This window comes from Dysgonomonas sp. 25 (assembly GCF_010501075.1).
Taxonomy (GTDB): Bacteria; Bacteroidota; Bacteroidia; order Bacteroidales; family Dysgonomonadaceae; genus Dysgonomonas.
On record NZ_QVMN01000002.1, the window covers coordinates 403,700 to 519,042 of the forward strand.

Sequence of the window (115,343 nt, forward strand, 5' to 3'; positions counted from 1 at the left end):
AATATTGAAAATAAATTAAATCGTTTAAATAACTAAAAATTAGAAAACTATGTTATTATCTACTTTAGCAGTATTATTGCAAGCAGTAGCCGGAGCAGGTCTGGCTCAGTTAGGTGCAGCTCTTGGAGCAGGTTTAGCCGCTATCGGAGCAGGTATAGGTATCGGTAAAATCGGTGGTTCGGCAATGGAAGGTATTGCACGTCAGCCCGAAGCAAGTGGCGATATTCGTATGTCTATGATTATTGCTGCCGCCCTTATCGAAGGTGTAGCTCTGTTTGCTGTAGTTGTATGTTTCCTTGCGTTGGGATAATGAATAACAGAAAAATATGCAATTATTAAAACCTGAATTTGGTCTTGTATTCTGGATGCTGTTATGCTTCGGCGTGGTATTCTTTGTACTTGCTAAATACGGATTCCCCGTTATCACCAAAATGGTGAACGACCGTAAAGCGTACATCGACGATTCGCTCGAAGCGGCTCACAAAGCCAATGAACAACTGGCATCGATAAAACAACAGAGCGAAGAAATTCTCTCATCGGCGAAGACTGAACAGGGCAAAATCTTGAAAGAAGCAGCCGAAACGCGCGACCGCATTATTGCTGAGGCGCGCGATCAGGCTAAAGCTGCGGGACAAAAAGAATTGGACGAAATCCGCCTGCAAATACAAGCCGAAAAGGAACAGGCTATCCGCGACATCCGTCGTCAGGTAGCCGAACTTTCGGTAGACGTAGCGCAGAAAGTGCTCCGCGATTCTTTGAAGGACCCTAAAGAACAAATGTCAATGATTGATCGCTTAGTTGATGAGGCTCTCGTATCTAAATCTTAATGAGTTATGAATGTAGGAATGATTTCGAAGCGATATGCTAAAGCATTGCTGGAATATGCAATAGACGAAAAATCCGAAGACAAGGTGTATTCGGAGATGAAACTGTTGGCAAAACAATTTGCTGCTGTTCCGCGGTTGCGTATGGCGATGGATAATCCTACGCTGGCTGTGCAAGATAAGTTGAGTCTGGTGAAGGCTGCGCTCGACAACAAAACGACTCCTGTATTCGATAATTTTGTCCAACTCGTGCTCAAACAACGCCGGGAATCCTATCTGCAATCGATGGCGCTTTCCTATGGCGACTTGTATTGCGAGTTGAAACATATCAATACCGGTCGTTTGGTCACGGCTACGCCTGTCGATAAAAAGATTGCGGACAAGATGAAAGCATTGGTGCAGCAGGTGAAACAGGGCGATATCGACTTCGAGTCGGCTGTCGACCCCGATATAGAAGGCGGTTTTGTCCTCTATTTCGATACCTACCGCTACGATGCCAGCGTGCGCACGCAGCTCAACAGGATAAAACAACAACTTATGGCCGACAATGCCCAATCGTAACTTATACTCATAATGTATAATTAAAGAAAAATTATGTCTGAAAATATAAAAGCCAGCGAAGTCTCCGAAATATTGAAAATGCAATTGGAGAAAATCGACAGCCAGGTTCAGTTCGACGAGGTTGGTACGGTTCTCTATGTCGGAGACGGAGTTATTCGTGTATATGGGCTGAAAAATGCAGAGGCAAACGAATTGCTCGAGTTCGACAACGGCATCCGTGCTGTGGTGATGAACCTCGAGGAAGACAATGTCGGAGCTGTGTTGTTAGGCCCGTCGGATCAGATTAAAGAAGGATTTACCGTGAAACGTACCGGACGCATTGCCTCTATCAAGGTAGGCGATGGTATGCTGGGGCGTGTAATTACTCCTTTCGGTGATCCGTTAGACGGTAAAGGCCCGATTACAGGCGAGATGCTGGAAATGCCGCTGGAGCGTAAAGCGCCGGGGGTACTCTATCGTCAGCCCGTAACGCAACCTTTACAGACAGGTATCAAAGCGATAGACTCGATGATACCTATCGGAAAAGGACAACGCGAGTTGATTATCGGTGACCGCCAGACGGGTAAAACATCTATCGCCATCGATACTATCATAAACCAGAAAGCCGCTTACGAAGCCGGCAATCCGGTGTATTGTATCTATGTGGCTATCGGTCAGAAAGCATCTACCGTAGCCAATATCGTGCAGACACTCAAGGATAAAGGGGCGATGGACTACACCATCGTTGTCTCCGGTACAGCTGCCGAACCTGCTGCCGTGCAGTATTTCGCAGCCTTTGCAGGAGCATCTATCGGCGAGTATTTCCGCGATACCGGCCGTCATGCCTTAGTCGTTTACGATGACTTGTCCAAGCAGGCGGTAGCCTATCGCGAGGTGTCGTTAATTCTTCGCCGTCCTCCGGGACGTGAGGCCTATCCGGGTGATATATTCTACCTTCACTCTCGCCTACTTGAGCGTGCTGCCAAAATTATCGGCCAGCAAGAGGTCGCAGAGCAAATGAACGACCTTCCGGACGACTTGAAAGGAAAAGTCAAAGGTGGCGGTTCGCTTACGGCTTTGCCTATTATCGAAACGCAGGCGGGTGACGTATCGGCTTATATCCCGACGAACGTAATTTCGATTACCGACGGACAGATATTCCTCGATGTGGACTTGTTCAACTCGGGACTTCGCCCTGCGATTGACGTAGGTATCTCTGTATCCCGTGTGGGAGGCTCGGCTCAGATAAAAGCGATGAAGAAGGTTGCCGGAACATTGAAAATAGATCAGGCTCAATACCGCGAACTGGAGGCATTTGCCAAATTCGGTAGCGATATGGACCCCGTTACGGCAATGACCATCAATAAAGGGCAGAAGAATACGCAGTTGCTTGTTCAGCCGCAACATTCGCCTATGCCGGTAGAGAAACAGATTGCTATCCTCTATTGTGGTACGCATGGTCTGTTGAAGGATGTACCTACGGAAATGGTGCTCGATTTTGAGAAAGCATTTTTGCGCAACCTCGAGATGAATCACCAGCAAGATGTGTTGGATGTGCTGAGGTCGGGTAAAATCGACGAGTCGGTTGAGAAAATATTGGAGAAAGTAGCAGACGATACTGCAGCTCTATATAAAAATTAGTTGAATTATGGCATCTTTGAAGGAAATAAAAGGCAGGATAAACTCGGTACGGAGCACACGTAAGATTACGTCGGCTATGAAGATGATTGCATCGGCTAAGTTGCGTAAGGCACAGACGGCTATCACGAACTTTTTGCCTTATCAGGAAAAGCTGGATGCCATCTTGAACCGTCTGCTGTCTTCGGATACTTCCTACGATTCGCCTTTCATCGCGAAACGCGAGGTAAAGCGCGTCGGTATTGTTGCTTTTTCTTCCAATTCGAGTATGTGTGGTGGCTTCAACTCTAATATTATCAAGGAGTTCAGGGCAACCTACACGAAATATGAGAATTTAGGAAAGGAAAACATCCTGATATATCCTGTCGGTAAGAAGATTGCCGATGCTGTGAAGAAACTTCAACTTACGGCGCAAGGCGATTACATCGGAATGGCGGACGCCCCTTCGTATGAGGAGGTGCAGGAATTAGCAAAGGATTTGATAACCAAATTTGCCGGTGAAGAGGTGGATGAAATCGTACTGATATACTTCCATTTCAAATCTACCGGTTCGCAATTGCTGATGAACAAAGTATACCTGCCTTTCGAATTTGCATCGGAAGATGAGGTGGCAGAAAAGGATAGCGGCTATCAGCCCGACTATATCTACGAGCCGTCGAAAAAGGAAATTCTGGATTCGTTGATTCCGAATGTTCTTTATTCGCGCCTCTTTGCTGCTTTGCTCGATTCCAACGCATCGGAGCATGCTGCCCGTGTGATGGCTATGCAGATTGCTACGGACAACGCTAACGATTTGCTGTACGATTTGGGTATTCAGTATAATAAAACACGCCAGCAAGCTGTTACAAACGAATTGTTAGATATTATCGGCGGGGCTTCGGCTTTGCAGGGATAATACAATAAACACGCTTATTATCGACGAGGGTTGCCGGATTCTTTCCGACAACCTTTGTTGTTTGTGTTATATTCCTTACTTTTGGGACTGAATAATAACTTTAAAAAATCTAATACCCGATGACAACACTTAGCCCTCCGCGCGAGCGTATTGTTTTCCTTGACTATCTGCGTGTTTTTGCCTGTTTTATGGTGATTGTAGTACATGCCTGCGAATTCTTTTATATCGGCGAAAATTCAAGCATCTCTATTGCTCCGGGCGATGGACTATGGGTATCGTATATAGACGGGGCGATGCGGGCGGCTGTTCCGCTTTTCATCATGACGTCGAGCTATTTGTTGCTGCCATTGAAGGTTTCGCCGGGACAGTTTTATAGGAGGCGCTTTGTGCGTGTGTTGGTTCCGTTTATTGTCTGGCTGTTGATGTATGCCTGTCTCCCTGCCGTATGGGGCGATTTTACGGGAGACGACGTAGTAGCTAATCTTAAACGCTTGATTTTCAACTTTACGGATAATGCAGGACATTTGTGGTATGTCTATATGTTAATCGGGATATACCTCTTCATGCCTATATTGTCTCCGTGGTTGGAGAAAACGAGCCGCAAGTTCGAGCTGACTGTACTGCTTATCTGGTTTGCTACGACTTTCTATCACTACGTCAAGCTGATAAGTCCCGAGTATATCTTTGGAGAAGCTCTCTGGAACGAATTTAGTTCTATCTATTACTTTTCGGGCTATATTGGCTACGTAATACTGGCGCATTATATACGCGAACATATTAACTGGCCTGCGGCTAAAATGCGCATTGTAGGTATCGCTTCGTTCCTGATAGGCTATTTTGCTACGACCGAAGTGTTCAACCATTTCATGGGCAACACGGAAGATATAATGATGCTGGAAATCAGCTGGCGCTTCTGTACGCCGAATGTAGCTTTGATGGCTTTCGGAATATTCCTGGTCTTCAAAACATTCAATGCGGGGAAAGGGACGTTTTATTCGTGGATAAATGACACTTCCAAATTGAGTTACGGCATGTATCTGATGCATATATTCTATCTGATATTGATGTATAATCTGGTGCATGAGCACCTATCTACACCGCTGACGATTGTTGTTATCGCTGTATCTACATTCCTGCTGTGTTATCTGACCTGCAAGTTGATATCTTTTCTGCCAAAAAGTAAATATATTATAGGATAAAAATTGACGAGGGCTGCCGGAAACGGTGGCCTTTTATTTCATTTATCCGCGCATTAATTTATACAATTATTATACTTTTTTTGCTTTTTAATCTATATCTTTGCCACTCAACTATATATAAACAGCATAATATCTGATTGATGACAATTTACGAAACTCAGAAGAAAGAACTGTATCAACTTCTCGAATATGGAAATTATAACCAGCTGTTGAAACGGATTATAGATTTCACTCTCGACACAGATGATATAAAACATTACCGCAATACCTTATATTTTATCGATTGGCTCGAGCGTAATCCGCAGGCGGAATTGAAAGATCCGTTCGAGACTATCCTTGTCGAGTTATTCCGCACACTGGATGCGAAAGCATACGACGAGGCTCCGCATACCCTTGTCTCTATCGAGAATTTGATACGTTCGTACAAAAATTCGGGCTTTGCTCTCGGACCTATCAGCTTCGAGATCAGGGAGCGCCAGATTATCGGTCTGGTGGGAGAGAACGGTAATGGTAAAACGACTTTGCTGCGTGCTTTATGCGGCGAGTTGCAGCCTACTGCGGGACAGATAAAATATCTCTTCCTGCACGAAGATACTTACGACTTGCGTTCGCACCTGATATATATTCCGCAACGTACGGCTACATGGCACGGATCGTTGCTCTCGAACCTGAAATTTGCTGCATCTACCTACGGTATAGTGGGCGAGATGAATGAGTTGACGGTACAACTCATTATTGCCCGTATGGGATTGCGCAAGTATCGCGGTTATAAATGGAAAAACCTGTCGTCGGGTTATAAGATGCGTTTCGAACTGGCGCGGGCATTGCTCCGTAAGCCGAAATTGCTGTTGATAGACGAGCCGTTGGCCAACCTCGATATTCTGGCGCAGCAGATTGTATTGGATGATTTCAGGGATATTGCCCGTTCGCCTTTCAATCCGGTGGGTATTGTATTGAGTTCGCAGCAACTCTACGAGGTGGAAAAAACATCGGATGATGTGATATTCCTGAAAAACGGTACACCGCGAAATCTGATTAATCCTGCGGATGGAGTAGATGTAGAATATACCGAAGTGCCGAAATTCATTGTCGAATTCGAAACGGATTGGAATATGGAACAGATAGGTCAGGCGATGAAGATTCTGGGGCTCGACCGCTTGGAGATGAATGGTGGTACGTATGTTGCCAGCTTCCCGGCAATGGTCACTACCGAATCGTTCCTGCGCCATGTGCTCGATCTTCAGATGCCGTTGACGTATTTCCGCAACATATCACGTTCTACACGCAGATTTTTCCTTTCTTAAAAACAATAAACCGATGATAAACAAAATACAACGATATTTATTAGAAAACTATCCATTGCTGTGGAACATACGTTTGTTTCCGGTGATGCTCATTATAGTGGTGGCCAACGTGATGTTCTTCCTATTCGGATATTGGAGCACCAATACGGTTTTCGACAGTTCATACTATTACTCTTTCTTAGACGGAGACGGCATTTTCCTGCTGTATTTTTCCAGTATTTTTATCGGAGTCCTCGTTTTTGTAGGGTGGCTGGTATTTTACATGCGCAATAATGCATTCAGGATTTATTATCCGCGAACAACGCTTCAGCTTTATGCCGAATGGTTGCTGATCTTTGTTATCTGTGCCGGAATTTCGGTGATACCCTTCTCTATGACAAAGGGTTGCCTTACGAAATGGCAGGCGGTGACGTCGGTAAAGGAGGCTCAGAAAGCATTGGATATTATAGAAAAAGTGCGGATATTAGTACCGTCAGATACGTATTATTATAGCTATTCATCCGATAGTGACAAACCTATTCCTATTCCGAAAGATATGCCGTTGAATCTGGATACGCTCGATCTGGATAATTATTCAATTCAGTACGATTCGGATGGTCAGTTCACGGTGAACGGTTATAATGGGGCGTCGTTACTTTTCTACAAGAAAAATCATTACTCTTATTATTCTTCATATAATGAAGAGAAAGATCCGGAGTATGTAAAACAACAGAAGGCTATAGCCGAAGTGAAATCCTGGCTGGCGAATGAGCGTAAAGACAGCATTTACAGCCTGATGAAGGAATATATGGCATTGGTAAAGAAACACGATGTGAAGGTGAATCTGACTGCCGATACCTGGTTCGACAGGATATATAATCCGCCGTTTTATCCGGTGGATGTTCATACAGTAATTAATGAAGATGCTCCATCGGAATATTATTCTTCTTACTATGACGATGATTATTACCGGCCGTCTCTTTCACTCTCTTACCTCGAAGGTGGCTATAAAAAAGTGGTCGACAGTCACGAAGATACAGCTGTGATGGAATATATTCTCTTGACTTGTCTTTGCTTCTCGCTGGGCTTCTCGGTGTTGGTATTTTCGGCGCGCGTGACTACAGGGAAGAAGTGGTTGAAAGCCTTTGTTATACTCGGTATTATGGTGTTGCTTATAAGCCTGTTTACGGGAGTACTGGCGCTTATATCTATCTTTAGCGATAGCGAGGTGACTGGGATGCTTGTATTCGGATTCTGGCTATTCCTCTTTATTGCTATCCTTATTTATCTGATAAATAAAATAGTATCCAATTCGAACCGAAACCATTCGAATGTTGCTGTTAACTTCTTCCTTTGGCTGATGCCTGCAATGATTCCGTTGATTTTCTTCCTGTATATCCTTTTTACGGAGCTCAATTACGGCTATTATTCCCGTTATGATGAATATGGAAATTATGTCGACCGCGTAAGGTTCGAAGACTATATCGATGTCATGTTGTGGGTGAATCTGATAATCATGTTCTTGGCGATGGTACCGACCTGTATATTGATAAAGAAATGGAAAGGTCTTCCGGACGAATAAAATATAAAGGGCTACCCAATCGGGTAGTCCTTTGTTTTCTACATAAAAAATACACTGAGGCTTCTTGCGCCTTGCGCGCCCCGCACCATAACCGCTCCGATGTCGGCAGTGGCCGATGGGCCTAACATGAAGCAACTGTAATGATTCGATTCCAGTTCCACATGGCTATATGCCTCATACATGTCGCGCACCATTTTGACCGGATCGAGGAGGATAATCAGGTGCTGCGAAAGAAATCCGAGCGAGGTGATATGCATATCTTTTCCTGTTATATACACCATTCCTGTTTCTGAAACACCAAAACGGGCGCGGATAATGCCGACGTCCACATCATTCAGCTCGTGTGGATCTGTTATCTGGCTCAGATCTTTATTTCCTTTTATTTCAGGGGTAGTCGAGCAGATTACCTTTGCATCGGGGTGAAGCTGATGTATAAGTCTCTCCGCCTCCTCCCTGCTGTGTATATTGTGCCATGTTCCGGCCGCTTCGACGAGATTTTCTTTGAACTCGTCCAAGATGGGTTTCTTGCTTTTTGCAAAAGCGGGTATCTGGGGATAAGGATGCGCGTCCTTCGGCTTATTCTGCCGTATAGCTCCCATTATGAGGTCTTTTGTACTATTCATGGCTGTCTTCCTTTCTGTTCTTTAAATACCAGTCGCGGAATGTCTCTTTGCTCAATGTGAGCATTTCGCGATCATCCTTGTTTGTCCATGGATTCAGTTTGCTGTATATCAGGAAATCGGGTACAAGCGGCAATACTTTGCTCCCTACATGTTCGGCTATGCGGAACAAGGATGGATGTTGGAATACCTCTCCTGCTGCCCTGAACAGGACTGAATGCATCTTCGGCATATAACCTTTGGCATATACCACTTCGCGCCATTTATATATCTGGTCGGCAATATCTATTTTTACCGGGCACACTTCCGAGCAAGAACCGCAGAGAGAAGAATGGAACGGCAGTTCGCTGTATTTTTCCAGATCGAATGTCGGGCTGAGAATAATTCCGATAGGCCCCGAGTAAGTAGACTCGTACGATAGTCCTCCGCTCCGGCGATAGACAGGGCAGGTATTCATACATGCCCCGCAACGGATGCATTTGAGCGAATGCCAGAAATCTTTTTCGCCCAGCCGTTTGCTTCGTCCGTTATCGGTGAGGATGATATGCAATTCGCTTCCTTGTCGCGGCCCGGTGAAATGGGATGTATATTGGGTGGCAGGCGTTCCCAGCGCACTGCGCGAGAGCAGCCGGATAAATACACCCAGATCTTCCACTTTGGGCAAAAGCTTTTCTATGCCGATACTAGCAATGTGTATCGGCGGGACGGATGCCCCGATGTCGGCATTCCCTTCGTTGGTGCAGACAACAAATGAGCCGGTTTCGGCAATCGCAAAATTGGCACCTGTCATACCGGCTCCGGCTTTCAGGAATTTCGGGCGGGCATTGTTGCGCATAGCCTCGGCCAATGAATGCGGATCGTCATCATTAGGGTCGGTACCTATCTTTTCGGCGAAGAGTTTGGCTACATCTTCGGTTGTCTTTTCTATGGCGGGCATAACGATGTGGGCAGGACGTTCGCCGCTTAGCTGCTGTATACGCTCGCCTAAGTCGGTTTCGGTTACTTCTATCCCTTTCGATTCGAGGAATGGAGTCATGCCGCATTCCTCTTGTAGCATCGATTTACTCTTGATAATGGCAGTAACCTTTCTGCTGTCGAGTATGCTGTATACAATCTCGTTATGCTCTTGTGCATCGCTTGCCCAATGGACAATTGCACCTTGTTTGGTCGCATTCTTCTCGAACATTTCGAGGTAATGGTCGAGATTGCTGAGCGTGTGCTCCTTGATTTGCGATGCCAGTTCGCGCAACTCTTCCCATTCGGGGATAGTGGCAGCTATTTTATCCCTTTTGATGCGGGCATTCCACAGATTTTTGTCATGCTCTTTTTCGTGGATATTATCTTTGTGGATAAATTCAGCTGAGTTTTTGGTGACGTTTACTATTTTTTCCATTGTTCTTTTTATTTAAAAGGTCCGCCATTCAATACCTGTGCAATGTGCAGAAACGGGATGTGTGTGACACCGTTTTTGTGGGCTACACTCATCTGGTGCATCAGGCACGACATATCGGGAGAGACTACATATTCGGCTCCGCTGGCGACATAATCTTCTACCTTGTCGTGTCCCATCTTGGCACTTACAGCTTCGTCTGTTACACAAAATGTACCACCGAATCCGCAACATTCGTCGGGGCGGCTTAGCTCAACCAGTTCGAGCCCATCGACTAATTGCAGCAAGTCGGCAGATTTGTTGAATGGCTTGCCCATCCGCTCGGAAGGCTTTGCGATGTTTAATCCCCGTATCGAGCTGCAACTGTTGTGCAATGCTACTTTATAGGGGAAAGAGATTCCCGGGAAGGATTTTATTTTCAGTATATCGTGCAGAAATTCTACTAATTCGTAGGTCTTTTCCCTGACGTGCTTCACCTCGTCGGTCTGTTCCAGCTTATCGTAATGTACACGTACCTGTTTCACGCAACTGCCGGCAGGGCCTATGATGTAGTCGAAGTCCTTGAAATTCTTGACAAATAGCTCTTCGGCAGCCTTGGCGCTTTCGAAATCCCCTTCGTTGGTCATAGGTTGTCCGCAACAAGTTTGTTCGAGGGGGAAACCAACGTCTAATCCTAATTTTTCTAACAATTCGAGCGTTGCAATGCCTACTTCGGGATATATGGCGTCGATGTAACAGGGAATGAATAATCCTATTTTCATAATATTGATCTTTTGTTGACTATACTTGATTAGTAAACAATGCATCGGAGGTAATAGTTCTTTATTTCGGGCTTTTTGTATGAGTGGCTGATACATATAGGCATAGAAATAGGAGTGAAGTACCCGCAAAAAGCGCCTGACAAATAGTATATGTTAATTATTTTTCTCAAAAAAGGCCTATCTAATTGTAATAATGCATATATTTATGCCCGAATAGAAACGTTCTGATATAATTAATCCTCCTCTATTAAAAGTTTATTCAAAATAATCATTCTATGAAGAAAAATTTAATCATCGCTTTACTATTTACAGTTTCGGTACTGTTTATGGTTTCTTGTGGCGACAAATACAAGTACGAAAGTGTACCGAATGATCCGTTGAATACACGCATCTATACGCTGGATAACGGTATGAAAGTTTATCTGTCTGTAAATAAGGATAAACCGCGTATACAAACTTATATTGGTGTGCGTGTCGGAGGCAAAAATGATCCGTCGGAAACGACAGGATTAGCTCACTACCTCGAACACCTGTTATTTAAAGGAACTAAGCATTTCGGGACGACCGATTATGCAGCCGAAGAACCTTTCCTGAATCAGATAGAAGCTTTGTACGAAACATACCGCCAGACTGACGATATGGCTGAGCGTAAGGCTATCTATGCGCAAATAGACAGTATCTCGCAATTGGCGGCAGCTATCGCTATCCCGAATGAGTATGACAAACTGATGTCGGCCATCGGCGCGCAGGGTACGAATGCTTTTACATCTTATGATGTGACGGCTTATGAAGAAGATATTCCGGCAAATGAAATCGAGAACTGGGCGATGATTCAGGCTGACCGTTTCAAGAATCCTGTTCTGCGCCTTTTCCATACGGAATTGGAAACCGTGTATGAAGAGTATAACAGAAGCTTGACAAGCGACGGACGCAAGGTGCGTGAGGCCATGTTCAACGGCTTGTACCCACACCATCCGTATGGGAAGCAAACCGTTTTGGGAAGCCAGGAACACCTGAAAAATCCTTCGATAACCAATATCAAGAATTTCTTAGAAACATATTATGTGCCTAATAACATGGCTGTGTGTATGGCGGGAGATTTTGACCCGGATAAGGTGATCGAGATCATCGACAAATATTTTGGCGATATGCAACGTAAAGATGTGCCTGAACTGAAGACTGATGCAGAAACGCCTATTAGCAGCCCCGTTGTGAAGGAAGTGGTAGGCCTCGAGGCTGAAAATATAACCATCGCTTTCCGCACACCGGGAGCGAATACCAAAGATGCTGTAATGCTCGAACTGATCGATTATATCCTAACGAATGGAAAAGCAGGACTTATCGATTTGAACCTGAATCAAAAGCAAAAGATGCTGCGGGCAGGAAGTTATGCCATGAATAATGCCGACTATGGTGCTTTGGTATTATACGGAACACCAAAAGCCGGACAAACGTTGGATGAGGCGAAAGAGTTGCTTCTCGGACAATTGGATGTACTGAAAAAAGGCGAATTTGACGAGAAGCTGCTGGCTGCGGTCATCAACAACTTCAAACTCAACCAATACTACCAGATGCAAGAGCCTTCGTATGCTGCACGTGTGCAGTTGAATGCTTTTGTGTATAATATCAACTGGGAGGATGAAGTGAATAAGGTAGACTACCAGTCTAAACTGACTAAGCAGGATATCGTCGATTTCTGTAATAAATCCTTCAACGATAATTATGTGGTTGTGTATAAGAAACAAGGTGCGCCTTCGGACGAAAAGATCGATAAACCGTCTCTCACGCCGATACCTACCAACCGCAACTCGGAAAGCCAGTTCCTCGCAGATATCAAAGCGCGTGAGGTGACGCCTATCGAGCCTGTATTTGTAGATTACAGCAAGGATTTGGATAAACTGAAAGCGAAGAACGATATCGAGGTTCTTTACAAACAGAATACAACAAACCCACTCTTCTCGATGTATTATGTATTCGAGATGGGCAACAAGAACGATAAGGCATTGGGTACAGCTTTCCAATACCTGAATTATCTCGGTACATCGACCAAGACGGCAGAAGAAATTAAGAGTGAGCTGTATGATTTGGCATGTTCGTTCGGTGTTAATTCTACCAGCGACCGTGTGTATGTATATATCTCTGGTTTGAGCGAAAACTTCGACAAAGCGATGGCATTACTCGAAGATCGTTTGGCCGATGCACAGGTCGATATGGAGGCATATAAGAACCTATCGATGAATGTGCTGAAAAGCCGTATGGATGCAAAAGCCAATCAGAGTGCCAACTTCCAGCGTTTGATGGTTTATACTCAATGGGGGCCGAAATCTCCGGTGACTAATATATTGTCCGAAAAAGAATTGAATAGCATGAATCCTCAGGTATTAGTCGACAAGATTAAAAGCCTGAAAGAATATCAGCACACTATCATGTACTACGGGCCGTTAGCACAGGACGAATTGCTCGACAAACTGAATAAGAATCATGCTGTTGCCGATCAATTGAAAGCCGTTCCGGAAGCAGTGAAATTCGTAGAACAGGAAACAAAAGAACCGAAGGTGTACGTGGCAAACTATGATGCCAAACAGATTTTGATGGCAGCTATGCACAAAGGTGGAAAGTATGATGCTTCTATCGAGCCTGTACGTCAATTGTATAACGAATATTTCGGCGGTGGAATGAACAGTATCGTATTCCAGGAAATGCGCGAAGCCAGAGCGTTGGCTTATACGGCATGGGCCGGTTATAGCTCGCCTTCCGATCCGGAGTATTCTTATTACCTGAGCACATATATTGGTACGCAGACAGATAAGATGACGGATGCCACCGACGCGTTCAATGAAATATTGAATAACCTCCCTCAGTCGGAAAAAGCGTTTGATATAGCAAAAGAAAATATTATAACACGCATCCGTACAGAGCGTGTCCTCCGCGAAGATATTTTGTGGTCGTATATGAATGCTAAGAAATGGAACAGGACGGAAGATACACGCAAAGCTGTATTCGAAAAAGTTCCTACACTGACATTGGGTGATGTTACTAAATTCCAGGAAGAATATATCAAAAACAAGCCGCTAACCTATTCTATTTTGGGTAATACCAAAGATATCAATATGGGTGCTTTGAACAAGATAGGAAAGGTGACAATGTTGAAACAAGACGAGATATTCGGCTATTAATCCGATATTGAACAATCTTATAAAAGTAAAAGGGATCTCCGATGGGGATTCCTTTACTTTTTTTGCGGGATAATTATCTATTATTTCATACATTTGGGACTGAAAACGGTAAAGTACAATATATCGTGGGTATCTATATCCTTATCATCATTGTCCTCTATTTCGGAGTATTGCTCCTTATCTCACACCTGACAAGCAGGCGGTCGGATAATGATGCTTTCTTCCTTGCCAACAGGCAATCGCCTTGGTATCTGGTCGCTATCGGCATGATAGGCGCTTCCATTTCGGGGGTGACTTTTATCTCCGTTCCGGGAGTTGTAGGCAATATAGATATGACCTATATGCAGATGGTGCTGGGCTTTATCCCCGGCTACCTGATTGTGGCCTATGTCCTCTTGCCCTTATATTATAAATTGCAACTCACGACTATATACGGCTATCTGGAGCAACGCTTCGGGCAATATTCGTATAAAACGGGGGCTTCCTTCTTCATCCTCTCCCGCATAATAGGCTCGGCAGCAAAGCTCTATCTGGTGGTGCTGGTCTTACAAACGCTGGTCTTCGACCAATGGAACGTACCTTTCCCCGTGACGGTGGCATGCATCATTGCTATGATATGGCTCTATACGCATCGCAGCGGGATAAAGACAATCGTCTGGACTGATACGTTGCAGACAATCTGTGTTGTAGTGGCCGTGATATTGATTATCTATCAGGTGGCAAGCCAGTTAGGGATGGGTACTGTGGATATTTTTCGCACCGTTGTCGAGAATGAACATTCACGCATATTCGTCTTCGACGATTGGGCGTCTACGCAGAACTTCTTCAAACAGTTTTTTAGCGGTATATTGATTGTGATTGTGATGACCGGGCTGGATCAGGACATGATGCAGAAAAACCTGACTATCCGCACGCTGAAGGATGCCCAGAAGAATATGATATTCTCCGGCATATCCTTTACGCCTTTGAACCTGCTGTTTATGGGTTTAGGGGTATTGTTGCTGGTGTATGCCTCTGCGCGTGGTATTGCTTTGCCTGAAAAGACGGACGAAATACTGCCGTATATTGTGACCAATTATCTGGGTGTTCCCGCTTTGATTTGTTTCACTATCGGCATTATCGCCTCCTCCTTTGCCAATGCCGATTCGGCGCTGACCTCGCTGACGACTACCGTATGCGTAGACTTGTTAGGTATCGGGAAAAGGGACGACAAAGCCTCTCAGAAGCTTCGCCGCCTGGTGCACGCACTGATGAGTATCGTCTTTCTGTTTGTGATTCTCATCATCCATCTTGTGGGGCAGAATAATGTTCTCGACACCATATACAAGGCAGCATCCTATACCTATGGGCCTTTGCTCGGGTTATTCTTTTACGGGCTGTTTACGAAAAAAACGCCACGGGATGCGCTTGTGCCTGTCGTTTGTGTCCTTGCGCCGGCGCTATGCTTCGTTGTAGACTGGTATTTGTTAAAATATTTCGGATATAAAGTGGGGTATGAGATACTCTTGTTCAATGGCCTGATTACCGTGCTGGGCTTATGGTTGCTTTCGTTGAACAGGCCTTTGGCGGAGAGAAAGAATCTTTAAAAGCCATTAAAATATCCGTCCAAGATAAAGCAATAAGATATTTTGTATTAAATTTGCACAAAGTATATAGTTATGTGCAATAATTAACGTATGTCGATTAACAAAACCCGAAATACACTCATCGAAGTAGCCAGGCAGTTATTTGCCAAGCTGGGCGTTGAAAATACGACTATGAACGATATTGCCGTCGCTTCGCACAAAGGGCGGCGTACGCTGTATACATACTTCAACAACAAAAACGAGGTCTATCAGGCCGTACTCGAATCCGAGCTCGAACAGATGTTGCAATCCTTGCAAGAGGTGGCAGCAGCCAATCTCCCGGCCGATGAAAAACTCCTGCTCTTTTTCAAGACACGTTTCGATATTGTGAAGAAGGTCGTTGCCCGTAACGGGACGCTCAAAGCCGACTTCTTCCGCGATATCTGGCGGGTGCAGTATGTGCGCAAGGCATACGACAACAAAGAGATAGAAGTAATCAAGGATATACTCGACAATGGCGTGAAAGAGGGTGTTCTGGAGATGCCCGATACACACATCATAGCCGAGATATTGCACCATGCGCTGAAAGGGTTGGAACTGCCTTATCTGCGTGGGCAAATCGGTTCGCGCGACCAGTCGGACGAGACGGATAGGAATATTGCTTATCTTATTTACGAAGGAATAAAGAAGAAGAAAACAAATACTTAAATCATTCATTTTTAATCTGAACAAATTATGAAATTATTAGAAGGAAAGACTGCCATCATTACAGGAGCAGCGCGCGGTATCGGTAAAGCTATTGCCTTGAAATATGCTGAACAAGGAGCTAATATTGCATTCACCGATTTAGCTATCGATGACAATGCAAAGGCTACTGAAGCTGAAATCGCTAAACTCGGCGTGAAGGTGAAAGGCTATGCTTCGAATGCGGCAGACTTTGACGATACACACAAGGTAGTAGAAGAGATTATCAAAGATTTCGGACAGGTAGATATCCTTATCAACAATGCCGGTATCACACGTGATGGTTTGATGATGCGTATGACAGAACAGCAATGGGATATGGTAATCAATATCAACCTGAAATCGGCTTTCAACTTCATTCATGCGCTTACTCCGGTATTTATGAAACAAAAAAGCGGTAATATTATCAATATGAGTTCGGTGGTAGGACTTTCGGGAAATGCGGGACAAACAAACTACTCGGCTTCTAAAGCTGGTATGATTGGTTTGGCTAAATCTATTGCCAAAGAACTCGGTTCGCGCGGAGTACGTGCCAACTGTATTTGTCCGGGCTTTATCATTACCGAAATGACAGGTGTATTGCCTGAAGACGTGAAAAAGAAATGGGCAGAGCAAATTCCGCTTCGCCGTGGAGGAACTCCTGAGGATGTAGCCAATGTAGCCGTATTCTTAGGTTCAGACCTTTCGTCGTACGTTACAGGACAAGCTATCCCTGTCTGCGGCGGTATGAATATGTAATAATAGCTGATTAGCATACTTCTTGTTTGGCAGGATATGATTTTTATTATCCTGCCGAATTGGAAGTAGAACACGAAAATTAACACTTTTATAAAATGAAAGACAAACTTATACTATTAGACGAAAACAGGCTCATAGAACTGATTGAACAAAATCCTTTTTTTAAGAACATTATTGATAACTGGTTAGAAGGTAATATAACGAAAGAGAATATTATAAAATCCGGTATTACTGAAACGCTTTGGTTATATGATGGCGATTTAGTCGTTAATGGAGAATTTCATTCGGTTCAAGACCTTCCGGAAGGCATTAATCAGCTATTCATAAACGGTAACATTCTTGTGGAAAACCTTTATATGGCAAATATGGAAATATTAGCTGTAAGTGGGAGCATTCAGGTAAAAAGCGCTATATTTCAGAATGTGATCTTATTCGTAGAACAAAATCTGGAAGCCACAAAAGGTGTTTTTGTCGGAGACACATATTGTTATACCGAAGTCAGAGGTAAACTACATACTCCCCGGATTGTTTTCGTTTCGGACGGGCAGTTCAATGTTGCGAATATATCCAAAGATACGGAAGGCGTCATTGGATATAACTCATATAGTGAGAGGGGCGACGAGCAAAGCCTGAGGGGTATGGGATTAAATAAGATCGTTTCGATAGATGATTTTCCCGAGTTTAAAGAATCCGGCAACTCTTTCGGAGCTTTTAACCTGATGGTAAAATAGATTGCCGGATATACAATAATATCCTGAAAATCAGTTGCTTTTAATCATTCTCTTCGTCGTCGTAGAGATTATTCAACTCGAACGATATACTGTCGAGTTCCTTTGTCCATGCCTCTATCAACGCATGCGGCGTGTCTTTAGGCGCTTCGTCTATTCTTTTCTTGGCAAGTTCCAATTCCTTTTCCAGTTCTTCTCTTCTTCCACTCATAGCATATGGCATTTTTTAGTTTATAGGCCTGTTTACTATTTAAACAAAATACCTGCCATATAGTTGCATCTTCTCCCGGAAGATTTATCTATACGGGGAGAAATGCACCTCACCCTATATCCCTCTCCAATCGGAGAGGGACTTTTTGAGTCGCCTACGCTCCTCGATCGCTGATTGTTAATTGTCAGTAAGTGTGAAAGAAAGTTTTATCTATAGAGCAGCCTCCCCTCGTGGGGGAGGTGGGAGGGGGCGAAAAAACACTGTATCGCGTAATATATGTCAAGTGTGTCAAGTTTTAACTAAATTTCAGTTGATAATCAGCGGAGTAAGTTTTTTGTATAACTTGACAACTGTACAGGTTGGCGGATTGCAGAGAGTTCTTTATAATGATTCTAAATAATATTGTTTTTGTAATGGATATTTGGTAAAAAAATCCCATCTTTGTAGCCAATTTCTATTGCAAAATCACTATTATGCTTCTTTCGGAACTAAAAACAGGAGAAAAAGGAATCATCGTAAAAGTAAACGGGAGTGGAGCATTCCGCAAACGTATTCTTGAGATGGGTTTTATAAAGGGGAAAAGCATCAAGGTTATCCTGAATGCACCTCTCAAAGATCCGATTAAGTATAAAGTGATGGATTACGAAGTCTCCTTGCGCCGCAGCGAAGCAGCATTGATAGAAGTTGTTTATCCCGATACGACCGGGAATGTAGAGCCGAAACAGGACGAAGAATCGAAAGAGCAGATTATCCACGAAGAACAGGATGTACCTTGCGTACCTAAGGCGGCAAAAGAAAAGAACGGAAAAAAGACCATTACAGTAGCCTTAGTCGGCAACCCGAATGCGGGAAAGACATCGTTGTTCAACGTCTCCTCGGGGGGGCACGAGCATGTCGGCAATTACGGAGGGGTGACAATCGACTCGAAAGAAGGCCGCTTTAAGCATAAAGGTTACACGATAAACATTGTAGACCTGCCGGGCACATACTCGCTTTCGGCTTATACACCCGAGGAGTTGTATGTGCGTAAATATATGATCGAGGATAAGCCCGACATTATAATCAATGTTGTGGCGGCATCCAATCTTGAGCGCAACCTGTATCTGACGACTGAATTGATAGACATTGAGGCTCCGACTATTATTGCGCTCAATATGTATGACGAGCTGAAAGCCAGTGGCGCGCAGTTCGATTATGCAAGCCTGTCGAAGATGATAGGTATCCCTATTGTGCCGACAGTGAGCAAGACGGGTGAAGGAATCGATGAATTGTTCGATACTGTTATCCGGGTATATGAGGATAAAGAGCCTATTGTCCGCCATATCCATATCTATTATGGCAATACGCTCGAAAATGCTATCAGCAAGCTGAATATACATATAGAGAAGACACTGAAAGAGCGTTTTATATTTCCCCGTCGTTATATCTCTGTCAAATTGATAGAGAAGGATAAGGATATCGAATCCTATATCTCATCCTTTGCAGGGGGAAATAATATCCTGCTATACAGGGATGAGCTGTTGAAAGAAGCGGAGGAAACGCTTAACGAAGATACCGAATCGGCATTGACGAATGCCCGCTATGGTTTCATTGCCGGAGGGTTGAAGGAAACCTTCAAGGAGAAAACCTTCAAGTCGAATATCACAACGGCCATCGATGCCATTATGACGCATAAATATTGGGGATTCCCTTTGTTCTTCCTCTTTATGTGGGTTATGTTCGAATGTACGTTCCGGCTGGGAGGTTATCCGATGGAGTGGATCGAAAGCGGCGTTGAGTGGTTGGGAGGTTTTGTAAAAGAACTGATGCCCGAAGGCATGTTGAAAGACTTACTGGTCGACGGTATTATCGGTGGAGTAGGTGGAGTGATTGTCTTCCTGCCCAATATTGTCATACTCTACGCCTTTATCTCCTTTATGGAGGACTCGGGCTATATGGCACGTGCAGCCTTCATTATGGACAAAGTCATGCACAAAATGGGGCTTCACGGTAAATCCTTTATCCCTTTGATAATGGGCTTTGGATGTAATGTTCCGGCTATTTTATCTACCCGCACCATCGAGAGCCGCAATAGCCGTATGATAACGATGCTTATCAACCCGTTTATGTCTTGTAGCGCCCGCTTGCCGGTGTATGTGTTGTTTGTTACGCTATTCTTTCCGGACTATGCAGGACTGGCCTTGTTTTGCTTGTATGGTATCGGTATTTTGATAGCCGTTGTATCGGCGCGGTTATTCAAGCGGTTCCTGTTCAAAGGTGAAGATACACCTTTTGTGATGGAACTGCCTCCATATCGTATGCCGACGCTCCGTTCCGTTGTTACCCATATGTGGGATAAATCCCAGCAATACCTCAAGAAGATGGGGGGAGTTATTCTGATTGCTTCTATCATCATCTGGTTCTTGGGCTATTTCCCGCAGAATGAGCTGTTGAATACGACCTATGAGAATCAGGTGACGCTTGTTGAACAGCAATATGCAGAAAAGGCAATTGATGAGGAGGCAAAAGAGGAGCAGTTGAAAGAGCTTGAAGAGCAGTATAATGCGCAACTTCAGGAGAACTCCTATATCGGGCGTATCGGGAAAACAATAGAGCCGGCTATGCGTCCGCTTGGTTTCGACTGGAAGATAAGCGTCAGCCTTTTGTCGGGAATGGCCGCCAAAGAGGTTGTTGTTAGTACGCTCGGAGTTTTATATACGGGAGATTCAGAGAATGAAGAATCGTTGAGGATGCGTATCTGGAACGATACACAACCCGATGGAAGCAAGACATTCTCTTTGTTAACAGTTGTCAGTTTGTTGCTTTTTGTGTTGATTTACTTTCCTTGTGTTGCTACAGTTGCCGCCATCAAAGAAGAGTCCGGTTCGTGGAAATGGGGCTTGTTTAGTGTCATGTATACTACGCTTTTGGCTTGGGTGCTCTCCTTTGCTGTTTATCAGATAGGAAGTTTACTATAGAATTACACTGTATATATATTCATAAAAAAAGCAAATAATTGAATATTGAATATTTCTTAACACTATAGCTTATCTAAACAATTTCACCTTTCCGACTGTTTAAGATGTAGATTTTTTGTTTGATTAAAATAGATTGATTTACAGTTGTTTCGTATCTATTGCTTTCATTTTGTTATTGAAAGTGTGTGATTTAACACTTTGTTTGGTTTTGTTAATAATAATTTTAATTTTTACGTTCCTATTAGCTTGCATTTTGCAATAATTCACATTTTTAGCAAAAATATGTAGTATTTATGCAAAAAAAAGTATATTTTTGCTCTCTGGTATATATATAGTCTGGAAAAGCCTTTCCATATGTAACAAAATGAAAGAAACGTTTTATTAATAATTAATAAGTAGTGTTTGTATGAAGAAAAGAGTGATGTTAATTTTATCCTGCTTATTCTTAAGTATAGGATTTATTTCGGCTCAGACGAAAACTATCACCGGAACAGTTGTTGACGGAGCTGGTGAACCAGTTATCGGAGCCTCAGTTGTTGTGAAGGGGACAACTGTGGGAGTATCTACGGATATCGATGGAACATTTTCTATCGAGATGCCTGCCGGAAAAGAAACTTTAGTATTTTCATTGATTGGGATGAAAGCTATTGAACGTAAGGCTACTCCAAATATGAAAATAACGATGTCAGAAGATGCTAAAACGCTCGAGGAAGTCTTCGTTGTGGCTTATGGTACAGCGACTAAGTCTTCGTTTACAGGTTCTGCTTCTATTGTGGGTGCTGATGATATAGGAAAACTTCAAACTTCGAATCCGATATCAGGTTTAACTGGTAGGGTTTCAGGAGTTCAGATTACACAAGCATCAGGGCAACCGGGTGTTTCTAATCCGGTAATTCGTGTTAGGGGTATTACTTCCATCAATGCCGGAAATGCACCTTTGATTGTTCTTGATGGTGTTCCGTATGATGGTGATATGAATATTATAAGCAATCAGGATATTGAGTCTATGACTGTTCTGAAAGATGCTGCTTCAACGGCTTTGTATGGTGCTCGTGGCGCGAATGGGGTAATTATTGTTACGACTAAGAAGGGGAAATCTGGATCAGCTCGCGTTACAGTCGATACTAAATGGGGTAGTAATTCTAAAGGGATGAGAGATTATAAATTGATAACTGATCCTGCTCAATACTACGAAACTCATTATGGAGCATTGAAGAATTACTTCATAAACCGCTTGGGGCATGGTGAAGCAAATGCTCATATTTTGGCGAACCAAAATTTAACAAATAATAGTGATTATGGATTGGGGTATAATATTTATAATGTACCGACAGGACAATATTTGATAGGTGCGAATGGGAAATTGAACCCATATGCAACTCTTGGGAATACAGTTACTGGTCCTGATGGAAAGCAATATTACCTTACTGCAGACGATTGGATGGATGCGGCTTATAAAAGCAGTCTTCGCCAGGAATATAATGTTAGTATATCGGCGGGAACAGATAAATCTACTTTTTACTCATCATTTTCGTATTTAGATAATGAGGGTATTTCTATTAATTCTGGTTATGAACGCTTTGTCGGAAGATTAAAAGCCGATTATCAAGTGAAGCCTTGGTTGAAAGTTTCCGGAAATATGTCATATGCTCGTTATAAGGTAAATAGTATGGCTAATGACGGTTCTTCTGGTTCTTCTGGTAACGTTTTTGCCATAGCATCAAGTATAGCGCCAATATATCCATTATATATTCGTGATGCGAATGGAAATGTAATGTATGATCGTAATGAAATTAAAATGTATGACTACGGAGATAAAGGTAATGCTGGCCTGTCGCGCCCTATATTTACAGAGGCAAATGCTTTATCTGATGCTTTGTTGAATACAAGAACTTCGGAAGGAAATGCTTTTGATGCAACAGGAATAGCCGAAATTCGATTTTTGAAAGATTTTAAATTTACGACAAAGAACAATGTAAATGTAGACGAAGAGCGTTCTACAACTGTTACTAATCCATATTATGGAGCATATGCGGAATCGAAAGGTATTGTTAGTAAAGGACATGGGAGAACCCGTTCGTATAATCTTCAGCAACAATTGGACTATAGAAAGAGCTTCGGATTACATCAAGTTGATGTTACATTAGTGCATGAAGCATATAGGAGTAAATATTATACATTATCAGGTTCAAAAACGAATATGTTCGATCCTTCTAACCATGAATTGAATGGGGCGGTTATTGATGGATCTCCTGCTTCATATACGACTGATTACAATACAGAAGGTTATATATTCCGTGGCCAATATAGTTATGATAATAAATATTTTGGATCAATGTCATATCGACGCGATGCAACATCTCGTTTTCATCCTGATAATCGATGGGGAAATTTTTGGTCATTCTCAGGTGCGTGGAACATATCCAGTGAAAAATGGTTTACATATAATTGGGTAGATATGCTGAAGTTTAAAGCATCTTATGGAGAGATGGGTAATGACCAGATTGGGGACTATCGCTATGTCAATACGTATAATATTGTTAATTCTTCGGGAAATCCGGCAGCGGTGCCTGTTAGTATGGGAAATAAAAATATTACATGGGAGACTTCAGGAACATTTAATAGTGGTTTTGATTTTGAATTGTTTGACAGACGTTTGTCTGGTTCCATAGAGTATTTTTATCGTAAGACATCTGATATGTTATCAATATTCTCACTTCCACCTTCTATTGGATATACTTCTTATCTTGCTAATATTGGGGATATGAGGAATACTGGATTTGAAATAGAATTGAATGGTACTCCTATTGTGACTAAAGATTGGACATGGGACGTTCGCGCAAATTTGACCTATGTAGATAATGAAGTTACTTACCTGCCAAAAGAGAAGAAAACTCTCATAACCCCTGAAGGAGTAAAAGGTTATTCAAGTGGTAATCATTTCTTTGGAGAGGGAATCTCTTTATATACATTCTATCTGCGTAAATTTGCAGGTGTGAATGAAAATGGAGAGCCTTTATATTACAAAGATGTGAAAGATGCTTCAGGAAATATAACACGTGAAAAAACAACAGCATATGCAGAGGCTGATAATTATCTCTGTGGTACTGCTATGGCTCATGTTAATGGAGGATTTGGTACTAGTGTGTCATATAAAGACTTCGATTTTTCTATAGATTTCTCCTATCAGATAGGAGGACAGGTATATGATTCTGATTATTCAGGATATATGTCTCCACCATCAGCAAATAGACTAGGTAATGCATTTCATGCAGATGTACTGAAATCGTGGACACCTGAAAATACCTCTTCTAAAATACCTCGTTTCCAATATGGAGATCAATATACATCTTCTATCTCATCTCGATGGTTGACTGATGCTTCCTATTTGAGCTTGCAGAATATTAATGCGGGCTATACTTTACCAAATATACTTTGTGATAAGGTCGGTGTTGAGAAGTTGAGGTTATATGTGGCTTGTGATAATGTTTTTGTTTGGTCTAAACGACAAGGATTAGATCCACGCCAAAGTATCACGGGCTCTGCAACATCTTCTTACTATGCTCCTATGCGTACGATTTCGGGAGGTTTAACACTAACATTTTAACCAAAATTTGATTGAATTATGAAGAAGAATATATTAAAATTGGCTACATTATTTGTCTGTGGTGTAGTATCTTTCTCATTCACAGGCTGTATTGATGAGACTCATCCTACAACTGGAGCCACTCAGGATCAGTTAGCTTCATCAAATAAGGCTACAGAGGCTTTATTATGGGCTATGCCTGCGTATGCGAATACAATAGAAACGAATACAGGCTCACATTATGAACTTGGCTATCCAGCTATGATGCGTATCAGGGATGTGATGACCGAAGAAGCTGTTGTAGCCTCTAGTGGTTATGATAAATTCACTAATTGGAAAAATAATCAATATTTGGATGATGGTCGTGCTTCGACTCAATATATATGGAATTATTATTGGAAATTTGTATTGACCTCTAATAATATGATTGGAGCTATCGATCCTACATCAGCATCAGAAACGCAATTGGGCTATTTAGGTGTAGGTCATGCTTTTAGGGCTTTCTTGTATTTGGATATGGCGCAAATGTTTGAATTCCTGCCTAATGATAGAACAACCTCGCCTAATGCTGCAGGAAACGATATTCTGAACCTTACTGTTCCTATTGTGACTGAGACTATGGGTGAAGCTGAAGCACGTAATAATCCTCGTGTGCCTCGTCAGCAGATGTATGAATTTATTCTTTCGGATTTAGATAAAGCAGAAGATTATATTCAACACTTCACACCTCGTCTTTCAAAAACTTTACCTGACTTGAGCGTCATTTATGGCTTGAAAGCTCGTTTGTATATGTGGGTCGAAGACTATCCTAATGCAAAGTTGTATGCTCGTAAAGCAATAGATACAGGTCTGTATACTCCTACAACAAAGGCACAATGGATGAGTGCAACAAATGGGTTTAATGATATTTCAATAGGATCCTGGATGTGGGGGTCCTCTTTGCAGAAAGAAGATTTAGCTGTAAAAAGAGGTATTTCTAATTGGACATCTTGGGCTTCTAATGAAGCGCTCTATGGATATGCCTCTGCAGGACCTTTTTATATGATTGATGCAAGAACGTATTCTCGAATATCGAATGATGACTTCCGTAAACTTTCATGGAAAGCTCCGGCAGGTAGTGCTCTGGATGGGCAGAATGTATATATTGACCCTACTTGGGCTGCGACGAATTTGCCAACATACGCCTCTACGAAATTCCGTCCGGGTGCTGGTAATACAAAAGAGTTTTCTGTGGGATCCTCTTGCTCATATCCATTGATGCGTATTGAAGAAATGTACTTTATAGAAGCTGAAGCTGCTGAACATGTAGCTGCAGGTCAAGGTAAAGCTTTGTTGGAAACCTTTATGCAAACATATCGTTATGTAACGTACACTTGTACAGCAGGTACGCAAGATGATGTAATACAGGAAATTATATTCCAGAAACGAATTGAATTATGGGGAGAAGGGCTTAACTTTTTTGATTACAAGCGTTTAAATCTGTCTGTAAATCGCGGTTATACGGGGACAAATCATTCTGAAGTATGTCGTTTTAATACAACTACTCGTCCTGCATGGATGAATTTCTGTATTGTCTTGACTGAAAAAAATAACAATTCGGCATTGGTCGGTTATGAAAATCCAGATCCAAGTGATTTATACGTTCCATGGCAATAATTTGATTAATACAATTAAATATAATGAATATGAAATCAATAAATAAAATATATGCAATCCTTTTAGTGCTTTGTATATCGATAGGATTTGCTGCTTGTTCGGAAGAGGAAGCAAGCTATAAAGCTCCCAAGATTCCTACTGACTCTCAGGTAGCCTATTTTGCATCACCGTTCCCAACAGAACCGCTAATACTATCTACGACATCGCCTTCTATTAATATACAAATATCACGTATTAACTCTACAGAGGCTATAACTGTGCCATTAGTATCTTCCGATACATCTGGAATATTCAATATTCCGGAGGCTGTGAGTTTTACGGCGGGTAGTAATGTTGCGACAATAACAATCACTTATAATCCTGCAGATATCATTTATGGCGTTTATAATCAGGTTTCTATATCTATAGATGATGATTATGCATTCGCATATGCACAGAATGGCTATACAGAGTATCTATTTGAAGCAGGGATTATGTGGTTGCCATTGGGTATGGCTACATACACTGAAGACTTCCTTACTTCTCTGTATGGCGCACCAATTGTATCATATCAGATACCTATTGAAGAAAATGTTGCAAAACCGGGATTATACCGTCTTGTATATCCATATGGAGCAGCTTATCCATATAACGATCCGGGAGATTGGGATACTAGTAAGAATTACTATATGGAGATAAATGCAGTAGATCCTCAAGGAGTTTATATCGAATTGCAAAATACAGGATTAGCATGGAGAGAAGGTGCTTTCTATGTATATAGTTTAGCTGGATTACGGTTAGCTCAAGGTTGGACTTTAGACCAAGCAAAATCGGCTGGAATGTGTGGGACTTTGAGTGGTGGAGTTATAACATTCCCAGCTAATAAGCTTCTATCTCAGCTTCCAGCGTATAATGCAAACTTCTTTACAGCCAATACTAACGGTGCTTTCAAAATAGTACTGCCGTAACGTATTCGATCCTGACTCTAAATAAAAACGGTATCCTCATTAAGGATACCGTTTTCTTTTTTTAACCCTCTTGGTACTTCGGTGTAATACGAATTACGTATCTTTGAAGTATGAATTGGCAAGAAATAATAGTAGCGATAATTGGATTGGCAGTGTTATTTATATTGTCCCGTAACATTTATAAGTTTTTCTTTGATAAGAGAAAACAAAAAGCAGGATATGGCTGTTCTACTTGTAGATGTACGACCAATTACCACAAAAGATAAAAATATACCGTTTTTATTTGGCGAAGGTCGAATAGTTTGCTATATTTGAATAACAAAAGGACTTTGAAATGTTGTCGTATTGGTCGATTGGGAAACTCATCAATTAATAAAAATACCGAGACAAGCGTTCGGTTCTAATGGCGGGCCACAACCTCCGGGTATGTCTTCGACACAGTGGATTACAAAGGGATCGGAGCTCTCAAATCCTGTTTTTAGGGGTTTCGTCTATAATCTCACCAATACGACATTCTATACAGGGGGATTGCTATACAAAAGCTATCCCCCTTGCTTTTTTAGGTAACTCTTTTTAGGAAATACTTCCTTCATCTTTCATTATTGCCTATATTTGCACTTTAATCTATTCATTTACTTTTTGACACTGGAAAAATGAAAAACCTGGAAAAAATAACAGCTGAACGATTGTTGAGTATCAGAGCCGTTAAATTGCAACCATCCAACCCCTTTACATGGGCTTCGGGATGGAAAGCGCCGATCTATTGTGATAACCGTAAGATAATATCTTACCCGAGAATACGTACTTTTGTAAAAATCGAACTTAGCCGCCTTATCCTTGAGAACTTCCCCGAGGTAGACGCTATTGCTGGTGTGGCAACAGGAGCTATTGCTCCGGGTGCTATCGTGGCCGAAGCGTTAGGATTACCTTTTGTTTATATCCGCTCTACCCCTAAAGACCATGGTTTAGAGAACCTGATTGAGGGCGAATTGAAGCCGGATAGCAAGGTGGTGGTAGTAGAAGACCTTATCTCTACCGGTTCAAGCAGCTTGAAGGCTGTGGAAGCAGTACGTCGCGATGGCTCGGAAGTGATTGGTATGGTGGCGAATTTCACATATGGATTTCCCGTAGCAACCGAAAACTTCAAAAAAGCGAATGTGGAGCTTATTACGTTGACAAACTACGATGCTATCCTCGAAGAAGCGCTTCGCACCGACTATATTGCAGAAGAAGATCTCGAAACATTGCAAGAGTGGCGGAAAGCGCCGGATAAATGGATGGTATAACTGAAAACTATGGCTGAATTTGTAAGTGATATAAAGACAATCCTGCACAATGATGCGGATGTATATACTATACTCTCTGATTTGAATAATCTGGAATTGGTGAGAGACCGCATTCCGGAAGATAAAATCAAAGAGTTTTCTTTTGACAAGGATTCTGTAACGATTACCGTAGATCCTGTAGGCAAAGTGAAATTCAATGTCGTTGAGAGAGAACCGAGTAAAACGATTAAGTTCGAATCGGAGCAATTGCCTTTTACATTGACGATGTGGATACAGTTAGTCTCGAAAGGTGAGGCAGATACGAAAATGAAATTGACGTTGAAAGCCGATTTGAATCCTTTTATCAAACCAATGGTTTCGAAGCCATTACAGCAAGGTCTGGACAAGGTTGCCGATACATTGGCGCAATTACCTTATGGCGAATTAATAAATCGCGGAAAAGAATGAAGCTTTGGGAAAAGAACGTTCGTGTAAATAAGGATGTAGAAACATACACTATCGGTCGCGACCGCGATTTGGATATATACCTCGCTCCTTACGATGTTTTGGGCTCTATGGCGCATATAACTATGCTGCAATCCATTGGGCTGCTGACAGCGGAGGAATTGACCGTTTTGTTGCAGGAGTTAAAAAGCATTTATCAGATAGCAGTCGACGGAAAGTTCGTTATAGAAGACGGCATCGAAGATGTCCACTCGCAGGTAGAATTAATGCTTACCCGCAAATTGGGTGACATCGGCAAGAAAATACACAGCGGACGCTCCCGAAATGATCAGGTATTACTTGACCTGAAACTTTTTACACGCGATCAGATTCACCTCCTGACAGAGTCGGTAACACGTTTGATAGATACACTGTTGGCTCAAAGCGAGAAATATAAATCATACCTCATGCCCGGATATACGCATTTGCAGATTGCTATGCCTTCCTCTTTCGGGCTGTGGTTCGGCGCGTATGCCGAAAGCCTGGTCGATGACCTTCAGATGCTATTGGCAGCCTATCGTATATGCAACCGCAACCCGTTAGGTTCAGCGGCCGGATATGGATCTTCTTTCCCGCTTAACAGGCAGATGACCACCGACTTGCTCGGTTTCGATACGATGAATTACAACGTCGTATACGCACAAATGGGGCGTGGCAAGATGGAACGAATCGTTTCGACGGCTATTGCCGGAATTGCTGCTACATTATCCAAATTGTCGTACGATGTCAGCCTGTACAATAGCCAGAATTTCGGCTTTATCAAATTGTCCGATGAATATACGACCGGCTCGAGCATTATGCCGCACAAAAAGAATCCGGATGTATTCGAATTGACGCGTGCCAAATGCAATAAACTGCAAGGTTTGCCGTACGAAATAACGCTGATAACCAATAATCTGCCGTCAGGCTATTTCCGCGACTTGCAAATCACCAAAGAAGTCTTTATCCCTTCATTCGAAGAAATCAACGACTGTCTGGTGATGGTTGACCGCATGATGGCCGAAATAGAAATAAACAAAAATATACTCGAAGACGATAAGTATCTCTATATCTTTAGTGTAGAGGAAGTAAACCGTCTTGTGCTCGAAGGCATGCCTTTCCGCGACGCTTATAAAAAAGTTGGTCTGGACATTGAGGCAGGTAAATTCGAGCATGATAAAATGGTGCATCATACGCACGAAGGAAGTATCGGCAATCTATGCAATGATAGAATCGACTTGCTGAAACAGCAACTTATCGACGAGTTTAATTTCAAAAAAGTAGCTGATGCGGAGTCTTCTTTGCTCCGGTCGGCGGAATAATATCCACATAGAATGGAGAAGCAATCTGAAATTATTTTGGTAAATATATCGGGCGAGGATAAGCCCGGAGTAACGGCTGCCTTGACGGCAGTTTTGGCTGAACATAATGCCAATATTTTGGACATCGGACAGTCTAATATTCATCATTCCCTCTCGTTGGCTATCATGTTCGAAGCCAATAATTCGGGAGACGTTATCAAAGATTTGCTTTTCAAAGCGACCGAAATCGGTGTTATGGTGCGCTTCTCGCCGATAGGTAAAGACCGCTATAACCGATGGGTGACATTGCAAGGGAAAAAGAACCGTTATATTGTGACCATGTTGGGGCGGAAGCTTACTCCCGAACAAATTTCATCTGTTGCCAATATTGCACAAAAATATAAACTCAATATTGAAAAGATAACACGTTTGACAGGACGCGTTCCGTTGGAGGAATGTGAGCGTCCGAGCCGTTCGTGTATAGAACTGTCTATCAGAGGCTGCGTCGAAAATGAAGTCGACCTGAAAGGCGAGTTTATGCAATTGGCTGATAAGCAGGGGATAGATATTGCTTTTCAGGAAGAAAGCATGTATCGCCGTATGCGCCGCCTTGTCTGCTTCGATATGGATTCTACGCTGATACAGACCGAAGTGATAGACGAACTGGCTATGCGTGCCGGAGTAGGGGATGAGGTAAAAGCCATTACCGAGTCGGCTATGCGTGGAGAGATAGATTTCTCCGAAAGCTTCAAGAAACGTGTTAGCCTACTCAAGGGGCTGGATGAATCGGTGATGAAGGAAATCGCTGAAAATCTGCCTATCACCGAAGGGATGACACGCCTTATCCGCATCCTGAAAAAGAGTGGCTGTAAGATTGCTATCCTATCGGGTGGATTTACCTATTTTGGTAATTACCTGAAAGATAAATACGGGTTCGATTATGTATATGCCAACGAACTCGAAATAGTAAATGGCAAACTGACCGGAAAATATGTCGGCGATATTGTCGATGGAAAGCGCAAAGCTGAATTATTACGCTTGTTAGCACAAATGGAAAAGGTCGATATCCGCCAGACGGCTGCTGTGGGCGATGGGGCAAACGACCTGCCTATGCTCGAAATAGCAGGGTTGGGAATCGCTTTCCATGCTAAGCCGAAGGTGAAGGAAAATGCCAAGCAATCCCTCTCTACCGTAGGGTTGGATGGGGTGCTTTACTTCCTTGGCTATCGCGATTCGATGCTGGTTGGCGAGGATTAGTCCTTTTGTCTAAATATCAATACCTTAATGCTATGAAACGAATACCTGTTTTGTTTCTGCTTTTCTTCTTTTTTCTTGCTCCGGCTTTGGCGCAGGTTGTTCTTGATGCCGGTCCTGTAGATGTGATAGACCCCTCGATAAATAAATTCTATTATAAGAGCGATGACACGTATGATGAAGTCGAGTTAGATTTCAAATGGAATGTCGATTCGAGAAATGGCTATGACTGGGAGGTCGATTATCGCGAAACATATGAGGATGAGCTTGATATAGAGTATCCTGTATACACGAAAAATATTAATAAGCTATCTCCCGAACAATTCGAAAAGCGGTTTGTAAATAAAAAATATCTTATTTATGAAGATGAAAATACCCGTCTGGAATTGTTGAAACTCAATAAAGACCACTTTGCTATATTGGACTATTGGAGGGAAGATAGAAAAACTAAATGGCTATTGAGTGGGGTGAAAATATCGGGCTATTGCTATCTGAAACTGGGAGATAAATATATTATCAAACTATTGGACGAAGGAGCATATATTATTCCTGTGAAAGGACGCCTGTTAGTTGCTCCGCCGTATAGCTATGGAAGCGAGAAAATACAATGGTATGGCAAAGCACGGAAGTTGAAAGCGAGAGACCTCGATAATGCTCAAAGTTCGTATCTCTTCAGGAAAAAACCGAAATATAAAGTTGTGAAAACCGAAACTGGTTGTGAACTGCATAACAGGTTTAATCAGAGTGTATTACCGCAGAATTATGATACTGTAAGAATAGGAAGCTTATATGTTATCGCATCCAAGAATAACCGGCTGACTATTTACAATCAACAACTCAAACCGTTTCCCATCGATAATCTACGGGCTGTTTATCTGAACGACTACACTTTTTCGGCTAATATACTGGAAGCTATCGTCGGCAATGAGCATTGTTGGATAAAAGATGGAAAGGTCGTTGGGTTTGCTGATGTTATCCCATGGGAGGAAGATATTTTCGGTTATCTGCCCCAAACGCGATATACAATTGAAGATAATGGGCGTAAACTATTGGTCAGTAGGGGTAAAAAGCTTGATTTATTTGGCTGTGTAATTGATGAATCCGAGGAGATACAACAATTCGAATATCAAATCGAAAAGGCAGTGTATGATAATGTTTACAATGACGCGGAGGTATCCTATTTTTACGTCGAAGAAAGCACTATGCACAGTAGTTTGGACTGTATGCCACTTATTGCTGAGAAGGACGGTAAATTGGGAATTGTGACAATCGATAGCACTTGTTTCGCCAAGGAAACTCTTTGTTATACAGAACAATTCCCTCCTATATTGGACAAAATAGAGCACTTTCCCCCTCATTTCTATTTAGGTAGCGACTCCTATTCCGGGCTCTTTTTATACAAAGATGGTCTGATTGGTCTCTACCCGCAGATGAAGAAACTTCGCTATAGTTGGGTGGACGATCATCCGACAGGACACTTTTTGCGTGTTACCGTTGCTGCCTCGGGGCGACAGGGGTGGCTTAGTTTGCAGGATGGACAGGAATACCTCGACGAATAAAAAAACAGGATAACTGCCTGCTATCCTGTCTCTTCTATCTGTTTGTTATTTAAGCCTTTGCTTTCTTCGTCTTTTTAGCTGGGGTTTTCGAAGGTTTTGGCTCTTCTGCCTTTTCTTCTTTCTTCACCGCTACAGGCTTTTTTCCTTTGTCTTTCAGTTGATTGACTTCTTCTTCCAAGCGGGTTATTTCATCAGCCTGATTCAATATCGTTTGAAGCAGAGAGTTCAGCTCCTCATTTTCTATCGAGCTCGGATATTCGGATTGTACCAGTTCCTCGAAATCGCTGAGTACATTCATATAGGTATTGAATGCTTCGTATGGCGATGGGAAAGGGCTGAACGGCAAAGCCGTTTTCGTTCCCATATAATAGAAATGGTCGCTCGATTGCAGATAGTACCAGTCTTGTTTCAAACGTCTCAACTGGCTCATATTCACCCGCTCCGAAAGGTCGTATAATTTATTGAAAGCCTCTTGTTGGAGGATGTTACCTAACCACGGAGAGGTGTCTTTCTCTTCGCCTACCCACGAAATAGGATATGGCGCCGATATTTTGTCGACAGGCTTGAATGTTTTCGATATTTCCGAAGGCGTTGCAAAGGTGATATTCTGTTTGGCAGCTAAACGAGGGAGAGCCTCCATAAACTGGAATATACCCGAACTTTTCTTGTGGAAATTACCCAATGTCTCATAATTCATAAAGAGATTGATAACCTGCTCTTCCTTCGGCGTGGACGAAATCCAGTTGAGCAGCTTGTCTGCCGTAAGCGGATATTCGTTCCAGTTGTAATCGGAAAAATGAGTCGAAATAGCTTCACTCAAACCGATATTACGTAATAAGAGTTTCAGTTTGGGTTGTACAGCCGAATGATACAGATAATTCGGGCTTTTCCATCCTAAGATATGTTTGGCTCCTTCTGTTATCATTGCCTTGAAGCCGAGGTCGTGCACCATCATGGCTATATCGTCCGAATAGATTAGCTCGGAATTGCGGAAAACCTGCGGTTTCACGCCAAACAATGTTTCTATTCTTTCCGAATGGTTCTTTACCTGATTCTTAAATTCTATCGGGTCTATCAGCGAGGCAAGCGAATGAGCATGCGTTTCGCCGAGAAATTCGACGCACCCTGTTTCAGCCAGCAATTTCAGGCCGTCTATTACTTCGGGCGAGAATATCTCCAATTGTTCCAGCGCAGTACCCGATATCGAGATAGCAAACTTAAACTTGCCTTTGTGCTCATTTATCATATTCAGCAACGTTCTGTTTGCCGGAATAAATGATAGCTCCGCAATTTGCTGGATAAAGTCTTCGTTGGCAAAGTCGTCGTAATAATAATGGTCTGAACCGATATTGAAAAAACGATAGCGTTTCAAACGATACGGCTGATGTATCTGGAAATAGAAGCAAATAGTCTTCATGATATAGTGATTTACAATAGGTTATTATAAATGTTTCTTACTTTTTGTCCGGCATATTCCCACTTGATTTCGTCGACTTCCTTCTTTCCTTCGATGCTGAGGAAGTCAGCCATTGCAGGACGTTGGCAAATGGAGTAGATAGCGTCAGCCATCCCTTCCACGTCCCAGAAATCGACCTTTATGGCTCTGTCGAGAATCTCGGCACAGCCCGATTGTTTGGAAATAATAGTAGGAATGCCGCATTGCATCGCTTCGAGCGGGGATATACCAAACGGTTCCGATACCGACGGCATCACATATACATCGCTTCGTTTCAGCATCTCGTACACCTGTTTCCCTTTGAGGAAGCCGGTAAAATGGAAGCGGTCGGAAATACCTTTTTCGGCGGCTAAATATATCATTTGCTCCATCATATCGCCGCTTCCGGCCATAACGAAACGGACATTTTTCGATCTCTCGAGAACCCGCTGGGCGGCTTCGACAAAATATTCGGGGCCTTTCTGCATCGTAATGCGTCCCAAGAAGGTCACGACTTTGTCTTTCAGCCCGCGTTCCGGTTTGATGGCTTCTATCTCGGGACTTAGCGGCTCGACGGCATTGTGTACGGTCGAAACTTTAGACGGGTCCTGATGATATTTTGTTATCACCGTATTGCGCGTGAGGTTGCTTACGCAGATAATATGGTCGGCATTGTCCATCCCGTCTTTTTCGATGCGGTACACATCGGGATTTACATTGCCGCGGCTGCGGTCGAAATCGGTAGCGTGAACGTGGATAACCAGCGGTTTGCCTAATATCTTTTTAGCATGGATGCCTGCCGGATAGGTCAGCCAGTCGTGCGAGTGGATGATGTCGAACTGATAGGTGCGGGCGATTACGCCGGCCACGATGGAGTAGTTATTGATTTCCTGCAATAGATTCTCGGGATAACGTCCCGAAAATCCGATACATCCCAAATCGTTTGTCCCGATATAGTTGAAATCAGCATATATATTCGACCTGAGGTCGAAATATTCCTGCGGGTTCATATATTTAGACAGTCGTTCCGAAACATATTCCATCGATACGTCACGCCATGCGACAGGGGTGTTGCATGCTCCCAGTATTTTCAGGAAGCTCTGGTCTTCGTCGCCCCATGGTTTGGGTATGACAAAAGTGATATCCATGTCGGGTTGCATGGCCATGCCCCTTGTCAGCCCATAGCTGGCCGTACCCAGCCCTCCCAGTATGTGGGGCGGAAATTCCCAGCCGAACATTAATGCTTTCATATCTTATGATGCTTTTTTGAGCGTTATACATATTCTTTATTTACTGCTTCCTGCGTGGCCAGGGCATACAATACACCCGCCACATTGACGGCGTACGAAACCATGCCGTGCCCTCTGTATGGCAAGCTGCCATCGTAGACTTCGGAAATGGAACCGATGCAATCGTTTGCCATTTCTTCTTCGATGCCGATGAGCAAACGGTCGAGGAAGGCATAGCCGCTTCGCTGGAAAACCCGGATATAGGCGTCGACGTATGCTCCGAGGAAGAACGGATAAGCTCCTCCGTTGTATTTGCTATACTCGCGCTCGTAGAAGCTTCCTTCGTAGCGGGGCTTGAATCCTGCGCCTTTGGGGCTTAGCGTTCGTATGCCTTTGCTTGTCAGTAGTTCTTTGGTTATGATGTCCATAATGGATTTGGACAACCGTTTCTCGAGCAGCGGGTAGTCGGTGGATACGGCAAACAACATACTCGGGCGGACATTCCAGTCCACATAGTTGCCATCCACAAAGTCGTATAAATATCCGGCATCATTGACGAATGTCTCTATGAAGTTCCTTTTTACCTTCTCGCTGAGTTTCTTCATTTCGAGCAGGAGCGGCTCGTTTCGTTGAATTTCGGCAATATCCTGTGCGAACATCAAGGCATCGTGCCAGAAGGCGTTTACTTCAACCAGACAGCCGTGGCGGCTCATTACAGGCTCTCCGTTCCATTCCGTTCCGCCTGCGTAGATGGTTTGCTGTATACCTTCCTTGGTCGATAGCAATCCGTCGCGTTGAACGATTAGTTTCGGATGTTTCCCGCTTATCAGGAACTGGATAATATCGATGACTAAATCCGTATATTTCCGGTAGAATGCTTCGTTATCTGTCTGCTGATAACGTTTCAGCGCTTTTATTACCCATAGCAGAACGTCTATGCCGTCTAAGTCTTTGAGGAAGCCGGTTACAGGTTTTCCGCTTATCAGGTTCCTGATGGAAGGGATAGCTGTATCCATAATCTCTTCGAAGGCTTCTTTATTCCCGATGCATAGGGTAAGCCCCGGGAGGGACATAAATTGCGAACGGGCAGTTACCTTTCCCCACGGATAGCCGTTAAGCAGATAGAGTTCGTCGCCGGAAGGGCGGAAATAGAACTGATTACCCGAGTTCTTCAAGCAATTGTAGAACGATGAGCGCGGGGTGCGTATTTTTATACCGTTCTCGAACCGTGGCTCTAATTCTTCGGGTTTTATTTGCGTATCGCTTGCCGAGAAGATGATTGATTCACCTTTTTTAATAGGCACTTCAAAATATCCGGGGACGTATAAGTCTTCTTTGTAGGGCAATCCTTCGCGCTGGTCGTGCAGGTACTCGATGCCTTTATTCCAATACGGCTCGAAAATAAATTCGGCTTTCTTGTTTAATTGCATATACAGGTTCGGATAACCGGTGTACATGCACATACTGATGCCGTTGTCTTCCTCCTTGTAGCCATGATTGGCTACGCTGTTTTCGGAGGTTAATTCATTTATTTCCCTGAATGCCAGAAACGGGCGGAAACGAATAATCGTCGGCGAATGTGCATCGAGCAGGGTGTAACGGATGAATATCGTATTGTTTGTCAGAGAGAACATTTTCTCTTTCGACAACACAACACCTCCTACGCGGTATATTGTTTTCGGGAGCGAGTCGCAATCGAACTCCCTGATGTATTTGTGTCCGCGCGGACTATAATTATCACCGTCATATTTATGTATTCCGAGATTGAACTCGGCTCCGTGCTGTATCACTGTTTCGTCCAGCGAAGATAGCAGCACATGGTTCGAATCGTCGAGCCGGGGTACGGGAATAACCAACAATCCGTGTTGCTTTCTTGTATTACACTCCACCAAAGTTGTACAATGATACGCTCCCCGCCGGTTTGTCCGCAGGATTTCCCTTTCGAGCGAATACTCCAGATTGGTCATTCGGTTTTTGTCGAATTTCAGGTATGTATCCTTTTTCGTGTTTTTATATAGCATAATGTCACTATGTTAATGAATGGTAGACTCAAGTTAATATAGGATAAATAGTACTCGAACATTATCAGTCTTTTATCTTCTCTTAGTAAAGATATTAAAAATTAACTGGAAATATGTACAAAATTGAACAAATAATTATAGCATCCGTTTAATCTTTTAATAGTTTTTTACATTTCTTAGTGTTCCCGCATTAAATACGGGATATCAGATGTTTGTCTGCCCTGCCGGTTTGGTTGCGGAGGCTTTATTAATAATTTGTCCGTGAGGAAAATCCGATTACGGTAGGATTTTATATCTTTGCTTCTCATTCGTTTTGTAAAATCAGTATATAAAACATAAAAAAATATGCTCTCATCAATAACATGGACTGTAGACCCTGAGATTTTCAGAATCTTCGGGCATCCTATACGATGGTACGGATTGCTATGGGCGTCTGCCCTTATGACTACCGCCTGGATAGTGTCAAGAATGTATAAGCACGAAAAGTTGCCGGAGGCATGGTTCGAAAAATTATTCCTTTGGGTGGCTATCGGACTGATAATAGGAGCGCGTCTGGGGCATTGCCTTTTTTATGCGCCCGGCTATTACCTCTCGCATCCGTTGGAGATATTGGCTATCTGGGAAGGCGGCTTGGCGAGTCACGGAGGTGCTATCGGTATGGTAGTGGCTATCTGGCTATACTCGCGCAGGATAACGAAGAAAAGCATGATTTGGGCACTCGACCGTTTGGTGGTAGGGGTTGCGCTCGGTGCTACGTGCATACGTTTGGGCAACCTGTTCAATCATGAGATATATGGCGGGCCGACGGATTTGCCGTGGGGTTTCCGCTTCATTGCCAATATAGACGAGGTGCTGAGGACGGGGGTAGATCCTGTTTTTACGCCACCTTCTCATCCTACGCAGCTATACGAAGTGCTGGCATATCTGACGGTATTTGCCATCGGGATGTTCCTGTACTGGAAAAAGCATGCCTACGAGCGTCAAGGGCTTATTCTGGGTGTGTCGCTGATAGGGATATTCTTGTCGCGTTTCCTTATCGAATTTCTCAAGCATGTTCAGGCAGGATTTGAGTTGGATATGCGTCAGGCTATCGGCATAGATATGGGACAGCTTCTCAGCCTGCCGTTTGTTATATGGGGCATATGGCTTGTCTGGAATGCTTTGCGCAAACCGCCTGTAAAAGAAGCACCGATCACTGTAAAGAAAAAATAAATCAAAATTCGTTATGTTAGAGCCAATTAAAATAAAAGAAGACTTGTTTTACGTCGGTGTGAATGACCGCACGAAGGAATTGTTTGAAAATCTCTGGCCTTTGCCCAAAGGGGTTTCTTATAATTCGTATGTGTTGAAGGATGAAAAAACCGTCTTGTTCGATACGGTCGATATATGCTACTCGGATGTGTTCCTCCAAAAGCTGGAAACAGCATTGGATGGCAAACCGCTCGATTATGTCATTATCAATCATATGGAGCCTGATCACTCCGGCTCGCTCGGCTTGTTGCGCAGCCGCTACCCGAATGTAGAGATTGTAGGGAACAAGCGTACTGCCGATATGGTACAGGGTTTCTATGGTATCACGGACAGGGTGAAGGTCATCGCTGACGGAGAAGAACTTTCTCTGGGCAAGCATAAGCTGGTCTTTTATCTTACGCCGATGGTGCATTGGCCCGAGACGATGATGACTTACGACACGACGGATAAAATACTGTTTTCCGGCGACGCTTTCGGTACATTCGGTACAATCGATGGAGGCATAACCGATGCCCAGTTGCACCCGGAACGTTATTATGATGAGATGATACGCTACTATTCGAATGTAGTCGGGAAGTTCGGTTCGCCCGTTCAGGCTGCTCTCAGGAAATTAGCGAATCTGGATATAAAATATATCTGTTCTACGCATGGCCCTACGTGGACATTGCCCGATCAGATACAGAAGGTCGTTTCTATTTATGACAAGTTGAGCAAATATGAAGGCGACGAAGGCGTAGTTATCGCTTACGGAAGTATGTACGGGCATACGGAGCAAATGGCCGAAACCGTAGCATACGAACTGGCTCAGCAGGGAATCAGGGAGGTTATCCTTCACAATGTATCGAAGCGTTCGCATTCGTATATCCTGCGCGATATATTTAAATACCGTGGATTGATAGTCGGGTCGCCTACTTATAATAATAAGTTATATCCCGAAGTCGAGTACCTGCTTTCGAAGATAGAGAGCCGCGATATGAAAAACCGCTATTTCGGTTATTTCGGTTCGTTCACATGGGCAGGGGCTGCCGTGAAACGTTTAGCTCAATTTGCCGAGGATGTGAAATTCGAAGTAATCGGCGAGCCGGTGGAAGTGAAACAGTCGATGACGCACGACAACTACAAGCAATGCCTGCAATTGGGTAAGGCGATGGCTGATAGATTGAAACAGGATAGATAGAAAACATTTATAATAATAGGAAAGAGATATTTATTATATATCAGGTGTTTATTTCTGTAACAAAAAGGCTGTTTTTCTGAATTTGTTTATATATTTGCATAGTGAATTTATAACAAGTGGAAATAATTAGTTAAAAAAACAAGTTGAAAGACAAAGAAAAATTCTACCAATATCTCCCTTGAGGAGAACACTAACTAAATTCAGATAATGAGAAAGATACCGGACATAGCGTTCCGGTATTATTTTTTGTGTATGGATGCCATATAGGCTGTTGTTTTTTGTATATTTGTGCCTAATTGTAAAAATAACGATTCAAATCTGAACATTATGCCTAATATTTCGGATAGAGGAATAGAAATGCCCAGTTCGCCCATCAGGAAACTGGCACCCTTGTCAGACTCGGCAAAGGCAAGAGGACTGAAAGTATATCATCTCAATATCGGCCAGCCCGATTTGCCTACTCCCGAGGCGGCGCTCGACGCCATCCGGAATATCGACCGTAAAATTTTGGAATATAGTCCCAGCGACGGCTACCGTTCCTATCGCGAGAAGCTGGTAAGCTATTATGCCAAATTCAATATCAATGTCTCGGCGGATGATATCATCATTACTACAGGCGGCTCGGAAGCTGTTTTGTTTGCGTTCCTTGCCTGTCTCAATCCGGGCGACGAGATAATCGTTCCCGAACCGGCATATGCCAATTATATGGCTTTTGCTATCTCGGCAGGAGCTATTATCCGCACGGTGTCGTCGTCTATCGAAGAAGGTTTTTCGTTGCCTCCTGTCGAGAAGTTCGAGGAGCTGATAAACAAGCGCACAAAAGGCATTATGATTTGCAACCCTAACAACCCGACGGGTTATCTCTATTCGCGCGCCGAGATGAATCAAATCAAGCATCTGGTGCAGAAATACGATTTATACCTGTTTTCGGATGAAGTTTACCGCGAATTTATCTATACCGGCTCGCCTTATATTTCGGCTTGCCATCTGGTAGGCATCGAAGAGAATGTGGTGCTGATAGATTCGGTATCGAAGCGTTACAGCGAATGTGGCATACGGATAGGGGCTTTGATAACGAAGAATAAAGAATTGCGCAAAACGTTGATGAAGTTCTGTCAGGCACGCCTGAGCCCTCCGCTTATCGGGCAGATTGCTGCCGAAGCGTCGTTGGATGCCGACCTCGATTATATGCGCGACATGTATGACGAATACGTAGAGCGCCGCAAATTCCTTATCGACAGGCTAAACCGCATCCCCGGCGTATATTCGCCTATCCCTATGGGGGCATTTTATACTGTCGCGCGGCTTCCGGTAGATGATGCCGATAAGTTTTGTGCGTGGTGTTTGTCCGATTTCGAATACGAGGGACAGACCGTCTTTATGGCTCCGGCGTCCGGCTTCTATACCACTCCGGGGCTTGGAAAGAACGAAGTCCGTCTGGCGTATGTGCTCAATAAAGAAGATTTAGCGAATGCTCTGACCGTATTGGAGAAAGCACTCGAAACTTATAATAATTTACCGAAGGAATGAAACGAAAGCTCGTTTTTGCGACCAATAATGCGCATAAATTAGAAGAAGTAAGCGAAATCGTAAAAAATACCATAGATATTCTCAGCCTGAAGGATATAGCTTGTGAGGAAGATATTGCCGAAACCGGAACGACCTTGGAAGAAAATGCTTTTATCAAGGTGAGGTATATCAAAGATAATTATGACTACGACTGTTTCGGCGACGACACGGGTTTAGAGGTGGAGGCATTGGATGGCGCTCCGGGTGTATATTCGGCTCGCTATGCCGGAGACGGGCACGATGCGCAGGCAAATATGGAGAAATTGTTGCAGGAGATGCAGGGTGTTTCTAATCGTAAAGCCCGCTTCCGCTCGGTCATTGCCCTTGTTTTAGAAGGCAAAGAGTACCAGTTCGAAGGTATTGTCAATGGCACAATCATCGAAGAAAAGCGAGGAGAGAAAGGCTTCGGCTATGATCCTATCTTTGTGCCCGAGGGCTACGACAAGACTTTTGCCGAACTGGGGAATGAGGTGAAGAACAATATCAGTCACCGGGCTTTGGCGGTAAAAGCCTTATGCGATTTTTTGAATACCTTATAGTTTTTTAATAGCTGCCGGAACTAATTTGCTGTTATATTTGTTTTTACATAGTGTGAATTAATCGTTAGATTATATTTACAAGTTTATCAATGTTTAGTTACGAGTTACTTCGTGCTTCGCACAGTTACGAGTTACAAGTAAATGAGTTGACGAGAGAAAAAGTAACTTGATAAAAACGCTGAAAATAAGTATAGGTATGTTACTTTTTTACTGTCATGCCGAAACGTAGTGAGGCATCTCTTTCCGATAGCGTGAGGAAGAAAAAGTAACACTGAGTTTCACAGAGGAATCACTGAGTGACACTGAGAAAAAATGACTCGACAAAAAACACCCGAAAATAAGTAGAGGAATGTTACTTTTTTGGGTAAAAGTGGTCTTAAAAAACTTCGTGAACTTGGTGTAGCATCTTTGATAATTTTGTGGTTAAATAATAAAAAAGTAACTCAACAAAAAACGCTAAGTTTTTATCCCGAAAAATAGACTTAACGCGCTCATTATAAGAATAAAAATAAAGTAACTACTGGGACAAAAAGTGGTACAAAAAAGCGACACTTTAGAGGCTTTTTGGAGAAGGTAAAACCGGCTATTGATTTGTGTTAATAACCAAAACGGAATGATTATGAAAAAGTTAGCTTTTTATTGTAGTATAATGTTGCTATTGGCTATTACGTTCGATAGTTGTAAGACAGGAACAACAACGCAGAAGACAGATACCGAATATGCGCAAGTCATCGCGCAAGGAACGTTCACTTTCTCGGCTCAACATGTTATCCCTACCCGCGGAACGAGCCGTTATCTTAGCGGCGATTATAGTGTAAGGCTGTCGGGCGATACGCTCGATGTCTATTTGCCTTTCTTCGGGCGCGCCTATTCTGCCCCGATGAACCTCGGCGAAGGAGGTTATAAGTTTGTCAGCACCGACTTCGACTATGAGGTGACCTCCCAAAAGAAGGGGATGTATACTGTTACTGTAACCCCTAATGATATCACCAATAACGATATTCAGGGCACTGTCCTCTTTTTCGATCTGGGGACTAATGGCTACGGCTCTTTAAGAGTCCGTTCCAACAACAGGGAAATGATTAGTTTTACAGGGACATTCGAATAATATAAGCGATAGGATACTCAAAACGAGTATCCTAATTTAGCTCCCCCTACAAAATCAATAAAACGGGGCTTCCATCTCTCATTTCCGATTGTTATGTCTCTTCTGTTTACGTGTAGGTCTAAACCTACCCAAGGATTAATGTAAAAACCTCGGTATATACCAATGGAATAGCCTACGCCTGTGTGGATGTCGAAGAGATTGATTTTTCCTTTCAGACCTGTTTCTTTCGATTTTACGCTTTGTTTGGTCAATCCGGCACCTATCGCATACCATAATCCTCTGTACTCTTTTCTCTTTTTCCCCCAAAAAAAGTCTATTTCCATTTCGTAAAACTCCGATTTGAGATCTTTGAATCCATCAGGAGCAAATGAAGACGGGTAAGTAGCCTGTGCATACACAAAACGAGATCTGATACCATTCATGCCAATCCAAAATGAACCGTGGTAGCCTTTGTTGATATAGGACATTATTTCGGATTCGAGCCCGAATGAGATTTTATTACAGTTCTTTTCTGGCTCGGTTTCCTGCGCATAGCCGTTGAAATAGCAGAATAGTAGGATTAGGATTGTTGAAATTGCTTTTTTCATTGTTGTAGTTGTTTTAATTATAAATCAGACTACAAAGCTATTGCAACAACGAAGGTGAAATCGTTGAATAAATTCAAGAAATCATTTGGCCGCCCTTATTTTCGATAGCCATTCGGGCGTAACATTCAAGAATGAGGCAATTTTGTATTGGGGCACTTGCTGTATGATGCCCGGATAATTCTCTTGCAGCGTTTCATATCGCTCTTTAGGCGACAGGTACATCCATCGTATTCGCCGAAGTATTTCCTGATTGGATTTTTCAAGAATGAATTGCTCTATCCTTTTGTATGCTGCATTCTCATTGAAGAGCTTTTTCAATGTGTCTTTTCCGAAAACGAGTATGCTGCTCTTTTGTATTGCGGCGATTTGTGATTCTGACGGACTATCCATAGAATAAGAGAAGAAATCCATGGCACAGGATGAAGGGTAGAAGAAGTCTATGATTCTCTCGTTGTCGTTAATAATGATAGACATTTCCAGAATCCCTGTCAGGATAAATGCTATTTTATCTGTTCGCTTCCCATAACCGATGAATATATCGCCTTTTTGCAATATTTCTGTTCTGCCTGCATCTATTATCGTTTTGACTTCATTCTCTGTTAGTGAAACAATATTCTCGTTCAGGTATGTTATAAAATTGTCCATATAGAAAATCCTGATATTAAATTTCAATAATCAAATGTATAAAAGATTCGATTATCTTTATGAGCAAATACGGATTAGAATAGTAGTCTTATCAATATGTGTAAAGAAATCAACTGGATAACCAAATCATTTTACGAATTAACGCTCGACGAACTATATAACATCTTATATCTGAGGTGTAAAGTGTTCGAGGTGGAACAAGATTCACCTTATCTCGATACCGACTATAAAGACCAAAAGGCTTTGCATATCATGGGCTATCTCGGAGAGAAGCTGATTGTCTATTGCCGCATATTTCAATCAGGCGATTATTTCGACGAGGCAGCTATCGGACGGGTTGTATCCGATGCTGAATACCGACGCTTTGGCTATGGGCACCAATTGATGGATAAAGCAATAGCCGCATTGAATGAAGCATGGAACGAAACAACGATTGTTATTTCGGCCCAGCTTTACCTGAAAGAATTTTACGAAAAACACGGATTTGTTCAAATCAGCGACACCTACCTCGAAGACGGAATTCCCCACATCCGTATGAAGCGGGGATAATTCCTTTTTTTTATCTTGAAGTTGTTCTGCCGGTGGTTGTCCGACCGGTTTCTGTCGACGTGCTTGTACCACGACCGCCGGATTCGTTAGTCGATGGGCGAGTTGATGGCCTTGCATTGTTGTTATTATTATCGTTGGTTGACGGACGCGTTGAAGGCCTTGCATTATTGTTGTTATTGTCGTTAGTTGACGGACGAGTTGACGGCCTTGTATTGTTGTTATTGTCGTTAGTCGACGGACGAGTTGACGGCCTTGCATTGTTGTTGTCGTTGGTCGATGGGCGCGTTGATGGCCGCACATTATTGTTATTATTGCCGTTAGTTGACGGACGCGTTGAAGGCCTGCTTGTTTCAGGTCGTCCTGTATTATTATTCCCCGGACGGGTATTGGTCGGACGGCTCGGCTTGGTATTTGCTCCCGGATAGTAGTTGTTGCTGGGCGGTCTGGTAGCCGGCGGACGCGTACTTGGCCTGTTTCCTCCCGTATTATATACCGGCGGACGCGAGTTGTAGTATGGGTGCGACGGGTAATAGTAATATCCCGAGCCATAACTCGGCCCGTAATACCCTGAACTGATATCATACAGATGCTCATATCCTACGAGCCTGTTGTTCCAGTACTCGAGTGCATATACTTCATTGTTGTACGATATATATTCTAATACTTCCTGTACACCTTCGGCATAATAGTTTACGGTCAACGTGCGTTGAGGGTAGCCCATGATGTTGGCTACCTGCGATTTGGTCATTCCTTCCGACAGGCGGTTTATGTTTCCTACCTGTGTGTAAACTCCGCACGAAGTGAAGAGTATTACGGAAAGGAGTATTGTTATTATCTTTTTCATATCCAAAACCTTTTGGTAAATCTTATTAATTAGAACCCTCTAACATGCAAAAGGTTTAATCCCGAATTTATTATTTTCGTTTTATTACGATATTGGTAGCCCGGACGGATGAGACCAGCTTCCCCGATTTTTCGGAATAAATATCCACATTCCAGACGTGAGTAGTACGCCCGATATGTACAGGCGTAGCTTTACCTTTGACAGTATCTCCGATTTCGCCGTGCGAAACGTGATTGGCACTGATTTGTATGCCGAATGCAAATTCCTCCTCGGGGCAGATATTGTTGGATGCTACACCCGCCAATGTCTCGGCAAAAGCGATAGTGACACCACCATGCAGGACGCCTGATGTCTGCAGCAAATCCTGCCGGATGAGCATTGTTGCTTCCAGCTCTTTTTCCTGTTCGCTTTCGATAAAATCAATATTCAGGAACTCGATGAAAGTACCTTTCATCCGCTCCTTTATCTGATTATGGTTCAATATCATGTTTTTAGTAGACCTGCTTTACAAAATCAATATCCAATCCTTCTATTTTTCCTTCAATAGCTTTTACAAATTGCTGGAAATGTGCTGATTGATTGTGCGAATTAATTGCCTCTTGCGATTTCCACACTTCAATGAAGATGTATCTCAACGGATTTTTCATATCCTGATGCAAATCGTACGAGATATTTCCTTCCTCTTTGCGTGTTCCGTCCACTACGGCATGCAATGCTTTTACAATATCGTTTTTGTATTCTTCTTTAGCTGTGATTACAGCAATGATTTTTAACTCTGTCATAATTCGTTATAATTTAGTTTAATTAAAATAATCCGATTCCTTCTTTATATGTTCTATAGGCCAGTTCGGGCAATAATTCTTTCCGCATGCGCGAAGTATCGCCGTAATAAGATACCATGCCTATCTTGATAAAATCGACGGTCAGCGGGCTTCTCGTCCCGAAGATAGCCGAAAAAACTTCAAACGCGCGGGCGGCAGTCATTATCATCCATACGGGCATCCGCCACGGTTGATGGTTATTTTTGTATTTGGTGATGTCGTCTAAAAATTGTTGCAAGGTTTGTATCCCTTCGTCTCCGATATGATATATGCCTGATATATCAGGTTTTGTGGCAGCAGCTATGGTAGCGGCAACAAAGTCGGTTTTCGAAATCAGGTGGATATAGGTAGGTTTCTGCCATATACCCAGCAACGCATAGCGCGCAAACCATTGTCCGGCGTCAATCATCAGGATGCCTTCGCCGTAAACCATTCCTACGCGGAGAGATACGGGTTCGAACCCGTATTTTTTGCCATATCCGAAGAGCAGTTTTTCTTCTTCGAGACGGGTGCGGGCATGCATCGATTCGGGTTTTCCGTCGAGTGAGCCGCGTGCAGGGTTATCCGGTGTACATTCGCCTTCGACATGGGGAAAGCTGATGAGGATAATCCGTTTCACTTGCTGGCGGACGGCTACATCCAACAGGTTGTGAAAGTATTGCGTATTCGTTTCGGGAAGAAATTTCTCAGGATTGGCTTTGAACAATATCCCTGCAAAGTGTACGATTGTATTTACTCCTTCGAGAGCGTCGGAAAGCGTTTCGGGTTTCGCCAAATCTACACGGAATGTCTTTATATGCTTCTTCCCTTTTAGATTGGAAGATACATCTTTTTTATGGATAAGCAGATTGAGATCCGCGTCCATATCTTTCATGCCTTGAGCTAATAATCCGCCCAAATTGCCGGCTGCCCCTGTTATTGCTATCCTTGGTCGTGACATAGAACAAAGTTAACGAATAATGTGAATTAGTAGTCTGATTTTACTTATAAGTTTATCTATGTTGAAATAGTAGACAAGTAGACAAGTTTATTAGTTACGAGTTTGCCTCGCCTTCGCTTCGGCGAATTGGAAAATCGGCGGAGCCAATGTTATTTCTTCGAGCTTCGCACAGTTACGAGCTACAAGGAAACGTAGCAAAGCGATGGAGGTAAGTCGAGGAATGTTACTTTCTTTGAAATACATTGTCATGCCGACGATAGGAGGCATCTCGTTCTGATAAAATGAGGAAGAAAAAGGTGACACTGAGATTCTCAGAGAAGGCACTGAGTTTCACTGAGAAAAAGTAACTCCACAAAAATCTCTGAAATGAATATACTTGTGTTACTTTTTTGGATTCTATGGGAATTTCGGGAACGAAAAAATCGCCTATCTTTGTTATCAAAAACAACGCTGATGAATTTTCTTGCCCATGCATATTTGTCCTTTGGCGATGATGAATTTATCGTCGGAAATCTGGTTGCCGATATGATCAGAGGGAAGCAAATGGATGCTTTTCCCGAAAGGATACAAGCCGGTATCCGCCTGCACCGGCAGATAGATGCCTATACCGATTCGCATCCCGAGGTGAAGCGTGCGAAGCAGATTTTTACTTCTTCTGTGGGACGGTATGATAACTCATTTCTTGATGTGTCGTATGACCATTTCTTAGCTTTGAGCGCAGAACTCGAACCACAGGAAGGGTGGGAGGTATATGCGGGGAAATGTTACCAAGCTATTGAAAGATACGGCGAAACTTTACCACCGAAGTTTTGTAGTATGTTTATGTATATGAAAAGCGAAGACTGGCTTTCGAACTACGGACACCTGTGGATGATAGAACGCAGTTTCGAGCGCTTGGCGAGGCGTGCGAAATACTTGCCGGATGCGGCAAACCCTTTTAACGATTTTCAGACACATTATGAAGAACTGGAAGAGAGTTTCTCCCGCTTCTTCCCTGACCTGATGAGTTTCGTAAAAGGCTATGCTCCCAATACATAGAAATGGTATATCGCCTGCAAAGCTCCTATCCCGAGGGCGACATTGACTTCCATTTTACCTCTTTTTCTGTAGATTGCCCTTTCGCTTTCGGTGGCCGGCATAACGATTGACAGATCCAATCCGCCCATCGTCTTTTTGTGAACCGTAGTAGCCTTAACCATAGTCATATAGCCCCATATCGCAATACCGATAGGTCCGGCTATTTTCAGCGCTATACCCAACACGATGGAAACCGCATAGAACATCATCATATTGGCCGATGTTTTAGGCGTATAGCCGGCATAATTGAGTATCTTACGTGCTTCGGCTTCGTCTACGATTTCCTTATTTGCCATCTCACGATATTTCCCGTTTCCTATCGGGATAATGGGATTCATAACCATTCCCCTGTAGGCATCATAGTTGCGCGTAGGCGCTTTCTGCTGTTTTGGCTGAGGCTTAGTTTGAGGTTTTGGCTTTTCCTGCTTTTGTTGTGCCTCGTTCGGGATGTATGGAGGAGGCATTTCTATTGTTGTCTCTTTCTTCTTGGCTTCGATTTTTATTTCCGTCTTCTTTCCCTGTATGCTGGATGCTGTGGTCGTTGTTTGGGTTGTTGCCGTTTTTGTCTGGATCAACGGCTTTTCGCGCTGAATCTTACCTTTGGATGAAGAAGGGCGCTTTGTCTGCACATTCCCTTCCGGGCGTACCTCCATCACTGTATTGACAGGCTCGTAATCCTCCTGCTTCCCTTTTTCCTGCTTATGGTAGTTGCTTAGCTTCTGCGTGATCTCTTTATAAGACTTAACTCCCTGTTGGTAGCTTTTCTTCTTTTCGCGTTGATCGGCATACGATTTGACGTATTCGCCTTCGTATGTTTTCTTGTATGTGCCTTCAATAGATTTATTACTCATATAATCTTAAAAACAGGTTGATTCTTGGCTAAGTTAACAAAAAAATGAACATGTTGCGTCAAAAAGCACTGGATACTCGCTGAACAATATTGCACAATTGCCGTACATCATTCAGGTTGAGTTTGAAATCGGCATATTCGGGCGAAGGATTGAGCGAATGGCAGGTGATGGCACATTGCTCCATATCCTGTTCTATTATCTGTTTGCAAAGGATCGTATTATCCAGTACAATAATCCAGTTAGGGAAGTCCTCGGTACGCAATTTGCTCCGCCAGTATTCCTGCGAAAGTTCGCGTGCCAGAACGATGTCGCCGTTCGATATGCTGCGTTTGCTGTCGTCGTCCATGCTGTCTCCTTTTATCTCGAAAGCGTAGTAACGCCCGTGTCCTATCTGGTCTACGACGAAATCGAATTCTTCAAATCCTTTCCCCCAGAAATCGGCATCGCGCACCTCGTCCACGTATTTAGCATAAGCCTTCACGGGGATAAATGGTACGCGCATACGGTATTTACCATTCTCCATCTGGTAATATTTGGTGCCGGACTTTGTAATCAGAAACGGCTCGTCGGCTTTGGATGTGGCGATGCTTTCCATATCGCCTTCGCCGGTGGATAGCCACTGTTCGTTCACCCCGAAATAGGTTGCCAGAATGGCAATATTCGACTTGTTGGGATTGGTTTTACCTTCCAGATAATTGCCTATCGTGGCTTTGGTTATCGCCGTGTCTTTCCATATCCGGTATGCGGTAATGTTTTCTTTATCAACCAAGAATCTTAATCTATCCTTGAATTCCATAAGGTTATATTTTATTATCAGCCTATAAAAATAGTAAAATATTGAATCACTCCTAACAAGTTGAACTAAAATTATTGTATTTTATCTATATTGTAGGAGTTGACAAGTATACAAGTTGACAAATACATTGTCATCCCGAGCGGATGTGAGGGTTAAGTAATAAAAAGAGAAACAATTCCGTATTACGCATTGTTTTATCTGCATATCACGCTAAATATGCGTATTTTTGTAGAATATAGGATGTGTCTTGGCAATCTCAAACAAGTTTGATTGCGCTCGGCTTTCACTATATTTGTAAAAAAATAGAGACGAATGATTACTACGGAACAGAAAAATATAGCTCAATGGGCGATGAATCTCGCCCTGCAAAATGGCTGCCAAGCTTCGCGTGTGTCGATTATATCGGGGGTGAATACTTCCTTCGAATATCGCAATACACAATTAGATAAATCGTATCAAAGTGCTGAAAATAAATTGTATATAGACGTGTTTATCGATGGGCGGTATAGCTCGTTCTCGTCTAACAGAATAGATAAGGCTGACCTCGAGCGCTTTATCAAGGCGGGAATAGAATCGACCAAGCTTTTAGCGCCCGATCCTTGCAAACAGTTGCCCGATCCGTCGCGCTATTACAAGCACGATGGTGGAGATTTGGAACTGTATGATGCTTCATTCGATTCCATTACTCCCGAAGAAAAGCTCCTTGTTACGCGTCAGGCGGTAGAGGAGATATTCGGTTCGGACGAACGCATTATCTCCATTACTTCGTCGTATAGCGATGGCGCAGGGGCTGAATATATGATTACGAGCAATGGTTTCGAAGCTGAAAGTATCGATTCGGCTTTCGACGTTACGGTCGAAGTGGCGCTGAAAACCGGCGGAGATGCCCGTGCCGAATCTTATTGGTTCGATAGCAGTATCTTCTGGAAAGACTTGAAGAAAACGGGAATCGGGCAGGTAGCGCTGAAAAGGGCTTTACAAAAGATAGGACAGCGAAAAATACAATCGGGAACGTACAACATGCTGCTGGACAATACTGTTTCGGCGCGCATGGTAGCATATCTGACCAATGCGATGTTCGGTTCGGCGTTGCAGCAGAAGAACTCTTTCCTCTTGGATAAGTTGGGGCAGCGAATCGTTTCGGATAAGCTGACATTGACAGATAACCCGCATCTGCCTAAATCTTTCGGGGCGCGCTGGTTCGACGGAGAAGGCGTTGCGACGAAAGACCGCACCATTATAGAGGACGGTGTGTTGAATATGTATTTTATCGATACTTATAATTCGCTGAAAATGAATATGCAACCGACTATCGCTTCACCTTCGATTGTGAATATGAAGCTTGGTAACCAAACGTTCGACGAGATACGCCAATCCTTAAATAAGGGGATTTGGGTGACAGGTTTTAATGGCGGCAACTGCAATGCGACTACGGGCGATTTCTCGTTTGGTATAGAAGGATTCCTGATAGAGCATGGCGAAATATCTACTCCAATCAGCGAAATGAATATAACAGGTAATATGCTCACCTTGTGGAATCAGTTGGCCGAAATAGGGAACGATCCCCGTCTCAGCTCTTCGCGCCGCATACCTACCTTGTTGTTCGAAGGGGTTAACTTTAGCGGGCTATAGAATGAGGAAAATAAGAGGGCTAATTCTTTGTTTGTTGTTTTTGTTGTCTGTTGCGCTTTCGGCTCAATATCCTACGGTGGAGATTCGCGCCGTTTGGCTCACGACCAGTTGGGGATTGGATTGGCCTACGCAGGGGAAAACAGTCGAGCAGCAAAAATCCGAGTTGTGTGATATGCTGGACGAGTTCAGGAAGCTGAATTTCAATATCGTATTCTTTCAGGTTAGGGCGAGAGGAACAACGTTTTATAAATCAGCCATTGAACCGCAGAGTTCCTATTTCAACAAAAAGGGAGGTTTCGATCCATTGACGTTTGCTGTCGAGGAATGCCATAAGCGGGGAATGGAGTGTCATGCGTGGTTTGTAACCTTCCCGATGAATCAGGAGCGAAAACCCATACCGAAGAATAAGCAGAAAGCTGCCGCGAAGAAATATCCGGAGCATTATAAGTTGGTGAAAAATCAACAATGGTATATGGATCCGGGGCACCCAAAGACCAAAGAGCGCATTCTCGCTTTGACAAAGGAGATCGTGAGCAATTATGATATAGACGGTATTCAATACGATTATATCCGCTACCCGAATAATGACCGCACTTTTCCTGATAATGATACTTTTAAGAAATACGGAAAGGGAAAGAGCCTGCACGATTGGCGGCGCGATAATATCAACTCACTGGTGGATGAGCTATACGATACGGTTAAGGGGTTGAAGCCTTGGGTGCAAGTCAGCAGTTCGCCGCTTGGACGCTACAAAGTATTGCCTCATGCACCGAATGATGGCTGGACAGCCTACGAAACTGTTTTTCAGGATGCTGCCGGATGGTTGCAACGAGGTAAGCATGATATGCTGTTCCCGATGATGTATTACCGCGAGGAGTTGTTCGAGCCATTTGTGGTAGATTGGGTTGCCAACAGCAACGGACGCCCTGTTACGCCGGGCTTGGGTGTGTATCAGATGTTGAAGTCAGAGAAAGACTGGCCATTGAAAGACATTACCAAGCAGATGGATTATACTCGCCAAAGCGGTGCGTCGGGGCAGGCCTACTTCCGTGCCAAGAATATAACGGAGAACCTGAAAGGGGTAAAGGATTCTATCCGTGCATTTTATCCTTATCAGGCAAAACTTCCTCCCCTCACGTGGTTAGATAATGTGTCGCCTAATTCGCCGCTGAACCTGCAAGTGTACCGGGATGATTCCGGCAAGTTGCATATAGCATGGGAAGCTCCCGACGATACGGAGGATTTTACCTATACGGTGTACTACTCATCCGATGAATGGGTGGATATGTCAGACCCTAAGTATATTATAGCCTCGGGTATACGGGGTAATTCGATAACATTGCCTGTCAGTACGGGAAACTTTGGATTTTACTATACGGTTACAGCATCGGACAGGTTTCATAACGAGAGTGTTCCGGCATTTGCAGCCTACTTCTCGCATTCGAAGTATGAGCAATAACCTCCTATCGGTTACTTTTCAGTTCAGAAATAGTCTTTTTCAATGTAGGGTGAATAACTTCTCCTGCTACTTCGGCTAAAGGGAGAAGGACGAAATCCCGCTCGTGCAGGTAAGGGTGGGGAAGTACCAAATCAGGTGTATCTACTATCAGACTGTCATATAGCAAGATGTCGATGTCTATTATCCTATCGGTGTAAACTTTATTATACGACTTGGATGTACGCCCCATTTCGCGCTCTATCTGCTGGGTTGCCGCTAAAACCTCTTCGGGCGATTGTCTTGTCTCTATCCGGCAAGCTGCATTAACAAAGAGATTCGGCGATTCGAAGCCTATCGGTTCGGTCGTAAAAAAAGCGGAACAGGCTGTAACTTCGCCTATCCGCTCTTGTATCTTGTCCAAAGCAAGTTGTATGTTCTTTTTCTTATTGCCCAGATTAGAGCCTAAGCCCAGATATACAACATGCTTCCCGTTCATTGATAAACCGGTTTATATCAGCAACATCGCATCGCCGTATGTGCCGAACTGGTATTTCTCTTTGATAGCCAGCTCGTACAAGCCCATCACTTCGTCATAACCACCGAAAGCGGTAGTCATCATCAACAAAGTAGATTGAGGCAGGTGGAAGTTGGTTATCATCGAATCGGCCACTCCAAACTCGTAAGGAGGGAAGATGAATTTGTTTGTCCAGCCCTCGTTTGGTTTCAGACGATGGTTGGTGGTAACGATTGTTTCCATGGCACGCATGACGGATGTACCCACAGCACATACGCGGTGACCGGTATCTTTGGCCTTGTTCACCCTGTCGGCAGTCTCGGCAGGAATGTATAATTGCTCGGAATCCATTTTGTGTTTGGTCAGGTCTTCCACGTCGATATCGCGGTAGTTACCCAACCCGGAATGCAATGTAAGGAAAGCGAAATCTATCCCTTTGATTTCCATGCGCTTCATCAATTCGCGGCTGAAATGCAAACCCGCAGCCGGAGCAACGACAGCACCTTCGTTCTTGGCAAAGATTGTCTGATAACGCTCTTTGTCGATGTTTTCTTCGCCGCGTCCCAAGTACTTAGGGATTGGTGTTTCGCCCAAAGCGTAAAGTGCTTCGCGGAATTCGTCTCCCGTCCCGTCGAATAGGAAACGCAAAGTACGTCCGCGCGAAGTGGTATTGTCGATGACTTCGGCAACCATCGATTCGTCATCGCCGAAGTATAACTTGTTTCCGATGCGGATTTTGCGGGCAGGATCGACTAATACGTCCCATAAGTGGAACTCCTCGTTCAGCTCGCGCAATAAGAAAACTTCGATGGTCGCACCTGTCTTTTCCTTGTTGCCGTAGAGGCGTGCAGGAAAGACCTTGGTGTCGTTGAATACGAAGACATCTTTGTCATCGAAGTAGTCGATAACATCTTTAAATATCTTATGCTGAACCTCTCCGGTTTTGCGGTCGACTACCATCAGGCGGCATTCGTCGCGGTTCTTGCTTGGATGCTTTGCAATCAGCTTCTCCGGAAGGTCAAATTTAAATTGAGAAAGTTTCATATATATTGTTCAATTTGTTTGTCATTCAGTAATCAGGGCTTCGATAGCATCTTCTATCATCGCTCCGTCTATACAGTCATCGAGCGTAACCTCGCCCACGCGTGTCCGCTCCAATCCTGCGAGATGTGCGCCGGAGCCGAGTGCCTGCCCTATATCGCGCGCCAAAGCTCTGATATATGTACCTTTGCTGCATACTACCCTTATCTTTATGATAGGCAAATTGTATGCCAGCAATTCGATTTCATCTATAACCAACAGTTTTGGCTTTAGTTCAATTTCTTCGCCTTCGCGGGCATAGTCGTAAGCTCTTCTGCCATCTACTTTGCAGGCAGAGTAAACAGGCGGTACTTGCCATATTTCGCCGACGAAAGTTTTCAGTTTCTCTTCAACCAACTCTTTGGTGATATGATCGACGGGATATTCCTGGTCGATTTCCGTCTCCTGATCGAACGAGGGCGTAGTAGCTCCCAGTTGCAGTGTAGCTATGTACTCTTTGGTCTGGTATTGGAATGTTTCGATTAGTTTGGTTTTCTTTCCCGTGCATATAATCATAACTCCCGTAGCCAAAGGGTCGAGCGTTCCGGCATGACCGACTTTCAGTTTCTTTATATTCAGTTTCCGGCAAATCTTATTGCGCAGCTTCTTTACCAAGGTAAAGGATGTCCAGTGGAGCGGCTTGTTGACGTATAAGATTTCTCCTTCGATAAAATCCATCGATTAACTTTCTTTCTGTCCGTTTTTAGGTTTATCGGTGGCTAAAATCGCATATATCATCAGCAGGAAACCGGCTAAGCATATCATGGGTGCTATTACGATACGTCTCGTGCTGAAAATATCGGGTTCGAATCCTCCTTCGATAGTAGACGAAGGGCCAACGGCCATAACGATGAATCCCACAATGATGAGGACTACCGAGGCGGCTGTCAGGATATAATTCTTTTTGCCAAAAGCTAAGTTCTCTTTATTCATTATTATATATAATATAATTTATTCGTTTTCATTCTCAGGAAGCGGTTGACAGCCGAGAGGGTCGCCAAGGTGGACAGCAGAATGCCGAAAATCAGTACGATGACGTAGACGGCTATCAGTTCTTCTTTTTGAACGATCTCTGCTGCTTCGGGGTATTCGCGGACAACATAGAGGGCTACTCCCGTTATGAATACGGCAGCAATAGCCGCTGCAACGATGCCGCTAACCATCATGCGCAAAATAAAAGGTTTGCGTATAAAGCTATTGGTTGCCCCGACCAATTGCATGGTATTGATTAAAAAACGTTGGGAGTAGATATTTAATTGTATCGTATTGCGGATAAGTGTGAACGAAATGAGAATCAATACCAATGCCAGTATGGAGAGGACAGAGCCTAACTTGGATAGATTGGCATCTGCCTGATAGATATCTTCCTCATTGTAAGTGATATTCTTAGCTAATTGAATCCCTTTCAGACTGGCTGCCACCAACCGGATGCTGTCGGGGTTGACGTATTCCGATTTGATGTGGATGTCGAAATAACTTCTCGACGGATCGTAGTCCAATACTTCTGTCGGGTCTTGCCCTAAATCTTTGATGAGATACTCTTTTATTTGTTCTTTACCGATATAGTCGACCGATTTGACGTATTTGTTCTTTTCTAAAGCGGATTTTAGCTTAGCTTGTTCAGCGTCGCTCATCTTGTCAGATATACCTACCGAGAGCGTCATGTTTTCTTTGAAATGGTCTGAAAAACGCTTTCCTGTCAGCCCCAGCAGACAAACAAGCCCTAATAAAAACAAAGCAAGTGTGATACTCATCGTAGTAATCACTCCTGCTGTAAAAAAAGATACCGTTTTAACACGTTGTTTGTCAGACATATTCGAGCTTAAGTTCTCATCAGTGCATAATACACCTAAATTTGGTACAAAGGAACAAAATAATTACCGCTATTCGTAGCCTTTTAAGATTTATTAAGAAAAACGCTTCGGGACAGCTTTTGCTGCTTTCCGAAGCGTTTCTTTTATCCTTTGATGAGAATTATTTTTGTCTGAACGAAATAAGCGAATCTTTATCGAAGATGGTGTATCGTTGCGAATATGGTTTTGCCTCTTTTTCAGGTTTTTGATTGGCGTAAAACTCTATCTCGTCGAATGATTTCAATAGCTTCGATTCGTCTATCACTTCTTGCTCGACATTTTTCGGGTTGCCATAATAGATGATAACTTCGCCATTGAAGCGTGTAAATCCTTTGACCTTCTCGCTGTCGTAGCCATATCCTGTGCTTACTTGCAAGTATTCGCCTTTGTCGTCTTTCTCCACAGTTACAAAGTAAAGCCTGCGTGCACCCTTATCTTCGGCTTCTTCCTTTTTTGCAGTGGCTATAAATTCGGACATTTCCTTCTCGAGAACGCTGTTGAAAGGCTTATATGATTCGATGATAGCCATAGAATCCAGGTGATTCTTCTCGGCTTGCTCTTCTTTCTCGATACGTTCTTGTGCGCGTTTCTTTCCTTGGTAGTCGTATAAGAAGTAACCACCTATTAACATTGCGAAACACACGATTGTTAACATTTTCTTTTCCATGACAGTCGGTTTTTAAGGGTTTGCAATCTGTTTTTACTATTTAGATGCAATTGTCGCCCTGATTCCATAAAGCAAAAGTAATATCTTTTATCCTGATATATCCGAACAGGTGCGGAAAATGCTGTTTTTTGTTTCTAATTATTCTATTTTCAGGTATATAGCCGGCTCTTCGTCTATGTATCCTACGGCATGCAATTCGTTGTATATCCTCTCATCTTCTATATCGCTGTATTTTGTAGGCAACAGGACTTCACCGCTTGCCGATATCAAGCCGTATACATTGCCTTTTCCGTATTTGTATTCACTCACAACGATATATCCATATAATCCGTTTTTGTCGCGTCTTTCTTCCGTGTCGTTCAATAGTTCTATATCGTCGTATATTTCCGGGGCAATCATTTCCCCTTTCGAGTTGTATGCGCCGTATTTGCCCGCTTCATTCCTGACGACATAGATATCGGGTGTAAGGTCATCTATATCCCAGTATTTAGCAGGAGCAATCATTTTGCCTGTTGCCGCTATTATTCCGTATTTGTAGTCATGGTCTTTGTATAATTCGACCTTGAGGATGCCTTGAGGATTTTTTGTTTCTATGCTGTTATCTACTCTGTACAACAAATCTATGTCTTCATATATTTCTTCGGCTATCTTTTTCCCTTTTGAGTTGTACGCACCGTATTTGCCATTTTCTTTGTTGACCTCGAAAATGTCGCGGCTTATCTCGTCGATGTATTCGTACTGTATCGGTATGATGGTTTTTCCCGAGGAGCTTATCATACCTGTTTTGTCATTGATTTCAACGGTATAAAGGCCGGGAGCTATCTCATACGGTTCTTCATCGAACTTAAGGGGGATGACTATTTTCCCTTTCTTATTAACCATCCCGTACTTGTCATTCTTCTCGATGATAAGATGCTCGTTCGAATCGTCTATACCATCATAAGATACCGGCAGAATTTTCTTACCCTCTTTGCTGTAAGCACCATACTTGTCATTTTTCTCTACAATATAAAAGTCATATTTTCTATCGATGTCATCATACTCTATGGGGATAAGTTTTTTTCCTTTCGAGTCGAAAATGCCGTATTTATCGTTCTGTTCAACTTTCAGATGTCGATAGTATTCCTCTATATCGTCGTATACCGGAGGAAGAATTTCTTTCCCGTATAAGTCTAAAATGCCATATTTGCCATTTAATTCCGTCCTGATGGATTCTACCCCAATCATTTCCATATCGTCATATATCAGTGGAGTCACTTCGCCCGAGTAATACTGATATAATCCTTTTTTGTCGTCGTTGTGTTCTACAACGAAGATTCCACCTTTTATATATTCGACGTCTGTATACTTGGCAGGGACGATTATGTTGCCTTGTGCATCTTTCATTCCCATATATTCTTCTCCGTCTTCGGCTTCCTGATAAAATGTTTCGAAATCATCATTCATCTCGACATTTCCATACAGAATCTTTTTGCCCGAAGAAGTCATCTTATCTACTTTCCCAACCAACCTGACGAACTCTTTGCGGTATCCGTGCTTGTCTTTCCCTACAGATGCTTTGGCCAGATTGATGACATCTTTGTATGTCGCATTCCCTTTGAACTCGGAATCGCGTATCAATTGGGCAAACATCGCAACCGACGAGGCAAAGTTGAAATCAGTGCTATTCTTGTTTTTAGATGAGGCGGAAACAGGCAGGCTTAACAATTTGCTGCTGTCGCTTTGCGGGTCTTTGTAGCGCATATTCACCGTCAGCAGTTTGTTATTGTCGGTTATGGCATCGGCGGGCTTCAACTCGTAGAGGGCTGTTACGGTATGCCCCGAACCCATATCTCCGGCATCTTTGGTGTCGTCGTCAAAATCTTCATTGTTGAGCAAACGCGTCTCGTAACCGATAAGGCGGTATGAGTCTATCAATTCGGGATTGAACTCGACTTGCAATTTTACGTCTTTGGCAACAGTATATAGTGTACCTGCAAATTCGGTAATCAACACCCTTTTAGCTTCTGCGATGTTGTTGATGTAGGCATGGTTTCCGTTTCCATTTTGTGCCAATGCTTGCATGTGGTTGTCTTTGTAGTTGCCCATACCATAGCCCAATACGGAAAGGAGTACGCCCGATTTAGCTTCTTCGGCTATCAGTTTCTTGAGGTCGCTTGAAGAAGAAGGGCCGACATTGAAATCGCCGTCGGAGCATATAATGATGCGGTTGTTACCTCCTTCGATAAAGTTTTCTTTGGCTATTTTATAGGCTAATAGAATCCCTTCGCCGCCGGCAGTGGAGCCTCCTGCCGTCAGTTTGTTGAGCGCTTCCTTTATCTTCTCTTTATCCTTTCCGGATGTCGCAGGCAATACCAATCCCGCATTTCCGGCGTATACAACTATTGCAACTTTATCCTTCTCTTTCATCTGGTCGGCAAGCATCGACATCGATTCTTTTACCAAATCGAGGCGGGCAGGGCCTTCCATCGAACCGGAGACATCAATCAAGAACACAAAATTAGACGGAGGTAGCATCTTCTCGGGTATATCACGTGTTTTGAGCCCTATTTTGCACAACAGATTATGCTTGTTCCAAGGGCATTGCCCGATTTCGGCTTGCATGGTGATGGGGTTGTCCATAGTCGGCTGTGTGTAGTCGTAGTGGAAGTAATTGATTAACTCTTCGGTGCGGATTGCATCGCGGGGAGGAAACACTTCCATCTCAATGAAACGCCGGACATTGCTGTATGAGGCTTTGTCTACATCGGCCGAGAAAGTCGATACAGGTTCTTTGCGGGTAGATTTGAATTTGTTCTCGCCGAATTGGGTATATTCTTCTTCTGCTAAAGCGTCGTAATTTATCCTGTCAGATAATCTCAACATTTGTTCTGTTGGAGTGGCCGATGTTCCATAGCCTATGATTATCATCTCACTAAGCTGGTGTTCCTCTTCTTTCATTACAATATTGTATACTGTTTTGCCAGCTTCTATTTTCACGGTTTGGGTGATATACCCAACATAGAAAAATTCGATAACATCGCCTACATTGGCAGTCAGGGTGTAATTGCCTTCTATGTCGCTATGGGTGGCGTTGGTGGTTCCCTGAATGCGTATACTGCATCCGATAATGGGTTCATTGTATACATCGTCGGTTATAGTTCCTGTGACAGTTACTTGTTGGGCAAATAGATTGAAGAAGCAAAGCAGAAAGCAGGTTAAGAATAAGGCTTTTTTCATAATTGCGTATTTTGTGTATTAGCATTAACAATAAAGTCAAAAGTACAAAGAATATGGATAAATAAAAGCAGAAAGGCAGCTTATTTAGTCATTTTCGTGGAAAACTTTCATCTCGCAACTCTTACAATCGAAATCCAATCGCAGGCGTGTATTATTATAGGTGAGATAGAAAGGCTCTTTGTAAGGGGATTTCGTTTGCTGGTTTTTCGGACACCAACCCATGCTGTATTTGATGCAGTGACGGGTGAACATTAAAGGAACATCCCTCTGCGATTCCTTTTCAAAAGCCGGCTGCAGGACATGTGCTTCGTGTTGCAGATAGAACTCGCGGCTTTTCTCATTCATCACATTGCCCAGATAGGTAATTTCCTTTTGTGGGAAAGGATGATAAGTCGGCGTCATCAGCTTTCTTTCCTGCTGATAGCGTATCTTCCGTAAGGATAGGAGCTTGTCGGTCAATTGCCTCCTCCATTCGGAGACGACGGATGCGGGAATAAACCAATTCTTGTCGAAATGGATATTCACATCTTTGACCTCAAAGATTGTATTACCTGTTTTGCTCAGGTTATTTCGGATATTCTGGCGTTGGTCTTTCTGTGCGGGCTCTTTCGGGTGGTCGAAAGGGAGGATTACGTAGTTGTCATTCTCGTCCGTTATTTGCAATGAAAAGCCCGATGCAACTTCGTGCACATCAATTGTAACTGCTAACTTCCTCGTAGCCGATTCTTTAGCCAGTAACTTGTTGAACTCGTGGTCGTAGTTGCGATAGATGAAAGTACCCTTTTTCAACAAAGGCATATTCAGCGGGAAAAGTTTGCCGTTCTCCTCGCGGTTGATATGGATGCCTTCCAACTCGTTTTTGTGGTTGAAGAAGCAAAGCCCGTCGCTGTTGTTCAGCTTCTTATCCGTATGGATGGTGAAAAAGCGCGTAGTCACTTCCGCCACTTTTCCGATGGGTTCGCCTACCGATTTGGGCGAATCGATAGACCAGATGTGTTTTTTGCGATCGTGAGCGAAATAATCGGTGAATCCGCGATTAAAGCTTTTTTCGGGATTCGGTTCGAAGGTATAAGTCGAATATCCCGATGACGAGCGAGTATATTCGGGGCGTTTTCTGAATATAGCGTCTAATTTCTTACGATAATAGGCAACTGCATTTTTTACATAGTCAGCATCCTTTAATCGTCCTTCTATTTTGAGGGAGGTTACACCCGCATCTATCAACTCTTCGAGACTGTCCGAGAGATTCAAATCCTTCATCGATAATAAATGCTTCTTGGATAGAATTTCTTCGCCGCCGGCATCTGTCAATGTATAAGGCAGGCGGCAATATTGGGCACAAGCCCCTTTATTAGCGCTTCGTCCGGCAAGCGCCTGACTCAGATAGCATTGCCCGCTGTAGCAAACACACAACGCCCCATGTACAAAGACTTCGAGGGGCGTTTTTACTTGGGTAGCTATCTGGCTTATCTCATCTATTGTCAGTTCACGCGCCAAAACTATCTGGCTGAATCCGGCATTTTCGAAAAACTTTACCTTTTCGGCAGTGCGGTTGTCTGTCTGCGTGCTGGCATGGAGCGGGATAGGAGGGAGGTCGAGTTGCAGGATGCCCATATCCTGTATGATAAGTGCGTCTACTCTGGCAATATTATACAAATCCCAGATGAGTTTTTCTGCTTGGATAAGTTCCTTATCATTCAGAATCGTATTGAGGGCAACATATACCTTGGCATCGAACAGGTGCGCATATTCGCATAGGCGTTTAATATCCTCGATGGTATTTCCGGCGGCCGCACGTGCACTGAATAACGGCGCACCGATATACACCGCATCTGCTCCGTGCTTTATCGCTTCGATGCCTATTTCAGCATTCTTAGCCGGAGCCAGTAATTCTATTTTCCGAGTTTTAAGCAAGCTATCAGGAATTTAATATACTTTCTAATTCTTTTAATTGATTATTCGTTGGTTTGATAATACCTACATTTGGATGCTTTTTGAATTGAGGATTATTATTTTCCAATAATTTTTGTGATAGAGATGCATATTTCTTTGCAACCTCTAATTTTCCCATTTTATGAGATAAACAAGCTGCTAAATATGTAAAATAGAACTTATCACTATTGAAAATTAAGTCTTCAATATTTATATTCTCTATTTGTTCATAAACAATAGAAAATTTACTGATTTCGTTTTTCCTTAGAACAATCTCAATCAACTTTAAATTAGACAGATTATCTGCATTTTGTTTATAATTCTTATACTTGTTAATTAATTCAAAATAATATTTCGCTTCATCCAATTCTTTCTTTTTCATATAGTAGTCACCTATTTGTTCTAAAGCACAAGTGACTTCTAAAATTTCATTTGGATATTCGGAAATGGTTCTTTTTAATAATTCTATCCCAAGAGTTTGATATTCTTGCGATTCAGTTCTTAATAAATAGGTCGCTTGTATTCTGATATATTGAGCCTTATAGAATGAACCTCTGGAACGTTTTAAACGCTCTTCGAAATTATGTTCAATATCTTCATTCCATATTGTATTCCTATACCAATTGTCACGGCTCATTCTTGTGTATATTAGATATTGTCATCCATTAATTGTTCAATCTCTCCTAATTCGCTGATTTTTGTTTTATCGAAAGGCGTTTCCTGATAAAGGAAGTAATTCAACCAATTGTTGAACAGGAGGTTGGCATGCCCTTTCCAAGTCACCAAAGGCGGATTTTCGGGGTTGTCGTCGCGGTAATAATTGCGCGGCAATTTTATCGGCAAGCCTTTCTCCTTATCACGCATATACTCGGTATGTAGCGTATTAGGCGAATACTCGGAGTGCCCTGTCAGGTAAAACTCACGTCCTCCCCGCGAACAGATAATACCTACTCCCGATTCGTCCGACTCGGCAAGTACTTTGAGTGCCGGACAATTGGCAATATCTTTTCGTGATACGGCTGTGTGCCTGCTGTGCGGAATATTGAACTCGTCGTCGAATCCACGGAATAGCGGAAACTTATTGTCGTATATCTTATGCCTGAATACACCGAACATCTTTTCGGGTAATTCTTCTTTATTGACTCCATAGAAATGGTACAAAGCGGCTTGTGCAGCCCAACAGATATAGAGTGTAGAGGTGACATGCATACGCGCCCAATCGAAAATGGCCGATACCTCATTCCAATAGGTAACTTCCTCGAACGCAAATTGTTCGACAGGTGCGCCTGTAATAATCATGCCGTCGTAATAATCTTCTTTCACTTCGCTGAAACTCTTGTAGAACGTCATCATATGCTCCTCGGGAGTATTTTTGGAAGTATGCGTTTCCAAGCGCAGAAAATCAATTTCAACCTGTAGCGGATTGTTCGATAGCAGACGGATAAGGTCTGTTTCGGTCGTGATTTTTATCGGCATCAGGTTTAGTACCAAAACATGCAGCGGACGTATATCCTGGGTGCTGGCACGAAGCTGATTCATGACGAAGATATTTTCCTTCTTCAGAATCTCAATAGCCGGAAGATTATTGGGTATGTTTACTGGCATTCCTTGCTCGATTTTAGTTGCTGATACAAAGGTACTAAATTTTCGGCTGATAGATTATGGTAGAAGAAGCTAAAGTAGTTTCAGCTTGCCTAATATAAAGTTCATGGATTTGTGCAACAGGTAAGCGCAGATGATACTTAATATGCCTGCCATCAATAGAACAAGGTATTCGCTTATGCCCAGCTTCTCTGTCCAAGGTTTGATATAGGGATAAAAGATCCTTTCGTGAAGGAGGTATAATTCTAATGATATACTACCAAAAAAGACCAAGATATGTGACAAACGTATCGATGATATTTTGTCTAAGAGCTGGCATAAGCATATAGACAAGCCCGGAGCAATTAAAAGGATAGGTAACCAATATAAGCCCTTCCATAACCAGTAGGCGTTGACATAGGTGTGTATATAATATAGAACAGCAAACCCTATGAGAGAGAGAATGTATAAAGCAATACGAAATTGGGGTTTTGAGTATAATGGAGTTGTGGTGTTTTGTGATTGCTTGGCAAGCCAGACTCCAACAAAAAATATAGGGATGCGGGTGAAGAATAAAACTTTTAACCCGAGGTTTATGTCCATTAATACAGTCATAATGATGAAGGCTAATGGTCCTAATATAGCGAGAATAGTCAATATGTTGGGATATTTACGGAATATCTTTATATATAGTGGAAACCCCAGATAGAAAACAACGATACTGGGAACGAACCATTCGAATGAAACTTCTCCGGTCCAGAAGCCAACAGTAGACAAAATCAATAAATATTCTTTTATATCAAACGTACCCTTCAGCGCAAAATAAAGTAGTATAACTACTGCATAGACCGGAAATATCCTGATAAACCGACTTTTATAGAATTTAAGTAGAGACGGTTTCTTCAATGAAGCGAAATACAGACCAAACCCTGATAACATAAAGAATATATCGACTCCGGCAAAACCAATCTTAACAGGAAAAAAATTAATATCAACATGAAATGTCCCGTGAAATAGCATTATCCAGATAACGCTGATTCCCATTAATTCTGTCCTGTACTTAGATAATAGCCCGAAACAATTTGAAGTAGAAGTAGAGACCATAATTATGCGTAGTTTATCTTTTTTAGAAGTAGTGTGATAACTTTGTGTATGAGGTATGCCACAACAACACTGATAATGGATAAGATAAAGAATTTAATCCATTTGTTCAGATGTATGTCCGGCGAATAAACGATGTATGGATAGAATACCTGTTCGTGGACGAGATATAGCTCTAAGCTCATCGTTCCTATGAATGTCATCGGTTTAAGGATGAGCGATGCAATGAAGGCTTTTCTCTTTTCTACGAAAGCAAAGATGTTGCATAAGAACAGGCACACCCCCGGAACAATAAGGAAGAACAGCAGCATGTCTCCTCCTATCCAACGAAAATGGGAATAGAAATTCATACTGCAGGCTAACAGCCCGATACCCAAGATGCTTAACAGATAAAATAGCGCAGGGGGGATACGGGTGGCTTTATCTGCTATATCCTGTTTGGACAGATAGCCTACCCAGATACCTATCGCAAATATGGGAATGCGCGAAAAGAAATCATATTTGATGCCTATATTGTAATCGAATATCCAGGTCGCAACTACAAAGCCTATAGCTATGAGAACGGTTGTTATCGTTGCTACATTAGGTGACTTTCGGAATAACCGGATATACCAAGGGAAGCATAAGTATAAGACTACGATGGCTGATACGTACCACCCGAAACTGGGTTGGTTTATCCAGAAGCCGATAGTAGACGCCTGCATGGCGAAAGTCCATACATCTCCGCCTTTGAGCAGGAAATTCAATAAGATAATGAGTATAAAAGGAGGGAATATCCTGATAAATCGTTTCTTATAGAATTGCAGGGTTGTTTGCTTTTTTAGCGAGGAATAGTACAATCCATATCCAGAGAGAAAGAGGAAAATATCGACACCCGCATATCCGGTATGTGCTATTGCTCCCAATAGGTTATAATACAGGTAATTGGACGAATGGAACAACATCACCCAAAGAGCGGCTATCCCCATCAATGGCAGGCGATAGGTCGATAAGATAGTATATGGATTTATTCTTTCGCTGTTCATAAAAATCCTTCCCAGTAGAAATGATTGCCGAAAAGTTGCTGTAAATGCACTTCTTCCTTGAATATGCCAAACACAGAAGAGCCTGAACCCGACATGGAAGCATATAAGGCGCCGTTTTCGTATAGTGTCTCTTTGATGGTTGCTATCGCTGGATATTGGGGGAATATGCTTTTCTCGAAGTCATTAACCATCAAGCCTTTCCATTCTGTGATAGGCATTTTGATTATCTCCGTTAGTGAGACCGTTGGCTTGGTTGGTACTATTTGCGCAAAGGCGTCTTTAGTCGGGATATGTATATCCGGCTTGACGAGGATAAAATAATAGCCTTTCAATGAAATGTTAACTTCTTTGAAGACTTCACCGATACCCGATGCAAATACAGGCTGATTATAGATGAAAAACGGGCAATCGGCTCCCAGCTGTACTGCCAGTGCAGCCAATTCTTCTTTGGTGGCACCTAAATCGAAAGAATCGTTGATGAGCCGAAGCATAAAAGATGCATCAGCCGAACCTCCTCCCAAGCCTGCACCGAAAGGTATCTTTTTCAAGAGATGCACTTCCAGATACGGGAAATTATATTTCGTCCGCATCAGCCGCAAAGCCTTCATCACTAAATTGTTTTCGGGCGAAGCATCGACTTTGATTCCTGCTTCGACGAAAATATCTTCGGTCAGGTCTTCTTTCGGCAAAATCTCCAAAGCATCCTTTATGGGAATAGGGTAGAAGATAGTTTCGAGGTTGTGATAACCATCGGCACGTTTCGAAACGATATTCAATCCTAAATTAATCTTTGCGTTCGGGAAGCAAATCATACTTTTTATTTTTCTGTGCTACAAAGCTAATCAATCTTCGGTATACATCACAATTCTCAGCCCGAGCTTTTTTATCGGGATTACCTCAACGCCCTCGTACGAACCATTGTAAATATGGTCCTTGTCTATCATAATGTCCTGACTGATAGCTTTTAGTGTGCTGAAATCGACGTTTTTGACAATGCGGTTTTCATAGTGAATCTCTGAATATTCATTACCTGTCGATTTGTAACCTGTTCTGTTTCCATGATATAGCAATACTTTTCCATCGGTATAATATTCCGTCTTTTTGCCTTCGTAATAGAACGGTACGAGTCTGTCGACGTCTATTTCATCTCTTTCGACCACAGGACTGCAATTGTTGCTATACAATATACCTTTGTACACATATAGCTCTTCGCCTACAAAGCGGTATCGGTTGATGTCTAACGATTCGTATTCTTTCGTTTCGAAATTGAAAATCTGCACATCCTCGTATCGGGTTATTTTCCATGCGGTAGGATTCAATCCATTTTTTGTATCTATCAATAGATACTTTTCATTGTCCCAAATCAGACAGGCATTGGACTGTTTCTGAAAGTTATAGCTTTTCTTTTTGCTCGGAAAATGGATTGTTTTGGTTTCATCATCCAGAATGAGTATAAAACTACCATATGCACCAACCTGTACCCAATTTTTAGTCTGCTTAAATTCTTCTTGTTGGATTTCTTCATTTCGGTAATAAGAGGCTGTTCCGTCTGTTAGCAAGGTTTTGTCGTAATATATATCGAAGCATCTTATTTTGTCGGGCGACAGGTTTAGTTGCTTTGTATAATCGCTTTTTGCATAGACGCTTGTGCCGTAAATAATATATTCGTTGCGGATAACCGGCATAATCATATTTCCGCCGGAACTATCTAATAGTTTAGGGTGGATATAGCTGTTATAATCCTCATCGTTGGAATAATCATCTCCCAATTGATAAAACCCATTTTTGTCGTAGAAGAAGCGATTACAGGCAAATTTCAGCGTCGACAAATCGAGTGGAGAATCAGCCGCTAATCTTTCCAGATATCCGTTTTGAAGGTCGAAATAATAAAGCTGTCCATTTTTACCTTTATAGACACGGCTACCCAGATACTTTTTACCCGAAACCCGATTGTCTTTGTCTATATTTTCATTTTTGTCTTCATCTTCGCCATCTTCATTTTTAAATATATCGTAATAGATATACTTTTTATCGGCACAGACAATATTGTAATATCTGTCGAAGCCGGTTTTGAATATTTTTAGCGAACTCATATCTACTCTCGGATTCAGATACTCCTCGAATATAATATTGTTCCCGATAAAGTAGAGAGTCGTTTTATCATAATCGATTAAAGGGTCTACGGCTGTTATAGTGCCGTCCCAATGATAGGCATTCCCTTCATCGTCGTAATTTGTCCCTCCGGCAGCCCGTTCTGTCATAACATACCTTTGTTCGGGATAGAGCCGATAACGTCCCAACTGATAATAATCCTTCTTTGCTGCTTGAGAAAAAAGGCTTAAAGGAGTGATGCAAAAGAGGAGTATAAATATTTGTGCTTTCATAGTCTTAACCGTGTGCTGCGTGTCGTGCGTAATCTCCCCCAAAGCAAGCCCAAACGGATTAGCGCAAATTGGACTTAATTGGTTTAGAATGAAGTGATTTGCTATTTTGTACGAAGCAGGCTATTGCGAATTATTGCAGTATTTCAGTTACCAAACCGTTAGCCGGGTAGTTACCGAAACAGGAACAGGTAACAGACTGTAATACGAAGCAGTTTAATCGGTTTCTTATGTATTAATTCACAGTATTTTGCACAACAAAGAACGCTTATATAACTAGTAACTTTGCCTACGGCAAAGCCCACAAAAATATAAGCGTATGAAAGTAGAAAAATTCAAGGTTTTGCTTTACCTCAAAAAAAGCAGTTTAGACAAGTCGGGTAAAGCCCCGATCATGTGTCGGGTGACCGTAAACAATTCCATTTCCCAATTCAGTTGTAAATTATCCTGTACTTCCGATTTGTGGAATCCTCGTGAAAGCCGGTTAGACGGCAAAAGCCGTGAAGCGGTTGAAACTAATCAGAAAATCGAAAAATTGTTGTTAGCAGTTCATTCGGCGTTCGACAGTCTTATAGAACGCAAAAAGCCTTTTGATGCGGAGTCGGTAAAGGTTTTGTTTCAGGGAAGTATGAACTCCCAAACAACCTTGCTTGCTCTCCTTGATAGCTATATGGATGGACTCCGAGCCCGTATCGGAATAGACGTTGCCCCAACCACGCTTGGATCATATAAATACACTCATCGTACATTAAGCAAGTTCATTAAAAAGAAATTCAAGACTAAAGATGTCGCTTTTGGTCAGTTGAACGAACAGTTCATCCGGGAGTATCAGGATTTTATTTCACTCGAACTGGGATACGCAATGGATGGTGTACGCCATTTTCTGGCAATCCTGAAAAAAATGTGTAAGATAGCCTTCAAAGAGGGTTATTCAGAAAAGCTTCATTTCGCCTATTACAAACTACCCAAACAGAAAGAAACCACTCCGAAGGCACTAAGCAGGGAGAGTTTTGAAAAGATCCGTGATTTTGAGATTCCCGAAAACCGCCGTTCCCACAGGCTCACAAGAGATTTATTTCTCTTTGCCTGCTATACCGGTACTTCTTATGCCGATGTAGTCCGTATTACGGGTGAAAACCTTTATACGGATGAAGAGGGAAGCCTTTGGCTCAAATACCGGAGAAAGAAAACCGATTTTCAAGCCCGTGTCAAATTGTTGCCCGAAGCGATAGCTATATTGGATAAATACAAGGATGAAAACAGGGAGAGTCTGTTCCCGATACAATCAGCGGAAGTAGTACAACTTAATATGCGGGGCTTACGAATTATGGCGGATATAAAACAGCCAATCTCCTATCATTCAGGGAGACACTCGTTTGCTTCGTTGGTTACCCTCGAGGAAGGAGTACCCATAGAAACCATTAGCCGGATGCTCGGGCACAGCAATATCCGGACAACACAAGTCTACGCTCGTGTTACCCCGAAAAAACTGTTCGATGATATGGATAAGTTCATAGAGGCAACCAGCGATCTGAAATTAGTTCTATAACCCATTAACACCGTATCACAATGAGAAGTACATTCAGACAATTATTCTATATCAATCGTAACAAAGTAAAAGCGGATGGCACGACAGCCGTTTTATGTCGAATCAGTATAGACGGAAAGCAAGCAGTTCTTACAACAGGTATCTATTGCCAACCCAGCGATTGGAACGCCAAGAAAGGCATAATCAAAACAGAAAGGGAGAATAACCGTCTTATAGAGTTTCGCAGCCGTGTAGAGCACACCTACGAGCACATCCTCAAAGAAACGGGTGTAGTAAGTAGTGAGCTACTTAAAAATACGATGGTTGGTGTAAACTCCACTCCAACTATGCTATTACAGGCTGGCGAAGTGGAACGCGAACGGCTCAGGCTTCGTTCTATTGAGATAAATTCCAGAACAAGCTACCGTCAATCGGGAATATCACAGCGGAACCTGCAGGAGTTTCTTTTTTCAAGGGGTATGGAAGATATAGACTTTTCGGATATTACCGAGGAGTTCGGCGAATCGTTCAAGGTATATTTGAAAACCGTAGGAGAACGCAGAGCGGGCTATATCAATAAGTGTATCACATGGCTCAACAGATTGATATATATTGCCATTGACCAGGAGATATTAAGATGCAATCCGCTTGAAGATGTAAGGTATGAGAAGAAAGAGCCACCCAAGCACAAGCATATAAGCAAAGACGATTTGAAGCGGCTGATGGAAACCCCGATGCCTGATGCACGCTTGGAACTAATCCGCAGGGCTTTTATCTTTTCGAGCCTGACAGGTCTTGCCTATGTGGATATGCACCGCCTGTATCCGCAGCATATCGGCAAAACGGCAGAAGGCAGGCTCTATATCCGCAAGCAACGTGTTAAAACAAACGTGGAAGCATTTATTCCCCTGCACCCGATAGCCCAGCAGATACTTATGCTTTATAATACGACCGATGACAACCAACCTGTATTTCCTCTGCCTGTCCGTGACAGAATTTGGTATGATATAAACCAGATTGGAGTATTAATGGGATTAAAAGAAGATCTCTCCTACCATCACGCCCGTCACGGATTCGGGACATTAGCGATTTCGGCAGGACTTTCCATTGAAAGCATTGCCAAAATGATGGGGCATGCGAATATCAACACGACACAGGTCTACGCCCAAATCACGGAGCAGAAAATATCCGAAGACATGGACAAGCTGATCGAAAGAAGAAAAACAATGCAGAATAACGCAAATAAAACCGGATAAGGATACCCAAATTCAAATATTAAGCGTTACAGATTATAAAGTTAAGAGTTACGACCTCTAAAGTTTAACTTTGCAGGCTCTAACTCTTAACTTTGCAAAATTGACTGTATTTCATAGTTTTATATGGGATATAGTGCCAGTTTGACAGATAAATAGTATTTTTGGAGCGAGGTATAAAATAGTATGATAGGTGTAACGGAGTTACATAGATAAATGAGTTACAGGCAATTTCGCGAAGTGCGAAACATGAACAAAAAAGAAAAGATATGAACAATCAATTATTGACAAAAAAAGACATTGAATATAGTAATCTGAATTTTTGGTATTACTACATTTTTGGGTTTAGGGGTTTTGATGATAAGAAAGAATTGAATTTGGACGATGCAATTCGAGAAGTTGTAGATATTAAAAAACATACTCCTGATTTCAAAAGTTGGTACAAGGACAATTTTCCAAAAGAAAAAGCTGACAAAGACGGTCTTTTTGAAAGCCCCAGAACAATCGCAGGAAAACTGACAGAAAATATGAGTTTCGCAATAGAATTTCATTTATCTGAGATAACTTTTTATATTAATACCATATATGTTGGAAATTTAGGTGGGCATTTTGAAGCATGGTTTTTAACATTCAAAGAACTTATTGCTTTTAACAAATATGAAAAATTGTTCATGTTATTACTTCCAATGACAGGAATTGAAGAAAGTGAAAGAGAATATGCTGAATCTTTGGTTAGTGAAAACTTGAAACAAATATCTATGTTTGCAGAACACGCAGATTATATTGCAAAATGTATTGTGAATGGATTAATAATTGAAGAGCCATTTTATAACGAATCAAATATAGGAATTGTATGTAATACAAACCATAGTGTGAGAAATATCACGAAATATCCTCATTACAAAGAAGATGTGATTGAACTTAATGAGGCTCTTAAATCTTTTGTCGAAAACAGCAATAATTAATAAAACTGCCTGTAACAAGCGGTTTGCTGTAATGCGGGGTGTTTGCCCGCAGAAAGTCCTGTCGGACTTTCCAGCGTTCGCGCCCGCGCGAACATTTGTGAATCCCCGCACTACAGCAAGCCGCCGAAACGTTGGGTGCCAGCTAAGCGAAGTGATACGAATGAAAAAAGAAATACACATGGAAGAAGAAATTCACAAAACATTAGAGAATATTTCAGCAGATAAAACACAGAATAGAAAAGTTACGAATATCAGCAATAAATTATTGAAAAAAATAAGTTTAAAATCGAGCAGTGACTTGGAAAAACTACAAAACATTCTGTATTTATTGTTCATAAACAACTCTAAAAAGCACTTTGAAGACCTTGCTTCGGTTATTGTCAAATTGAATTTCAATGGAAACTATAACCTTTGGACATGGATTGAATCTATGTTGGCGTTGATAACTCTCGAAACAGAAAACACGGTAATATCGACAACTGCTTACAATAAAATTTCCGAAAATTACAATGATGACAAAAAAGCAAAAGACAGTATTTTAAATGGAGAATTGTTGCACTTGAGGGAAGTAGAAGAAAGTCTTAAAGAAGGCAACGAAAAGAATATAAATGAATGGAAAACTATTTTGCTAAGTGATTATGTCTTAATTAAAGCCTTAGGAAAAAGTCCAAAATATTCATGTGATTTTTTGCAAAAAGAAATAGAATCTTTGAGAGTAAATTTAAAAAATAGTTGAAACTACAGCAAGCCGCCGGATGTTAATGGCAAGCAACGAAAAATAGAATGAAACATGTTAAGATTATGAAAACAAATGAATTAGATAAGTTTGGAGAATTCTTAGTTGAAAATTTGAGAGATACTGGAGTTGAATTTGCAGAACTTCTGCTGAAAAATCATTGGAAAACACCAAGTTTACAAAGCATACAAGGAAAACTTAGTGAATTTACTGAAGAGCAGAAAAATATCGTGCTGGAAGTTACTATAAAGTCTATTGACAGAGCGATACATGATTTTTTGTTCGCAGTGCAAGAGGAAGCAGACTCTGATAATGAAATTCAAATTATAGTAAATAAGAAGAATATTGCAAAAATTAGCGACGGATTACACGGAGAAGCATACTCGGAAGATGGTTGGTATGCGAAATATAGTAACTACGCAGAAAAATAAACGTCGAACTGCCACCAACCAGTTTTCCATAATGTAGGAAAGCGCAAAAGTTATCTCCCGTCCCATTCCGGTTATTTCCCGCTCATAGCTTCCCAGCCGTTTTTGGGGCGGAAGCTTTACGAGAATAACCGAAAGTCCGAGAATAACTTTTGCGGGCAATGGCTTTTCGTTTAGCCATTACCTGAACTTAGCCCGATAGCCCTCTTCCAGCATTTTCTCAATATCCGAAGAACGGTAGAGGATTTTCCCGCCCAGTTTGATGTATGGAATACGCCCTTCGTTGCGGTAGTCCTGCAAACTTCTCCGGCTGATTTTTAGCTTCTCCGACAATTCTTCGTCCGTGTAAAAGCTCTCTCCGTTGAGGGTCGGCTTCCGGGAGGAAAACATACGCTCCAAAGCCGATGAAATCCTGTCCATTGAAAGAAAAAATGATTTCACCCTTTCGTTCTTTTCCGTGATTAACTCGCTGCTCATAATTTGCTCCTTTCTTTTATGGTTTATTATTCTAATCCTTCATATAGCTTCCCCAACCGGCGATATACAAGCCGTAGGGATGTTCTTCCGATGTTATTTTGCAGGGCTTCATGCCTATATTAGCGAAATAGCCGCTTTCGTCCAAGTCTATATCGTACAAAGAGAAACTTCCCCGTCCCGATTCCTTATCATAGCTGTATGCCAGCAGGTAGTAGTTTCCGTCATACGCCCGAAGAATATAAATATCAGGGTTGCCGTTTACACTTATCCAAGCTCCCTGCCATGAAGAAAGAATGTTGCTGTATGGTTGTTCTTCTTTCATAGCCGTTTCCCTCTGTATTTAGCCTGCTTGTGTTTCTCTTCTATCAGCGGGAGTATCTTCTGTACATCTTCGGGCTTATAGTAGATTTTATGGCTGATTTGGGTATATGCCAGTGTTCCGTTATCCCGGAGCGTTTGAAGTGTCCGCTTCGAAATATTCAGCAGTCGGCACACGTCCTGATTATCCAGCCATTCTTTCATATCACTGTTCCCATGCAATCGACAGAGGTACTCCATCCGGCTTGCAAAGCTTTCAAACTTCGAGAGCATTTTCTCAAAAGTTTCCGCATCAATGTTTACAATATCCATAACTCTATATTTTAAAATTTCTATTCATTTTGCTTCAAAAGTAAGCCGCTTGCTTTACTCACACCAAAGAATAAATCCGTTTGCAGTTACCAGCTATATTTTGCATATCGTCTTTCTCTTCGGACGGTGCTACTTGCACTTTCTCGCCACGAAGTAAAACAGAATAGTTCGCTTCTCAATGGATTCTGAATCAGGTGGCAGTGTTTGGCTTCGATATGGTAGCATTTGGCTTCGAAGTCCTGTAATTTTTCTTGCAAATTCTTGCTTTAAACACGAAGGAAAACATAAAAATTCACTCCCTAATGGCTCAGCAGGCTTGTGCGTACTTCTGTCCGGGATTGTCTTCAAATTTTCTATAATCCGCATAGTTTATATTCAGAAATCGGGATGTTTTGTCAGCAGAATACTGTCAAATTGGAAAATCGGTGCAGTCTGCACCGGTTACAAAGAGGTGGGCTGTATAAAATGTTGCGAGGAACTGCAACAGAATCAGTAATGCACTATAGATCAATCATTAATTCTTTCTTTGTTCCAGAATTGATTTCAAAACAGGCTTTAATAATAAGTTCATTACAGAAATAAAAACGGAAGCAACAACTGATTGCGATATGAAAATCTGTATTGAAACCAATTTTGAAATAATTAATGGTGCCGGTATTGGATTAGATATTAAGTTCGATACAGGCATAAGTATTTAATACATAAAATAACTAAAAAATGAGTTCGAAAAAGAAACAAAAACAGCTTTCAATAGAGGAATATATTGAAAGCTACTGCACAGAGAAACGGATAAGAGGTGTATAATATAATTGAAAAGTAGTCCACTTAGTAATTGAAAAGTATACCACTAAGTGTCTCGGATGAGATTTGCTAAAGATATTTATTCCTCATTAGATTGTAACATTTTTTTAGTTTCTTTAACTCTGTAAGACTGTCCATTCATGTTTATAAGATATGCTTTATGAGTGAGCCTGTCTACCATTGCAGCTACCAAGACTTTATCCTTTACTATTTCTCCCCACCTGTCAAAAGCGAGGTTTGTAGTAATGATTGTCGATTTCTTTCCTGCTCTCAGCGATAGGTGGTTAAAGAGCAGTTCTCCTCCTTCCTTGTCACACGATACATATCCAAACTCATCACAGATGACCATATCATAGTTCTGGAAGCGTAATTCGAGCAGTCTGAGACTCTTTTGCGACCTGCATTCCCTGATTTGCGTAAGCAGCCTGGGAACAGAAGTAAAAAAGACAGTATAGCCCTCCAGACAGGCTTTAATACCCAGTCCGATTGACATATGTGTTTTACCGGTTCCGGGATTACCGCAAAATACGATATTACGTCCTTCCTTAATAAATTGTAAGGTTTCCAGCTCAGGTAGTGCTGTTTGTGCATCTTTAGGTAGCTCTTCCCTTACCAGTTCCTGAAGATACTTCAGTTCGGGGAATCCAGCTAACCTGATCCGTTGTTTGCGGCGTGCCTCGATACGCATGTCCATTTCCTTGGTTAACAGCCGGCATATCAATGCCCGATACGACCAGTTCTCATCAGTTGCCCGGGTAATAAAGTCATCGAGCTCATCCCGCATTACAGTTAGCTTAAGCTCTTTGGCATAGTTAAATACTCTTTCTTTTTCGTTCAGATTTTCCATTTGCATACTGTTTATATTAAATACTTCCTGTCTCATAACTGATTATTAGTTTTTGGTAATGATTTTTATATTGTTTTCTGTGTCCATGATGCGTGAGAGATCCATCAGTATCTTCATGGCTCCCTCTTCGATCAGAGCAGATCCATTTTTATGGCTGTCATCCAGATAGAGGGGTTCATTCGATATTCCTTGCGGTTCGTTATTGGCATACATCATGGCCTTGATCTGGTCTGCCGATATACTTCTCAGCCCCCGTGCCTTCAATGAAGCGTATGCTTCTATTATATCGTTATCACTAAAGTTATTCTCCCTGGCATACTGTAGAAGGAAGACAAAATCTCTGGCTTTGTCCGTAAAATGCTTGTTAAACAAGGCCTGTATCGGCTGCGGCATCTGCTTTAATGCCAGGGAAGTGTTTAGTGCTCCCGGCTTACGCAGCAAGGTATTTAGATAATGCTCCAGTTTGATAGACCATCCTTTCTCTCTGGAGTAAATCCGTTCGTGTACAGCAACTTTATCATTACCAAAAAGGATAACAATCTTTTCGGAGTACATCTTAACGGTAACCATCTTGCCCACCAGTGTATCGGGAACCGAGTAGTGGGAACAGTTCATACAGATGGTGGACCACTTGTCCACCTTGTAGTCTGCCATCTGGAAGCATCCCATCTCATTGGTATAGGGTCTTAAGGCAGCCAGATCTGCAGCCAGCTCCTCCACTTTATTGATCGTCGAAGGACTCCCACTGCGCGAGTTGATCTTCTCACATATGCTCAGTAAGTGGTTTTGGGCATCTGCCAGAGAGGTATAATGAAGATTGATGCTGAAAGCTTTACGCCTGACATATTCGACAGAACGCTCTACATGTCCCTTTTCCCAACCGGAACGGGCATTACAGAAGCGGTAATGGTAGCGGTAGAAGTTACTCATGCGCAGCAGGGTATCGGTGGGTTTCTTCTCTTCTCCTGCAAACTTCTTGACAGCCACACGCATATTGTCATAGACCATAATGTAGGGGACACCTTTTATCTGGCGGAAAAAATTACGGTGTGATTCCATGAAGGCTAGCTGGTCCTGATGATGGAACAGCCAGGCATAACGTCCGTTGCTATGGCTTAGGGTAAAGACTGCCATCTGGATACGATGAAGTTTGCCATTTAAGTAAAGCTTGACTTCGCCCCAGTCAAACTCACAGGATTCTCCCGGCGGGTAATAGCCGCGAATAAAAGCTTCCTGAGCTTTGTCTTCTTTCCTGAGGGTAGAAACTGAGGCAATGTATTTACAAACTCCCGTATAGCTGACCTGAAAGCCTTTCTCTATTAACAGTTCGTAGATATCTTTACCACGCATACACTGCTTCTTCAAGCCCATAGCACGTTTACGGGCGTTCTTCTCTAAACAGTCGTCTATTAAATCTTTCAGGCTACCGACAATAACACGGGGGCCCCGCCGCGAACTGTTATAACGTGATTGGGTGGTTAATACCGATTCCAGAGAGGACTCAGGATCAGAGCAGTTCAAAGCTGATTCATACTCGGCAATAACCTTATGAACGGTTTTACGGCTGATATCCAATTCTCTGGCTATAGCCCGTTTACTGTACCCAACCGTACGGTACATATGGATAATTGTTTGTTTTTCCACCATTGTTATCATTTTACCCTCTGTGTTGGTTAATACACAAAGGAATTTATAATGTTAATAGTTGTTAGTAAAATACAGAGCTTTATTATAACCGCTCTTAGATTTTACCTAACTGGTGGTATACTTTTCAATTATTTTAGTGGACTACTTTTCAATTATATTATACAGGATAAGAGGACGGTTTGCTGTATATATCAGCCCCGAAACACACCGTAACCTGAGAAAAATTGCCCGGTTGTTCAATAGTAAACATCACACGACAACTTCTTCATTGGCAGACTCTATCATCTCCCGCCATATTGAAACATACAGGGATATTTTAAACGATGCATTTAAAGAGGATGATCGTGAATTTTTCGAATGGCTGAAAGAAAAGAGGCAGGATGAGGATGCAGAAGATAGGTCTGTTTAGCCGAAGACCTATCCGCATAATGGATAAGCCTGCCGACATTTTACGGCTTACTTTTCTAAAGGGAGCATTCCATGCTCTTCTTTAGCGGAGCGAGGTTATGTTTTCATTGCATGAAAACCCTCGCTTTGGCTTTCGCCAAAGGGGAAACCGCTCCCGCCGGTCGCAGTTTTTAGGAATGTCGATTATAAAATGAATCGAAATTGAGTACAGACAATTCAAATACAAGCAGGAAGAAAGGCGGTCGCCCCAAGGCGAATGCCGTCAGCCGGAAGAGCAAAACCATCGGGGTTTGCTTCTCCGAGCCTGAACTCTATGCCATACGGCACAGGGCAGCAAAAGCCAATCTTCCGGTTAGTGTTTATTGTCATGATGCGATTCTAAGCGGCGTTATCAAAGAACCGCTGAAGAAAGAAGAATTAGAAGTGCTTCGGAGTCTGTCTAATATGGGAAATAACCTCAATCAGCTCACAAAAATAGCTAAGTTTTTAACCGCAAAACGGCTCGAAAACGAAGCTGAAAATTTATTCAATCAGATACAAACGATCATAAACAAGCTGTCGGATGATTGGAAAAATAGTAAAAGGAAGAAGCTTTAAGGGTTGTATTTCCTATGTTTTAAGCGATAAAGAAGCTAAGATTTTAGCAAGTGAAGGTGTGTTGGAAACCGATACGAAGTCCATTATCAACAGCTTTTATATGCAGAGTTTGCTCAATCCCAAGCTATCGAAATGTGTCGGGCATATACCGCTCTCGTTCTCTCCCGATGATAAAGAGCGGATGACAGACCAATTTATGGAGCGGTTAGCCAAAGAGTATATGCAGGCAATGGGTATAGAAAATACACAGTACCTTATCGTTCGCCACAATAATACGAGCCACCCGCATTTGCATATTGTATTTAACCGGGTGGATAACGATGGTAAAACCATATCCGACAAGAACGACCGCTACCGGAACGAAAAGGTCTGCAAACAGCTAAAGGATAAGTATAACCTCACTTACGGACGTGGCAAAGAGAATGTCAATGTCGAAAAGCTAAAGGGAGCGGAGCAGACCAAATATGAAATTTATCATACGATAAAAAGCATACTTCCTAAAGCCAAGAGCTGGCAACAGTTTGAAGATACGCTCAAACAGAAAGGCATATCCATAGAATATAAACTCAACGGGCAAACCGATGAGGTGCAGGGCGTATCGTTCAAGAAAGGAGAGCATTCATTCAAGGGTTCGGATATAGACAGGAAGTTCAGCTATGGCAAACTGAATACACACTTTGGCGAAAACAATCCTGTTCAGGAGCAACAACAAATAGCTATTCCGAAAGAAACAGGCAGCAGCGTTACGGAAAATCTTGTGTCGGGCGTGGGTGATGCACTATCGGTAGTTGGTGGTTTGTTTGATATTCAGCCGAATGAAGCGGAAGAACAACCCAGGCAACCGCAACGACGGATTATTAAGAAGAAAAAACGCAGGGGACAAAGCCCCTCGTAAACGAGAAACAGAAATGATTTTATCAACTTAAAAAACAAAAAAAATATGGCAAATTCAGTATCAAACGATGCTCTTTGGGAGAAGCTTTCTGAGATAAGCCAGCAGCTTAAAGGCAGTAAACAAACGAATGAAGCACCCGATTTTAGCGAAATTGCGGAAGCGATTCACGCATTTAGGCAGGCTAATAATGCCTGTTTTGAAGAGAATAAGAAAAACATAAGCATCGTAAATAAAAACATTTTGCTGGGATTGAAGCGGGTTGCAAGTATTCAGAAACGGGTAGAATCTCATGCGGAACAAGATAAAAGCGACAAGGGCTCTCATTTTGATTTGAAGTTTTTCAAGCTCCGGAAAACTTTGGTCGTGATTGCTGTACTTGCTTTGCTGGTGCTTACCCTTACAGTCTTTTGCATGAAACAGCAGAATGATTATGCGCTTTTACTGGATGAATTTTACAGGCTGATTCTCGAAAATAAGCCCTGATAATTGCAACACTAAGCGTTGGAGGTTGTAACATTAAGAGTTGCGACCTCCAAAGTTTAACTTTGCAGGCTCTAACTCTTAACTTTGCAAAATCGGCTGTATATCAAGGTTCTGCAAACGTCAAAAAACGCAGTATAAAATCCTGTAAAATCGGCTGTATTTCATAGTTTTATATGGGATATAGTGCCTGTTTGACAGATAAATAGTATTTTTGGGGGCGGGAACAGAAAAACGGAAAGAATGAAGTTTGATATTGGAGGAAATATAGATTCTGAAATTTATGAAGCCTTTAGAATTAATAGAAATATTGTTCTCAAAGAACTTTTACAGTTATTGGAGGAGAAGCATATTGCGATAAATTTAAAAGAGCTTAGTGTGCATATTTTCATTAGAGATGATACGCCAGTTGAACCTATTCATGTGAATTATATAAATAGACAAAAACGTGCCGAAACGGAGTGTATTATAGACTTTGATGAATTTCAGAAAGCCAACGACCACGAAAAACAAGAGTTGATAGAAAAGACTGTCACGGATTCGATAGTAGTTTTGCACAACAATAAAAAAATAACAGCAGAGGATTTCGCCCAATTAACAAATTGGCTTGACAGTAAAAAGTAATACTCACAAGCGTAACTGCCAGCACAACCCTCAAAGGTGCGTGGGTTTATGCGTTGGTGGCAATTAACAACAGAGCGCAAAAGACAAAAAATATATGGCAAAGAAAAAAATAATAGAAGCAGAAACATTTACCAATGAAATGAAAGTCGAGTTTTTGAACTGCGATACAGTTGAAAAGCTAAGAGTATTTCTGAATAATTACGAGATTGATAATTCCGATAAATTTGGAAATAATATCCTACATTATTATTTGAACAACACGAAATCATTTGCTTTAGCCTGGAATATAGTAATTCCTGAAATTCTTAATACTGGATTGGATATTGACAAAAAACAATCGAAAGGCGAATTTGGAAGAACTTCTCTTCATATAGCTATTATCCAAGAAGAAAAAGACATTGCTAAATATTTGATACATCAAGGAGCAAATATTGACGCTGTTGATGCAAATGGGAACTCACTAATTTGGACAGCAGTAATGAAATACAATGGAGATGGATATTTTATTGAAATGCTTATCAAAAACGGAGCGGACGTTTATTTAGAAAATAATTATGAAGTTTCTGCTATTGATTTGGCAAAAAGTATATCCAATAAAGACGTTGCAAAATACTTTGATGGGAAATAAAATGGAAATAAAATGTGAAAGCTGTAATAAATCATTTGATTTAATTTTCATTAGGCGACAAATGGAATTTTGAACTGAATTTTGAGTTTTTAAATACCGACCCTTACGGAATTTGGATAGTTACTTTTTATCAAAATTCCATTACCGGAATTAGGAGAGAACAGCAATAGAGCTAAGCAGCGCGAAGTACAAAATATTAAAAACATAAAAGAAATATGCGATTAATCTTTAAGAAAGAAAAATTAGAAAATCCAATTGCAATATTGGGAGGATTGCCTTGGATAGAAAATATAGAGGATTGGCCTAAAATACCCTCTTCTGAAAAATACATGACACATTTCATGACAATATTCTCTAACATATCTGGCGACTCGTTTAATTCAGATTGTTGTATATCAGTTTTTATATCTTATGATTTAGACAAGGATAAATATCCAAAACCAAGTTTATCCGATAAATACACAGTACATAATCAAGCTGATTTGATTCGATTTAAAGAGTATGGATATACAAAAGTTATTATTACAAAAAAAAGAGATGCTCCAATTCTTGATAATATGTCAGAGTACTCTTTGCCTGTGCTTTATGTTGAAAAAAGAAATTTTACAAATGAAGAAAATGAGGCTTATGACAAAGAATTTGAAAATTCAGGAATGGGATTAGATGGAAGTACCCTTATGACAAATCCATATTTTGAACAAGATGCGATTCAATTTCCTATGAGCGAGGATATTTTATTGCAAGTAGATGAATGGGATTTAAATGATATTTTCCCTGATTACAAAGATATTTTTCAATCTGGGCTAGCATATCTGTATTTGAATAAAAACTATAAGAAAAAGCAAATGGGAGAAACCGTTGGTTGTTTCTTTACTCAACACACATAAAAAAACGATAATGTAATTGATTAATGGAAACCATTCAAGAATATTTTCAATCGTCGCCGAAGCATTTCGGCTTTGTAATTATCGGATTAGGCATTTTATTGATTGTTGCCTCAATTATGAAATGGAAATGGCTAACCGAAGGTGGAGACGGGAAAGTGTTTAACGACACTTGGTTTATCGGAATGTTCGGAAAAAAGAAGCTCCGCATTCTATATGCTGTAATAGGTGTCGTTCTAATCCTAATCGGCATTGCGTGGTTTTTCATTCATTTGAAATTGGAGGAAATAGCGTGATGACAATTTGTGTAGTCAAGTCGTTCTTTGTCTTAATGCGAAAAGCAAAGTGAGGTGAAATAGTGAACTTCGCAGACAATTAGTATTTTTAGGGCGAAGTAAATAGCGTGTTGCCAAAAGTACACACTATTTCCTAACGACAGTATGATAAGCGTAACGGAGTTACATAGAAGATAAGTGAGTTCGTGGCAATAGAAACGAGACAGTAAAATGAAACACCATTTTGGAGATTTTTTAGACAGAACAGGCGATTATTGGACAACAATTCCAAATAGAGAGCGATTTGCATTTATTGCGGACTTTGAAATTTCAAATAAAGACGAGGTTAAAATCCTAACAATAAGCAAACACCAAGACAAGAAATATTGGGAACAAATTTTTGATTGTCCAAATCTTGAAGAATTAACACTTCACGACCCAAGTAAAGAACAAGTTCAAGCTATTCGTAAATTGACAAATATCAAAAGACTTAGGGTAACTCTTTTCAGAGCTACAGATGTGGATTTTATTGGAGATTTGCCTAATTTAGAGGAACTTATTCTTGAATATGTTTCAGGCTTTTCAGACCTAACCCCTTTATCTAAATTGACAAAATTAAAATCAATTCATTTTGAAAATTTACGCAGGGTATCCAATTTCGACGGCTTACGAGGACTGAATAATTTGAGATATTTACATATAGATGGAACTCTTGATTGGAATCAGCCGATAGAAAACTTTGATTTTTTAAGTGGTTTACCTAATCTCGAAGTCTTTTCTTTAGGTTGGATTACAAACAAGTCTGCCTATCCAGCTTTTACTTCGATTTTGAAATTGAAAAATTTGAAAAAGATAAACATAATTAGAAATACATTCCCTACAGAAGAATTTGCTTTTTTAGAAGTTGCACTTCCAAATGTAGAAGGAGCTTCTTGGGATTTATGTAGAGAATATGAAAGTTGGATTGATTTTGTTGGAAAACGAGCTGGGCGAGTAAAATGTACTAATCCAGAAGTGGGAAATAAATGTGAAGAATATATTCAAAAATATAAGATGTTGAAATTGGAAGCAGAGAACTTCATAAAAAACTACCACAGCTAACAATTATTCTCGTACAGATAACACCATGAACGCAGTTATTTCAAGTTTCAAAATAAACCACCCCGTTGGATACAAAATCCTGCGTGGGTTATCAGAAATGAAAAACCACTGTTTTTTGTTGGGCAGTTAGATTTGAAAAATGAGTTGTTTCATGATGATGGGGAGCTATTTATGTGTTTCTAAATGAAGAAACAGGAGGAATTGAAACGATAAAGCGGTTTTATTAATGGAAACCATTCAAGAATTAAAAAAAGCTCAGAAGTGATTTGCCGAATTGTTTTATAAACTAAATGACCCACAGCCACAAACAAGCGTAACTGTTACTATAGAAAAACTTCAATGATTTTCTCCGCTAAGTAATCTTTCCTATCTTTGTGCTCGTAAGTCGTTCTTTGTATTTATGCCTAAAGCAACGTGAGGTAAAACAGCGAACTTCGCTCGTTTCTAAATCGTTACCTATCAAAATCAAATTCTTTGTAAGTTGCTTGTTTTTAGACAGTAAGGAGATTTGGTGTGACTTGCTGTGTGTGTATGTAAAGATAGAAATAAGTTCGGGCTATGGCGTCATAACCCGAACAGGGAGTTTATTTATACAAGCTTTTTGATTAACGCTTCTTTGTCTCCGTAGATGTAATCGATGATAGGTACCTCGATCATGGTATATGCTCCCGGGCGTTGTTTCATGGCAGCACGTGCCGAAGCCACTAATACCTGTGCCGTAAGCGCCGGATTGTTGATTTTCATATTGAAGTCGAGCAACTGGTTTTGCGTAGTTCCCGAAACACCTTTGCGAACCATGTTCACGCCGTGTCCCATATCGATGAGGCTATCTACCGAATCGACCTGTGTAACATGCGTTTCGTCGTGGGCAAAGTAATCGTCAGCCTTGATAGCGGCTGCTACTTCGTCGAACTTGTATCCGTCTTCCACTTCGATATAAACCATACGGCGGTGGATACTCGTTCCCAACGGAATAGTCATCGACAGAGCGGCTTTTACCCCTTTTATGGCTTTCACGGCAACGGTATGTCCCATACTCATTCCCGGGCCGAAGTTGGTATAGGTAACGCCTTTAGGTGCCATAAATTCGAACATAGAACGTATCATCGAGTCTGTTCCCGGATCCCATCCTGCCGAGATGATAGATACTGTGTTATTGGCTTTGGCAACGGCATCCAGTTCTTTGCGGAGATTGACAATCCCGCCGTGAATATCGTAGCTGTCGACCGTATTGATTCCTGCAGCCAGGCATTCTTTAGCATAAGTTTCTACGCTGCGTGTCGGCGTGCAGAGAATGGCTACATCCACGTCGTTCAGTTCTTTTACGGTTTTCGCAACCGGATATTGCTTGATTTCGTCCGGTACGTTTGCCGGATCGCGGCGTACAATTCCTGCTACCTCGAAATCAGGTGAAGCCAGAATAGCATCCAATACATAGTGTCCTATATTCCCATAGCCAACAATGGCTGCTCTTAGTTTTTTCATAAACGTTATTTCTTATTTTTAGATTAGAATTTTGTTATATCATTCTCATTTTCTTGCCAGCTCATAGTGCGACAATACGGCATATTCGGCTGCGAAAGTAAAGGAGAACATACCCTCCAGTCTATTTTCTTTTTCATCCGCCTTCCATCCTGCGAGCAGATTGGTAGGGAGGAAGCCTTTATACAGGAAATTGTCATACGCGTAATCCAGATTCTGCTGAAAGCTCTCGATGTTTTTGGCTGTACCTTCATCGAAAGGCTGCATATCCACATAGCCCCTCATCAATACCCCGTTGAACCAATTGCTGAACCCATCCGTCGGATAAGTATAATAGCCTTCTGTTTCTGCTCCCGGTTTGGCAAAGTAAGCGAAACTTGCTTCCGATAGCGTTTTCCCGTCGTTGAGGTATAGGCTGTCTCTTGTGACACGGAACAAATCGGCCGCGCCGGAAACTATCGTACCGCAATTGTATGTATACGGTTTCCCCTGAGGCGACCTGAGAGGGTTGTGTTTACGGTATTTCGTTCCCGCTATTGTTTCGTACGATACGCCACAGTTCGGGTCGCAACCACCCATCATATCAGCATATACACCGTCTTCCCGCAACAGGTTGACTTTCTGCCAGTCGTAGACTTTCTTTGCAAATTGCAGGTAGTATTCGCCTTTGTTCATTTCAGCCGTTTTACGGTTTTTGTCTTTATCTATATAGCGATACGTTATTTTATCGTCTTTATCCTTATACATCTCATATAACCACACCAACGGGCTTACCATCGGCCCATTGCTGCAAGCATGCTTTGTCACATACCCCGGTCCCCAGGTGATGCCGCCACTTTCGTTGCCATTATCGTCCAATGTGCAATCCCACCCGTCGAGGATATATTCGGTCAGGTATTCGGCTTCGGTCAGATAAGTCCGGTCGCCGGTTGATTTATAGGCTTCCAGATATTCGCGTACCAGCCATTGTTGGTCGTCGTAGACGTTGTAAATCCCTTCTACGCGCGCCAATCCTTTGCCTTTTCCCCGGTCTACGCCGTATACCGTCCATTCTTTGGTCTGCGTGTATGAAGTCAGCGTGAATGTTCCTTTGTAATAATCGGCGCTTTTATAAAGCTTATTCAATAACTCTGTATAGCGGTTGAAATGCTCGTCGTAGAGTTTCGGATTTCCATGTTCCTTGTGTGTCTCTAAGGCGTGGAGAATCGCATTTGCGGCTTCTATTGCACTGCTATACATCCATATACTGCCTGTCTCTTCGGAGCGTTCGCCGGTATAAGGATTATAAAATCTCGCCATCGCCATCTCATCGCCTACGAAATGATAAGCTACAGCCGTATCCAAGATCGCCATTGCTCTTTGCAGATTACGCTCGGATATGGCTACATGAGGATTTTCTTTATCGGTTTTCTCTTTGCACGAAACGAATAGTACGAATAAAGTAAAACAGAGGTAAAATACAGTTTTTGTGTTCATTTTTTTCTTTCTGTAATTATTTGAAATAGAGGTTACAACATCGAACATTCTTTAAAGAAATTATACAACCATTCCAGCGCGACAAAATCCTCCCGAATCTTATCGACTAATTTAGGCGAGAACAATATGTCGTCCATCCGGCGCTCTGTCACTACATATACGCCTTTCCGCTGAATCCATTGCTGGTAATATTCGCCCAGATCGTTTGCAATCGGACGTTTATATTCATCGCCCCCGATGACAAAGCCCCGGTCGAGAACCGTTTGCTGTGTCACCCGCTGAAATTCTTCGGCATCGTATCCGATTTCTTCGCGGAAGGCATCCATCACCTTTTTTCTCGGTTGGAATAGTCCCATTCCGTATATATAGCCATCGTCTTTCAGTTCGAAGAAATAGCCCGGATAATCCATCCACTCTTCGCGTGGAAGCGGTACCTGGAATGTCAGCCACAAGCCTGTTTTATAAGGGCTTTTATCTTTCGAAAAGCGCACATCCCGATAGATACGCGACATGGCTCTGTGCGGACGAAGTTCGAATGCCGGATCGATGTTGTGCATTGCCGGCGAGAGGGTTGTTATCAAGGCTTTGAACGGATTGAGCAGTTCCTGCTCGTACACCTCGCGATGCGCCTCGAACCACTCTTTATAGTTGTTTTCTTTCAATCCTTTCAGAAATTCCATTGTTTCGGGAGTGAAGCCCTTGAAAACCTCCGTATTGTTCTTTTTTGCCATGTTGTATATTTCTTTGGTATTCTATAAAAAACAAAGATAGCATTCGTATTGAAAAATGCTATCTTGTATGATATAGAATTGAATCATATTTTTCGATTTATCGAGCCAATTCTTTAATGACATTCATCACTTCGCCGCCTATTTGCATGGCCTCCTCCTGCGTATGCGCTTCGGAGTAGACGCGGATAATAGGCTCGGTATTCGATTTGCGCAGATGCACCCATTTGTCGGGGAAATCTATTTTGACACCGTCTATGTCGGTTATCTCGTATTGGCTGTATTTTTCCTTTACAGCTTCGAGCAGTTTGTCGACATCGATATTGGGTGTCAGTTCTACTTTCTGTTTTCCCATATAATATTGCGGATAGCCTGCACGCAACTCACTTACCGTTTTCTTTTCGTTTGCCAGATGTGTCAGAAATAAGGCGATACCAACCAACGAATCGCGTCCGTAGTGGCTGGCAGGGTAAATAACCCCTCCATTCCCTTCGCCGCCGATAACTGCGCCAACTTCTTTCATCTTGGTCGTTACGTTCACCTCACCCACAGCTGCGGCATAGTATTCGCATCCATGTTTATGGGTCACGTCGCGTAAAGCACGGCTCGAACTGAGATTGGAAACTGTATTCCCTTTCGTATGGCTCAATATATAGTCGGCTACGGCAACAAGCGTATATTCCTCGCCGAACATATCCCCGTTTTCGCAGATAATAGCCAAGCGGTCGACATCGGGGTCTACTACGAAACCTACATCCGAAGAAGTCGTTTTCATCATGTTGGCAATATCTTGCAAGTGCTCGGGAAGCGGCTCCGGATTGTGCGGAAAGTTTCCGTCAGGAGTACAGTATAACTCGTTGACTTTTCGCACGCCCAATGCTTTCAATAGCTTGGGGATAACGATTCCGCCAACTGAATTGACACAATCTATACTGACTTCGAAATCAGCCGCCTTGATAGCTTCTACATCGACTAATGCTAATTCGAGGACAGCTTGTATATGCTTATCGGTATAATCCTTTTCGGTTACCTTTCCCAACTGGTCGACTTCGGCGTAATGGAAATCTTCCTTTTCAGCGATAGTCAGAATTTCTTCTCCGGCTTTTGCACTAAGGAATTCTCCATTCGAGTCCAACAATTTTAATGCATTCCATTGGCGGGGATTGTGGCTGGCAGTCAGAATGATTCCGCCTGCTGCACCTTCCATCGCAACGGCTAATTCGGTCGTAGGAGTAGTTGCCAGACCAATGTTGACAACGTCGAATCCCATTCCCATAAGCGTGCCGATGACAAGTTGCTCCATCATCTTTCCCGAAATACGGGCATCACGTCCAACGACGATTGCATTTGAATTATCGGTTTTGTTACTTTTTATATAAGTGGCATAAGCCGAAACAAATTTTACAGTATCCAAGGGGTTGAGACCTTCGCCGGCTTTTCCTCCGATTGTCCCGCGAATACCCGATATAGATTTAATAAGGCTCATAAAATAGGGTTCTAAAGATAAATGTTAATCAATGATAGTATAAATCAGACTTTCGATATAAAGCGGCTCGTATCCCGATTGTTGTGCAGCAGATCCACTGCTGAATGGGATAAGAATACTAACCTCTGCTCTGTCTCTTAATCCATATTTAGATGTTAGAGGCAATACACATCCGGCAGATTTGAACCAATATTCAGGATTATATTGATCGTTACTACTTGTCGTATAAGTATTTTCATTCCCATAAGTGAGTAAGATGTTTTTAGTGTGAAAGATACTATTGCTAACATTGTTACCAAGGAGAGTATCATTACTTACTAAGAATATATTTAAAGTATCTGTACGTAAAGAAAGTCTATTCCGCTCTTTAATCGTATCGCCGTTTCCTTTTGTTCTGATGCGGAAATATACACCGGTATTTTCATCTTTGAAAAACTCATTTTCGGCAAATACGCCATCTGCGGGGTATGTGTATAGAATATCGATATCGTGGTCGGAAATAAACCGGCTGATAGCTTTACGTTCTTTCTTTAGTTTGTCAGCATATGTATCTCTTTTGTTACAGGCTGAAAATGCAATGGCTATCACAAATGCGGCTAATATAAATAAACAGGTTTTTCTCATAATACTATAACTATTGTATGTCGTTGTTTTATTTCTTTTTCACTAATAAATCCTGATACTCGGGCAACGCTTTTTCGAAAAGAGCAATAGCTTCGTCCAGTGTCCCGTAAAACTCTCCTCCTGCCGCGTTCAGATGGCCTCCGCCATTGAAGCATTGCGACGAGAATTTGTTGGCAGGAAAGTTCCCTTGTGAACGAAACGAGATTTTTATCATTTCATTGTCTTCACGGAAAAAAACCGAGAAAATAATATGCTTCATATTCAACGGCAGGTTGACAAAGCCTTCGGTGTCTCCCTTTCTCGAACGGAAGCGTTTTTGCTCCTCTTGCGTCAGGCTTATCATGGCCGCATTGTATTCGGGATATACTTTCATTTTTTCGGACAACACATATCCCATCATGCGCAGGCGCTCTTCGGTATAACTGTGATACACATTCGAGTATATCCGGTCTTTGTTTATCCCCTTTTTCAGTAGTTCGCTGATGATATAATATATCTGTCCGCTGTTGGCATTGTAAGTAAAAGAGCCGGTGTCGGTCATCATACCCGTATAGATAGCTTCGGCAGACGCTTTACTTATACGGTCGAAATCGCCCATCTGGCAAATAACCCTGAATACGAGTTCGCAGGTAGAAGATATTTCGGGATGGGAAATAACCAAGTCGCAGAAATCGGCCGGATCGGGATGATGGTCTATCATAACCTTTTTGGCATTGGAGCCTACGACATACGACGCCAGTTCGTGAATACGCTTAGGTACATTGAAATCGAGGCAGAATATCAATTCGGCTTCTTCAATGAGCCGTTGGGCATAATCGGGATATTTTTCCGCATCCAGAATCTCTTTCGCTCCATTCATCCAGCGAAGAAAATCGGGGAAAGTATTGGGCACAATCACATTGACTGTATTACCCAAGTCGGTCAGGTAATGATACAGTCCCAGCGACGAGCCTATAGCATCGCCGTCGGGCGATACATGTGTTACGATTACTATTTTGTCATACTCATCTATCAGTTCTTCCAGTTTAGATATCTGAGCGTTATTAACCAATGATGTAAGCATTTGTTCGAGGTTAGCTTTATGTTATAACCGGTGCAAAGGTAGTAAAAAATATGGCGCCTAAATAGGATAGATAAAATATACTGCCTTAGGATCATTCATTTTTGATATTCCTTAACGAAAAAGCCCTTTCTCTCGCAAAAGAGGAGTATGATTAATATCCCCAATACAATGATAAACATCTGCCAAAGACTGATCTCAATATCGCTGATTTGCGCAAGAGGCAACCCCTCGAAGAAGCGTACACACTCGGTCAGCAATCTCAATAGGAACTGCACCAGTTTCACCGGGACGGCGAAGGCATAATCGCTTAGGGTGGGGAAGAGGGCACTAATCCCTTTTGACAGCATGATCAGTGCGAAGGAATAGATAATCAATGTCGCCAACGGCACTACCAGCAGGTTGGTGATGAAGAAGTATGTTGGGAAGGTGCCGAAATAGTAAAGGCACAACGGGAAAGTCGCTAACTGTGCCACACACGAGAGTGTAAACGCGTTCCATAAGTATCTTACAGCCTTATTCTTGCTGTTGAACAAATGAGCAAGCTTAGGATGCAGGTACAGGATACCTAATACAGAAGCGAAGCTTAGCTGGAAGCTCACCTGAAACAGGCTGAACGGGTTGTGGAGTAGGATAAAGAATGCCGCTATATATAAGGCGTGTATAGAGTAACTTCGGCGGTTAACCAGTTCGGCGATACACAGCACGGATAGCATCAGGCTTGCGCGTGTGACGGATGGCGATAGCCCGCAGATAAAGGCATATACCCATAACAGCAGGATTATCAGCGCCGGCCGGAGGCGATAGAAGCGCGAGGTGCGCGGAATAAAGCCCAGCGAAAAGGCTATCATCAGGTAGATAATCCCTACGTGCAGCCCGCTGACTGCCAGCACATGCACTGTGCCTGTGGCTCGGAAAGATTGCTTCAGGTCGTCCGAAAGGGCATCTTGGTAACCGACTGTCAAAGCGGCTAATAGGGCAAATTCGGATTCGTCGAAGCCTAATGAGCGGTAGAAGTCGAGTATCCGCTGTCGGAATCGTTGCGCAATAGCATGGAGAGAGTAATCCGTTTCGCTTGTCGCCACCCACGATCCGATTGGGATATAGGCCGACCCTGCATATCCTTGATCGTACATATAGCCTACGTAGTCGAAGCCGGAATCGGGCATATTGCTGAAAGGCCGGATAGAAGCTTCGAACAGAAAGACATCGCCCGGTTGTAACTTCTCTTGCTCCCGGTTTAGCTGGAAATAGCAAACCACCTTTTTGCCATAGTCGGGCAGATAGGTCTTGTATGCGACCGACTTAGGTTTGTCTTGGGGGATGTCCATTACCACTCCTTTATATATCGTGCGGCTTGTGACGGCTATTGCTTTCGATTCGCTTTGCCGGTTATGGGTAGACCACATGCCTGTCGCCGCCACAAAGAGGAACAGTCCTGCCCCGAACAGCCATCGCAGCGCGTACTGTTTCGATGGGGCAATCAGATAGGAGAGTAGCATCAATCCTCCTCCCAGAAAGAAGAGCGGGATAGCTGCCCCTTCGATGCTGAAATAGTATTGCACAAGAATCCCTGCCGCTAAAGGTATAAGCAAGCATACTACGGGCGTCTTGGATAAAGGGTTCACTCCGGGAGGGGTTATTCTATGCTTTTCAGTTTGTGGATCATCCCTTTGGGATCGGCATCCGAAAAGACTGCATTGCCGGCCACCAGTACATCCGCTCCTGCATCCACCATTTGTTTGCAGGTTTGCAGGTTGATTCCGCCATCCACTTCTATCAGGGTAGAAAGATTCCGTTCGGTAATCATCCGTTTCAGCATTTTCACTTTCTCCAAAGAGCGCTCTATAAACTTCTGCCCGCCGAATCCCGGGTTGACAGACATAATCAGCACCAAATCTACATCCTGAATAATATCCTCGAGCAGCGAAACGGGCGTGTGCGGATTAAGCGTCACACCGGCTTTCATGCCCGCATCGTGAATAGCCGATATTGTGCGGTGCAGATGAGGAGAGGCCTCCAGATGCACATTCATCAGATAAGCGCCTGCATCGCGCACCTCGTTGATATACTTTTCCGGCTGAACAATCATCAGGTGTACATCCAGCGGTTTTTTGGCTATCTTGCTCACCTGCTTGATTATCGGGAATCCGAACGAGATATTGGGTACAAAAGTACCATCCATCACATCGCAGTGAATCCAGTCGGCTTCACTCTCGTTTAGCATTTCAATATCGCGTTGCAAATTCAGAAAATCTGCAGAGAGTATCGATGGGGCTATTTTGTGGCTCATTTTTCTGTCGTATTAGTATAGTAATATACAAAAGTAAGGAAAAGAGCAATAGCTTCATAGCGAAAAGCGGAAAAGATTGCGCCGCTAAAAAGAGACAATCGTGTCAACTTTTTGTCACTCTGTTTTTGGATGTTTATTCGCTTATTATCAGTTTGATAATACTCAAAAAACTTGACAAAACAGGATGTGTTTTATAAAAAACAGGTGTCAAATCATGTCAAAAACTTACTTCGCTGATTATCAATCGAAATTTAGTTAAAACTTGACACTCTTGACAAATATTACGCGATACAGTGTTTTTTTGTTTTGTCATTTTCCTTTTCAATCACGGAGTAGCACGGGGTTTTTCACGGAGTAGCACGAAGAAAAAGAGCGATTGTGTCATGCTGAGCCTTCGGCGAAGCATCCCGACCCGAGGATGAACAGCGCAAAGCGCAACGAGATCCCTCGCATCCGCTCGGGATGACAAAGTTGTTGACTGCTCACTGCTCACTGTATAACTTCTCCCTGTACTGATAAAAATATGCTGATATCTTTCTGACAATTAACAATCAGCGATCGAGGAGCGTAGGCGACTCAAAAAAGTCCCTCTCCTGTTGGAGAGGGATATAGGGTGAGCTGCTTCTCCCCCTCCATTGGGAGGGGCGGGGGTGAGGTGGTTACGGACAAGTAGGCTTGGTTACAGAGTAATCCACTGTCGTTGTACCCGGGAAATATTGGGGAGTTACATGCCACCAAGATATATTCGGACAATAATTCGGATGAAGCTTAAACTTATTCACTTCTGTTTGTGTCAACTGGTTAGATTGGCACTGCAGGAACGTTAGAGCGGTGTTTGCCGATACATCCAGACTTGTCAGTTGGTTAGAATAGCAATATAGTTCTCTTAAAGCGGTGGCACCCAACACATCCAGACTTGTCAGTTGGTTAGAATAGCAATCCAGGATCGTTAATGCCGTGTTGGTCGATACATCCAGACTTGTCAGTTGGTTAGAATAGCAATTCAGGATCGTTAATGCCGTGTTGGTCGATACATCCAAACTTGTCAGTTGGTTACCTCCGCAATATAGATTTTTTAAAGCGGTGGCACCCAACACATCCAAACTTGTCAGTTGGTTAGCAGAGCAATACAGGTCCGTTAACGCCGTGTTGGTCGATACATCCAGACTTGTCAGTTGGTTACCTCCGCAACTCAGATATGCCAAAACATAAAGTTTATCGATTCCGGTAGCAGATGTCAGATTTTTGCTAGCAATATTCAATTCCGTTACTCTTTTTTCGCCACATATTGTCCTCCAAACAACCCCGGCAAAAGTGGATGGGTCTGCACTTAAATTCCAGCCTAATGTATTGCCCAGGTTGGCACTGTATAGGTCTTTCAAGGCTTGCACATCTTCTTCATAACTGCCGATACCTGCTCCTTTTCTTGTTAGTTGTTCCCATTGGGTTCCATCCCAAATGTAAACACCCGCAGAAATACATTGCGAAGGTACAGCATTATAAACAATAAGACCTGTATGCTCCAAAGCATCTGCACCTGTTATCTCCGGGGCTGTTCCTATCTTCAGTTTGCTCAAATCCGAAAGTTCCACCTTGGGCAATCCAAGCCCTTTGGTAGAGTTTGCGCCGCTGTTAGCATTCATTTTCAGGTCGAGCAAGGCACCTGCATTGGGTTTCTCGCTGCTCCCCATTGTTACTTGTGCTTGCATACTAATTGCTGTAAATAAGGCTAATATCATAATAGCCTGTGTCAAAAGAGTTTTCATAAAATGTCAATTTGTGAGTTAGTAAATTCGAATATTTATTATAGTTTTTAGGCGTTAGCTGATAGCCAATAGCCTTGTCGTGCTGAACGAAAGCGAAGCATCTCGTCTCGTTACTGCGTAGGGGCAGACCTGTGTGTCTGCCCGATATGTCGGTTTGCGGGTGCACACATACAGGCATATTCTTTTTAATTGCCTCCACTTTTAAGTGGAGGTTTCGAAAGGTTAGTTCAAAAAAGGCTTTAGCCAAATATCTGTTGACTGAAGTCATCCCTTGAAAGATGCAATCATATCCACGCCTTAAAAGGCGTGGCAACATTAGACTGTTGTATGTTGACTGATAGCCAATAGCTTTGTCATGCTGGGCGAAAGCGAAGCATCTCGTTATAGCTTTGTAGGGGGCAATAAACATTCGCCCGGATATACTCGCTTGAGCAGGCATATATTCTGTTTTCACGGGCGAATATTTATTGGCTCGCCTGCGCTTCGCCGAACGATGTTTCGCCCCTACAGAAGTTCTATTGTTCACTGATAACTGCTCGCTGTTAACTGAAAAATTGCCCCTCGCTCCCCCTCTTTTGGAGGGGGCTGGGGGGAGGTGTCCACGGCTGTCGCAGCCGGAAATACCCCTGACATTAACACAAGCATATCTTTTAGTAGACGAGTTACAAGTTACGAGTGACGAGTAGGGGCAAAGCCATGCAGCACTTTGCAAGTTGTTCCTTGTAACTCGTAACTGTGCGAAGCACGAAGTAACTGCCCGTAGGGCGAAGTGACTTTTTTTTCTAAAATTCTTATCTGAAAGTTTGGATAAATCCCACGAAAACGTTATATTACGTGTGTGTGTGTGTGTGTGTGTTGTATTGTTGTGGTATAAACATATTGATATGTTTTTAGTTAAGCAAATTTATTACCCGTTCTGTATATATGTTTATATATCCTGTCATCTTGCAAAGGAAAGAGTATTTTCTGAAAAATACAACTTAACCGGTTATATTTTATCATTTTTTCTACTCTTATGAAAAAGCATGCATCTAAAAAAAACACACCGGAAAGTCAAAATATCTATATTTTTGTTTGTTATTTACGAAAAAGCATTACATTTGTAATCAAATTAAACAAGAAAGCAACTATGCTCGGTAATTCTTATACATATTTTGGTTTTTACTTTTACTTTTTTAGAAAGTGAAACAGGATTTTGTATAAGTATATGAAAAAGAAATAACGAAAATGATATATGAAATCCTGTCAAGAAAATGGCAGGATTTTTTTGTTTAAGAAACGATATGAAAAAAGTAGCTATACAAGGAGGATTAGGAGCCTATCATGGCATCGCTGCCGAGAACTATTTCGGCGAGGAAGTGGAGATTGTTCCCTGCGCCACATTCCGGGATATTTTTTCGACAATCGAAAAAGAACCGAATACAATCGGCATTATGGCTATCGAAAACACCATAGCCGGAAGCCTTTTGGGGAATTACGATTTGCTGAAAGACAATAAATTACCCATTGCCGGCGAATACAAACAACGTATTTCCCATTGCCTGGCAGCCCTTCCGGGGCAGACGATCCACGATGTGCAGGAGGTGCAATCGCACCCGATTGCCTTGATGCAATGCACCGAATTTCTTGACAAACTACCTGGAATAAAGATCGTTGAGCACGAAGATACGGCTTTGGCTGCACGCGATATTGCCCAAAACCAAATGGTGGGTGTTGCTGCCATATGTAGCGAACGGGCTGCCCAAATCTACGGACTCGAAATACTGGCGAGAGGAATTGAGACAAATAAGCACAATTTCACTCGCTTTCTTGTTTTTGCCAATCCGTGGATTGTGGACGAGTTGCAAAAAGAAGAGGTGCTGAATAAAGCTTCCATTGTTTTTACCGTACCTCACACCGAAGGGAGCTTGTCGCACGTGTTATCGGTTTTCTCCTTTTATAGTATCAACCTGACAAAGATACAATCGCTGCCTATTCAGGGGCGGGAATGGGAATACCAGTTTTATGTAGACCTCAAATTTGCAGACCTCACACGCTATCGCCAATCACTGAACGCCATACGTCCGATAATCAGCGAATTGAAGATTCTGGGCGAGTATGTGGATGGCAGGCAAAGCGAGGGTTAAAGGGATAATGAGGTAATGTGACAATGTGATAATTTATAAAAATCGCTATAAGCTAATGGCTAAAAGCTAAAATATGAAAACAATAAAACCAGCCGAAAGGCTCGATACGATAAAGGAATATTACTTCTCCATCAAGCTGAAGGAAGTAGCCGAAATGAATGCCCGCGGTGAGAATGTTATTAGTCTCGGCATCGGAAGCCCAGACCTTCCACCATCGGATGAAACGGTTAATGCCCTTACGGAAGATGCAAACCGAGCTGATGCACACGGCTATCAGCCGCATGTCGGCATCCTTACATTCCGCCAAGCGTTTGCCGATTGGTATAAACGTTCGTATGGTGTGGAACTGGATGCAACAAAAGAAATCCAACCGCTCATCGGCTCAAAGGAGGGGATTCTGCACATTTCGCTGGCATTTCTCAATCTGGGCGATGGCGTATTGGTTCCTAATCCGGGTTATCCGACATACAGTTCGGTGAGCAAATTGATTGGAGCGAATATCGTTTCGTACGATTTGGATGAAAATAATAATTGGCAGCCCGACTTCGACGCTTTGGAAAAGATGGATTTATCCCGTGTAAAACTGATGTGGGTAAACTATCCGAATATGCCGACGGGAGCAAACGGCTCTATCGAACTGTTTGAAAAACTGGTGGCTTTCGGCAAAAAGCACGGAATCGTTATTGCACACGACAATCCGTATAGTTTCATCCTCAACAAAGAGCCGATAAGCATCCTGCAAATAGAAGGAGCAAAAGATATTTGTATCGAACTCAACTCGTTGAGCAAATCACACAATATGCCCGGCTGGCGTATCGGGATGGTGGCTTCGAACCCGACATTTATAGGGTATATCCTAAAAGTGTTGAGTAATATCGAAAGTGGTATTTTCCGTCCGATGCAGAAAGCGGCTGTTGCTGCCCTCAGCAATCCGGCGGAATGGCACGAAAAGAATAATATCGAAGTTTACAGCAATCGTCGCCAACTGGCAGAAGAAATTATGCAGGCGCTTGGATGCACATTCGACGCCAATCAGGTGGGAATGTTCCTCTGGGGAAAAATTCCTGATATCTGTAAAAGCAGTGAAGAACTGGCAGATAAGATATTGTACAATGCTAAAGTTTTCCTCACACCGGGATTTATATTCGGCAGCCGTGGCGAGCGTTACATCCGCATATCGCTTTGCTGTAACGAAACGATGCTGAAAGAAGCTTTGGAACGAATCAAGAAACTAGGATAATGACAACCGAAAATACAAATAATACACTTTCTTCCGACAGGGTTACTTTAAGGAGTATTTCCGAAACGGATGTCGATGCTATTTTTGCCTATCGTTCTTTGGAAAGTATTGCCAGATACCAATACTGGGAGCCTTATACGAAAGACCAGGCAAAGGAATTCGTCGATCGGAACAAGGATGCCGGTTTAGAGAAACGTGGCGAATGGATTGGATTGGCAATCATCCATCGTGCCGATAAAAAGCTGATTGGGGATTGTGCCCTGAAAATAGAAGATACTAGAGCAGAAATTGGATGTAACATATCGCCTGATTACCAGAAGCAAGGATTAGCTAAGGAAGTTTTACGCCTTTTGTCGGATTATTGCTTTAACAATACCGATGTCCGGATAATTGAAGGAATAACCGATTCGGAGAATAAAGCTTCCATCCGTTTAATGGAATCTGTGGGCATGGCAAAAGTGAGTGATTTTGAAGAAAAGCTTATCTGCAAAGGAAAACCTTGTGTGGAATATAAATATAGTCTGGAAAAAACAAAAAATAACAATATAAAATAAATCATTATGAAACTGGAATCAATCTTACTACCGGGTGTAGACCCGAAAAGACCGTTGGTCATTGCAGGGCCTTGCAGCGCCGAAACAGAAGAACAAGTGATGAATACAGCCCACCAATTGGCTGCCGACGGCATCAAAATAATGCGTGCCGGAATCTGGAAACCCCGCACCAAACCGGGAGGTTTCGAAGGTGTAGGCAGCGAAGGGCTTGGATGGCTGAAAAAAGTAAAGCAAGAAACAGGCATGTATGTCTCTACCGAAGTGGCTACACAAAAACATGTGTACGAGGCACTTAAATACGGTGTGGATATGCTTTGGATCGGTGCGCGTACGACTGCCAATCCCTTTGCTGTGCAGGAAATTGCCGAAGCTTTGCAAGGAGTGGATATTCCCGTATTGGTGAAGAATCCTGTCAATCCCGATCTTGAACTTTGGATTGGTGCATTGGAGCGTTTGAGCAATGTCGGTCTAACCCGTTTGGGAGCTATTCATCGCGGATTCAGCTCGTACGATAAAAAGATTTACCGCAACCTTCCGCAATGGCACATTCCGATCGAATTGAAACGCCGTTACCCTGATCTGCCGATTATTTGCGATCCGAGCCATATCGGTGGCAAGCGCGACTTGATTCTCCCTCTTTCGCAACAGGCTATGGATTTGAACTTCGAAGGACTGATTATCGAAACGCATTGCAATCCCGATGAAGCATGGAGCGATGCTTCTCAACAGGTTACACCGACAAGGCTGAAAGAAATCCTCTCCGCACTTATTATCCGCGATGTGAAACAAACTACCGAAGATTTATCCGAATTGCGTCAGCAAATTGATGAATTGGATAATCAGCTACTTGAATTGCTGGCAAAACGGATGCGTGTTTCGTGCGAAATAGGAACGTTCAAGAAAGAGCATAACCTGACAATCGTGCAAACCAACCGCTACGACGAAATTCTGCATACGCGTATCGCTCAGGCGGAAGAAATGGGTATGAACCCAGAGTTTATGCGTGTCGTGTTGGAGGCTATTCATGAAGAATCGGTACGCCAGCAAGTGGATATAATGAATAATAAAGTGTAATTTATTGCTATAAGTTTATCTATGTTATGATAGTTACGAGTTACTTCGTGCTTTGCATAGTTACAAGTTACAAGAAAAAGTAACTCGATGAAAACGTTCGAAATGAATATACGTTTGTTACTTTTTGGGGGAAGTTTTGTCATGCCGACAGTAGGAGGCATCTCTTGTCAATAATGGAAAAAGGTAACACTGAGTTCCACAGAGGAGGCACTGAGATACACTGAGAAAAGTAACTTTAAGAAAAATGCTCTTTGTTTGTACCGGTAAAATAAAAGTAAATAATTGAATATTAATGATGTATGTATTGGTTGGTGCGAAAAAAAACGGGACAAAAAGTGGTGCAAAAAAGCGACACTTTAGAGGCTTTTTGGGGAGTAACGTTAGTAACCGATTTACATTAAAATTATAAATCTAATAAAAGATGAAAACAAAACTGTATATGTATCGTAACCGTTGGAATATTGTTGTCGGCATTATTCTTCTGCTTCTTTCGTCCATGCAGTTATCTTTCTTTTTCTATGGACAAGATTTTTCGACAGAAAATATTATTCTTCGTGGAGTTGTTTACTCGTTGTTTTTGGGGGTGGCAATTTGCATGATTGTGTATAGTAGCATGTCTGTTCCGCTCGTTATTTCGGCTGATTTCATATATAGCGATAAAAAGCAATATCCGGTTTCGGAAATAAGTAGTATCCAGATAAACGAGAAAGATATTTTTATCCGTATACCAACGAAACCTTCTATTTTGCTGAAAAGGTCGTTTTTTAAGAAATCCGACTGGGAAGATGTTTGCAAATCCTTTGAGGAATTAATCGAACGCAAGCAAATTAATAACGAATGATGAAAAATAGTTATAATTATAAACGTGTAGGCGTCAGGAAAATAGCTATTGTTCTCTTTGTTGTGGCTATTCTTCTGGTAGTACTTTCTGTTGTAACGATGATGCAATCAGGCACGACTAATGCTATCCCTTCTTTGATGGCAGTCCTTTGTGCTACTGTTTTGCTCTATACCTCTTTCAGAAAGACGAAAGTAATAGTGGAAGACGACCAGTTCGAGATTGTAGATAAGACTATTCGCATCGATCAGATAAAGCGAATAGATATTCAGGATAAGCGGATAGACGTTGTAGTTGAAAATGGTGTCTTTATTTTAGGCTCTCATCTTTATATGACCGATAAATGCTTCGATAGCTTGGAGGACTGGAACAGTTTCAAAAAAGACATGGAAAATCTAAAAACAAAACTTCTGTAAACAATGAAAATATTGATACTCGGAGCCGGAAAAATGGGCTCTTTCTTTGGTGATGTATTGAGTTTCGATCACGAATTGGCAGTATACGATACTGATCCGAAGAAACTACGCTTTATCTATAATACGGTTCGTATGAGCGATGCGAAGGAGATTGCCGATTTCGATCCCGATTTGGTTATCAATGCCGTGACGGTAAAATATACGATCGAAGCCTTTAAGTCTGTCCTGCCTTACCTCCGAAAAGATTGCATTATCTCGGATATTGCTTCGGTAAAAACGGGGTTGGAAGAATTTTATGCGACTGTCGAACAGCCCTTTGCTTCCTCGCATCCTATGTTCGGGCCTACCTTTGCCGATTTGCGGGATTTGAGTAGCCAGAGTGCGATTGTCATTTCCGAATCGAGCCCGCGAGGGAAGCAATTTTTTCTCGATTTATATAATAGTTTGAATCTTAGAGTGTTCGAATATACATTCAACGAGCATGACGAAACGATAGCCTATTCCTTGTCCATCCCTTTTGCATCGACATTGGTTTTCACCTCGGTGATGAAGCATCAGGAGGCGCCGGGAACGACCTTCAAGCGGCACATGGATATTGCGAAAGGCTTACTTTCGGAAGATGATTACCTATTGACGGAAATATTGTTCAACCCTCATACACCCAAGCAGATAGAGGGTATAAGGAAGGAGTTGAAACATCTGTTAGAGATTGTAGAGCAGAAAGACGGAAAGGCTATGCTGGAATTTCTGACCAAAGCCCGGAAAAACATTGCGGAGAAGCCTTAAGGCAGTTACGAGCTACTACGCCTTGCGGGCAGTTACAAGTGAATGAGTTTGCTTGCTGTTCACTGTTCACTGGTTAATAGTAGCTCTCTCCCTCCTTATAGTGGCGCGAATTCGGATGCCTTACGCCGAAGATGCGTGTCGATACCGATTCTATTTCGATTTTCCAGACCAATACATTTCTCAATGCCGGTTCGGAGTATGTGAACTCGCGTTTGGAGTACTGTTTCATAATAATGTTCAGAGCTTTTTCTTTTTCCTCCAACTCATCCAGAAATACAACCTTGCCGCGGCATATCACACTGCTACCTTTCATCCGGTAACTGCAGGCCACTTCTTCGTTTTGCCACACCAGTTCGTTCTTAGAGCAGAAAGTAATGCACACATTTGGATTCTTTTCCAGCGATTCGATGCTTTTCCCTTCGGGAGCCGAATGCATATAAAGCGTATCGCCCGCATAACCGAAATTCATCGGTATCACATACGGGAAGCCCTCGGTATCTACCATGCCGACGTAACACATATCGTTGCTGGCTATAATCTCGTCAACCTTTTGCCGTTCCTCTATGGTAATGGTTTTCATCGGGCTTATTGTTTTTTCGAATTACGCTCCTCTATCTTTCTCCGTATCAATGTATCGCCCATCAGCAGTAGCAGGACTAATGCCCCGAATGCGATAAGCGGAGTGCTGAGGTGTACGGACGAAAATAGCTGATCCAGGCCTTGTATATTCATTTCGGGGAAATCGAATGTTATATTTCCATACCAGCAGATAAAAGACACAATGGCTACGATAGCGGCAATGCCGCCTCCCAGCCAAAGCGTATTATATAGCCTGATTCTTTTAGCCCGCTTTTCGGTTTCTATTTTTATCTGACGCATCAGACGGCTTTCGAATGCCATCGAAGGCTCCGAAGACGGCGACTCTTTGAAGAGTGCTTTCAACTTGTCGTTATCCTGCTGCTTCATCTTTTATCAGTTTATTGATTTCAAAGTTCATAAATTTTCTTATTCGATGCAACTTTACTTTGATATTTCCTTCGCTCATCCCTGCTATCTCGCTGATAGTGCGGATGGAAAGGTCTTTCATGTAAAACATCGTAACGATCATGGCATCGTCGGGCGATAATTTTGCCAGTACGGTTTCCAGATACGTCAAACGCTGTTCGAGCGTGATGCTATCTATTGTGTCGTCGATATCTTCTTCCGGTAAGTTTTCGAACTTCCCTTCCACCGAAGAAAGATGCTTCTGCTTCCTCAAATAGGAGATAGTCGTATTATAAGCTATCCGGTATATCCATGTGGAAAATTCGGCGTCTTCGCGGAATTTACCGATAGACTGGAAAGTCTTTATAAATATTTCCTGTACAACATCCTCTGTATCCGTATTGTTCGGGATAATCCGTCCGACCATACCGAATATCATTCGCTGATAATGGTGGACAATATGCACGAAGGCTTCTGTATTGCCATCCCTTACCTGACGAACGTAGTAAATGTCATCGAATGTTGTCATCTTATCCTTTTTGACGCTTGCCCCTATAAAAGGTTACACTTTATAAAGATAAATCTTTATACTTATTTTTTTCGTTTATTGCTGTAACCTTTACAACAGGTGAGCGTCAAAAGGGTAAACGAAGCAACAAGAATATTAATCTTTAAAAAGAATAAAATTATGAATGAATTAGTACCAATGGTCGTTTGCATCACGTTTGTTTATGGTATTTACCGTTTGTTCGAACTCTTTGTCCGCCGGAAAGAGCGGATGGCTATCATCGAGAAATTAATGTCGAATTCTATCGATTCTGATATTCTCAACAAGCAATTGAATATGCCTCTTTTTCAGAAAAGTAATGCCTCGTGGCCTATCCGCATAGGGCTGATGCTGGTCGGGATAGGCATCGGTGTGACGATTGCTTCTATAGTCGATATCAATATGTCGGCCAATGGAGAGCAGGGATGGCAGATGCGGAGTGCGATAGCTTCCTTATATGTTGCCTGTATTGCAACGTTCGGCGGGTTAGGGCTTATCGCTGCATACTTTATCGAAAGGAAACATAATAAGAAAGATAGCGAGATTCAGGGGTAGAAGGTAGTGAATATCATGGTTATTAAAGAAGATGGAGTACGGTTCAATTCGTACTCCATCGCTTTTTATAGGGGGCGGATTAGTTTTGTTTACACCTTACCGAGCCCAAGGCATTCCGCAGGCAGTTTTCGCTTGCCGTTTCCCTTATGATGTCATTCTGTAAAGTATAGAAACGCCTGTTCCAGTTGCTATTGAGAGATGCTGAGCTGCTGGTGTGGAAAAGTGCTGCCGCCGGAATATCGGTATTGTTATACCTGTATCCGATGCAGAGCACATTAAAGCCTCCCCGTTCCGTTGGGTGGCATAGTCCGCCATATGTTGCCGATTTCATATTAAGGGCAAGAGTGCCGGCCGAGCAATCGTTTTTGCTGCTGTAGTAGCATGGATTCACTAATATTTCGTCGGTCAACTGGCTCCATTCCTTATCACTTGGCAGATGCCATCCGTTGGGGCAAATACCTTGTACCTGTACATGGTCTCTGTTTCCTTCATCCATCGGGAGAGTCTTATTCTTCGTCGCTGCCGGCCAATTATATAAGAATCCATATTCGGGATTTGTATTCAATATCGACGGATTATTCTGAGGGTAGTAATATCGGGCGTCTGTAGCCATATAAATGGTTTGGTTTGTTAAGGTTAAACCGGCGTCTGTTCCATCGGGCCATTTTTCGGCACGTAGATTTTCCAACATCCACCAACCGGCATCGCCAAAGTATCCTATATTATATGTGACTGGATTGCTTGGGTCGCGGTCGTCAATGAATGTTTTGATCCTTGAACTTCCATTTTTATTGTTCTGTAGCGATATATTCTCCCACGAAGCACCGTTCCAGACATGAATGCCTTTGTATACTGCGGGGGTGGCACATAAGTTTTCGTTGATGTTGTATATGATAAGTCCGGCATGCGTCTCTTTGTCTAATAGGGTTGCTCCGGAAAGAATGTCTTCGAAAGAATCGATCTGTGAAAGCTCAACCCGTGGCAGGCCTAATCCTTTTTGGGCTGTACAATTATTGCCGTCCGGGTGATGCTCTTTCAGATCCAGCAGAGCTCCGGGTATGGGAGGCTCGGCCATGCCGATGGTAACTTGAGAAAATAGGGAAGGTAATTCAATGTTTATCAGAAGGACGATGATGACAATTGATAAATAATTTACACGCATTTTTCTTACTATTTAAATTTCAATAATGAATTCAATTCGTGGTTTCTTATAAAAGTCATATTGAATAAATGGGTCTGTTCCTGTATTATATGTTGCAATATCCTTTTATATACATGGGTTTTTCTGTATACGAACATTGTTTATATAATTGCATATTCAGTTGTATATTTAGCTGTGAATATGGGTCATTTATATATGTTCTTTGCCTGCAAAGATAATTCTATTTATACCTTTTTCAAAATTATATTTGTTTTTTAACTTTTTTGTTCCTGAAAAAGAAAGGAGGACAATCTATAATTGTCCTCCCTGATATTTAATGTTTTGTAACTATTTGCAGGTAATCAACCGCATTTGGATGCCCCGCAATTAGTACATTTCATACATCCTTCCTGATAGATGAGCGTTTCTAATCCGCAAACCGGACATTTTTGTCCTTTAGCTTCCGTTTCGTTCGGCAGGTATTTCTTCAATGCCCGCTCAACGCCATTCTTCCATGTATTGATGGTTTCGCTGTTCAATTCCAATCCCTGTACGAGTTTAACAACCTGGTCGATAGGCATTCCGTAACGCAATACACCTGATATGAGTTTCGCATAGTTCCAGAATTCAGGGTTAAACTTGTCGTTCAGTCCTTCGATTGTAGTCTTATAACCTCTCTTGTTCTTGAATTGGAAGTCATACGAACGTTCACCTTCGTCGTTGTATGTTTTGATAATCGTTCCGTGATTGACATTCTTCGGAAGCATCAATCCCTCTTCGTCATCGGCTATACCCGTGAATATTTCGTACGGACGGCCATCGAGCAATCCGATGAAAGCAATCCATTTTTCTTTGTTATTCTGGAATTTAATGACATCTGCATCCAACTCGCGAGGACGTTGTGGAACGACCAATGGACGCTCGTAGCAATCGCCGCAATCTTCCGACTTTTCGCTTTTCTTTTTGTCTTCTTCGCTGGCTGCAACCAATACGCCGGCACGCGAACCGTCGCGGTATACGGTACAACCCTTACATCCGCTTTTCCATGCTTCGACGTACAATTTGTTTACCAAGTCTTCCGAAACATCTGCCGGCAGATTGATTGTCACACTGATAGAGTGGTCGACCCATTTCTGCATGCGTCCCTGCATCTTCACTTTCTGAAGCCAGTCGACGTCGTTCGAAGTGGCTTTGTAATAAGGAGATGCTTCGACCAATTTGTCTATCTCCTCATTGCTATATCGTTTGGTAGTAGAATATCCTTTTTGTTCCATCCATGTCACAAACTTGTGGTGGAATACGATATATTCTTCCCATGAATCTCCGTTTTCGTCTACGAAGTCGACACGCACATCCTTGTCGTTCGGGTTCACTTTGCGGCGACGTTTGTATACAGGAAGGAACACAGGCTCGATGCCGGAAGTCGATTGCGTCATCAGGCTGGTTGTCCCGGTCGGGGCAATTGTCAGACAGGCAATGTTGCGACGGCCATATTTCTCCATATCTTTTACAAGTGCAGGATCGGCTTCGCCTAAACGATTGATGAACGGATTGTTTTTCTCACGCTCGAAGTCGAATATTTCGAATGCACCGCGTTCCTTAGCCATTTCAACAGACGAACGATAGGCTGCGAGAGCCAATGTGCGTTGTACCTCTTCGGCGAAAGCTGTGGCATCGTCTGTTCCGTAACGAAGTCCCATAGCGGCAATCATATCCCCTTCGGCAGTGATTCCCACTCCGGTACGACGGCCTTGCAACGTCTTTTTACGGATCTTTTCCCACAAATGTCTTTCGGTATTTTTTACCTCTTCCGATTCGGGATCTTCATCCACTTTTTTCAGGATAAGCTCGATTTTCTCCATCTCGAGGTCGATGATGTCATCCATTATCCGTTGCGCCAAGCCTACGTGTTTCTTGAACAGTTCGAAGTCGAAATAAGCTTCATCCGAGAATGGATTGACAACATATGAATACAGATTGATAGCCAATAAGCGGCAGCTGTCGTAAGGGCAAAGCGGTATCTCGCCACAAGGGTTTGTCGATACTGTGCGGAAGCCTAAATCTGCGTAGCAGTCAGGCACCGATTCACGGATAATAGTGTCCCAGAAAAGCACTCCCGGCTCGGCTGAGCGCCAGGCATTGTGAACGATCTTTTTCCACAGATCGTTGGCATCTATATCTTTGGTTGTTTTGGGATTCTTAGAATCTACCGGGTATTGCTGTGTATATTGAGTATTGTCGACAACAGCTTTCATAAAGTCGTCATCTATCTTGACAGAGATATTCGCTCCGGTAACTTTTCCTTGCTCCATTTTGGCATCGATAAACGATTCCGAATCCGGATGCTTGATCGAAACACTCAACATCAACGCTCCGCGACGGCCATCCTGTGCCACTTCGCGTGTTGAGTTGGAATAGCGCTCCATAAACGGAACCAAGCCTGTTGAGGTCAGGGCTGAATTTTTTACGGGTGAACCTTTCGGACGGATATGTGACAAATCGTGTCCTACGCCTCCGCGCCGTTTCATCAGCTGCACCTGTTCTTCGTCGATGCGGATAATTGCACCATACGAGTCTGCCTCTCCGTCGAGACCGATCACGAAACAGTTGGAAAGAGATGCAATCTGATAATTGTTTCCGATACCCGTCATCGGGCTTCCTTGTGGTACGATGTACTTAAAGCGGTCGAAAAGATCGTACAATTCTTGTGCAGTAAGCCCGTTTTCGTATTTCTTTTCTATTCTGGCGATTTCGTTTGCCAATCGCCAATGCATATCTACCGGTGTTTTTTCGTAGATATTACCTAATGCATCTTTCAGAGCATATTTGTTGACCCATACCTTTGCGGCCAACTCATCTCCTTCGAAATAGTTTAATGTTGCGTTGTAAGCCTCATCAAATGTGTAACTTTTTTCAGCCATTTTGCCCTTAGTTGTCTATTATTAATTATGATATTCTGTTTGTTTTACAAAGTAAGAAAGAACATATTAATATGCCAAATATTATAACATTAATTTATTAACAAAGTTCAAAGTTGTCCAAAATAAAAATTAAATACTTGATTGTAAGATATTTATATTTTGTTAAAATGAAAAAAGTTTTCCGTTTTTGTAATTTTGGTAAATTTGAGGGATGAGAAACCGGCAAAGTAAAACGGAGTATCTTCAATGGAAAATACTCCGTTTTTATAATTGAGAACCGTTGTCGGTTTTCTAAACTATTCAGCAGCAACCAAGTCGGGATCGATCATGATACGTCCGCAATATTCGCAAACGATAATCTTTTTACCGATTTTGATATCCATTTGTTTCTGAGGCGGTATTTTGTTGAAGCATCCACCACACGCTCCGCGCTCTACCATTACGATAGCCAATCCGTTGCGGGCGCTTTTGCGGATACGTTTGAATGCTGTAAGCAAACGAGGTTCCACTTCGTTTTCGATTTTCTTCACTTCATCGCGAAGCTCCTCTTCCTGTTGTTTGGTTTCGTTCACAATGCTATCCAACTCATCCTTTTTCTGGGTGAGGTCACCTTTGCGCTCTTCTAAGAAAGTGTTGCTTTTTTCTATTTCTTCGGCATATCTTTTCGATTCGATAGTGAATTCCTTGATACGCTTCTCCGATAGCTGGATTTCGAGCTCTTCGTATTCGATTTCTTTTGTCAGGTGGTCGAATTCGCGGTTATTGCGGACGTTATCCAATTGCTCCTTATATTTAATAACCTTAGTAGCCGATTCCTGCGCCTTGATTTTCTGCTCCGAAATCGCTGTTTCAGCTTCTTTCTGCTCGGTCTGATATTTTTGTATACGTGTCTCGAGACCGATGATTTCGTCTTCTAAATCGGCCACTTCCAACGGAAGTTCTCCACGAAGTATTTTGATATTGTCTATTTCCGACAATTTTTGTTGAAGCGAATAAAGTGTTCTCAACTTATCTTCAACCGTAATTTCTTTTTCGACCTGTTTCTTTGCCATAGTAGTTATATATTTATAGATAATTATTTAAATAAAAAAATGCAGCAATCCGGCAATATTATTACCTTCTTACTACATTATCATAAACAAGCTGGAGTATGTCACAGCCTATTTACAAATAGTTGACCGGATTAATATCGGTCCCCGACATATAGAGTGCAAAGGTAGGATATTTTTCCGAAATGACATCAAGAAATACATTTTTTGTGAAAATCTCCGATTCGTAATGCCCTACCGTTGCCAGCAGTATCTTGTCCTCCACATCGTAATAGTCATTGTATTTAGCTTCACCGGTGACAAAGACATCTGCGCCATATCCGATGGCATTGGGAATAAGGAAAGCTCCGCCTCCGCTGCAAATAGCGACATCGCGTATCGGTTTCCGGCGAAGGGCAGAATGCATCAACGTTGACAAGTGGAAGGTATCTTTGAGGTGATAGAGGAAATCCTCCTCGTCCATTTCCTCCGGCAATGTTCCCACAATACCGCTTCCGGCTTGCGACCAGCTGTTTTGCAGGGCATAAAAGTCATATGCCGGCTCTTCGTATGGATGTACGGCGAGCAACGCCTGCAATACCTCGTTCTGTTTGTAGACAGGCAATACCAGTTCGATACGTACTTCGTCTTCGGTGTGCAATTCTCCCACATTGCCGACAAAAGGGTTGGTTTCTTCGCCTGCGCGGAATGTACCTTTACCTTCTATATTGTAGCTGCACGAATCGTATTCGCCTATGCTTCCCGCTCCTGCATTGAAAAGCGAGTTGCGGACTATCTCGGCATGCGAATGGGGCACAAATGTCACCAGTTTCAGTAATTTCCCCGTTTGAGGGGCGAGGATGCGTATATGTTGCAAGCCTAACAGGTTGGCTAAGTAGTAATTGATTCCCAGTTTGGCGTTGTCGAGGTTCGTATGGGCGGCATATATTACAATGTCGTGCTTGCATGCTTTCATCATACAGCGTTCTACATAATTCTTTCCCGTCAACGATTTGAAGGGGCGGAAAGCCAACGGATGATGCGAGATAATAAGGTTACAGCCTAATGCTACCGCTTCGTCCACAACGACTTCGGTCACATCTATGCACAATAGTGCCGCTTTGGCTTCCTGATGGATATTGCCTATTTGTACGCCCGAGTTGTCGAAACTCTCCTGTAACGGAATAGGAGCCAGTTGCTCAATAGTCTGTAGTATCTCTTTTATTTTCATCTTTCTTTGATTTTACATGCAATATCAAAGATAAATTTTTTAACGGTTATGAAAGAATAAACTTCCAATATTTTGTCTGCTATCGACTCTCTTGTTGTTAATAGCTATTTAGACATCATATTTTGCATCATATGCTGAAATGTTGATAATGGGAGAAGTGCCCGCAAAAAGAAGGCTAATTTGGTAGAGAAATCACTTCTGTATCTTAGCTTTGAGCTTTTGCTGTTGACAGCCCGGAATATCGTTTTTGCATCTATGGCCGGATTGTATCCTTTTGTATAGCCATCTGTGAGAGACTTGTACCATTTGCCGAAGCTTTCTTTGTAATCATCCGGATATTTCTCAAGAGGCAGGTTTTGTATCGATTGATAAAGGTTGGTCTTGACAACTCCCGGTTCGATGATTTTTAAATTGATATTGAAGGGTTTCAATTCGTAGCGGAGGCTCTCCATAAAACCTTCGATTGCCCATTTTGACGTATGATATACCGATTGGAAAGGAAATGTCAACCTGCCTGCGATGGACGAAACTGTTACGATTGTTCCTGCTTTTCTTTTTCTGAAATGAGGTATTAGAGCTTTCGTGACGTTTATTACACCCTTGATATTGGTGTCGATAACATTCCCGATGGTCTCTTCTTGGGTCAATTCTATCGGATTTGTTGTATAGATTCCCGCATTGTTTACTAATACGTCTATCTTTCCATACCTCTCCAAGACCTCTTGTATGCATTCTTCTATGGAGTTTTTATCTTTGACGTCCATCCGGAAATACTCGATATTTGGCAATGCTTCGGCTTTGTCTGCATTTTGCATGTTGCGCATGGTAGCTGCGACGTTCCAGCCGTTTTCGGCGAACAGGATGGCTGTTTCTTTTCCGATACCCGAGGAGGCTCCTGTAATCAGTATTGTTTTCATCATTGTCGTTTTTTTTTGATTTATAGTCACAAAGCTACAACGACAGCGATTCCCGGTTACTTGATATTTGTTAGGAAAATCTGTTTCCTGATTCTGCTCAAAGATTCTGGCTTGATACCGATATAGGAAGCTATGTATTGAATAGGTACATTCTGCACCAATGCCGGGTCTTCCTTCAAAAGCTTGGCATATCTTTCTGTTGCATTCAGCGTAAGTTGGTCGATAACGCGTTGCTCTTTCTCCAGCAAGAAAAATTCCATTATCTTACGACCGAATTTTTGCCATTTGGCCGAACTGTTATAAAGGGATTCCAAATCGTCCTTGGATATGTGTAATAGCTTGGCATCCGTTATCGATTGCAATATTTGCTCTGATTGGGTATTATACAAAAAGCTGGATAATGCTGTCGAAAAATGTCCGGGTATTATCAAATGGATAGTTTGTTCTTCTGCATCTTCCGACATCGTATAATACCTCAGATATCCCGAATCGACGAAATAGGCGAGGCTCGACTGGTCGCCCTCCTTTATCAGAATCTCGTTCTTTTTACAACAATAGGGCTTAAATAGTGACCTGATAATCTCTTCGTCATCATCCGTCAATGGGATAAAGGTGGTTATCTTGGCAATTAATTTGTCGTACATAATGAGAGCAGCCTTTTAATGAATGATAAAGTTAGGGGAAGAATATAAAAGCAACCCTATTGTAGAGTTGCTTCCCTTTTTGTTTTAGTCAAACATCCTGCGGAAATGACTGAATATCTTTTCTTTAATCGAAGGGCTCGGTTTGAAGTTTTCCGATTGGCTTAGTTCTTCCAAAGCTTTTTTCTCTTTGTCAGACACTTTTTCAGGGACATAAATACTTATATTGATAAGCAAGTCGCCTGTGCCGTAACGATTTACACTCGGAAGCCCTTTATTCTTCAAGCGGAGTACCGTTCCGGGTTGTGTTCCTGCATCGACGTTGATTTTCACCTTCCCGTCTATGGTCGGAACTACAACGCTGCCACCCAAAGCGGCAGTTGTAATATCCAACAGGAGATTGTAAACGACATCGTTGTCATCGCGGAACAACTCAGGATGTGCTTCTTCCTCTACCAGAATCAATAAATCCCCGTTAACACCGCCGTGACGAGCAGCATTTCCTTTGCCACTCAACGACAATTGCATGCCTTCGGCAACTCCGGCCGGAATATTGATGGTGATTACTTCCTCTTCGCGAAGGATGCCTTCACCTTGGCAATGGGAACATTTCTTCTTGATTTCCTTACCTTCGCCCTGACAAGTCGGACAGGTCGATTGTGTCTGCATCTGCCCCAGAATGGTGTTGACAACGCGTGTCACCACTCCCGAACCTTTACAGGTCGAGCAAGTTTCGTATGCTGTGCCCCCGTCTGCACCTGTTCCGTGACAGTGCGAGCAGGAAACGAACTTCTTGACTTTAATCTTTTTCTCTACGCCTTTGGCTATTTCACTCAGGTTGAGTTTTACCTTCACGCGCAGATCAGAGCCACGGTTGACGCGCGGGCCTCGTTGTCCGAAGCCTCCGAACCCACCGAAATGCCCTCCGAATATATCGCCGAATTGCGAGAATATATCATCCATTGAGAAGCCTCCGGCATGACCTCCGAATCCGCCCGGCGCATCATGTCCATAGCGGTCGTAGCGGGCACGTTTGTCTTCGTCTCCTAATATTTCAAAAGCTTCGGCAGCTTCTTTAAATTTATCTTCGGCCTCTTTGTCTCCCGGATTTTTATCGGGGTGATGTTGAATAGCTTTTTTACGATATGCTTTCTTTATCTCTTCGTAAGTTGCCGAACGCGAAACTTCCAGCACTTCGTAATAATCTCTTTTTTTCGCCATTTGTTATTATATAGGTATGTGGTATGGATTGATTACTTTGCAACAATCACTTTCGGATAACGGATTACTTTGTCGTCGAGGGTATAACCTTTTTGTACACAGTCGATAACCTTGTCTTTGTCATCCTCTTTCTGAGCCGGAATGGTTGTGATCGCTTCGTGCTTATCTGTATCGAAGGCATGCCCTATAGTTTCGATTTCTTTCACTCCATGCTTGGTGAGGAAGTTCTTGAATTTGTTGTAGATCAGATCTACCCCCTCTTTTACGGCATTTACATCTTCGGCCGTAGCGATGTTTTCGAGTGCCCGTTCAAAATCGTCAACAACTGTAATCACATCTACCAAAACCTTTTCGCTTCCACTCTTGAGCAAGTCTGCCTTTTCTTTGAGTGTGCGTTTACGGTAATTATCGAATTCGGCAGTCAGACGCAGATAAGAATCCTGTAGTTCTTTATTTTTAGCTTCGAGTTCCGCCAAAGTGTCACTTTCCAATGATTCAACTACTTCCTCCGGCTGCTCATTTGTCATATTTTTCGGATCTACTGTTTCTTCCGATTCTTGTTTCTTATTTTCTTTTTCCTCTTTCATATGATGATATTTGTTTTATTTACAGTATATTATAAGAACACTTGACGGGCGTTGATTGTTTACTCGCCGATTATTCTCCTATCTATCAACAAAAGTCTTGCCAAAAGGAAAGGCTCGCTACAAATTAGCAGCAAGCCTCTTAAATATCTTATACCGATTACTTCTTCTCTCTCAAAGCAGCAAAAATAAGTCCTTCCAGCTCTTCTGCCAATTCAGGATTGTCTTTGATGGTATCTTTTGCTGCTTCGCGTCCTTGCCCCAACTTAGTCTCGTTGTAGCTGTACCACGAGCCGCTTTTCTTGATGATGCCCAATTCTGCCCCTAAGTCGATAATTTCGCCCGAGCGCGAGATACCTTCGCCATACATAATGTCGAATTCGGCTTTGCGGAAAGGAGGCGCTACTTTGTTCTTCGCCACTTTTACGCGGGTTTGGCTACCTTTCACTTCGTCTCCGTCTTTCAATTGCCCTATGCGGCGGATATCTAAGCGGACAGATGAATAGTACTTCAAAGCATTACCACCGGTAGTCGTTTCGGGTGAACCGAACATTACCCCGATTTTGTCGCGCAACTGGTTGATGAAGATACAAACCGTATTCGTTTTGCTGATAGCTGCTGTAAGCTTACGCAGTGCTTGCGACATCAGGCGCGCTTGCAATCCCATCTTCGAGTCGCCCATGTCGCCTTCCAATTCGGCTTTAGGAGTCAATGCCGCTACCGAGTCGATGACGAGGATGTCGATAGCCGACGAGCGTATCAGTTGCTCGGCAATTTCGAGCGCCTGCTCTCCACTGTCGGGCTGAGAAATCCAAAGGTTGTCGATATCGACGCCTAACTTCTCTGCATAGAAGCGGTCGAATGCGTGTTCAGCATCCACAAAGGCTGCAATGCCGCCCAATTTCTGAGCTTCGGCAATAGCGTGGATAGCCAGTGTCGTTTTACCCGACGATTCAGGGCCGTATATTTCTATCACACGTCCACGCGGATAACCGCCTACGCCGAGAGCTGCGTTCAACGCGATAGAGCCTGTCGGGACAACAGCTACTTCGGTCACTTCTTCGTCGCCCATCTTCATGATAGAACCTTTACCGAAGTTCTTTTCTATTTTGTCCATTGCCGCTTGCAATGCTTTCATCTTTTCTGCATTTGGTGCTGCCTTTGCAGCCTCTTTCTTTTCTTCTGCCATGCTGTTTATTCTTATTTTGAGTTTAATATTTGTTGAGCGTGTTCTTTGGTCTTGATTTCTTTAGGGCCTATGACCTTTTCTATAATCCCTTCCTCGTTTATCAGGAAGGTCGTACGGTTAGTGCCCATATAGGTGCGTCCCATAAACTTCTTCTCGCCCCAGACACCGAATGCGTTAACCAGCTTCATGTCCGTGTCGGCGATGAGCGGGAAGGGTAGTTGCTGCTTCTCGATGAACTTCTGATGCGACTTTTCGCTGTCTACGCTGACGCCTACTATCTCGTATCCGGCTTTGCGTAACTCCTGAAAGTTGTCCCTGAAACTGCAAGCCTCTGCCGTACATCCCGGCGTACTATCTTTCGGGTAGAAATAGAGTACCAGTTTCTTGCCGGCGTAGTCGGATGCTTTCACTTCCTTTCCGTCTTGATTGTTTCCCAGTATAGCCGGGATCTTGTCTCCTACCTGTAA

Annotated in this window: 111 protein-coding genes and 1 pseudogene (1 of these 112 cut by a window edge); 53 read left to right on the forward strand and 59 right to left on the reverse strand. The window is 42.5% G+C overall.

From position 1 onward, the window contains the following. Positions 1-49 precede the first annotated feature (49 nt). The 8 genes from atpE (at position 50) to D0T66_RS04840 (ending at position 7,961) form a co-directional block, all read left to right on the forward strand. A complete protein-coding gene (gene atpE, locus D0T66_RS04805; RefSeq protein ID WP_163356107.1) occupies positions 50-310 on the forward strand; it encodes an ATP synthase F0 subunit C in 261 nt (86 codons plus the stop codon). A gap of 16 nt (positions 311-326) precedes the next feature. Beyond that, positions 327-827 (forward strand): F0F1 ATP synthase subunit B, encoded by a 501-nt coding sequence (gene atpF / locus D0T66_RS04810; RefSeq protein ID WP_163356108.1) that lies wholly within the window; start codon positions 327-329, stop codon positions 825-827. 6 nt (positions 828-833) lie between these two features. After that, complete coding sequence (locus D0T66_RS04815) at positions 834-1,385, forward strand: F0F1 ATP synthase subunit delta (RefSeq protein ID WP_163356109.1); 552 nt, start codon at positions 834-836, stop codon at positions 1,383-1,385. Positions 1,386-1,418: 33 nt separating this feature from the next. Then, positions 1,419-3,005, forward strand: coding sequence for a F0F1 ATP synthase subunit alpha (atpA, locus tag D0T66_RS04820; protein ID WP_163356110.1), 1,587 nt, complete (start codon positions 1,419-1,421; stop codon positions 3,003-3,005). Positions 3,006-3,012: 7 nt separating this feature from the next. After that, complete coding sequence (locus D0T66_RS04825; protein ID WP_163356111.1) at positions 3,013-3,897, forward strand: F0F1 ATP synthase subunit gamma; 885 nt, start codon at positions 3,013-3,015, stop codon at positions 3,895-3,897. Between the two features lie 119 nt (positions 3,898-4,016). Then, positions 4,017-5,096, forward strand: a complete 1,080-nt coding sequence (locus D0T66_RS04830) for an acyltransferase (protein WP_163356112.1) — start codon at positions 4,017-4,019, stop codon at positions 5,094-5,096. Between the two features lie 140 nt (positions 5,097-5,236). Beyond that, positions 5,237-6,400: an ATP-binding cassette domain-containing protein gene (locus D0T66_RS04835; RefSeq protein ID WP_163356113.1), complete on the forward strand. Its 1,164-nt coding sequence runs from the start codon at positions 5,237-5,239 to the stop codon at positions 6,398-6,400. Between the two features lie 13 nt (positions 6,401-6,413). Further along, entirely contained in the window at positions 6,414-7,961 is a 1,548-nt protein-coding gene (locus D0T66_RS04840; RefSeq protein ID WP_163356114.1) for a YfhO family protein, read from the forward strand. Positions 7,962-7,999: 38 nt separating this feature from the next. Here D0T66_RS04840 and D0T66_RS04845 read toward each other — a convergent pair whose 3' ends face one another. From D0T66_RS04845 to D0T66_RS04855, 3 genes are read right to left on the reverse strand one after another with little or no spacing between them, the layout of a single operon-like run. Further along, a complete protein-coding gene (locus D0T66_RS04845; protein ID WP_163356115.1) occupies positions 8,000-8,584 on the reverse strand; it encodes an LUD domain-containing protein in 585 nt (194 codons plus the stop codon). Next, complete coding sequence (locus tag D0T66_RS04850; protein WP_163356116.1) at positions 8,577-9,974, reverse strand: lactate utilization protein B; 1,398 nt, start codon at positions 9,972-9,974, stop codon at positions 8,577-8,579. The genes D0T66_RS04845 and D0T66_RS04850 overlap by 8 nt, the downstream gene beginning before the upstream one ends. Before the next feature lie 8 nt (positions 9,975-9,982). Continuing rightward, positions 9,983-10,732 carry a (Fe-S)-binding protein gene (locus D0T66_RS04855; RefSeq protein WP_163356117.1) on the reverse strand — a complete coding sequence of 250 codons (750 nt, stop codon included), beginning with the start codon at positions 10,730-10,732 and terminating at the stop codon, positions 9,983-9,985. Between the two features lie 275 nt (positions 10,733-11,007). On the opposite strand from D0T66_RS04855, the gene D0T66_RS04860 reads away from it, so the two are divergent. The 5 genes from D0T66_RS04860 to D0T66_RS04880 all read left to right on the forward strand — a co-directional run bounded on the left by D0T66_RS04860 (position 11,008) and on the right by D0T66_RS04880 (position 17,686). Next, a complete protein-coding gene (locus tag D0T66_RS04860; RefSeq protein ID WP_163356118.1) occupies positions 11,008-13,908 on the forward strand; it encodes a pitrilysin family protein in 2,901 nt (966 codons plus the stop codon). 122 nt (positions 13,909-14,030) lie between these two features. Continuing rightward, on the forward strand, positions 14,031-15,494 hold the full coding sequence (locus tag D0T66_RS04865) for a sodium:solute symporter (RefSeq protein ID WP_370520763.1): 1,464 nt from the start codon (positions 14,031-14,033) through the stop codon (positions 15,492-15,494). 90 nt (positions 15,495-15,584) lie between these two features. After that, positions 15,585-16,181, forward strand: coding sequence for a TetR/AcrR family transcriptional regulator (locus D0T66_RS04870; protein ID WP_163356120.1), 597 nt, complete (start codon positions 15,585-15,587; stop codon positions 16,179-16,181). A gap of 27 nt (positions 16,182-16,208) precedes the next feature. Continuing rightward, positions 16,209-16,955 (forward strand): 3-oxoacyl-[acyl-carrier-protein] reductase, encoded by a 747-nt coding sequence (gene fabG / locus D0T66_RS04875; RefSeq protein WP_163356121.1) that lies wholly within the window; start codon positions 16,209-16,211, stop codon positions 16,953-16,955. A gap of 95 nt (positions 16,956-17,050) precedes the next feature. Next, complete coding sequence (locus tag D0T66_RS04880; RefSeq protein ID WP_163356122.1) at positions 17,051-17,686, forward strand: hypothetical protein; 636 nt, start codon at positions 17,051-17,053, stop codon at positions 17,684-17,686. Between the two features lie 40 nt (positions 17,687-17,726). Here the strand turns inward: D0T66_RS04880 and D0T66_RS16190 are convergent, their stop codons facing one another. Continuing rightward, positions 17,727-17,894: a hypothetical protein gene (locus tag D0T66_RS16190; protein WP_185154818.1), complete on the reverse strand. Its 168-nt coding sequence runs from the start codon at positions 17,892-17,894 to the stop codon at positions 17,727-17,729. Between the two features lie 473 nt (positions 17,895-18,367). On the opposite strand from D0T66_RS16190, the gene feoB reads away from it, so the two are divergent. The 9 genes from feoB to D0T66_RS04925 all read left to right on the forward strand — a co-directional run bounded on the left by feoB (position 18,368) and on the right by D0T66_RS04925 (position 32,902). Beyond that, a complete protein-coding gene (gene feoB, locus D0T66_RS04885) occupies positions 18,368-20,851 on the forward strand; it encodes a ferrous iron transport protein B (RefSeq protein ID WP_163356123.1) in 2,484 nt (827 codons plus the stop codon). A gap of 406 nt (positions 20,852-21,257) precedes the next feature. Continuing rightward, positions 21,258-24,458 (forward strand): TonB-dependent receptor, encoded by a 3,201-nt coding sequence (locus D0T66_RS04890; RefSeq protein WP_163356124.1) that lies wholly within the window; start codon positions 21,258-21,260, stop codon positions 24,456-24,458. Positions 24,459-24,476: 18 nt separating this feature from the next. Next, a complete protein-coding gene (locus D0T66_RS04895) occupies positions 24,477-26,093 on the forward strand; it encodes a RagB/SusD family nutrient uptake outer membrane protein (protein ID WP_163356125.1) in 1,617 nt (538 codons plus the stop codon). A 29-nt stretch (positions 26,094-26,122) separates the two neighbouring features. After that, positions 26,123-27,040, forward strand: a complete 918-nt coding sequence (locus tag D0T66_RS04900; protein ID WP_163356126.1) for a hypothetical protein — start codon at positions 26,123-26,125, stop codon at positions 27,038-27,040. Positions 27,041-27,693: 653 nt separating this feature from the next. Beyond that, positions 27,694-28,326 carry an orotate phosphoribosyltransferase gene (pyrE, locus tag D0T66_RS04905; RefSeq protein ID WP_163356127.1) on the forward strand — a complete coding sequence of 211 codons (633 nt, stop codon included), beginning with the start codon at positions 27,694-27,696 and terminating at the stop codon, positions 28,324-28,326. 9 nt (positions 28,327-28,335) lie between these two features. Then, on the forward strand, positions 28,336-28,773 hold the full coding sequence (locus tag D0T66_RS04910; protein ID WP_163356128.1) for an SRPBCC family protein: 438 nt from the start codon (positions 28,336-28,338) through the stop codon (positions 28,771-28,773). Then, positions 28,770-30,110: an argininosuccinate lyase gene (gene argH, locus D0T66_RS04915; RefSeq protein ID WP_163356129.1), complete on the forward strand. Its 1,341-nt coding sequence runs from the start codon at positions 28,770-28,772 to the stop codon at positions 30,108-30,110. The genes D0T66_RS04910 and argH overlap by 4 nt, the downstream gene beginning before the upstream one ends. 12 nt (positions 30,111-30,122) lie before the next feature. After that, positions 30,123-31,346, forward strand: a complete 1,224-nt coding sequence (gene serB, locus D0T66_RS04920) for a phosphoserine phosphatase SerB (protein ID WP_163356130.1) — start codon at positions 30,123-30,125, stop codon at positions 31,344-31,346. A gap of 32 nt (positions 31,347-31,378) precedes the next feature. Next, positions 31,379-32,902, forward strand: coding sequence for a hypothetical protein (locus D0T66_RS04925; RefSeq protein WP_163356131.1), 1,524 nt, complete (start codon positions 31,379-31,381; stop codon positions 32,900-32,902). Between the two features lie 49 nt (positions 32,903-32,951). Here the strand turns inward: D0T66_RS04925 and D0T66_RS04930 are convergent, their stop codons facing one another. Genes D0T66_RS04930 through D0T66_RS04940 form a run of 3 tightly spaced genes read right to left on the reverse strand, consistent with a single transcriptional unit; the run spans position 32,952 to position 37,587 of the window. Beyond that, positions 32,952-34,319 carry a glycoside hydrolase family 57 protein gene (locus D0T66_RS04930; RefSeq protein ID WP_163356132.1) on the reverse strand — a complete coding sequence of 456 codons (1,368 nt, stop codon included), beginning with the start codon at positions 34,317-34,319 and terminating at the stop codon, positions 32,952-32,954. An 11-nt stretch (positions 34,320-34,330) separates the two neighbouring features. Continuing rightward, entirely contained in the window at positions 34,331-35,587 is a 1,257-nt protein-coding gene (locus tag D0T66_RS04935; protein WP_163356133.1) for a glycosyltransferase, read from the reverse strand. A gap of 23 nt (positions 35,588-35,610) precedes the next feature. Then, positions 35,611-37,587 (reverse strand): glycogen debranching enzyme N-terminal domain-containing protein, encoded by a 1,977-nt coding sequence (locus tag D0T66_RS04940; RefSeq protein WP_163356134.1) that lies wholly within the window; start codon positions 37,585-37,587, stop codon positions 35,611-35,613. Between the two features lie 345 nt (positions 37,588-37,932). Between D0T66_RS04940 and lgt the strand changes: the two genes are divergently transcribed. The 5 genes from lgt (at position 37,933) to D0T66_RS04965 (ending at position 43,231) form a co-directional block, all read left to right on the forward strand. Further along, positions 37,933-38,799 (forward strand): prolipoprotein diacylglyceryl transferase, encoded by an 867-nt coding sequence (lgt, locus tag D0T66_RS04945; RefSeq protein ID WP_163356135.1) that lies wholly within the window; start codon positions 37,933-37,935, stop codon positions 38,797-38,799. A 13-nt stretch (positions 38,800-38,812) separates the two neighbouring features. Next, positions 38,813-40,015 carry an FprA family A-type flavoprotein gene (locus tag D0T66_RS04950; RefSeq protein WP_163356136.1) on the forward strand — a complete coding sequence of 401 codons (1,203 nt, stop codon included), beginning with the start codon at positions 38,813-38,815 and terminating at the stop codon, positions 40,013-40,015. A gap of 327 nt (positions 40,016-40,342) precedes the next feature. After that, a complete protein-coding gene (locus D0T66_RS04955) occupies positions 40,343-41,545 on the forward strand; it encodes a pyridoxal phosphate-dependent aminotransferase (protein WP_163356137.1) in 1,203 nt (400 codons plus the stop codon). After that, positions 41,542-42,123, forward strand: a complete 582-nt coding sequence (locus D0T66_RS04960; protein ID WP_163356138.1) for a non-canonical purine NTP diphosphatase — start codon at positions 41,542-41,544, stop codon at positions 42,121-42,123. The genes D0T66_RS04955 and D0T66_RS04960 overlap by 4 nt, the downstream gene beginning before the upstream one ends. Before the next feature lie 619 nt (positions 42,124-42,742). After that, positions 42,743-43,231, forward strand: a complete 489-nt coding sequence (locus D0T66_RS04965; protein ID WP_163356139.1) for a DUF4251 domain-containing protein — start codon at positions 42,743-42,745, stop codon at positions 43,229-43,231. A gap of 17 nt (positions 43,232-43,248) precedes the next feature. On the opposite strand, the gene D0T66_RS04970 is transcribed toward D0T66_RS04965, so the two are convergent. After that, positions 43,249-43,818: a hypothetical protein gene (locus D0T66_RS04970; protein ID WP_163356140.1), complete on the reverse strand. Its 570-nt coding sequence runs from the start codon at positions 43,816-43,818 to the stop codon at positions 43,249-43,251. An 81-nt stretch (positions 43,819-43,899) separates the two neighbouring features. Then, a complete protein-coding gene (locus D0T66_RS04975; RefSeq protein WP_163356141.1) occupies positions 43,900-44,463 on the reverse strand; it encodes a Crp/Fnr family transcriptional regulator in 564 nt (187 codons plus the stop codon). Between the two features lie 96 nt (positions 44,464-44,559). Here D0T66_RS04975 and D0T66_RS04980 point away from each other — a divergent pair, with 96 nt between their 5' ends. Then, positions 44,560-45,012: a GNAT family N-acetyltransferase gene (locus D0T66_RS04980; protein WP_163356142.1), complete on the forward strand. Its 453-nt coding sequence runs from the start codon at positions 44,560-44,562 to the stop codon at positions 45,010-45,012. A gap of 10 nt (positions 45,013-45,022) precedes the next feature. Here the strand turns inward: D0T66_RS04980 and D0T66_RS04985 are convergent, their stop codons facing one another. The 4 genes from D0T66_RS04985 to D0T66_RS05000 form a co-directional block, all read right to left on the reverse strand. Continuing rightward, entirely contained in the window at positions 45,023-45,856 is an 834-nt protein-coding gene (locus D0T66_RS04985) for a hypothetical protein (RefSeq protein WP_163356143.1), read from the reverse strand. 70 nt (positions 45,857-45,926) lie between these two features. Next, positions 45,927-46,343, reverse strand: coding sequence for a PaaI family thioesterase (locus tag D0T66_RS04990; RefSeq protein ID WP_163356144.1), 417 nt, complete (start codon positions 46,341-46,343; stop codon positions 45,927-45,929). 4 nt (positions 46,344-46,347) lie between these two features. Continuing rightward, positions 46,348-46,638, reverse strand: a complete 291-nt coding sequence (locus tag D0T66_RS04995; RefSeq protein WP_163356145.1) for a putative quinol monooxygenase — start codon at positions 46,636-46,638, stop codon at positions 46,348-46,350. Positions 46,639-46,660: 22 nt separating this feature from the next. Next, positions 46,661-47,617: an NAD(P)-dependent oxidoreductase gene (locus tag D0T66_RS05000; protein WP_163356146.1), complete on the reverse strand. Its 957-nt coding sequence runs from the start codon at positions 47,615-47,617 to the stop codon at positions 46,661-46,663. Between the two features lie 453 nt (positions 47,618-48,070). Here D0T66_RS05000 and D0T66_RS05005 point away from each other — a divergent pair, with 453 nt between their 5' ends. After that, a complete protein-coding gene (locus tag D0T66_RS05005) occupies positions 48,071-48,655 on the forward strand; it encodes an ACP phosphodiesterase (RefSeq protein WP_163356147.1) in 585 nt (194 codons plus the stop codon). Here the strand turns inward: D0T66_RS05005 and D0T66_RS05010 are convergent. Continuing rightward, a complete protein-coding gene (locus D0T66_RS05010; RefSeq protein ID WP_163356148.1) occupies positions 48,637-49,545 on the reverse strand; it encodes a hypothetical protein in 909 nt (302 codons plus the stop codon). The two genes, D0T66_RS05005 and D0T66_RS05010, sit on opposite strands and share 19 nt — an antisense overlap. Before the next feature lie 58 nt (positions 49,546-49,603). Beyond that, a complete protein-coding gene (locus D0T66_RS05015) occupies positions 49,604-50,341 on the reverse strand; it encodes a helix-turn-helix transcriptional regulator (RefSeq protein WP_163356149.1) in 738 nt (245 codons plus the stop codon). 312 nt (positions 50,342-50,653) lie between these two features. Between D0T66_RS05015 and D0T66_RS05020 the strand changes: the two genes are divergently transcribed. Both D0T66_RS05020 and D0T66_RS05025 read left to right on the forward strand, forming a co-directional pair. Further along, complete coding sequence (locus D0T66_RS05020) at positions 50,654-51,973, forward strand: TldD/PmbA family protein (protein ID WP_163356150.1); 1,320 nt, start codon at positions 50,654-50,656, stop codon at positions 51,971-51,973. Between the two features lies 1 nt (position 51,974). Continuing rightward, positions 51,975-53,432 carry a glycoside hydrolase family 10 protein gene (locus D0T66_RS05025; protein ID WP_163356151.1) on the forward strand — a complete coding sequence of 486 codons (1,458 nt, stop codon included), beginning with the start codon at positions 51,975-51,977 and terminating at the stop codon, positions 53,430-53,432. A gap of 4 nt (positions 53,433-53,436) precedes the next feature. Here D0T66_RS05025 and folK read toward each other — a convergent pair whose 3' ends face one another. The 15 genes and pseudogenes from folK to D0T66_RS05095 form a co-directional block, all read right to left on the reverse strand. Beyond that, positions 53,437-53,907: a 2-amino-4-hydroxy-6-hydroxymethyldihydropteridine diphosphokinase gene (gene folK / locus D0T66_RS05030; RefSeq protein WP_163356152.1), complete on the reverse strand. Its 471-nt coding sequence runs from the start codon at positions 53,905-53,907 to the stop codon at positions 53,437-53,439. Between the two features lie 12 nt (positions 53,908-53,919). After that, positions 53,920-54,969, reverse strand: coding sequence for a tRNA preQ1(34) S-adenosylmethionine ribosyltransferase-isomerase QueA (gene queA / locus D0T66_RS05035; protein ID WP_163356153.1), 1,050 nt, complete (start codon positions 54,967-54,969; stop codon positions 53,920-53,922). A gap of 21 nt (positions 54,970-54,990) precedes the next feature. After that, entirely contained in the window at positions 54,991-55,683 is a 693-nt protein-coding gene (gene truB, locus D0T66_RS05040; protein WP_163356154.1) for a tRNA pseudouridine(55) synthase TruB, read from the reverse strand. A gap of 3 nt (positions 55,684-55,686) precedes the next feature. Beyond that, positions 55,687-55,938, reverse strand: a complete 252-nt coding sequence (locus D0T66_RS05045; protein ID WP_163356155.1) for a DUF3098 domain-containing protein — start codon at positions 55,936-55,938, stop codon at positions 55,687-55,689. Between the two features lie 2 nt (positions 55,939-55,940). Then, positions 55,941-56,819, reverse strand: a complete 879-nt coding sequence (locus D0T66_RS05050; protein WP_163356156.1) for an ABC transporter permease — start codon at positions 56,817-56,819, stop codon at positions 55,941-55,943. A gap of 160 nt (positions 56,820-56,979) precedes the next feature. Continuing rightward, the gene (locus D0T66_RS05055; RefSeq protein ID WP_163356157.1) at positions 56,980-57,525 is read right to left on the reverse strand and encodes a hypothetical protein; all 546 of its coding nucleotides are present in this window, start codon (positions 57,523-57,525) and stop codon (positions 56,980-56,982) included. A gap of 138 nt (positions 57,526-57,663) precedes the next feature. Next, positions 57,664-59,013 (reverse strand): WG repeat-containing protein, encoded by a 1,350-nt coding sequence (locus D0T66_RS16425; protein WP_370520764.1) that lies wholly within the window; start codon positions 59,011-59,013, stop codon positions 57,664-57,666. Then, positions 59,002-60,744, reverse strand: a pseudogene (locus tag D0T66_RS16430) (von Willebrand factor type A domain-containing protein); the annotation flags it as partial. The gene D0T66_RS16425 and the pseudogene D0T66_RS16430, both read right to left, overlap by 12 nt. An 84-nt stretch (positions 60,745-60,828) precedes the next feature. Beyond that, positions 60,829-62,658 carry a U32 family peptidase gene (locus D0T66_RS05065; protein WP_163356159.1) on the reverse strand — a complete coding sequence of 610 codons (1,830 nt, stop codon included), beginning with the start codon at positions 62,656-62,658 and terminating at the stop codon, positions 60,829-60,831. 4 nt (positions 62,659-62,662) lie between these two features. Continuing rightward, positions 62,663-63,313: a hypothetical protein gene (locus D0T66_RS05070; protein WP_163356160.1), complete on the reverse strand. Its 651-nt coding sequence runs from the start codon at positions 63,311-63,313 to the stop codon at positions 62,663-62,665. Between the two features lie 11 nt (positions 63,314-63,324). Next, positions 63,325-64,281 (reverse strand): homoserine O-succinyltransferase, encoded by a 957-nt coding sequence (gene metA / locus D0T66_RS05075; protein ID WP_163356161.1) that lies wholly within the window; start codon positions 64,279-64,281, stop codon positions 63,325-63,327. A 69-nt stretch (positions 64,282-64,350) separates the two neighbouring features. Next, positions 64,351-65,361, reverse strand: a complete 1,011-nt coding sequence (locus D0T66_RS05080) for an acyltransferase (RefSeq protein WP_163356162.1) — start codon at positions 65,359-65,361, stop codon at positions 64,351-64,353. 2 nt (positions 65,362-65,363) lie between these two features. Beyond that, positions 65,364-66,383, reverse strand: coding sequence for an acyltransferase (locus D0T66_RS05085; RefSeq protein WP_163356163.1), 1,020 nt, complete (start codon positions 66,381-66,383; stop codon positions 65,364-65,366). Continuing rightward, the gene (ispE, locus tag D0T66_RS05090) at positions 66,380-67,195 is read right to left on the reverse strand and encodes a 4-(cytidine 5'-diphospho)-2-C-methyl-D-erythritol kinase (RefSeq protein WP_163356164.1); all 816 of its coding nucleotides are present in this window, start codon (positions 67,193-67,195) and stop codon (positions 66,380-66,382) included. The genes D0T66_RS05085 and ispE overlap by 4 nt, the downstream gene beginning before the upstream one ends. Before the next feature lie 30 nt (positions 67,196-67,225). Next, on the reverse strand, positions 67,226-68,767 hold the full coding sequence (locus D0T66_RS05095) for a hypothetical protein (protein WP_163356165.1): 1,542 nt from the start codon (positions 68,765-68,767) through the stop codon (positions 67,226-67,228). A 316-nt stretch (positions 68,768-69,083) separates the two neighbouring features. Between D0T66_RS05095 and D0T66_RS05100 the strand changes: the two genes are divergently transcribed. The 5 genes from D0T66_RS05100 to D0T66_RS05120 all read left to right on the forward strand — a co-directional run bounded on the left by D0T66_RS05100 (position 69,084) and on the right by D0T66_RS05120 (position 73,677). After that, on the forward strand, positions 69,084-70,313 hold the full coding sequence (locus D0T66_RS05100; protein ID WP_163356166.1) for a site-specific integrase: 1,230 nt from the start codon (positions 69,084-69,086) through the stop codon (positions 70,311-70,313). A 20-nt stretch (positions 70,314-70,333) separates the two neighbouring features. Next, a complete protein-coding gene (locus D0T66_RS05105; RefSeq protein WP_163356167.1) occupies positions 70,334-71,548 on the forward strand; it encodes a site-specific integrase in 1,215 nt (404 codons plus the stop codon). Positions 71,549-71,814: 266 nt separating this feature from the next. Then, positions 71,815-72,510, forward strand: a complete 696-nt coding sequence (locus D0T66_RS05110) for an Imm19 family immunity protein (RefSeq protein ID WP_163356168.1) — start codon at positions 71,815-71,817, stop codon at positions 72,508-72,510. Between the two features lie 178 nt (positions 72,511-72,688). Then, positions 72,689-73,246, forward strand: coding sequence for a DUF6707 family protein (locus D0T66_RS05115; protein WP_163356169.1), 558 nt, complete (start codon positions 72,689-72,691; stop codon positions 73,244-73,246). Between the two features lie 65 nt (positions 73,247-73,311). Continuing rightward, positions 73,312-73,677, forward strand: a complete 366-nt coding sequence (locus tag D0T66_RS05120) for a hypothetical protein (RefSeq protein ID WP_163356170.1) — start codon at positions 73,312-73,314, stop codon at positions 73,675-73,677. A gap of 177 nt (positions 73,678-73,854) precedes the next feature. On the opposite strand, the gene D0T66_RS05125 is transcribed toward D0T66_RS05120, so the two are convergent. The 6 genes from D0T66_RS05125 to istA form a co-directional block, all read right to left on the reverse strand. Beyond that, positions 73,855-74,151: a helix-turn-helix domain-containing protein gene (locus D0T66_RS05125; protein ID WP_163356171.1), complete on the reverse strand. Its 297-nt coding sequence runs from the start codon at positions 74,149-74,151 to the stop codon at positions 73,855-73,857. A gap of 31 nt (positions 74,152-74,182) precedes the next feature. Continuing rightward, positions 74,183-74,473: a DUF3876 domain-containing protein gene (locus D0T66_RS05130; RefSeq protein WP_163356172.1), complete on the reverse strand. Its 291-nt coding sequence runs from the start codon at positions 74,471-74,473 to the stop codon at positions 74,183-74,185. Next, complete coding sequence (locus D0T66_RS05135; protein WP_163356173.1) at positions 74,470-74,781, reverse strand: helix-turn-helix domain-containing protein; 312 nt, start codon at positions 74,779-74,781, stop codon at positions 74,470-74,472. Before D0T66_RS05135 ends, D0T66_RS05130 begins: the two co-directional genes overlap by 4 nt. A gap of 86 nt (positions 74,782-74,867) precedes the next feature. Next, positions 74,868-75,038 (reverse strand): hypothetical protein, encoded by a 171-nt coding sequence (locus D0T66_RS05140; RefSeq protein WP_163356174.1) that lies wholly within the window; start codon positions 75,036-75,038, stop codon positions 74,868-74,870. Between the two features lie 623 nt (positions 75,039-75,661). Further along, complete coding sequence (gene istB / locus D0T66_RS05145; RefSeq protein WP_304487038.1) at positions 75,662-76,465, reverse strand: IS21-like element helper ATPase IstB; 804 nt, start codon at positions 76,463-76,465, stop codon at positions 75,662-75,664. A 9-nt stretch (positions 76,466-76,474) separates the two neighbouring features. Further along, complete coding sequence (gene istA / locus D0T66_RS05150; RefSeq protein WP_255489711.1) at positions 76,475-78,076, reverse strand: IS21 family transposase; 1,602 nt, start codon at positions 78,074-78,076, stop codon at positions 76,475-76,477. A 136-nt stretch (positions 78,077-78,212) separates the two neighbouring features. Between istA and D0T66_RS05155 the strand changes: the two genes are divergently transcribed. The 9 genes from D0T66_RS05155 (at position 78,213) to D0T66_RS05195 (ending at position 83,968) form a co-directional block, all read left to right on the forward strand. Continuing rightward, complete coding sequence (locus D0T66_RS05155; RefSeq protein ID WP_163356176.1) at positions 78,213-78,485, forward strand: DUF3408 domain-containing protein; 273 nt, start codon at positions 78,213-78,215, stop codon at positions 78,483-78,485. 200 nt (positions 78,486-78,685) lie between these two features. After that, complete coding sequence (locus D0T66_RS05160; protein WP_163356177.1) at positions 78,686-79,081, forward strand: hypothetical protein; 396 nt, start codon at positions 78,686-78,688, stop codon at positions 79,079-79,081. Continuing rightward, a complete protein-coding gene (locus tag D0T66_RS05165) occupies positions 79,047-79,976 on the forward strand; it encodes a relaxase/mobilization nuclease domain-containing protein (RefSeq protein WP_163356178.1) in 930 nt (309 codons plus the stop codon). Before D0T66_RS05160 ends, D0T66_RS05165 begins: the two co-directional genes overlap by 35 nt. Before the next feature lie 45 nt (positions 79,977-80,021). Then, positions 80,022-80,459 carry a hypothetical protein gene (locus D0T66_RS05170; protein ID WP_163356179.1) on the forward strand — a complete coding sequence of 146 codons (438 nt, stop codon included), beginning with the start codon at positions 80,022-80,024 and terminating at the stop codon, positions 80,457-80,459. A 240-nt stretch (positions 80,460-80,699) separates the two neighbouring features. After that, the gene (locus tag D0T66_RS05175; RefSeq protein WP_163356180.1) at positions 80,700-81,080 is read left to right on the forward strand and encodes an Imm44 family immunity protein; all 381 of its coding nucleotides are present in this window, start codon (positions 80,700-80,702) and stop codon (positions 81,078-81,080) included. A 94-nt stretch (positions 81,081-81,174) separates the two neighbouring features. Continuing rightward, the gene (locus tag D0T66_RS05180) at positions 81,175-81,708 is read left to right on the forward strand and encodes an ankyrin repeat domain-containing protein (RefSeq protein ID WP_163356181.1); all 534 of its coding nucleotides are present in this window, start codon (positions 81,175-81,177) and stop codon (positions 81,706-81,708) included. A 215-nt stretch (positions 81,709-81,923) separates the two neighbouring features. Then, positions 81,924-82,595: a hypothetical protein gene (locus D0T66_RS05185; RefSeq protein ID WP_163356182.1), complete on the forward strand. Its 672-nt coding sequence runs from the start codon at positions 81,924-81,926 to the stop codon at positions 82,593-82,595. Between the two features lie 23 nt (positions 82,596-82,618). After that, a complete protein-coding gene (locus tag D0T66_RS05190) occupies positions 82,619-82,888 on the forward strand; it encodes an immunity 17 family protein (RefSeq protein ID WP_163356183.1) in 270 nt (89 codons plus the stop codon). 210 nt (positions 82,889-83,098) lie between these two features. Then, positions 83,099-83,968: a leucine-rich repeat domain-containing protein gene (locus tag D0T66_RS05195; RefSeq protein WP_163356184.1), complete on the forward strand. Its 870-nt coding sequence runs from the start codon at positions 83,099-83,101 to the stop codon at positions 83,966-83,968. 588 nt (positions 83,969-84,556) lie between these two features. Here the strand turns inward: D0T66_RS05195 and D0T66_RS05200 are convergent. The 10 genes from D0T66_RS05200 to D0T66_RS05245 all read right to left on the reverse strand — a co-directional run bounded on the left by D0T66_RS05200 (position 84,557) and on the right by D0T66_RS05245 (position 95,409). After that, a complete protein-coding gene (locus D0T66_RS05200; RefSeq protein WP_163356185.1) occupies positions 84,557-85,453 on the reverse strand; it encodes a diaminopimelate dehydrogenase in 897 nt (298 codons plus the stop codon). A 45-nt stretch (positions 85,454-85,498) separates the two neighbouring features. Beyond that, complete coding sequence (locus D0T66_RS05205) at positions 85,499-86,926, reverse strand: glycoside hydrolase family 76 protein (protein ID WP_163356186.1); 1,428 nt, start codon at positions 86,924-86,926, stop codon at positions 85,499-85,501. Between the two features lie 32 nt (positions 86,927-86,958). Continuing rightward, entirely contained in the window at positions 86,959-87,657 is a 699-nt protein-coding gene (locus D0T66_RS05210) for a DUF2461 domain-containing protein (protein ID WP_163356187.1), read from the reverse strand. A 97-nt stretch (positions 87,658-87,754) separates the two neighbouring features. Continuing rightward, entirely contained in the window at positions 87,755-89,140 is a 1,386-nt protein-coding gene (gene glmM / locus D0T66_RS05215; protein WP_163356188.1) for a phosphoglucosamine mutase, read from the reverse strand. Between the two features lie 24 nt (positions 89,141-89,164). Beyond that, positions 89,165-89,764 (reverse strand): DUF4827 family protein, encoded by a 600-nt coding sequence (locus D0T66_RS05220; RefSeq protein ID WP_163356189.1) that lies wholly within the window; start codon positions 89,762-89,764, stop codon positions 89,165-89,167. A 28-nt stretch (positions 89,765-89,792) separates the two neighbouring features. Next, positions 89,793-90,827: a bifunctional oligoribonuclease/PAP phosphatase NrnA gene (locus tag D0T66_RS05225; RefSeq protein ID WP_163356190.1), complete on the reverse strand. Its 1,035-nt coding sequence runs from the start codon at positions 90,825-90,827 to the stop codon at positions 89,793-89,795. 95 nt (positions 90,828-90,922) lie between these two features. Then, the gene (locus tag D0T66_RS05230) at positions 90,923-92,452 is read right to left on the reverse strand and encodes a ComEC/Rec2 family competence protein (RefSeq protein ID WP_163356191.1); all 1,530 of its coding nucleotides are present in this window, start codon (positions 92,450-92,452) and stop codon (positions 90,923-90,925) included. A gap of 11 nt (positions 92,453-92,463) precedes the next feature. Beyond that, on the reverse strand, positions 92,464-93,117 hold the full coding sequence (gene rpe / locus D0T66_RS05235; protein ID WP_163356192.1) for a ribulose-phosphate 3-epimerase: 654 nt from the start codon (positions 93,115-93,117) through the stop codon (positions 92,464-92,466). Positions 93,118-93,776: 659 nt separating this feature from the next. After that, complete coding sequence (locus tag D0T66_RS05240; protein ID WP_255489713.1) at positions 93,777-94,883, reverse strand: leucine-rich repeat domain-containing protein; 1,107 nt, start codon at positions 94,881-94,883, stop codon at positions 93,777-93,779. Continuing rightward, positions 94,828-95,409, reverse strand: a complete 582-nt coding sequence (locus tag D0T66_RS05245; protein ID WP_163356193.1) for a hypothetical protein — start codon at positions 95,407-95,409, stop codon at positions 94,828-94,830. The genes D0T66_RS05240 and D0T66_RS05245 overlap by 56 nt, the downstream gene beginning before the upstream one ends. A 757-nt stretch (positions 95,410-96,166) precedes the next feature. Between D0T66_RS05245 and D0T66_RS05250 the strand changes: the two genes are divergently transcribed. The 7 genes from D0T66_RS05250 (at position 96,167) to D0T66_RS05280 (ending at position 101,917) form a co-directional block, all read left to right on the forward strand. After that, positions 96,167-97,009 carry a prephenate dehydratase gene (locus tag D0T66_RS05250; RefSeq protein ID WP_163356194.1) on the forward strand — a complete coding sequence of 281 codons (843 nt, stop codon included), beginning with the start codon at positions 96,167-96,169 and terminating at the stop codon, positions 97,007-97,009. Between the two features lie 73 nt (positions 97,010-97,082). Then, positions 97,083-98,249, forward strand: coding sequence for a pyridoxal phosphate-dependent aminotransferase (locus tag D0T66_RS05255; protein ID WP_163356195.1), 1,167 nt, complete (start codon positions 97,083-97,085; stop codon positions 98,247-98,249). After that, on the forward strand, positions 98,249-98,803 hold the full coding sequence (locus D0T66_RS05260; protein ID WP_163356196.1) for a GNAT family N-acetyltransferase: 555 nt from the start codon (positions 98,249-98,251) through the stop codon (positions 98,801-98,803). The genes D0T66_RS05255 and D0T66_RS05260 overlap by 1 nt, the downstream gene beginning before the upstream one ends. Positions 98,804-98,809: 6 nt before the next feature. After that, positions 98,810-99,877, forward strand: coding sequence for a bifunctional 3-deoxy-7-phosphoheptulonate synthase/chorismate mutase type II (locus tag D0T66_RS05265; RefSeq protein WP_163356197.1), 1,068 nt, complete (start codon positions 98,810-98,812; stop codon positions 99,875-99,877). 421 nt (positions 99,878-100,298) lie between these two features. Beyond that, positions 100,299-100,718: a hypothetical protein gene (locus tag D0T66_RS05270; RefSeq protein WP_163356198.1), complete on the forward strand. Its 420-nt coding sequence runs from the start codon at positions 100,299-100,301 to the stop codon at positions 100,716-100,718. Further along, a complete protein-coding gene (locus tag D0T66_RS05275; protein WP_163356199.1) occupies positions 100,715-101,131 on the forward strand; it encodes a hypothetical protein in 417 nt (138 codons plus the stop codon). Before D0T66_RS05270 ends, D0T66_RS05275 begins: the two co-directional genes overlap by 4 nt. A 3-nt stretch (positions 101,132-101,134) precedes the next feature. Beyond that, on the forward strand, positions 101,135-101,917 hold the full coding sequence (locus D0T66_RS05280) for a prephenate dehydrogenase/arogenate dehydrogenase family protein (protein ID WP_163356200.1): 783 nt from the start codon (positions 101,135-101,137) through the stop codon (positions 101,915-101,917). Positions 101,918-101,990: 73 nt separating this feature from the next. On the opposite strand, the gene D0T66_RS05285 is transcribed toward D0T66_RS05280, so the two are convergent. From D0T66_RS05285 to D0T66_RS05295, 3 genes are read right to left on the reverse strand one after another with little or no spacing between them, the layout of a single operon-like run. Further along, complete coding sequence (locus D0T66_RS05285) at positions 101,991-102,497, reverse strand: pyridoxamine 5'-phosphate oxidase family protein (protein ID WP_163356201.1); 507 nt, start codon at positions 102,495-102,497, stop codon at positions 101,991-101,993. Between the two features lie 5 nt (positions 102,498-102,502). Next, positions 102,503-102,883 carry a hypothetical protein gene (locus D0T66_RS05290; RefSeq protein WP_163356202.1) on the reverse strand — a complete coding sequence of 127 codons (381 nt, stop codon included), beginning with the start codon at positions 102,881-102,883 and terminating at the stop codon, positions 102,503-102,505. Beyond that, positions 102,867-103,430, reverse strand: a complete 564-nt coding sequence (locus tag D0T66_RS05295) for an RNA polymerase sigma factor (protein WP_163356203.1) — start codon at positions 103,428-103,430, stop codon at positions 102,867-102,869. Before D0T66_RS05295 ends, D0T66_RS05290 begins: the two co-directional genes overlap by 17 nt. 159 nt (positions 103,431-103,589) lie before the next feature. Here D0T66_RS05295 and D0T66_RS05300 point away from each other — a divergent pair, with 159 nt between their 5' ends. After that, a complete protein-coding gene (locus D0T66_RS05300) occupies positions 103,590-104,003 on the forward strand; it encodes a DUF6249 domain-containing protein (RefSeq protein ID WP_163356204.1) in 414 nt (137 codons plus the stop codon). Between the two features lie 79 nt (positions 104,004-104,082). Here the strand turns inward: D0T66_RS05300 and D0T66_RS05305 are convergent, their stop codons facing one another. The 10 genes from D0T66_RS05305 to bcp form a co-directional block, all read right to left on the reverse strand. Then, the gene (locus tag D0T66_RS05305) at positions 104,083-105,165 is read right to left on the reverse strand and encodes an FISUMP domain-containing protein (protein WP_163356205.1); all 1,083 of its coding nucleotides are present in this window, start codon (positions 105,163-105,165) and stop codon (positions 104,083-104,085) included. 341 nt (positions 105,166-105,506) lie between these two features. Then, on the reverse strand, positions 105,507-108,065 hold the full coding sequence (locus D0T66_RS05310; RefSeq protein ID WP_163356206.1) for an adenosylcobalamin-dependent ribonucleoside-diphosphate reductase: 2,559 nt from the start codon (positions 108,063-108,065) through the stop codon (positions 105,507-105,509). Between the two features lie 296 nt (positions 108,066-108,361). After that, on the reverse strand, positions 108,362-109,117 hold the full coding sequence (locus D0T66_RS05315; protein ID WP_163356207.1) for a zinc ribbon domain-containing protein: 756 nt from the start codon (positions 109,115-109,117) through the stop codon (positions 108,362-108,364). A 112-nt stretch (positions 109,118-109,229) separates the two neighbouring features. Next, the gene (locus D0T66_RS05320; protein ID WP_163356208.1) at positions 109,230-110,324 is read right to left on the reverse strand and encodes a Nif3-like dinuclear metal center hexameric protein; all 1,095 of its coding nucleotides are present in this window, start codon (positions 110,322-110,324) and stop codon (positions 109,230-109,232) included. A 104-nt stretch (positions 110,325-110,428) separates the two neighbouring features. After that, the gene (locus tag D0T66_RS05325) at positions 110,429-111,244 is read right to left on the reverse strand and encodes an SDR family oxidoreductase (protein WP_163356209.1); all 816 of its coding nucleotides are present in this window, start codon (positions 111,242-111,244) and stop codon (positions 110,429-110,431) included. A 53-nt stretch (positions 111,245-111,297) separates the two neighbouring features. Beyond that, a complete protein-coding gene (locus D0T66_RS05330; protein WP_163356210.1) occupies positions 111,298-111,885 on the reverse strand; it encodes a Crp/Fnr family transcriptional regulator in 588 nt (195 codons plus the stop codon). Between the two features lie 84 nt (positions 111,886-111,969). Continuing rightward, a complete protein-coding gene (gene dnaJ, locus D0T66_RS05335; RefSeq protein WP_163356211.1) occupies positions 111,970-113,103 on the reverse strand; it encodes a molecular chaperone DnaJ in 1,134 nt (377 codons plus the stop codon). A 32-nt stretch (positions 113,104-113,135) separates the two neighbouring features. Next, positions 113,136-113,690: a nucleotide exchange factor GrpE gene (locus D0T66_RS05340; protein ID WP_163356212.1), complete on the reverse strand. Its 555-nt coding sequence runs from the start codon at positions 113,688-113,690 to the stop codon at positions 113,136-113,138. Positions 113,691-113,847: 157 nt separating this feature from the next. Continuing rightward, positions 113,848-114,876, reverse strand: a complete 1,029-nt coding sequence (gene recA, locus D0T66_RS05345) for a recombinase RecA (protein ID WP_163356213.1) — start codon at positions 114,874-114,876, stop codon at positions 113,848-113,850. An 11-nt stretch (positions 114,877-114,887) separates the two neighbouring features. Further along, a protein-coding gene (gene bcp, locus D0T66_RS05350) for a thioredoxin-dependent thiol peroxidase (RefSeq protein WP_163356214.1) crosses the window boundary here: on the reverse strand, positions 114,888-115,343 show its 3' portion. 6 nt of this gene lie beyond the right edge of the window; the window shows 456 of its 462 coding nt (coding positions 7-462); the start codon falls outside the window, past its right edge; it ends in the stop codon at positions 114,888-114,890.

Coding starts and splice junctions, on each gene's coding strand:
- D0T66_RS05330 (WP_163356210.1), bottom strand. CDS start 111,885: ATGTACGACAAATTAATTGCCAAGATAACCACCTTTATCCCATTGACG.
- D0T66_RS04910 (WP_163356128.1), top strand. CDS start 28,336: ATGGCTGAATTTGTAAGTGATATAAAGACAATCCTGCACAATGATGCG.
- istB (WP_304487038.1), bottom strand. CDS start 76,465: ATGAGACAGGAAGTATTTAATATAAACAGTATGCAAATGGAAAATCTG.
- D0T66_RS05210 (WP_163356187.1), bottom strand. CDS start 87,657: ATGGCAAAAAAGAACAATACGGAGGTTTTCAAGGGCTTCACTCCCGAA.
- D0T66_RS04850 (WP_163356116.1), bottom strand. CDS start 9,974: ATGGAAAAAATAGTAAACGTCACCAAAAACTCAGCTGAATTTATCCAC.
- D0T66_RS05020 (WP_163356150.1), top strand. CDS start 50,654: ATGATTACTACGGAACAGAAAAATATAGCTCAATGGGCGATGAATCTC.
- truB (WP_163356154.1), bottom strand. CDS start 55,683: ATGGATTTTATCGAAGGAGAAATCTTATACGTCAACAAGCCGCTCCAC.
- D0T66_RS04985 (WP_163356143.1), bottom strand. CDS start 45,856: ATGAAAAAGATAATAACAATACTCCTTTCCGTAATACTCTTCACTTCG.
- D0T66_RS05325 (WP_163356209.1), bottom strand. CDS start 111,244: ATGATGAAAACAATACTGATTACAGGAGCCTCCTCGGGTATCGGAAAA.
- D0T66_RS05295 (WP_163356203.1), bottom strand. CDS start 103,430: ATGACAACATTCGATGACATTTACTACGTTCGTCAGGTAAGGGATGGC.
- D0T66_RS05315 (WP_163356207.1), bottom strand. CDS start 109,117: ATGGCAAAGAAACAGGTCGAAAAAGAAATTACGGTTGAAGATAAGTTG.
- glmM (WP_163356188.1), bottom strand. CDS start 89,140: ATGAGCCTTATTAAATCTATATCGGGTATTCGCGGGACAATCGGAGGA.
- D0T66_RS05195 (WP_163356184.1), top strand. CDS start 83,099: ATGAAACACCATTTTGGAGATTTTTTAGACAGAACAGGCGATTATTGG.
- D0T66_RS05285 (WP_163356201.1), bottom strand. CDS start 102,497: ATGAAAACCATTACCATAGAGGAACGGCAAAAGGTTGACGAGATTATA.
- atpE (WP_163356107.1), top strand. CDS start 50: ATGTTATTATCTACTTTAGCAGTATTATTGCAAGCAGTAGCCGGAGCA.
- dnaJ (WP_163356211.1), bottom strand. CDS start 113,103: ATGGCGAAAAAAAGAGATTATTACGAAGTGCTGGAAGTTTCGCGTTCG.
- D0T66_RS16425 (WP_370520764.1), bottom strand. CDS start 59,013: ATGACTTCTTCGGGCAAAAAGATTCTGTATGGAAATGTCGAGATGAAT.
- D0T66_RS04830 (WP_163356112.1), top strand. CDS start 4,017: ATGACAACACTTAGCCCTCCGCGCGAGCGTATTGTTTTCCTTGACTAT.
- argH (WP_163356129.1), top strand. CDS start 28,770: ATGAAGCTTTGGGAAAAGAACGTTCGTGTAAATAAGGATGTAGAAACA.
- queA (WP_163356153.1), bottom strand. CDS start 54,969: ATGAAACTTTCTCAATTTAAATTTGACCTTCCGGAGAAGCTGATTGCA.
- D0T66_RS05105 (WP_163356167.1), top strand. CDS start 70,334: ATGAGAAGTACATTCAGACAATTATTCTATATCAATCGTAACAAAGTA.
- lgt (WP_163356135.1), top strand. CDS start 37,933: ATGCTCTCATCAATAACATGGACTGTAGACCCTGAGATTTTCAGAATC.
- D0T66_RS04900 (WP_163356126.1), top strand. CDS start 26,123: ATGAAATCAATAAATAAAATATATGCAATCCTTTTAGTGCTTTGTATA.
- D0T66_RS05110 (WP_163356168.1), top strand. CDS start 71,815: ATGAACAATCAATTATTGACAAAAAAAGACATTGAATATAGTAATCTG.
- D0T66_RS05340 (WP_163356212.1), bottom strand. CDS start 113,690: ATGAAAGAGGAAAAAGAAAATAAGAAACAAGAATCGGAAGAAACAGTA.
- recA (WP_163356213.1), bottom strand. CDS start 114,876: ATGGCAGAAGAAAAGAAAGAGGCTGCAAAGGCAGCACCAAATGCAGAA.
- D0T66_RS05180 (WP_163356181.1), top strand. CDS start 81,175: ATGGCAAAGAAAAAAATAATAGAAGCAGAAACATTTACCAATGAAATG.
- D0T66_RS04995 (WP_163356145.1), bottom strand. CDS start 46,638: ATGACAGAGTTAAAAATCATTGCTGTAATCACAGCTAAAGAAGAATAC.
- D0T66_RS04950 (WP_163356136.1), top strand. CDS start 38,813: ATGTTAGAGCCAATTAAAATAAAAGAAGACTTGTTTTACGTCGGTGTG.
- D0T66_RS05275 (WP_163356199.1), top strand. CDS start 100,715: ATGATGAAAAATAGTTATAATTATAAACGTGTAGGCGTCAGGAAAATA.
- D0T66_RS04880 (WP_163356122.1), top strand. CDS start 17,051: ATGAAAGACAAACTTATACTATTAGACGAAAACAGGCTCATAGAACTG.
- D0T66_RS04940 (WP_163356134.1), bottom strand. CDS start 37,587: ATGCTATATAAAAACACGAAAAAGGATACATACCTGAAATTCGACAAA.
- D0T66_RS04975 (WP_163356141.1), bottom strand. CDS start 44,463: ATGGACAATTTTATAACATACCTGAACGAGAATATTGTTTCACTAACA.
- D0T66_RS05015 (WP_163356149.1), bottom strand. CDS start 50,341: ATGGAATTCAAGGATAGATTAAGATTCTTGGTTGATAAAGAAAACATT.
- D0T66_RS04895 (WP_163356125.1), top strand. CDS start 24,477: ATGAAGAAGAATATATTAAAATTGGCTACATTATTTGTCTGTGGTGTA.
- D0T66_RS04825 (WP_163356111.1), top strand. CDS start 3,013: ATGGCATCTTTGAAGGAAATAAAAGGCAGGATAAACTCGGTACGGAGC.
- D0T66_RS04845 (WP_163356115.1), bottom strand. CDS start 8,584: ATGAATAGTACAAAAGACCTCATAATGGGAGCTATACGGCAGAATAAG.
- D0T66_RS04840 (WP_163356114.1), top strand. CDS start 6,414: ATGATAAACAAAATACAACGATATTTATTAGAAAACTATCCATTGCTG.
- D0T66_RS04955 (WP_163356137.1), top strand. CDS start 40,343: ATGCCTAATATTTCGGATAGAGGAATAGAAATGCCCAGTTCGCCCATC.
- D0T66_RS05200 (WP_163356185.1), bottom strand. CDS start 85,453: ATGAAAAAACTAAGAGCAGCCATTGTTGGCTATGGGAATATAGGACAC.
- D0T66_RS05005 (WP_163356147.1), top strand. CDS start 48,071: ATGAATTTTCTTGCCCATGCATATTTGTCCTTTGGCGATGATGAATTT.
- D0T66_RS05280 (WP_163356200.1), top strand. CDS start 101,135: ATGAAAATATTGATACTCGGAGCCGGAAAAATGGGCTCTTTCTTTGGT.
- D0T66_RS04965 (WP_163356139.1), top strand. CDS start 42,743: ATGAAAAAGTTAGCTTTTTATTGTAGTATAATGTTGCTATTGGCTATT.
- D0T66_RS05070 (WP_163356160.1), bottom strand. CDS start 63,313: ATGAGCCGTGACAATTGGTATAGGAATACAATATGGAATGAAGATATT.
- metA (WP_163356161.1), bottom strand. CDS start 64,281: ATGCCAGTAAACATACCCAATAATCTTCCGGCTATTGAGATTCTGAAG.
- D0T66_RS04835 (WP_163356113.1), top strand. CDS start 5,237: ATGACAATTTACGAAACTCAGAAGAAAGAACTGTATCAACTTCTCGAA.
- fabG (WP_163356121.1), top strand. CDS start 16,209: ATGAAATTATTAGAAGGAAAGACTGCCATCATTACAGGAGCAGCGCGC.
- D0T66_RS16190 (WP_185154818.1), bottom strand. CDS start 17,894: ATGAGTGGAAGAAGAGAAGAACTGGAAAAGGAATTGGAACTTGCCAAG.
- D0T66_RS05175 (WP_163356180.1), top strand. CDS start 80,700: ATGAAGTTTGATATTGGAGGAAATATAGATTCTGAAATTTATGAAGCC.
- D0T66_RS05080 (WP_163356162.1), bottom strand. CDS start 65,361: ATGGTCTCTACTTCTACTTCAAATTGTTTCGGGCTATTATCTAAGTAC.
- D0T66_RS05135 (WP_163356173.1), bottom strand. CDS start 74,781: ATGGATATTGTAAACATTGATGCGGAAACTTTTGAGAAAATGCTCTCG.
- D0T66_RS05250 (WP_163356194.1), top strand. CDS start 96,167: ATGAAAAAAGTAGCTATACAAGGAGGATTAGGAGCCTATCATGGCATC.
- D0T66_RS05185 (WP_163356182.1), top strand. CDS start 81,924: ATGCGATTAATCTTTAAGAAAGAAAAATTAGAAAATCCAATTGCAATA.
- D0T66_RS05240 (WP_255489713.1), bottom strand. CDS start 94,883: ATGAAAACTCTTTTGACACAGGCTATTATGATATTAGCCTTATTTACA.
- D0T66_RS04980 (WP_163356142.1), top strand. CDS start 44,560: ATGTGTAAAGAAATCAACTGGATAACCAAATCATTTTACGAATTAACG.
- D0T66_RS05000 (WP_163356146.1), bottom strand. CDS start 47,617: ATGTCACGACCAAGGATAGCAATAACAGGGGCAGCCGGCAATTTGGGC.
- D0T66_RS05115 (WP_163356169.1), top strand. CDS start 72,689: ATGGAAGAAGAAATTCACAAAACATTAGAGAATATTTCAGCAGATAAA.
- rpe (WP_163356192.1), bottom strand. CDS start 93,117: ATGAGCCACAAAATAGCCCCATCGATACTCTCTGCAGATTTTCTGAAT.
- D0T66_RS05205 (WP_163356186.1), bottom strand. CDS start 86,926: ATGAACACAAAAACTGTATTTTACCTCTGTTTTACTTTATTCGTACTA.
- serB (WP_163356130.1), top strand. CDS start 30,123: ATGGAGAAGCAATCTGAAATTATTTTGGTAAATATATCGGGCGAGGAT.
- D0T66_RS05095 (WP_163356165.1), bottom strand. CDS start 68,767: ATGAAAGCACAAATATTTATACTCCTCTTTTGCATCACTCCTTTAAGC.
- D0T66_RS05260 (WP_163356196.1), top strand. CDS start 98,249: ATGACAACCGAAAATACAAATAATACACTTTCTTCCGACAGGGTTACT.
- D0T66_RS05220 (WP_163356189.1), bottom strand. CDS start 89,764: ATGAGAAAAACCTGTTTATTTATATTAGCCGCATTTGTGATAGCCATT.
- D0T66_RS05050 (WP_163356156.1), bottom strand. CDS start 56,819: ATGTCTGACAAACAACGTGTTAAAACGGTATCTTTTTTTACAGCAGGA.
- D0T66_RS04815 (WP_163356109.1), top strand. CDS start 834: ATGAATGTAGGAATGATTTCGAAGCGATATGCTAAAGCATTGCTGGAA.
- D0T66_RS05270 (WP_163356198.1), top strand. CDS start 100,299: ATGAAAACAAAACTGTATATGTATCGTAACCGTTGGAATATTGTTGTC.
- D0T66_RS05100 (WP_163356166.1), top strand. CDS start 69,084: ATGAAAGTAGAAAAATTCAAGGTTTTGCTTTACCTCAAAAAAAGCAGT.
- D0T66_RS05290 (WP_163356202.1), bottom strand. CDS start 102,883: ATGAAGCAGCAGGATAACGACAAGTTGAAAGCACTCTTCAAAGAGTCG.
- D0T66_RS04935 (WP_163356133.1), bottom strand. CDS start 35,587: ATGAAAGCATTAATGTTCGGCTGGGAATTTCCGCCCCACATACTGGGA.
- atpF (WP_163356108.1), top strand. CDS start 327: ATGCAATTATTAAAACCTGAATTTGGTCTTGTATTCTGGATGCTGTTA.
- D0T66_RS05170 (WP_163356179.1), top strand. CDS start 80,022: ATGGCAAATTCAGTATCAAACGATGCTCTTTGGGAGAAGCTTTCTGAG.
- folK (WP_163356152.1), bottom strand. CDS start 53,907: ATGAACGGGAAGCATGTTGTATATCTGGGCTTAGGCTCTAATCTGGGC.
- D0T66_RS05055 (WP_163356157.1), bottom strand. CDS start 57,525: ATGGAAAAGAAAATGTTAACAATCGTGTGTTTCGCAATGTTAATAGGT.
- D0T66_RS04925 (WP_163356131.1), top strand. CDS start 31,379: ATGAAACGAATACCTGTTTTGTTTCTGCTTTTCTTCTTTTTTCTTGCT.
- D0T66_RS05225 (WP_163356190.1), bottom strand. CDS start 90,827: ATGCTTACATCATTGGTTAATAACGCTCAGATATCTAAACTGGAAGAA.
- D0T66_RS04990 (WP_163356144.1), bottom strand. CDS start 46,343: ATGATATTGAACCATAATCAGATAAAGGAGCGGATGAAAGGTACTTTC.
- D0T66_RS05310 (WP_163356206.1), bottom strand. CDS start 108,065: ATGGCTGAAAAAAGTTACACATTTGATGAGGCTTACAACGCAACATTA.
- D0T66_RS05300 (WP_163356204.1), top strand. CDS start 103,590: ATGAATGAATTAGTACCAATGGTCGTTTGCATCACGTTTGTTTATGGT.
- D0T66_RS05305 (WP_163356205.1), bottom strand. CDS start 105,165: ATGCGTGTAAATTATTTATCAATTGTCATCATCGTCCTTCTGATAAAC.
- D0T66_RS05190 (WP_163356183.1), top strand. CDS start 82,619: ATGGAAACCATTCAAGAATATTTTCAATCGTCGCCGAAGCATTTCGGC.
- D0T66_RS05025 (WP_163356151.1), top strand. CDS start 51,975: ATGAGGAAAATAAGAGGGCTAATTCTTTGTTTGTTGTTTTTGTTGTCT.
- atpA (WP_163356110.1), top strand. CDS start 1,419: ATGTCTGAAAATATAAAAGCCAGCGAAGTCTCCGAAATATTGAAAATG.
- D0T66_RS05120 (WP_163356170.1), top strand. CDS start 73,312: ATGAAAACAAATGAATTAGATAAGTTTGGAGAATTCTTAGTTGAAAAT.
- D0T66_RS05265 (WP_163356197.1), top strand. CDS start 98,810: ATGAAACTGGAATCAATCTTACTACCGGGTGTAGACCCGAAAAGACCG.
- D0T66_RS05085 (WP_163356163.1), bottom strand. CDS start 66,383: ATGAACAGCGAAAGAATAAATCCATATACTATCTTATCGACCTATCGC.
- D0T66_RS04870 (WP_163356120.1), top strand. CDS start 15,585: ATGTCGATTAACAAAACCCGAAATACACTCATCGAAGTAGCCAGGCAG.
- D0T66_RS04855 (WP_163356117.1), bottom strand. CDS start 10,732: ATGAAAATAGGATTATTCATTCCCTGTTACATCGACGCCATATATCCC.
- ispE (WP_163356164.1), bottom strand. CDS start 67,195: ATGATTTGCTTCCCGAACGCAAAGATTAATTTAGGATTGAATATCGTT.
- D0T66_RS05130 (WP_163356172.1), bottom strand. CDS start 74,473: ATGAAAGAAGAACAACCATACAGCAACATTCTTTCTTCATGGCAGGGA.
- D0T66_RS04890 (WP_163356124.1), top strand. CDS start 21,258: ATGAAGAAAAGAGTGATGTTAATTTTATCCTGCTTATTCTTAAGTATA.
- D0T66_RS05165 (WP_163356178.1), top strand. CDS start 79,047: ATGATTGGAAAAATAGTAAAAGGAAGAAGCTTTAAGGGTTGTATTTCC.
- D0T66_RS05010 (WP_163356148.1), bottom strand. CDS start 49,545: ATGAGTAATAAATCTATTGAAGGCACATACAAGAAAACATACGAAGGC.
- D0T66_RS04860 (WP_163356118.1), top strand. CDS start 11,008: ATGAAGAAAAATTTAATCATCGCTTTACTATTTACAGTTTCGGTACTG.
- D0T66_RS04930 (WP_163356132.1), bottom strand. CDS start 34,319: ATGAAGACTATTTGCTTCTATTTCCAGATACATCAGCCGTATCGTTTG.
- D0T66_RS05045 (WP_163356155.1), bottom strand. CDS start 55,938: ATGAATAAAGAGAACTTAGCTTTTGGCAAAAAGAATTATATCCTGACA.
- istA (WP_255489711.1), bottom strand. CDS start 78,076: ATGGTGGAAAAACAAACAATTATCCATATGTACCGTACGGTTGGGTAC.
- feoB (WP_163356123.1), top strand. CDS start 18,368: ATGCTTCTTTCGGAACTAAAAACAGGAGAAAAAGGAATCATCGTAAAA.
- D0T66_RS04960 (WP_163356138.1), top strand. CDS start 41,542: ATGAAACGAAAGCTCGTTTTTGCGACCAATAATGCGCATAAATTAGAA.
- D0T66_RS05255 (WP_163356195.1), top strand. CDS start 97,083: ATGAAAACAATAAAACCAGCCGAAAGGCTCGATACGATAAAGGAATAT.
- D0T66_RS05125 (WP_163356171.1), bottom strand. CDS start 74,151: ATGAGCAGCGAGTTAATCACGGAAAAGAACGAAAGGGTGAAATCATTT.
- D0T66_RS05320 (WP_163356208.1), bottom strand. CDS start 110,324: ATGAAAATAAAAGAGATACTACAGACTATTGAGCAACTGGCTCCTATT.
- pyrE (WP_163356127.1), top strand. CDS start 27,694: ATGAAAAACCTGGAAAAAATAACAGCTGAACGATTGTTGAGTATCAGA.
- D0T66_RS04970 (WP_163356140.1), bottom strand. CDS start 43,818: ATGAAAAAAGCAATTTCAACAATCCTAATCCTACTATTCTGCTATTTC.